This is a genomic window from Paeniglutamicibacter psychrophenolicus (assembly GCF_017876575.1).
Lineage (GTDB): Bacteria > Actinomycetota > Actinomycetes > Actinomycetales > Micrococcaceae > Paeniglutamicibacter > Paeniglutamicibacter psychrophenolicus.
Genome location: NZ_JAGIOE010000001.1, coordinates 2,739,958 through 2,855,300 on the forward strand (window position 1 = coordinate 2,739,958; position 115,343 = coordinate 2,855,300).

The window sequence follows — 115,343 nt, forward strand, 5'->3', positions numbered from 1 at the left end:
GCCTTGCGCCGGCGCTGATTCCATTGACGGGCCCGGGGTCTCGGGCCCGCACACGAGGGGTGCAGTTGGGCATGGCAAGCAAACCGTTGAAGGATGATCCCACCGACAAGGACCTGGTCGTGGGCCCGCCGCTGCGCAGCGCCGTCGGGCTGCCCAGCCTGCTGGCTTCGATCCCGCTGGCGCTTTCGGAGATGGGGCCGGGCCGGGCGGCGGCGACGCTGCTGCACATGAACCAGAAGGACGGGTTCGACTGCATGAGTTGCGCCTGGCCGGACCCGCCACACCGCAAGACGGCCGAGTTCTGCGAGAACGGGGCCAAGGCCGTGTCCTGGGAGGCGGACCCGCTGAAGGTCCCGCAATCCTTCTGGGCGCAGCACCCGGTTTCCGAGCTCAGGGAACGCAGCGAATACTGGCTGGGGCAACAGGGCCGGCTGGTGGAACCGGTCTACAAGCCGGCCGGATCCGAACACTACCGCCCGATCTCCTGGGACAACGCCTTCGGGATCATCGCCCGGGAACTGAACGCGCTTGAATCGCCGAACGAGGCCACGTTCTACACCTCGGGGCGGGCCAGCAACGAGGTGGCCTTCATCTACCAGCTGTTCGTGCGCGCCTTTGGCACCAACAACCTGCCCGACTGCTCGAACATGTGCCACGAGTCCACCGGCGTGGCCATGACGCAAAGCATCGGGGTCGGCAAGTCCGCGATCCACTACGAGGACTTCGCCAAGTCGGATTTGATCATCATCATGGGGCAGAACCCCGGCACCAACCACCCGCGCATGCTCACCGCCCTGGAGGAAGCCAAACGCGCCGGATCCTCCATCATCGCGATCAACCCGCTGCCCGAGGCCGGGCTGATCAACTTCAAGAACCCGCAGCGCCCGCGCGGGCTCATCGGCAAGGGCACCGACCTGGCTGACCAGTACCTGCAGATCCGCCTGGCCGGGGACATGGCGCTGATGCAGGCACTGGCCAAGCGCGTGTTCGAGGCCGAGGACGCCGCCCCCGGCTCGGTGCTTGACCACCGGTTCCTGGAGGGGCACTGCATCGGGCTTGCCGAATACCGCCAGCACCTGTCCACGCTGCGCGAGGCCGACGTGCTGGCTGCCACCGGGTTGGACAGCGCGCAGATCGACGAGCTGGCCCAACGCTACCTGCTGGCCGAAAACGTGATCATCACCTGGGCCATGGGCCTGACCCAGCACAAGAAGGCGGTGGACACGATCAAGGAAATCATGAACGTGTTGCTGCTGCGCGGGAACATCGGCAAGCCCGGCGCCGGCCCCTGCCCGATCCGCGGGCACTCCAACGTGCAGGGGGACCGAACCATGGGCATCTGGGAACAGATGCCGCAGGGCTTCATGGACAAGCTCGGGGCCGAATTCGACTTCGACACGCCGGCCGGGCACGGGTACGACGCTGTGCAATCCATCCAGGCCATGGCCGACGGGCGGGTCAAGGTGCTCGTGGCCCTGGGCGGGAACCTGGTCCACGCGGTCTCCGACACCGCCGCGGCGCAGGAGGCGATCGGAAAGACCCGGCTCTCGGTGCAGATCTCCACCAAGCTCAACCGCTCCCACGCCCACACCGGGGAACAAGCGCTGATCCTGCCCACGCTGGGGCGCAGCGACATCGACGAACAGGCCGCCGGCGTCCAGTTCGTCACCGTGGAGGACACCGTCTGCGCGGTGCACGCCTCGCAGGGACGGGTTGCCCCGATCTCCGCCAAGATGCTCTCGGAGGTCGCGATCGTCTCGCGCATGGCCCGGGCCGTGCTCGGGCCCGGGCACCCCTTTGGCTGGGAGGGGTTTGCGGACAACTACGACACCATCCGCGAGCACATCGCCGCGGTGGTCGATGGCTGCGAAAACTACAATTCCCGGGTCCGGGAGCCCGGCGGCTTCGTGCTGGCCCACCCGCCGCGGGATTCGCGCACCTTCCCGACCCCCAGCGGCAAGGCGGTGATCACCATCAACCACCTGGAGACGCTAGCGCTGCCCGCGGGGCGCCTGATCCTCCAATCCCTGCGCTCCCACGACCAGTTCAACACCACCACCTATTCCCTGAACGACCGCTACCGCGGGGTGCGCAAGGGACGCAACGTGGTCTTCGTGAGCCCCTCGGACCTGTCCGCGCTGGGCCTGACGGACGGCAGTTACGTGGATGTGCACTCGGAATCCGAAGACAAGGTGGACCGGGTGCTGCGCGGGCTGCGGGTCATTTCCTACCCCACCGCGCAGGGGTGCGGGGCGACCTACTTCCCGGAAGGCAACGTGCTGGTTCCCCTTTCAGCCACCGCGGAAGGGTCCAACACCCCGGTGTCCAAGTCGATCATCGTGCGCCTCGAGCCGGTCCCCGCCCCGTTCTTCGGTTGAGGTAGGGTCCCGAACGCGTTGACACCTGTCAGGGAACAAGTGTTGAATACGCGCCTGTTCGGGGCCAGACTGAAAGCACCGCCGAACGGCGGTGCAATGTGGAGGCAAACACAAATGAAAAAACTTGGGTACAAACTTGCCACCGTTGCCGTGGGCGCCCTGCTCACGGCCACGACTCTCACCGCATGCGGGGGAAACAATCCCCCGGCAGCGAGCAGCAACAGCTCCTCCGGCCCGGCCGTGAAGATCGGCCTGTTGCTCCCCGAAACCAAGACCACTCGCTACGAGGCCTTTGACAGGCCCTTGTTTGAAGCCAAGATCAAGTCGCTGGGCAACTACGACGTCGTCTACTCCAACGCCAGCCAGGATGCGTCCAAGCAGCAGGAGCAGGCCGAGTCCGCGCTCACCGACGGGGTGAAGGTGCTGGTCCTTGACCCGGTCAACGCGCAGGCCGCGGCCAGCATCGTCGCCAGCGCCAAGGCGCAGGACGTGCCGGTGATTTCCTACGACCGGCTGGTTGCCGGAACCACCGACCTGGCCTACTACATCTCCTTCGACAACGAACAGGTCGGGGTGCTGCAGGGCAACGCGCTGGTTGACAAGCTCGCCAAGGACGGCGTCAAGAACCCCGGCATCCTGATGGTCAACGGCTCGCCCACCGACGGCAACGCGGTGCTGTTCAAGAAGGGCGCCCACTCGGTCATCGACAAGTCCGACGTGAAGGTGCTGGCCGAGTACGACACCCCGGACTGGTCGCCGGACAAGGCCCAGAGTTTCGTGGCCGGGCAGATCACGCAGTTCACCGGGCAGATCGACGGGGTCTACGCCGCCAATGACGGCACCGCCGGGGGCGCGGTGGCCGCATTGAAGGCAGCAAACGTCAGCCCGTGGCCGATCATCACCGGCCAGGACGCCGAAATCACCGGCATCCAGCGGATCGTGGCCGGGGACCAGTACATGACCATCTACAAGGCCATCAAGACCGAGGCCGAACTTGCCGCAACCGTCGCCGACCAGCTGGCCAAGGGCGAGACACCGTCCGATGCCACCGACGTCGCAGGGGTTCCGACAAAGCTGCTGACCCCGGTGGTCGTGACCAAGGAGAACATCATGGACACCGTGGTCAAGGACGGCTTCTACACGGTGGCGCAGATCTGCACCACCGAATACGCCAAGGCCTGCGCCGCGGCAAACATCAAGTAGGCACCCCTTGCGGGCCAGCGGGACCGGCGGCAACCGGCCCCGCACCCGCACCGGTGCACGGCACGGAACAACCCTTGGGGAGCGGAACGTGGTTCAGGCCGACTCGAACACCGCGGCGCCCGCGGCGGCGCCGCAACGGATACTGCGCATGACCGGGATCTCCAAGCGCTTCGGCGCCGTCCAGGCGCTGACCGAGGTCGAACTGGAGATCTACTCCGGGCAGGTCGTGGCCATCGTCGGGGACAACGGCGCGGGCAAGTCAACCCTGGTCAAGGTGCTCGCCGGGGTCCACCCGGCCGACGAGGGGGCCATCGAGATGGGCGATGCGCGCGTGTCGATCACCTCGCCCACCGACGCCAGGGCGCTGGGCATCGCCACGGTCTACCAGGACCTGGCGCTGTGCGACAACCTGGACGTCGTGGCCAACCTCTGGCTCGGGCACGAGCTGACCTTCCGCGGCCGGCTCGACGAGGTGGCCATGGAGAAGCAGTCCTGGAAGCTCTTGCGCGAGCTGAGCGCCAAGATCCCCTCGGTGCGCATCGCCGTTGCATCGCTTTCCGGCGGGCAGCGCCAGACCGTGGCCATCGCCCGCTCGCTGATCGGCGAGCCGCGCATCGTGATCCTGGACGAGCCCACCGCGGCCCTGGGCGTCGCACAGACCGCCGAGGTGCTCAACCTGATCGAGCGGCTGCGCGAACGCAACTACGGGGTGGTGCTGATCAGCCACAACATGGCCGACGTGATGGCTGTCGCGGACCGCATCGTGGTGCTGCGCCTGGGACGGAACAACGGGGAGTTCCTCGCCTCCGAGGCCACCAGCGAAGACATCGTCGCGGCGATCACCGGGGCCACGGACAACGCCGTCACCCGCCGGGCCGCGACCCGGCCGGTGCCAGGAACGGAGGAGCCATGAGTGCCAAGGTGCCCGAACCGGGCCCGGAGCCCGGAACGGTGGCGGCGGACCTGCTCGATGAGCGATTGATCCAATCCGCGGGGTTCGGCGGCGCGGTGCGCGCGTTCACCCGCCGGATCCGCGGCGGCGACCTGGGCTCCCTGCCGGTGGTGGTGGGGCTGGTGGTCATCTGGGCCGTCTTCGGGATCGTGAACCCGCGCTTCCTCTCCAGCATCAACCTGGTGAACCTGTCCATGCAATGCGCCGCGGTGGGCACCATCGCCATCGGGGTGGTGCTGGTGCTGCTGCTGGCCGAGATCGACTTGTCCATCGGATCGGTCTCCGGCCTGGCCGCTGCCATCGTGGCGGTCGGCTTCGTCGGCCACGCCTGGCCGTTGTGGACCGCCGTGGTCGCGGCGATTGCCGCGGGCGCGCTGATCGGGCTGTTCTATGCGCTGCTGAACACCCGCTTCGGGGTGCCCAGCTTCGTGATCACCCTGGCCGGGCTGCTGGGGATCCTCGGGGCGCAATTGTGGGTGCTGGGCAAGTTCGGCTCGATCAACCTGCCCTTCGACTCCTGGCTGGTCTACTACGCCCAGCAGCTGTACATGCCCGACTGGCTCGCCTATGTGTTTGTGGCGGTCGCGGTGGCCGGCTACTGGCTGGCGAAGTCCCTGGCCTCGAACAAGCGCAAGGCCGCGGGGCTCTCGGGCACCTCGGCCTCGGCGCTGGGGCTGCGTGCCGCCGGGCTGCTGGTGGTGCTCGGGGTCCCGGTCTGGTACCTGAACCGCAGCCGCGGGGTCGGGGTGATGTTCCTGTCCTTCGTGGCCCTGGTGCTCATCATGCACTTCTTCCTTTCCCGCACCCGCTGGGGGCGGGCCGTGTTTGCGGTGGGCGGCAACGTGGAGGCCGCCCGCCGCGCCGGCATCAACGTGCGCGCCGTGGCGTTGAGCGTGTTCATCCTGTGCTCGACCTTCGCCGCGCTGGGCGGGCTGATGGCCGCGGGCCGGCTGGCGGCGGCCAACCAGTCCTCGGGTGGCGGGGACATCAACCTCAACGCGATCGCCGCCGCGGTGATCGGCGGGACCAGCCTGTTCGGCGGGCGCGGCTCGGCGTTCTCCGCGCTGCTGGGGATCCTGGTGATCCAGTCGATCTCTTCCGGGTTGACCCTGGTGAACCTGGATTCCTCGCTGCGGTACATGATCACCGGCGCGGTGCTGTTGCTGGCCGTGGTCATCGACTCGCTCTCCCGGCGCTCCCGCCGGGCCGCCGGTCGCGCGTAGCCGCGCCCGCGCATCAGGTTCGCGGCCCGGACCCGGGCACCGGTTCCCCGGCGCCCTGGTCCAGGCGGAAGGGCGGATACGTATCGGTCATCAGGGCGGTGTAGGCCGCGGTGCGCAGCGCCCAGCGGTTCAGCCCCACCAGCAGGTTGAAGATTCCCTGCCGGTACACGCCGGTGAACAGCAGGATCACCGCGGCGATGAGCACCAGTGCACCGGTCAGCGAGATGCCCCGGGTCTCGGTGGACCAGGATTCGTTGGACCACGAATCGTTGGCCCAGGCACCTCCGGTCATCGCGGCCACGATGAGCAGGTTCGGCAGCGCGAACAGCCAGGACTTCACCAGCACCTGCCAGTGCGAGAGCCGCTCCGGGTAGGCGACGTCGAAGCGGGCGGGGTAGGGGCCGCGGGCCAGGGTGAAGGGCGGGTAGGCGTCGGTGCCCAGCACCGAATAGGCGTAGAAGGACACCCGCCAGTTCCAGCGCAGCACCCCGACGCAGAACTGGAACCAGGAGGCCGGATACCTCCCGGTCACCAGGATCACCAGGCCGGCGGCCAGCGTCACCACCGGGAACGCTGCCCACAAAAGCGCGAGCACCACCACGTGCGGGATGGCCAGGAACCACTTGACCAGCCACTTCCAGCGCGAGAGCCCCGGATCCAGGTGCCCGGAGACTTCCGTGGGCAGCGCTGCGGAGGATTCGTCGACCTGCGGGGCACCGGCGGCGATGCTGCGGCCCAGGCCGGCGGCACCCACGAGGATCGCCAGGACACCCAGTGCCGCCACGGCGGCCACCGCCGCGAGTTCCGGGCCCGTGTCGGGAAAGCCCGGCACGGCAATGGACCCGAGGGATGCGGCGGTGAGCAGCACCCCGATCACGAGCAGGGCCATGTGGAGTCCGGACATGTGTCCGGTGGAAGGAATTCGGGGTGCGGATGCTGGCTGGGTGGTCATGGTGTTCGGCTTTCACGAAGCGGTGGTGAAACGGGGGATGTGGAATTCCGCGGGCGGGGACGTGCGTGGATGGGTGTGGGGTGCGGGCGGCGTGGCCTAGATGGTGATGGCGATCTTCCCGCGGGCCTTGCCGGCCACCAGATGCTCCATGGCCTCGCGCGCCCGTTCCAGCGGGAAGGAAACATCGATGTGCGGGAGCACCGCTCCCGATTCCAGGAACGTGGCCAGTTCCTCCAGGTCGGTGGCGCGCTGGGCGGAGGCCAGCATGACCAGGCGCTGGCGGATGAACGGGGAGAGTGCCACGGCCCTGAACTGGCGGTTCATGCCCAGCCACTTTCCGGCGCCCTCGCCGCCGACGATGACCGCGGTGCCCGTGGGTGCCAGTGCCATGCGCAGCCGGCGCAGGCTCGGGTTTCCGCCGGTGTCAACGATCAGGTCGTAGTGCTGGGCGAACTCGGCAAAATCCTGGTGCTTGTAGTCGATGGCGTGCTCGGCGCCCAGTGCCAGGACGAGGTCCTGCTTGGCGGTGGAGGCCACGCCGGTGACCTCGGCGCCAAGCGCCTTGGCCAGCTGCACGGCATAGCTTCCCACTCCGCCCGAGGCGCCGGTGACCAGGACCCGCTGGCCGGCGGCGACACGTCCCAGGCGCAGTGCCTGGAGCGCGGTGGCAGCCGACACCGGGACCACCGCGGCCTGGCGGAAGTCGAGGTTTGCAGGCTTCTTGGCCAGCCTGTCCTCCTTGGCCACCGCGTATTCGGCGAACGTTCCGCGTCCGAAGCCATAGACCGCATCCCCGACGGCGAAGCGGGTGGCTGCCGCTCCGACCGCGGCCACCGTTCCGGCCAGGTCGAGCCCGGGCACCGGGTTGCTCGGCCGGCGCAGGCCCACGGCCAGGCGTGCGAGCAGCGGGGTGCCGGTCATCAGGTGCCAGGTGCCGCGGTCCAGTCCGGCGGCATGGACCCGCACGAGCACCTCGTTGTCCCGCGGAACGGGTGCGGGGATGGAGGCCTGGTGGAGGACCTCGGCATCCCCGTACCGGTCCTGGGTGACGGCGCGCATGGTTGCCTGGGGCGCCGTCCGGCCCGTCGTCTCGGGTGCCTGTGGTGGTACTTGCCCTTCGCCGTTCATGGCGATTCCTTCCGGGATGCAAGGCTTCACGAGTTGTTGCCTTACTTAGTAAGTGAGCTTAGCTTACATAGTACGAAAATGCGATAGGATCGGGACATGACGGCCGAAGAAATTTCTGAAGATCCCTCGCCACGTATTCCGCTGAGTCGGGAACGCGTGCTGAGCAGTGCCGTTGCGATTGCCGACGCCGACGGGATCGGGGCGCTGACCATGAGGTCGCTGGCCAGAGAGCTCGGCGTGAAGCCGATGTCGCTCTACTACTACGTGGCCAACAAGGGCGAGATCCTCGATGCCATCATCGACATGGTGTTCGCCGAGGTGGATGTCCCATCCGTCGTGGGGGACTGGAAGCGGGAAATGCGCCGGCGCGCCGGCGCGGTGCGCCAGGCCCTGGGCCGCCACACCTGGGCCATCGGCCTGCTCGAGTCGCGCTCGGCCCCCGGCCCGGCGACGCTTCGCCACCACGATGCAACGCTCGGGGTCCTGCGAACCGCCGGATTCTCGGTGAAGTCCGCGGCGCATGCCTACGCGTTGCTGGACAGCTACACCTATGGCTTCGCCTTGCAGGAGGCAGCGCTTCCCTTCAACGGCCGCGACACCGCGGCAAGCGTCACCGATCCGATCGTGCAGATGTTCTCCGCCGGCGAGTACCCCCACCTGATGGAAATCGCCACCGAACACGTGCTGCAGCCGGGCTATGACTTCGGCGATGAATTCGAGATCGGCCTCGAGCTGATCCTCGACGCCCTGCAGCGCTGGCTCCCCGAAACCGAAGACGGGCCGAAGGCCACTGAGCCCACCGGGTGAACCAGGCCGCACCCGGCAGGGGGATGCTCCCGGCCTTGGACGCTGCGCTCGCCGGTCAGTCGCTGCTTGATCCGCACCCCCCGTCTCCGATCGTTCCGTCACGGACCGGGGCAAGTGTCGCCCGCACCCACGCGTTGACCGGGGGTTCTGGAGACCGGCCCGCAGCCCGACCTTGCCGCGCTCCCGGAGCTGCGCCTGGACGTGGGCCAGATCGTGGAAGCCCAGTGCGAGCTCGGCCTGCTCATCGAACCCGAGTTCTGCGGTTGTGGCGCCGCCGGCGCACACCGCCGGCGCATGCCGTCCCGCCCGGAAACCAACTCCTGCTTCACCGGGGTGACGACTTGCCGGCGGGCCCCGGCCGAGGGAACCCGATTCCCAAACTGTCTGTGGGGCTTTCTAGAATTGAGTCATGGCAACGTCGTCATCGTCTTCCGGATTCGGCAGCATCGCAGATGCTGGCCTCGACGATGAGCTGTTCGCGGACCTGGAATCAGACCTCGAATCCGTGGACCTAAGCTACGGAGCGCTGCTCGGCCGGGGCCTGGACATGAACGCCCTGCTGGCCGACTTCTTCGCCTGCACCGGGGTCGACGGCATCCGCACCGTGACCCAGGCCGTCGCGCATGTGCCGCTGGAGATTTCCCCGTACGAGGCAATCGAGGGCGTCGGGGCGCTGGAAGACCTGAAATCCTGCGCCAACGCGGTGCAGGCAGAAATCGCCTGCGCACACGAGGCCGCGGTCACCACCGACCGCACCCGTCGCGGCGTCATGGAAAAGAACCCACAGCAGGGCATCGGCGCCGACGTGGCCATGGCCCGGCACGAACCCCCGCGCTCCGGAACCCGGGAACTGAACTATTCCCGGATGCTCTGCCAATCGCTGCCCTTCACCAAGGCCGGCCTCACGTTCGGCGTCATCAACGACGCCGAAGCCCGCATCATTTACCGCGTGCTGAAGGACCTGGACGAAGACGCCCGGGCGGAGCTCAATGCCCGGCTCTTCATGGAAACCCACACCTGCTTCGGCCTGGGCGGCAAGAAGCTCGAATCGATGCTGCGCCAATGGGCGCTGGCCTACCAAAACCCGACCGAAGCCGACCTCGAAGCCAAGGCCGCCAAGGACCGCTACGTAAACGTTTACCCGATCGACACGCACCGGATGAAGATCGTCGGCGTCGTCCCCACCGAGATCGGGGCCGCCATCGCGCAGGTGCTGGCCCGGGCAATCGCCAGCGCGCAAGCGGCGGGGGACACCCGCAACGCCGCGCAGATCGCCGCCGACACCGTCCTGGAGGGCCTGACCGGCATCAAGGACTTCACCAACATCCCGGTCGCCCTCGAACTGGTCATGACCGACCGGACGCTCATGCAGGGACACCCGGAACCGGCCTTCCTGCAGGGCTACGGCGTCATCTCCGCGAAAAAGGCCCGCGAACTCTTCGCCGGCAACCCGGACAACCCGCTCGCAACCTGGGTTCGCCGGCTTTACACGGCACCGGGCACCGGCGACCTCATCGCCATGGACCGCAAGGCCAGACTCTTCACCGGCGGGCTCAAGCGCTTCATCACCACCCGCGACCAGTTCTGCCGGACCCCCTACTGCACCGGCAAGGTCCAGCACCTTGACCACGTGGTCCAGGCAGCCCTCGGCGGAGAAACCTGCGCGGAAAACGGTGGAGCGAGATGCGCCTGGTGCAACGCCACCAAGGAATCACCCGACTGGTCGGAAATCCCGGTGCCCGGGGACCGGCACAGCATCCGGATCACCACCTCCAGCGGACATTCCTATACTTCCAGCGCACCGCGGATGCCCGGCACCGAAGATTATGCCGTGCACCCCACCGAACCTCCGTCCCCTCCGCGGACCCCACCGCGCCGGCGGCAGTAGGCCGCCAAAAACCGCAGGACAACACCGCTGCCACCGAATAGCTTCCCTCCGTCGATTCGGGTACCGGTCCGTGTGCGCGCTATGGTCGTCTAGGTCCATTTCGTGCATCGTCCCCAGGAGGATTCCTTGCCGCACCAGGCCCACCAATCGATGGCCACCTTCCCCGTCCTGCGCGCCCTGCCGAAGCGGCGGATCGCGATGATGCTTGGCCTGGGCCTGCTGCTGACCGGCTGCGGAGCCGACTACCCGCTGGGCGAGGCCCAACGCCAGGCCGCCGAAAACAACACCTCGCATCTTTCGGGCACCCTGACCGGTGGCGGGTCCAGCGCGCAGAACTCCGCCATGAACGCCTGGATCGGCGGATTCGCCACCCTGAACCCCAAGGTGCAGGTGCAATACGCCTCGGTGGGTTCCGGTGCCGGACGTGCGGGCCTGCTGGCCGGGGCCACGCAATTCGCCGGCTCCGACGCCTACCTGAAGGAATCCGAGGTGGCCCGCTCGCAGCAAACCTGCGGCCCCGAGGGCGCGATCAACATCCCCGTGTACATCTCGCCGATTTCCATCGCCTTCAACCTGCCCGGAATCAAGGAACTGGATTTTGACGCGGCAACCATCGCGAAGATCTTCTCCGGCACCATCACCTCCTGGCAAGACCCGGCCATCAAGGCCCTGAACCCGGATGCGGCGCTGCCCGATGTCCCGATGACGGTGGTCGCCCGCTCGGACGACTCGGGAACCACCGAGAACTTCACCGACTACCTCCATGCCGCCGCCCCCGAGGCCTGGACGCACGATCCTTCCGGGTCCTGGCCCGGCGGGCTGGGCACCGAGCAGGCCCAGGGAAACTCCGGGGTCGTCACCACGGTGGCCCGCACCGCCGGTGCGGTGACCTACGCCGATGACTCGCTGGTCGACGCGACCCTGGGCAAGGGCACGCTGAAGGTCGGGGAATCCTTCGTGCCGGTCAGCGGCAAGGCCGCGGCCATCGCGGTGAGCGCCTCACACCGGGTGCCCGGACGCCACGGCAACGACATCGCCCTGGAGCTGGACCGCACCACCACCAAGCCCGGGGCCTACCCGCTGGTGCTGGTCTCCTACTTCATCGTGTGCAGCGGCTACACAGATGCCAACTCCCTGGAACTGGTCAAGGCCTTCGGCCACTACATCGTCAGCGACAAGGGCCAAAAGGTCGCCGCCGACTCGGCCAAGAGCGCACCGATGCCCCGGGACCTGGCCGCCGAGGCCGCCGCAGCGATCGATTCGATCACGCTGCGCCAATAGCATTTCCGTTCAATGGCAGCGGCCCGCCCCCCCAAATCAAGGGGGACGGGCAGCTGCCATTTGCCTGGTGCCGGAGTCAGGCGCTGGTGGCGTCCTGCACCTCGCCGACCAGTTCCTCGATGATGTCCTCCAGGAACAGCACACCCGTGGTGGCACCCGCGGCGTCCAACACGCGGGCCACGTGGGAACCGCTGCGGCGCATGGCCGCCAGCGCGTCCTCCAGCTCGCAGACACCAGGCACCGAGGCCAGGGCCCGGATCCGCTTGGCCGGGACCGCCACCGCGAAGGCGTCCGGGGCCGTGAGGTCCATGACGTCCTTCAGGTGCAGGTACCCGGATGGTTCCCCGTCCCCGTCCACCAGGATGTAGCGGGAGTAGCCGTGCGTGGCGACCGCACCCTGGATGTCGGCCGGGGAGGAAACCTTCGGCAACACCACCATCGCCCCGATCGGCACCTCGACCTCGGAAACCTTCCTGGTGGTGAACTCGAAGGCCTTGCCCAGGGTTCCGCTGGCGTCGGACAGCACCCCGTCACGGGTGGACTGCTCCACGATGCCGGCGACTTCCTCGAGGGTGAACGCGCTGGTGGCCTCGTCCTTGGGCTCGACGCGGAACAGGCGCAGCACGGCGTTCGCGATGCCGTTCAGGCTCCAGATCACCGGCTTGACGATCCGGGCCACCAGCACCAGCGGGGGAGCCAGCAGCAGGGCTGCGCGCGTGGGCACCGAGAAGGAGATGTTTTTCGGGACCATCTCGCCGATGACCACGTGCAGGAAGATGACCAGCAGCAGGGCCATGACGAAGGCGATCACGCCGATGGCCTCGGCCGAGAGCGAGGTGAACCCCAGCGGGATTTCCAGCAGGTGGTGGATCGCCGGTTCTGACACGTTCAGGATCACCAGCGAGCACACTGTGATGCCCAGCTGCCTGGTGGCAAGCATCAGCGTCGCGTGCTCCATGGCCCACAGCGTGGTCTTCGCGGCCTTGGAGCCGGCCTCGGCCTTCGGCTCGATCTGCGAGCGGCGGGCGGAGATCACGGCGTATTCGGCGCCGACGAAGAACGCGTTGACCACCAGCAGCACCACCAGCCAGATGATTCCGGGCAGGTACTCGCTCATCGGGGCTGCTCCTGGGTCGAATCGGCGGGGTTGGGGGTGAATTTCAGGCGTTGGACGGCGGTGCCCTCGACGCGTTCGACCCGCAGGGAGCCGGCGTCGATGCGCACCTCGAGACCGGGTTCCGGGACCCTGTCCAGTTGCTGGGCGACGAAGCCGGCCAGGGTGTCGTAGTCCTCGTGCTCGGGCACCAAGACGCCCGTGCGCTCGAGCAGCTCGTCGGGACGCAGCGATGCGTCGAAGGTGATCGCGCCTGCGGCCCGCAGCACCCCGACGCGGACGCGGTCGTGCTCGTCCTCCAGTTCGCCGACGAGTTCCTCCACGAGGTCCTCGAGGGCGACCATGCCGGCGGTTCCGCCGTGTTCGTCGGAGACGATCGCCACCTGAAGGCCGCGGGTGCGCAACCGGCCCAGCAGCGAATCGACGCCCATGGACTCGGGCACCATCAGCGGGCCGGCCATCAGCTCGGTCGCGGCGGTGGTGGAGCGCTCGGCAAGGGACAGGGCGAATGCGGCCTTGAGGTGCACCACCCCGAGGATCTCGTCGCGGCCCCGCCCGATCACCGGGAAGCGGGAGAAGCCGGTGGCAACCGCGGTCTCGAGGATGTCACCGGCGGAGGTGGAGGCTTCGACGGCAACCATGCGCACTCGCGGGGTCATCACGTCCCCGGCCGTTCGCTCGGAGAAGCGCAGCGTGCGGTGCAGCAGCGTCGCGTGGTCCTGTTCCAGGGCGCCCTCGAGGGCGGAGCGGCGCACGAGGGAGATGAGTTCCTCGGCGCTGCGGGCCCCGGAAAGCTCTTCCTTCGGCTCGATGCCGAAGGAGCGGATGATGGCGTTGGCGGTGCTGTTGAAAAGCAGGATGACCGGCTTGAACACCGCGGTGAAGACGGCCTGGAAGGGCACCACCAACTTGGCGGTGGCCAGCGGAACGGCCAGGGCAAAGTTCTTGGGCACCAGCTCGCCGATCACCATGGAGAACACCGTGGCCAAAAAGACCCCGACGACGGTGCCGATGCCGGGGACCAGCGCCTCGGCGACGCCCGCGGACTGCATCGGGCCGCGCAGCAGGGAACTGATCGCCGGTTCGAAGGTGTAGCCGGTCAGCAGCGTGGTCAGGGTGATGCCCAGCTGGGCGCTGGAGAGGTGGGTCGAGGTGATCTTCAGGGCCTTGATGGTGGTTCCCAAGCGCTTCTCGCCGCACCCGGCGCGCGCCTCGAGGTCGTGCCGATCAAGGTTCACCAAGGCGAATTCGGAGGCAACGAACAAACCGGTGCCAACGGTCAGCAGCAGACCGATGCCGATCATGATCCACTCATTCGTGTGGGCGCCCCTCTCCGCCGGGTGCCGGAGTCGAACCGGCAGTCAGTGGGAGGGGCCAGGGCATGTGTGTTGGGGGGTCGTCCGTAGTGCAACCCATGCTATCGGCCCAGGGTGTCCTGCTGATTAACGAGAGCCCTGTTTGGTGTGGTCAGGCCTGCCTCGGGATACCGGTGCCCAGGCAAGCGGCGACCGCGGGAGGCCCGGGATCACGCCGCTGGGGATCCCTTGCACGGGGTGCGCTGGATTCCAAGGAATTTCCCAGCTTAGAGCAGGGTTGCGAAGCGTTCGGCCGCGGAGGTTGCCCCGGCGACGATGATCTCATCGTCCTCGTGCAGCACCGTGGAGGTGGTGGTGTAGTCCCAGTCGTGGTTCAGCCGCTTGACCGCCACGATGGTGACATGGTGCTTGGCCCTGATCCCCGTCTCGCCCAGCGCCCTGCCCAGCGCCTCCTTCGGCGGGCGGGTCTTGACCATCGCGAACCCGTCCTCGAATTCGACGTAGTCGAGCATCGCTCCGCGGACCAGGTGCGCCACCCGCCGGCCCATGTCCTGCTCGGGGCGGATCACGTGCTCGACGCCCAGCTGCTCGAGGATCTGTCCGTGCGCGGCGCTGACGGCCTTGGCCCAGATGGTGGGCTTGTTGAAGCGAAGCAGGGCCGAGGTGGTCAGGATGCTGGCCTCCAGGTCGCTGCCGATGCCGACCACGGCGCGGTCGAACTCGTGCACCGAGAGTTGGCGCAGCGCCTCCTCCTTGGTCGAGTCGGCGCGCACCACGTGGGTGAGGCGGCCGTTGAAAGACTGGACGATGTCCTCGTCGTTGTCGATGCCCAGCACCTCGGTGCCGGCTGCTGCCAGCTCCAGGGCCAGTGCCCCGCCGAAGCGTCCCAGGCCGATGACGACCACCGAGTTGGCCTCGGCAATGCGTTCCATGGACTTGGGCGTGAACAAATGGTGCTTAGCCAATGAGTGGCCTCTCTTTCGGGAATTCATACATCACGGGTCGGGCGCGCAATGCCAGCGCCGAGGCCAGGGTGACCGGCCCCAGACGCCCGATGAACATCAGGAACACCAGCAGCAGCTGCCCGGCCGGCGGCAGCGAGGCGGTGATGCCGGTGGACAGCCCCACGGTGGCGAAGGCGGAGATCGTTTCGAAGAGCAACCGGTCCAGGCCGATGTCCGTCATCAGCATCAGCGCCATGGTCGAGCCGATGACCAGTGCCACGGCCAGCAGCACGATGGTGATGGCCTGGCGGTGCACCGAGCGGGAGAGCCGCTTGCCAAAGACGTTCACTGCCGCGCCGCCCTGGATCTCGGTGAGCAGGATGAAGAACAGCACGGCGAACGTGGTGATCTTCAGCCCGCCCGCGGTGCCTGCCGGGCCGCCGCCGATGAACATCAGGATGTCCATGCCCAGCCAGGTCGCCGGATCCATCTGCCCGAAGTCCAGCGAGTTGAATCCGGCGGTGCGGGTCATGACCGATTGGAAGAACCCGGCCAACAACTTGTCGGCCGTGGACAGCACGCCCAGGGTCTTGGGGTTGGTCCATTCCAGGGCGCAGATGAATGCGGTGCCGCCGGCCAGCAGCGTCACCGTCCCGCCCAGGACCAGCTTGGTGTTCATGGTCCAGTGCAGCGGCCGGCGGTAGTGGCGCCGAAGTTCGAAGAGCACCGGGAAACCCAGCCCGCCGATGATGATGGCGGCGGCGATCGGCAGGCAGATCCAGGGATCGCCCACGAAACCCATCAGGTTGTCGCTGAACAGCGCAAACCCTGCATTGTTGAACGCCGAGATCGAGTGGAAGAAGCCCAGCCAGATGGAGTGTGCCCACGGGTTGCCCAGGCCCACGGCAAAGCGCAGGGTCAGCAGCACCGCGACAACCAGCTCTGTTCCCGCGGTGATGCGCAGGACCCCCAGCAGCACCGAGCGCACGTCGCCGAAGCCGGCACTCTTGGTTTCGGCCGCCGCCTGGATCCGCGATCTCAGTCCCAGCCGCCTGGCCATCAGCACCCCGAGCAGCGAGGCGAAGGACATGATGCCAAAGCCGCCGAGCTGGATCAGCACGAGGATCACGACCTGCCCGAACCTCGTCCAGTAGGTCGCGGTGTCAACGACCGCCAAACCGGTCACGCAGACGGCCGAGGTGGCGGTGAACAGGGCCTCGAGGAAGCCGGCCCCGCCCGGCCCCGTCTTGGCCATGGGCAGCATCAGGATCGCCGTTCCGACGGCGACTGCCAAACCGAAACCCAGGGCGATTGCCTGGGCAGGGTGCCGGGGGAACAGTGCCCGAACCAAGGGCCTGTATTTCATTGCAGGGACACGCATAGATCCCAGAATAAGCGCTGCGGGCCCAAAACCATGGCTTGGTGCTTCGATGCCCAAAACCCGGGCTGCCGAACCGGGGTCCCGAAACATCGGAATCCGCTCTCGGCTCGGCAAAACCATGGCACTGACGGGTGTTGGGGTCCTAGACTCGGGCCCATGGGCATTGATCTGGAGCACCTCTACCGCGACCTGCATGCAAACCCCGAACTCTCCTTCCAGGAACACCGCACCGCCGGCATCGTCGCCGGGCACCTGTCCGAGCTCGGCCTCCAGGTCCAGGACGGCATCGGCGGCACCGGCGTCGTCGGCGTGCTGGCCAACGGGCCCGGGTCCACGGTGCTGCTGCGTGCGGACATGGACGGCCTGCCGGTGCTCGAGGCCACCGGGCTGGACTACGCCAGCACCGTGGTCGCGACCGACAGCGACGACCACCTGGTCCCGGTGATGCATGCCTGCGGCCACGACGTGCACGTCACCTGCCTGCTGGGCGCCGTGGAAAAACTTGTCGCCGAACGCGGAACCTGGTCAGGGACCTTGGTGGCGCTCTTCCAGCCCGCCGAGGAACAAGGCGGCGGTGCCCAGGCGATGGTTGATGACGGGCTCTACGCGAAGGTGCCGAAACCCGACGTCGTGCTGGGCCAGCACGTCGCGCCGTTCCCCGCCGGCTGGCTCGGGTTGCGCCCTGGAGTCGCCATGGCCTCGGCCGATTCGCTGAACATCACCCTGTACGGATCCGGCGGGCACGGTTCGCGCCCGGAGACCACCGTCGACCCGGTGCTGCTGGCCGCGGCCACCACCATGCGCCTGCAGGGCATCGTCTCGCGGGAGCTTGCCGCCGCCGACCAGGCGGTGCTGACCGTGGGACAGATCCACGCCGGCACCAAGAACAACATCATTGCCTCGCACGCCACCCTGGGGCTGAGCATCAGGACCTTTGACGAATCGGTGCGCGCCAAGGTGCTTGGTTCCATCGAACGCGTGGTGCGCGGCGAGGCCATGGCATCCGGGTCGCCCACGGAGCCAGCGATCACCCTGGAGGAGCATTTCCCTTTGACCGTCAACGACACCGCGGCGTCGGCACGGGTTGCCTCGGCGCTGGCCGGGCGCTTCGGCACGGAGCATGTCATTGATCCCGGACCGGTCGCGGGCAGCGAGGATGTGGGCGTCCTGGCCACGGCGGCCGGGGTGCCGCTGGTGTACTGGTTGTTGGGCGGGGCCGACCCAAGCCTGTTCGCGGACTTTGCCGCGACGGGAAGGATGCCGGAGAACATTCCCTCGAACCATTCCCCGCATTTCGCCCCACTGATCCAGCCGACACTGGGCGCGGGAGTCGATGCCCTGGTCGTTGCTGCCCGCGCGTGGTTGGCCGATTAGCGTCGGGGCCGGGAGGCGGACCCTGGCATGGTGCCGTGAGCGGAATCCGGCGGGTTCAGCCAAATGCACAGCAATACAGGCTAGGGTTTGCCGGTAGGGGTACTTTCCCCTAAATTTTGGGATTGCCGAGCGATCCCAGCTAGGACGGCACATCATGTCGAAGTCACCGCGTAAGGCAGAAGCCAAGAAACCTTCAAAGTCCATCAAGGAAAAGCGCGCCGAAAAGCGCACCAAGACGGCGGGGGAAACGATCCTTGACCCCGTGCGCAAGGTTTCGAAATAACCGCCATGCGGTGTGGCTGATCTAAATGGCCACCTCGAAAACACGTGAAAATGCCTGTTCGGCGGAAGGGAAACCTTCGCCGAACAGGCATTTTTGTGTCTGCAGCCGTTCCGTGCGTTCCTAGCGGAGGCCGGAACCTCGGTAGACCCGCACCCAGGTGTCCGCGGTGACGCCCAGCGCGCGCCGCTGGCCTGCAACCTCGACGGTCAGGGTCACTCGCCACTCGGGGCTCGGCTGGAAGGCCTTGAGCAGGGGACCATGCAGCGTCTGGCTGCCGTCGCTGACCTCGATCACGCGCTTGAGGTGCTCGGGACCAAGATCGGCGGCACGCACCATCGATTCGCGGCGGGGTCCTGCCGGACCGCGGGGGACCTTAACGATCGTGCGGGCCTCGCGCATGGCTTCGGAGCGACGGGCAATGCGCTGCTCGCGCTGTGCCGTGGTGCCGCTCAGCGAGAGCGGGGCGGGCGAGAAGCTGGGGATGGCAGTGATCCGTGTGATTGCCTCCGGGTATTTCTTGGTCAGCTTGGCCCAGAATTCCTCGGGGCCCTTGCCCATGAGAATGACCGCGCGCAGGTTGGGAACCAGTCGCAACAATCTGCCCATGGGTTCGAGCCCGGCATTCGTCTCCGCGCCGGTCAATCGCCCGGCAACACCCTCGGCCCGGTACCAGGGATAGGCGTGCCAGAGCGCGACTTCCTTGGCATCGATTCCCGACTCGGCCAGCAAGGTGGCCAGTGCCTCGGCCGCCGCATCATCGTCCTCGGTGGAGAGGATGTCCTCGCCGTCCTCGGCACGGTTGGCGGCCTCGGGGGCCGGCATCAGGCACAGGATGGTGGCGTCGGTGCCGCCATGAAGGGGCGCGAAGAACGGGACGGATCCGGTGTTCCCGGGCGATTCGGCGCGCAAGTCCTGGACCAGGGAATTGAGGGGTGCAACGTGTTCGGCCCACAACTCCGATTCCTGCGAGTTCCTGAATTCGGGGTCGATCATTTTGCGGGGCATGAAGGTTTCTCTCATGTAACTTTCGAGGGGGTCTAGCCACAAGCATGGCACGGGCCGGAGTCGAACCCGCACCCCGGGTACCACGACGTATCACGCGTCACGCGGTTGTTCGTGTGGAACCTGCGGATTCGGAGCGATCCGTCACGCTCCCGTATTGCGCTCACGGAGCCGGTCGGCAATCCCCGCCCAGACACGTTTTTGTTCCTCCCGGTCGACGGTCCGCTTGGCGCCCAGCGGGTGAAGCGAGCGCACGATGTGCAGTTCGGGGAACGTGGAATGGATTTGTGGAAGCACCGCATCCGCCGCTTCCTGGGCCTTCTTCCCCAGGAGCAACAGCATCTTCAGGTCAGTCATCAGTCCCATGACCTCCAGCAGTGCCCGGCCGCCCTCGACCGACTGCTCGGGCGTCAGGTCCCGCTTGGGGTCCTTGCGCGGCCATGGATAGCCGTTCCAATGGCAAAAGTCCGCCGGGTCGATGTCGAACTCGGTCATCAAGTGGCGTTGGCGATCCGCTGCCCGGTCCGGGTTCCTGATGCACAGGAACGTGGTTTCGTCGCGGGGTTCGCCTGCGTCGTTCAGGACGATCAAGGCCGGGGCATGGATCCCGCCGTGCCACGGGGCAGCCAGCGGCAGGCGGACCCCGCCCTTGGCATCGCCAAGTCGCATGATCAACTCGTTGAGGGGAGCCACATGCGCAGCTTGCAGGCCAGCCGCCTGCTCGTCCCAGAACGCGTCGCCGGGCTGGGCGCGCTCCCAGTTGTCTGCCAGTGCCATCGATTCCCTTTGCTTCGCCTTCGTCCCAGGACCTCGAACCTCTTCCCTGGTGGATACCGAAATATATCAAGGGAAGGGTGCCGTGCACTTTCCGGCCGGGGATTCATCGTCAGATCCCGCGACTCGGGCCGACGGGTTTTCCTCGTGGACGTCGCGCCGGAGCGCTCGTGCCCGGGCACGGTGGCTGGGCCCGGACACGTCGCATGCCTGGCGAAAGGCAGCCGCATTCGACGTCGAAGCCCGCCTGTCCGGGCGATGGTTTTTGTGCGATGCGACACGCAGCCAAGGAAAAGTGCTGGCAGGTCCATTGCGGTCAAATCTATCTGGCATAATGGACAGGTACTCGATTTGAAGTGGCCCCTCTCTCCGCCTTGAATCCTGTCCTTTTGAAGATCTGCGGTATGGCCCGCCCCACGGGTGCAGAAACAGGACTTCGCACATGTTGAGAAAACAGGAGTGACCACTACCGTGGCCGTTAAAATTCGTCTGAAGCGTTTCGGCAAGATTCGCGCACCTTACTACCGCATCGTTGTCATGGATGCTCGCGCCAAGCGCGACGGCCGTGCCATCGAAGAAATCGGCAAGTACCACCCGACCGAAGAGCCTTCGTTCATCGAGGTCAAGTCCGACCGCGCTCAGTACTGGCTCTCCGTCGGCGCACAGCCGACCGAGCAGGTTGCCGCTCTCTTGAAGATCACCGGTGACTGGCAGAAGTTCAAGGGCATCGAAGGCCAGGAAGGCACCTTGCGCGTCAAGGAAGCCAAGCCTGCGTTCGTCGTCCCGGAGAAGGGCTCGGTCATCTTGCCCGAGGCCATCACCAAGAAGGCTGAAAAGCCTGCTGCCGAGGCCGAGGTCGAGGCAGAAGCAACCGAGGCTGAGTAACCAGTGCTCGTTGAGGCGCTGGATCACCTGGTACGTGGCATCGTAGACACCCCCGAAGACGTGCAGGTTGCGTTGAAGGCAAATCGTCGCGGTGACATCCTTGAGGTGCGCGTGCACCCCGAGGATCTCGGTCGGGTCATTGGCCGCCAGGGTCGCACCGCCAAGGCGCTGCGCACCGTGGTTGCAGCACTGGCGGAGGAACCGATCCGCGTTGACGTAGTCGACACGGACCGTCGCCGGTAGCCAGCCTCACCACACATTTTTTGTGTACCTTTGGTCCCACGATCCATGACGGATCGTGGGACCAAAGTGGCTTAACGGCCAAGGTGCGACGCAACCGTTGCCGGCACGGAACCGACAACGACCAACTCGCACGTAAGATTGAACCTAGAAAAGTGCCCGGGGGATGAGAATCCCGCCAATGCACGCCCCTTGCCGGATTTCTCCGGCCACCCACTGATTTGTATTCAAGGAGAAAACGCATGCGCCTCCAGGTCGCCCGCATTGGCAAACCACACGGCATCCGCGGAGAGGTGACCGTCCAGGTGCTCACCGATGCGCCGGAAGACAGGTTTGTTCCCGGTGCGGTCTTCGAGGTCGAGCACCCCAGCATCAAGCAACTCACCGTCGAGGGAGCACGCTGGAACAAGGAAATCCTGTTGCTGGCCTTCGAGGAGCTGCTTGACCGCAACACCGCCGAGACGGTGCGCGGGGCCAAGCTGTTCATCGACACCGAAGAGGTCGAGGACGATTCCGAGGGCTGGTACGAGCACGAACTGGTGGACCTCGAGGCCCGCGTGGATGACAAGGTCGTCGGCAAGGTCACCGCGCTGCGCACCGGCAATGTCCAGGACCTGCTGGTTGTCGAATCCACCGAAGGCCACGAGATCTACGTGCCCTTCGTCGAGGACATCGTCCCCGAGGTCAACATCGAGGGCGGCTACATCATGCTGACCCCGCCGGCCGGCCTCTTCGAGGTCAACCGCGAGGACGGCACGGGCGAGAACGCAGCAGGCAAGGAAGCCTAGGCACGATGCGCATCGATGTTGTCTCCATCTTCCCGGAGTACCTTGCCGCCCTGGACTTGTCGCTGATCGGCAAGGCCCGGCGGGAGAAGCTGCTGGATCTGAACGTGCACGACCTGCGCGACTACACCCACGACCGCCACCGCACCGTGGACGACACCCCCTACGGCGGCGGCGCCGGCATGGTCATGAAACCGGAACCTTGGGGTGCCGCGCTGGCACGCATCGCCACCGAATCCCCGGTCTCCAACGCGCCGCTGGGCGACAAGCCGATCCTGATCGTTCCCTCGCCGGCCGGCGCGGTCTTCGACCAGGAAATGGCCTACGAACTGGCCGAGGCACAGCACCTGGCCTTTGCCTGCGGCAGGTACGAGGGCATCGACGAGCGGGTCCTGGAATATGCCTCCGAGGCCTTCGACGTGCGCCCGGTCTCCATCGGCGACTACGTGCTCAACGGGGGAGAGGTCGCGGTGTTGGCGATGGTCGAGGCCATTGGCCGGCTGATCCCCGGGGTCATCGGAAACCCGGAGTCGCTCATCGAGGAATCGCACTCCGACGGACTGCTGGAATACCCGGTGTACACCAAGCCCGGCACCTGGGAGGGCCGCGAGGTCCCCGAGGTGCTGCTCTCGGGCAACCACGGCAAGATCGCGCGCTTCCGCCGCAACAAGCAGCTGGAGCGCACCGCCACCCGGCGCCCGGACCTGATCGTGCAGCTGGATGCCTCCACGCTGAATCGCCACGACCGCGACACCCTGTGGCACAACGGCTTTGCCATCATTGATGGCCGCGTCGTGTCCAAGGACCAGATCGCACCCCAGTAGTACGGCACGAGGCAATGCTCCCGGGGCTGCCCCCGTCCTTTCCCCTAACTCAGGGAAAGGACGGGAGCAGCCCCTTTTTTGTGGGCCGGCCGGTGGCGCTACGCCCGGGCGGGCATCCCGGGCTCGGGCAGGTAGACCTTGCCGCCGGAGGCCAGGAACTCCTGGCTCTTTTCGCGCATGCCGTCCACCATCTGCGCGATGGCCGCCTGCGAGTCCGCCGAGCCGTATTCGTCGCGGATGTCCTGGCTGATGCGCATCGAGCAGAACTTCGGCCCGCACATGGAGCAGAAATGCGCGGTCTTCGCGGGCTCGGCCGGCAGCGTCTCGTCGTGGAAGGCCTCGGCGGTGACCGGATCCAGCGACAGGGCGAACTGGTCGCGCCAGCGGAACTCGAAGCGCGCCTTGGACAGCGCGTCGTCGCGCTCGGAGGCGCCCGGGTGGCCCTTGGCCAGGTCCGCTGCGTGGGCGGCGATCTTGTAGGTGATCACCCCGGTCTTCACGTCGTCCTTGTTTGGCAGGCCCAGGTGTTCCTTGGGGGTGACGTAGCAGAGCATCGCGGTGCCGTAGCGGGCGATCTCGGTGGCGCCGATGGCGCTGGTGATGTGGTCGTAGCCCGGCGCGATGTCGGTGACCAGCGGGCCCAGGGTGTAGAAGGGGGCGCCGTTGCACAGTTCCTGCTGGCGCTCCACGTTCTCCCGCACCAGGTGGAAGGGGATGTGGCCGGGCCCCTCGACCATGACCTGCACGTCGTACTCCCAGGCCCGTTTCGTGAGCTCGGCCAGGGTGTCGAGCTCCGCGAACTGGGCGGCGTCGTTTGCATCGGCGATGGAACCCGGGCGCAGCCCGTCGCCCAGCGAGAAGGCCACGTCGTATTGCGCGAAGATCTCGCACAACTCGTCGAAGTGCGTGTACAGGAAGTTCTCCTGGTGGTGGGCCAGGCACCAACCGGCCATGATGGCCCCGCCGCGCGAAACGATGCCGGTCACGCGGTTGGCCGACAGCGGAACGTAGCGCAGCAGCACCCCGGCGTGGATGGTCATGTAGTCCACGCCCTGTTCGCACTGCTCGATCACGGTGTCCCGGAAGATTTCCCAGGTCAGCGCGTTGGCCTCGCCGTTGACCTTTTCCAGGGCCTGGTAGATCGGCACGGTGCCGATGGGGACGGGGGAGTTGCGGATCAACCATTCGCGGGTGGTGTGGATGTCGTCCCCGGTGGAAAGGTCCATCACGGTGTCGGCGCCCCACCGGGTGGCCCACTGCAGCTTGTCCACCTCCTCGGCGATGGAGCTGGTCACCGCCGAGTTGCCGATATTTGCATTGATCTTCACCAGGAACGCCTTGCCGATGATCATCGGCTCGGACTCGGGGTGGTTGATGTTCACCGGGATGATCGCCCGGCCCGCGGCGACCTCGCTGCGCACCAGTTCCACGTCGCAGTTCTCGCGCAGGGCCACGAAGCGCATCTCGGGGGTGATGATTCCGGCCCGGGCGTAATGCATCTGGGTCACCCGCTTCCCTGCCTCGGCGCGCCGGGGAACCGGCCGGCTGCCCTTCCATTCGGCCGAGGCCTTGCCTCGGCGCACCGCCGACTTCCCGTCGTCGAGCAGATTCCTCTCACGCCCGGCATAGGTCTCGGTGTCCACGCGTTCCTCGATCCAGCTGCTGCGGAACGCCGGTAGGCCAACCACCGGGTCGCTTCCCGGACCGGCGGTGCGGTAGACCTGAAGCGGGGCGTTGTCCTTTCCGCCGGGGGATGGCTCCAGCGCGATCCGTGTGACCGGGACCCGGATCCCGGACTCGTTGTCCTCGATGTAGGCCAGCGAATGGGACTTCAGGGACTGGGTCTCTGCTGCTTCCGCGGCGTTTTGGACAGGGCTGTGCATTGAAATGGTGTTGCTCAAGGAGTACTCACTTCCTTCGCCGGCATTACCCGGACAGGTTCAACGGTCTCTCGCTGCGTCAGCTCGATCTCAGCCCTTGCAAGGGCCCCCGTGTGGTCGAAATCGAAACTATCACATGATCCGGCCCGGCACCGTTTGTGACCTTGGGCACCGGCACGCTGCACCGGGTCGAACTGTCCGGGACCCGTGCGAAGCGGACGTGTCGTCAAGATGCCCTGGAATCGAGCCGTGCTCGCTGCGGAATCCGGCCCCTGGGGCGCGCCCGGTGCCATGGCCGCGGCGGGATTCCGTCAGCTCCGTTGTTGCGGAAGCCCAGCATCATCTGGCGGTTCCCTTCCGTGGAGGTCCGTCGGCGGGCGCGGAACTTCGCGCCATGCCCCGGAGTGTGGCAAAATAGATTCTTGGGTCTACTGGGTTCTGCTCCTGCCGCAGGGGGAACGAGTCAACAGTTGGACCAGCCGTCGATTCGCAAACGGATCGCGGTACCAAGCTTCGGACCGCCACATCTTTTTCCGAGCGCACTTGTGCGCCCCGGGGAACAATTGCGGTCCGTGTCTAAGATAGGTGACCTGCGGCGTCTATCTAGGAGATGCATTCATGCATATTCTCGACTCTGTCGATGCAGCCTCGCTGCGCAACGATGTTCCTGACTTCCGCCCGGGCGATACCGTCAAGGTCCACGTCAACATCATCGAAGGCAAGAACACCCGTGTTCAGGTTTTCCAGGGCTTCGTCCTTGGTCGCCAGGGCCGCGGCGTGGGCGAAACCTTCACCGTTCGCAAGGTCTCCTTCGGCGTCGGCGTAGAGCGTACCTTCCCGGTGCACTCCCCGGTCCTCGAAAAGATCGAACTGGTCTCCCGCGGTGACGTTCGCCGTGCGAAGCTGTTCTACATGCGCGATCGCCACGGCAAGGCCGCGAAGATCCGCGAAAAGCGCGACTTCCGGACCGCCAAGTAGCCAGAAAAGCGAGAGCCTTCATCTTCTCGGCCCCCAGGGCAGCGGGGATGGGGATCCATCGTGGATCGATCTACTGAATCGGAAAGTTTTTCCGCTTCGACAAAGCGCCGGTCTCCTTCGAGGGGCTGGCGCTTTGTCGTTGGCGCGCTTGCAGCGGCGGCGCTGATCACCCTGGTTGTTCGGGCCACCGTCGTTGACTTCTTCTACATCGGTTCCACCTCCATGGAATCCACGTTGAACCCGGGTGATGGGTTGCTGGTGAACCGGCTTGCCTACAAGGACGCGGAGATCCAGCGCGGAGACGTGGTCATCTTTGACGGCCGCGGTTCTTTCCTGCCCTACGAGCGTCCCGGTGCCCTCGATTCCCTGGCCTGGGCGCTGCGCCTTGCCGGCAAGGATGCGGTGTACGTCAAGCGCGTCATCGGCGTCGGAGGCGACACCGTCACCTGCTGCAGCCCCGACGGACGACTGGTCGTCAACGGCATCCCGCTGGACGAGCCCTACGTTCTTGACGGAAACAAGCCAAGCGACCTCGAGTTCGACGTGAAGATCCCCGAGGGGCGCTTGTGGGTCATGGGGGACCACCGTTCGGTGTCCGAGGACTCGCGTGCGCTTCTTGGTGCACCGGGCGGCGGCATGATTCCCGTCGATCGAGTAATCGGCAAGGTCACCGATGTGATCTGGCCGCTGGATCGCCGGCACCCCGTCGAGGGCCACGCGCCGGCCCCATAGCTTGGAACCCGCCACTGTTGCAGTGGCGGGTTTTTTATTGCCCATTCCGAACACGCCCCTGCGGGCGCCGGATCCATTTCCGCTTGCACAAATCATTGGATTCCCTTGGGCCGGTGGGACGTCATTGAAGTCGAGCTGCCTGCGACGGATGATGCCGCGTAGGTTGTGGCTTCCCTCAAGGCTGGTACCTGCCATGCGGCAGGCCGATCGAGCGAGGCCGGCAGATCCTTGGATGCTTGTCGTTGCACATGCCGGAGACGTGGTTGCTTCAACTTCCAGGCGAGGGCCGTCGTGTTCCTTGAAGATCTCCTTCGTCCCGACTCGAAGCCGGATTGCATCTTGGGCCGGGATCGAGCGTGGCCGCTGTCTCCAATGGATTGCGTGTCGCTGCAGGCATCGACCATGTGCGCCACGCGGTATGGCTGCGTGTGGCCGATGGACGGGGTTGAAGCGGCGGCGTGGCGCGGCATCACACCTTAGTGGTGATGGATCGTTGGAGCATCCCGGGAAGCAGCCCGAAGGGCGCAATCATCCCCGTCGTGCGCCATGAAAGTTGTTGGAGAGAGACAGCGCACGGTTTTGGTTGGAGATTCAAGTATCTACATTTAATGTTTAAATCAGCCGACGTGCCGCGGGCGCACCCGGCGCCGAGCAGCAGATTGCTTCGGACGCACATCATCCTGCGCAGGAGCTGGGAATTTCGAGAAAATTACTTGAGTGCGCCTAGGAATTTTTGCTCGGGCGTGTCGCGGGCGGTAGAAGGCCGCCCTTCCCGTCCTGCCCCGGAATTGCGCGGATGCCACCAAAGTGATTGATACGTCAAATTATCCAATGGGTGGAGATTAACCCTCTTGACGTTTGTATCTGGATATCTACAGAGGTTAGGGTTTCATTTTGGTAACACTCATTGCTCGCGGTAGGCCCAATCGGATGTCCCCAACGACAGACGCGGCGCACACAAAAGCGAGGTACCACACCTTGAATTGGGAGAATTCCATATGCACGATTCATCACGTGCTCTACTAAAGCGGGGCAGCATCGCCGCCGCGACCACGGCGTTGGTGATCGGCAGCAGCTTCGCTGCGCCGGCAATCGCCACCACCACGGCAAGCCCCGAGCCTGTATCCACGGAAATGTCGGCGGCCCCCACAGTCGAAAAACCGGAGAACGAGCCCAAAGCGGAACTGCCCGGCGGCCTCAAAGAGGCGCTCAAGCGTGACCTGGGAATTTCGCCTGAGGAATTTGAAGAGCGTGGCGACATCGCTGCGTTGGCGGATGAGTTGCAGGTGCAACTCAAGCAGGCGGGGCTTGAAGCTACCTTCGAGCTTGCTGAAAAGACCATCAACGTGAGCGTGGAAGCATCCACATTTGAAGCCGTCACGAAAAAGCTCAACGAGCTGACCAAAGACATCACTGTCGATCTAAACGTGGTCGCAGTAAAGCCGTTAGAAATTTCCGAAGCCGATGGTAAGTCATCGAATGATTCGGATTCGAAAGACGACAAGACCGTCGAGCACAAACTTGATCATGATGAGGCGCCCAAAGCTACTCTTCCTGCCCCAACGAAGGGTGCAGAGCCCAAGGCTGAGGCGCCCAAGACTGAGTTGAAGGCTCCGAGGTCCGCAGAGGCATTGCTTGACGCGTTTGTTGAGAGCGTAGACGCAGATTCCGTCGCCCAGCTACAAGCAGTCATGGAGACACGAGACGGATTTGTCATCCGAAGTGGTGGGCCGGCAACCGTCGAATCGCCCACTCCGACGCCCAGTAACGCGCGCCTGCTTAGGGTGCCGCAGCCTGAGAAGTTGAGCCCCGCTGAATTTGCTGATCAATTCGTTAATGTCACCTTCGAAGCGTCGAAGGGTCCGGCGAAGGCCGCGGACGCAAGCGATGTGCTTGGTGGGATGGGTTACGGGGCTCCCTTCGGCGCTCCGGGAAGTTACGCACTGTGTTCAATTGGATTCAACGGCTTCAATGGGGCTGGCGAGGCGGCCGCAATTTCGGCGGGCCATTGCACGCACGATGGAGCCATCAAGGACGTACAGATCATCGAGCACGACGCTCCGAATGATCCTTCCGGGATTGGCTCTGATCTAGGGACCTTTGGCTTCTCTCAGTTCGGTGGACCGGGTAACTCCGGTATCCCCGGATGGACGAATACTACGCCCCCCAAGGATTACACCAACGTCGGAACCGACATCGCCGTCATCGACAAGATCAACCCGGAGTTGACGCAGCCTGCCTTAGTTACCAAGTGGGGAAAAGGTGTTGACGAGCGCGAATCCAGCACCAAGGTCACTGGGGTTGCTTCGGCCATTATCGGCACCGACATTTGCAAGTCCGGTCGCACCACGGGTTGGCAGTGCGGCACTGTAGATGAAGTCGGTGTCTTTGTCGTGGGCGGCTACAAGCCCGGCACGGACGTTCGTGGTGTATCAGGTTTTGGAATGATGAATCCCGGTTTCACGAAAGCCAACGAGGGTGATTCCGGTGGTGCCGCCATTGCTGGCGGAAACGCCGTGGGTGTTACCAGCGCGATTGGCCAGAGCGAAGATCCAGAAACTCATGTGGTTTACGATCGTGCGTACTTTACCGACATCAAGGATGGCCTGAAGCACACCGCCGGCTACTCCATCGCACTGTTCCTGAACGCACCTGCCGTTGCCACTCCGGCAAGCGGCTCGAACGTCTCCGCGGGTGAAACCCTCAACGGCACCGTGGCAGGCGCACCGACCGGTTCGACAGTGCGGATCAAGTCGGCCGGCCAGAAGGACATTTCCGCGAAGGTCGCCAACGGCAAGTTCAGCTTCAAGGCGCCGGCCAAGTTCGGCAAGTTCGACTTCACCCTGCAGACGATCAACGGACACAACGAGTCCACGATCACCGCAGGATCGTTCAACGTCGTCATCGGCGCCCCGGCCATCACCACCCCGAAGAACGACGCCACGCTCAACGCACCGGTGTCCACCATCTCGGGTACCGGCGTCGTCGGAGCCACCGTGACCCTCACCGGCGATGCCACCGGCACCGCCAAGGTCGCAGCGGACGGCACCTGGAGCGTCAAGCTTGCCTTGGCACTGTCCTACGGCGAACACTCGATCTCCGCGACCCAGGCGCGAGACGGCCAGACCTCGAAGGCAGTTACCAGCGCCTTCAAGATCCAGCTTGTTGCCCCGGCCATCACCACCCCGGCCAACGGCAAGACCTACACCGAGGCACAGAAGGTGATTGCCGGTACCGGCGTCGCCGGCGCCGAGGTCAAGCTGACTCTGCCCGATGCCGAGCAGGCCTCCGCGGCTGCCACGCAGCTGGTCACCGTCGGCAACGACGGCAAGTGGAGCTTCACGCTGGAAGACGATGCCGCCCTGTCCTACGGGTCGCACAGCGTCACCGCCGTGCAGAGCGTCGGGGAAACCACCTCGGCCGCCGCAAAGAGCAGCTTCAAGGTGGTCCCGGTCGCCCCGTCGATCGATTCGCCGACCGATGGCCAGAAGTTCGCCTTTGACGAGGCCCCGAAGACCATCAGCGGCTTCGGCATCAACGGTGCCACCATCAAGGTGACTATCGGCGACACCGAGCTCACCGCAACGGTTGCCGACGGCGCCTGGACCGTCCTGGTTCCGGCCGATCTCAAGTCCGGCGACCACAAGGTCACCGCCGTGCAGGTCATTGACGAGGTTGCCTCGGCATCCACGTCGATCTCCTTCGCCCTGGCGGCCGAGCCGAAGCCGGAGCCGACCGAGGAGCCGACCGCATCGCCGGAGCCTTCCGAGGAGCCGACCGCATCGCCGAAGCCCAGCCAGGAACCGGAGCCTTCCAAGGCACCGGTAGTCCCGCAGGGCAACACCAACGACGATGACAGCGACAGCGACCCACTGGCCAACACCGGCCCGAACGCCGCATTGCCGTTCATCGCCACCGGCGGCGTCCTGCTGGTCGCAGGCGGAGCGTTCCTGCTCTTCCGCCGCAAGAACACCAACGGGCACCACGGTGCCTAACCACGTGGTTCCCGGCTAGCCGAGAACCGTGAGCGGGGGGCCTTTCGTGGAATTGCTTGCAATTCCGGGGGAGGCCCCTTCCGCTTTTCCCACAAGCCTTTCAGCAAACACCCCGGATGGGCCCCTAGACTCGGCCCCCAGAAGAAGGTGGTCAACACACATGAAGAACCCCACGACACGCGTTGCCCTGGGCGGGGCCGCACTGGCCGCGGCGCTGCTGCTTTCGGCTTGCGGTTCCGAGGCCGGTGCCCCGGCCTCCTCCGATCCGACAGCCTCGACATCCGTCAGCACCGCCCCCGAGCAGAGCCAGGACCCCCAATTGCTCCAACTTAACGAAACCCTCAAGGACACCCTGGGGGACAAGTACTCCGAGGCGTGGATCGCCGACAACAAGCTGAACGTCGCGGTCACCGACAAGGCCGCCGAGGCCATCGTCACCGAGGCCGGCGCGGTGGCGCACCTGGCCAAGTACTCCGCGGCCGAACTTGATGCCGCGATCGGCAAGGTCATGGCCTGGCAGCGCGAGCAGGGCGGAGCCGTCGCCACCGCCATCCACCGCTACGTCCCCTCCGGGCGCAACGGATCGATCACCCTGGCCGTGGACCCGGCCCAGCTCGAAACCATCAAGAAGGGCCTGGCCGCAGACGATGTCACCGGCGGCATCTCCCTGGTCTTCCAGGAATCGGCAGGACCGGCCTCCCCGGCGGCAGGCACCAGCTAGATCGTGCCGCGGTGTGTGGCGCGCCGCGGCATTCGCAGGCGCGCCACGGACGGCTCCCACTTGCCGTGCGACGTAGGGTGGTAGCTGAGGGATCGTGATTCGTTCCCGCTTTCCCTCCGGGGGCGGGCGGGCGCGGTGACGGCCCGCATTGCCAGAGACAAGAACTTGAAAGGGCCTGCACCCACGTGAGCCACGCCAGCGACCCAGCCGCAACACCGGAGCAACCGGGCAAGAAGAGAAATCCCGTATGGGCAGCGGTCCGCGAGGTCCTGATCATCGTCGTGGTCGCCCTGGTGATCTCGCTGGTCGTCAAGACGTTCTTCTTCCGCGCCTTCTACATTCCCTCGGGGTCGATGGAAGAAACGCTGCAGGTCAACGACCGCATCTTTGCCAACCTCATGGCCCCGGGCCCCTTTGAACTCAACCGCGGGGACGTGGTGGTCTTCCGCGACGAGGAGGGCTGGCTGCCCCCGATCCCCGCCACGGCCACCAACCCGGTGACCGAGTTCTTCACCTTCGTCGGCCTGGTCCCGGACCCTTCCAACCAGCACCTGATCAAGCGGATCATCGGCATGCCGGGGGATACCGTGAGCTGCTGCTCCGCCGACGGGAAACTGACGGTCAACGGCACGGAAATCACCGAGCCCTACATCTTCCCGGGGGACAACCCCTCGGACTCCGAGTTCACCAAGACCGTGCCCGAGGGCAAGATCTGGGTCATGGGGGACCACCGCGCGGCCTCGGCTGACTCCCGCTACCACGAGGACCTGCAGGGCGGTTTCGTGGACATCTCCTCCGTCGAGGGACGCGCCGCGGTGATCTCCTGGCCACTGGACCGCCTCGGTTCGATCTCCGGGCACCACGAGGTCTTCGCCAACGTCCCGGTCCCGGCCAGCAAATGAGCTCGGTCCCACCGACCCTGCAACACGAACTGGCCCTGGCCGCTGCCGGCGGCCACCGCTTCATCGGCGCCGCCGACGAGGTGGGGCGCGGTTCGCTGGCCGGGCCGGTGTCCGTGGGCTACGTCGTGATCGACCCCGCGGCGGTTCCCGAGCTGCCCGGGGTGCGCGATTCGAAGCTGCTTTCCGATGCCGTGCGCCACGAGCTGGTCCCGGTGATCAAGTCCTGGGCCGCTGCCTGGGGCGTGGGGCACGCCAGTGCCGCGGAGATCGACGCACTGGGCCTGGTACCTGCGCTGCGCCTGGCCGGGTACCGTGCCGCCACCGCCGCGCACCGGGTGCAGCAGGCGGACGCGGTGCTGCTGGACGGGAACCTCGACTGGCTCTCGGCCACCGTCCAACCCACGCTGCTCGATTCCCTGGTGCCCGGTTTCGGGGAACCGGAGGACATTGACGGGCTGCTGATCCCGGTCCGCACCCTGATCAAGGGCGACCTGCTGGCGCTGTCCATCGCCGCGGCCTCCGTTTTGGCCAAAGTCGAACGTGACGACCTCATGGATGGGTACGATCGCGATTACCCGGCGTACGGTTGGATACAGAACAAGGGGTATGGCACCACCGCCCACCGGGCGGGCATCCTCGCGCACGGCGCGAGCGAGTACCACCGCAAGACCTGGCAGCTGACACCCAAGTCGCCGGGAACAACCAGCAAGGCGAAGGGCGAGGGGAGAACACCATGAGTGCCGAAGACCTGGAAAACTACGAAGCGGAACTCGAGCTGCAGCTCTACCGCGAATACAAGGACGTGGCGAACCTCTTCAATTACGTCGTGGAAACCGAGCGGCGTTTTTACCTGGCCAACAACGTGGACCTCAAGACCCGGTCGGCCGACGGCGAGGTCTTCTTCGACCTCACGCTCACCGACGCCTGGGTCTGGGACGTCTACCGCACCGGCCGTTTCGTGCAGTCGGTGCGCATCGTGACCTTCAAGGACGTGAACATCGAGGAACTGAACCGCGTCGATGATCTGTCCATCCCCAAGGACGGGCTGAACTAGGCCGCACCGCCATCTGCCCCCGATGCCGCGCACGCGTTTCGTGCCCGGACTCGGGGGCATTGTCGTTTGCGGCGACGCTGCTACGCTCGATCGAAACATGGATCCGGGCCCCAAGGCGAGGAAGCACGCATGAACGAGCAGCCAGGCACCGAGAACCCCGACGGGGAAAACACAGGGGCACAGGAAGCCGGGAAGGTGTCCTTCGGCAGGATATCGGGCGGCAGCAGGAACGGGCTGCCCTTCCTCAGCACGCTGTCCTTCGAATCCGACGCCGGGGCCCCGGACGCCGGGGCCGGCAGGCAGGCCTTCGAGTCCGCAATCGCCGGCCTGAACACCGCGCTGCACGAATACGGCCGGGTGCTGGGGACCCGCGCGCCGGACTTTGCTTCCGCACCGGGGCAGGGGAATCCAGACTCCGAGGTGCTGGCCGCCTCCGACACGGTGCACAACGCGCTCGATGCCCTGGGCCAGGGCCACCGCGCCTGGACCGGCCGCTCGTTCCTGGAAGGCCCGCTGTATCGCGAGGTGCCGTTCGAACCCGGGGATCCGGATGCCTGGGCGCGGATGCTCGAAGCGGACGAGCTCGCCCGGGACCAGGAAGGGGATCGCTTCGGGCCGCGGCTCGATGAAGTGGGCGCCACGGTGCTGCTGGGCAGGTTGCTGCACGAGAGTGCGCACGAGGTGCTGCACCTGGGGACCGCGACGGTGCACAGCAACGGGGTGCTGTTGTCCTTCGACTACCTGAACCTGCGCGGCGCCCACGAGGACGCCCTCGGCTGGTACCGGCGCAGCCACGAGAACCTCGGTGCCGTCGAACTCGCCCTGGAGCTGCTGGACCCCGCCACCGGGACCGGTTACCCCGGTGAGGTGCACGGGGGCGAGGGGAACGTGGAGCGCGGGTGCTACCGGCTGACCCACCGCTTCTGGATGTCGCGCGCCCTGGACGCCGACATGCTCACCGGAACCTTCACGGTCAGCGGCGCGCCCACCGCAGAGGGGCGCACCGAACCGCTGGCAATCGGGTTCGAGCTGGACACCGCGGTGCTGCGCGAGGCCGCCACCGGCATCCGCGCCTTCGGGAACCAAACACCGGGCGGCTGAGGCGTTCCGCACAGTTGATTGCAGAACTTCACATCTCCTTTTGGCGGTGCTGGCCACTACCAACGCGCCAACAAAATGAGTACATTGAACCGTAATATCGCGTTCTAATTCAGATCATCCATTCGTCGCACGTATGGTTGATCCAATGCCTTCGCCGGGCCGCCACAGCGGCCGAGCGCGGCATCGAGCAAAACCAGGACCATTGGGGGATCCGAGTGCAAAAGAAGAGAATCGCCGCAGTGCTGGCACTGGCCATCGCCGTGACCGGAAGCAGCACCGGATTCGTGTCGCCGGCGACCAGCCAGGTCCTCGCTCCGGCCGCGACAACGACCGGGACGATGCCGACGTTGCTCGAACCGATGATGGGCTCGCCCGTGGGCATCGCCGCGAAAAAGGTGAACCTGAAGAAGGCCACCACCAACAACCTGAACCTGCGCAAGTCGCGCAGCGCCAAGGCCAAGGTCCTGCTGGTGATCCCGAAGAGCGCCGCGGTGGCCGTCACCGAGACCATCGGCACCTGGAGCAAGACCACGTACAAGGGCAAGGCCGGTTGGGTTGCCTCCAAGTACCTGAAGAACGCTCCCGCCGCGAAGAAGCCGGCACCCCAAAAGGCCGCACCCCAGGCGAAGGCCAAGCCCTCCGCCCTTAAGATCACCAAGAACAACCTCAACCTGCGCCAGGGCAAGAGCACCAAGACCAAGGCGTTGGTGACCATCCCGAAGAACACCACAATCACCGTCACCGCGACCAGCGGCACCTGGAGCCAGACGAAGTACAAGGGCAAGACCGGCTGGGTGGCCTCCAGCTACCTCAAGAACGCCCCCGCCGCCAAGAAACCGGCACCCAAGCCACAGTCCGCCACGCACAGGTACACCACCGCCTTCACCACGCTGCGCAAGGGCGCATCGAAGACCAGCGAATCGCTTGGGGCCTACCAGCGCCGTGCCAAAGTTGAATACCTCGCGGCCTCCGGGTCCTGGACCAGGGTCAAGGTCTCTGGAAAGACCGGCTACATCGAATCCGCCCACCTTTCCAAGACCAACCCCGCCATCGTGAACCGCTGGCTGAAATCCACGCAGGTCGTGTACGCGGGGACAAACAACAAGTCGGCCAGGGTCACCACGGTGAAGCAGCACGCGAAGGTCGAATGGCTGCGCACCATTGGCGACTGGACCGGCATCCGGACGGGCAACGGCAACGGCTGGGTGCCGACCTCGACGCTGTCCAAGAGCACCATCGGCCCCACCACCGCCAAGCCCCCGACACCCCGGGCCACCTACCGCTGGACCACGGCACCGGTCAACATCCGCAAGGGGTCGGACACCGGGCACAAGAGCCTGGGCCTGGTCCCGGCCAACGAGCGGGTCACCTACCTCAAAACCGCCAACGGCTGGTCGAACGTGGTCTCCTCCAAGGGCACCGGCTGGATCTCCAACCAATACCTGGACAAGGAAGGCCAGCACTCCTTCGCCGTCTACGGGACCCTGCGCAAGGGGCAATCGGCGTACTACATCCTCAAGGGCAAGACCTCGAAGGAAACCAAGACAACGATCGCCTCCCACCGCATGTACCTGCAGCCGAACAAGACCTGGCTCTCCTACGTCATCCCCAGCAAGAGCGCCTCCGACAAGGTGGTTGTCGAGCGGATGGAAATCAAGCCGGCCAGCTACCGGGCGACCGTGGTGAACATGGACAAGTGGGAGCGCTTTGACCCCAACAAGCCGCTGGCCGACCAGAACTACAACCGCGTGCTGGTCACCGACAGGGACGGCCACAGGTCCTGGGCCTACCTGGGATCGAAGAAGATCGGCAGCTACCTGACCAAAAACGGAATCCGTGTGACTTCCGGCGACTACCTGAAGAGGTTCTGAGCATGAAGAAGCAGGGCAAGATCATCACCGGCGTCGTCTCATCCGCTGCGGCAGTGGGCCTGGTGGCGTGGGGCATCGGATTCGCCGGTGCGGCCAACAGCAATGAATGGGAGCTTCCCGGCGACCTGGTGGCCGGGCCCGCGATCGCCGAGGCCAACCCGTCCACCGGCACCGAGGTGAAAACGGACAGGTTCGACAACGTGCAGAAGAAGGTCGGCGAAAAGGCCGGCCTCATCGACGAAAAGACCAACAAGAGCTACTTCACCATCGAGGTCACCAAGACGCAGCTGCTCTCCAGCTGCACCTCGCGCGTGGGAAACCAGCAGCTGGCCCCGACCCGCTCCAGGTTCCTGGTCCTGGACGTCAAGGCAACCCTGGACGCCTCGGTCTCCGAACAGGTAGGCGGCAGCACCAAGGACCTGTTCATGCCGCTGGTCGCAGAGGCGTTCTCGGTGACCACCTCCAGCGGTACGCCGGACCGCAACGTCACCTCGGAAACGGCCTGGGGCTGCTTCGACGACTCGGTGTTGTTGCCGCCAGTACTCAACCCCGGCCAAAGCGTCAAGGGCAAGGTCGTCCTGGATGTGGGCGCACCCAAGGGCAAGGTCGCCTACGACCCCGAGGACAACGGCGGCTGGTCCTGGCCCTACGGCGGGTAGCCCGGAGCAAACGCACTTACCACCGAGTCACCGAAGGAGCCCCCACGATCATGAGCGAGCAGCCAGGCAATCCCGACCCCGAGGACCCCAATGGTTCAGGTGATGCGCACGGGGAAGAACCTGAAGGCGAGGACTTCGGGTTCCTCGTCGGCTCAGACGGCTACGAGAGCTCGCTGTCCCTCGACCTCGGCGGCGTCGAGCACGATCCCGAGGTCGGCAAGCGTGCCTTCGATGCCTCCATCCCCGCCCTGAACGCGGCACTGCTGGACTACGCCCACGCATTGGAGGCGCGCCAGGGACGGATCTCCGACGCCCTGCTCCGGCCCGAGCTGGCACCCGAGCTGTTCACCGCCTCCGGCGGCGTCCACGCGGCGCTTGACGAGCTATTGGTCGCGCACCAGGTGTACACCGGTGAGGGCCTGCCCGAGGTGCCGCCACAGCGGTCACTCCCGGACGAGCCAACCGCCCCGGAGGACTGGGCGGAACTTGTTGCGGCCATCGAGGCCACCGAGGATGCCGACGACACGCACTGGCCGCGCCCCACCGAGCTCGGCGCCACCGTGATCCTGGACCACGTCATCCACCAAACACCGACCGAGTTCCTGCGGCTGGACACCGCGCAGGTCTTCGGCAACGGGGTGCTGCTGATGATCGACTGCGTCGTGGTGCGCGGCGTGCGCGAAGACGGATTGATATGGTTCCGGCGCAGCAACGAACAGCACGGGAACGTCGAGATCACCCTGGAGCTTCGCGATGCGGACACCGGCGCGCCGCAGCCCTGCGCGCCACACCGGGCCGACGGGAACGTGGGGCCGCACTCCTACACGCTGAACCACCAATTCTGGATCCATCCCGCACCGGAAGCCGAGGAGCTCGCCGGGACCGTTACGGTCCACGACGCGATCGGACCCGACGGCACTGCAGAACCCCTGGAGGTCCAATTCCGGTTGGCCACCTCCGCGCTGCGCGAGGCGGCACAACGCATCCGCACCTTCGGCAACCGGGAGCCGGGCACATGAACCCCGGTTCCCCGCTCGATCCCGTCCCCGCAACCGAGGTGCCCTTCGTGCTCGCCTTCAACCGGGTGCTGCACCGGGACCAGCGGCACCGGCTGTCCCTGCGCGAGGCCCGCGTCCACTCCACCGGCGCCGTGCTGGTCCTGGACCGCGTCTTCCACCGCCTGCCCGCCGAGGAGCAGCTGGCCTACCGCCAGGCGTTGATGGACTCCTACGCGGCAGGGGAAGGGGAACTCGTGGCGCTTGACGCGGACGGGACCGAAACGGTCCTCGGCCTGCTCGCCGGCGAATCAGCGGAAGACCGCAGCGGAAGCCACGCCCGCCTCGAGCACTGGGTGCCGGGCACCTTCGGAACGGCGCCCCTGCCGCTGTGCCTGCGCGGCACCGACCTCCCGCGCGAGGTCGAATTCGAGATCGACGGGCACCTTCTTCGTGTGGCCCAGTCCCAGGTCCATTCGACCGAAACCTCCGGGCTCGGCTTTCCCCTGACCTGAGCCAGCCGCCCGCCGGGGTCCATGCCGGCGGTTATCCACACTCCTGCCGCCACCCCGGCGCTCGCCGGCAGGCCCGGTGCATCCTTGGAACCAACCGGTCAGCAACCCCGTCAACGCGCGGGGGACCGCGGCCGGATGACCCAGGAGTGTGCCCATGAACCACAACCAGGAACTCGGTGCCAAAGGTGAGGAGCTTGCGGCCAGCTACCTGCTCAACGCCGGCTACACAGTGCTGGAGCGCAATTGGCGCTGCAACCTCGGCGAGCTGGACATCGTTGCCGAGACCGACGGGCAGGTCATCGGCGTCGAGGTCAAGACCCGCAGCTCGATGGGCTTCGGGCACCCGGCCGAGGCGGTGAACCCGGCCAAGCTGCGCAGGCTCTCGCGCCTGGTGCGGCGCTGGTGCGTGACCCATCGCCGCAATCCGTGCGCCGTGCGGGTGGACGTGGTGGCGATCCTGATGCCGCCGGGTGCGGAACCCAGCATCGAGCACCTGGTGGGGGTCGAGTCATGAGCCTGGCCCGAACCCTCGGCATCGGGCTCACGGGCCTGTCCGGGGCGCTCATCGAGGTGGAGGCGGATGTCGGCAACGGCATCCCCGGCTTCATCCTGCTGGGGCTGCCCGATGCCGCATTGAACGAATCGCGCGAGCGCATCCGCTCCGCGGCACGGAATTCCGGCATCCCGCTGCCCAACCGCCGACTGACGGTGAACCTGACCCCCGCCACGCTGCACAAGCGCGGCTCCGGATTCGATCTGGCCATCCTGTTGGCGGCACTGGCAGCGGACCGGGCCATCACCCCGGCCCCGGGCGTCGTCTATCTGGCCGAGCTGGGGCTTGACGGGTCCCTGCGCCCGATCCCCGGGGTGCTTCCCGCCGTCATGGCCGCTGTGCGCGCCGGCTGCCCGGCGGTGGTGGTCGCCGAGGAGAACAGCTCGGAGGCGCAACTTGTGGCCGGTGCCCGCGTGCGCTCCTACGCGCACCTGTCCCAGGTCCTGGCCGACTGCGGCGCCGACGCCCTCGCGCTGCGCTACAGGGCGCGGCACAATTCGCCGGCGCGCAAGAGCGCGGCGTGGTCGGTGACCGGCGCGCCGGCGCCGGACCTGTCCGAGGTCCTCGGCCAGGCCCAGGGCAAGTATGCCCTGGAGGTCGCGGCGGCCGGAGGGCACCACCTGCTGTTCACCGGGCCTCCCGGGGCCGGAAAGACCATGCTCGCCCAACGCCTGCCCGGGCTGCTGCCCGACCTCGACGATGCCCAGGCACTGGAAACCACCGCCGTGCACTCGCTGGCCGCCGGTGGGACGCCCATCACCTCGCTGCTGCGCCGCCCGCCCTTCGAGTCCCCGCACCACAGCGCCTCCATGGTGGCGCTCATTGGAGGAGGCAGCGGCATCCCGCGCCCCGGTGCCGCCTCGCGGGCCCATCGGGGCGTGCTCTTCCTGGATGAGGCGCCGGAGTTCTCCGCCACGGCCCTGGACGCGTTGCGCCAACCCCTGGAATCCGGGGTGCTGGTGCTGCACCGGGCGGCGGGCACAGCCAGCTACCCGGCACGCTTCCAGCTGCTGCTGGCGGCCAACCCGTGTCCCTGCGGGCGGAACCTGGGAAAGGGGACCGAGTGCACCTGCACCCCGATGCAGCGCCGCCGTTACCTGGCCCGGCTCTCGGGCCCGTTGCTGGACAGGATCGACATGCAGCTCTTTGTCCCGCAGCTGTCCTCCAAGGAGCTGGCCGGGCGCGGAACCGGCGAATGCTCGGCGGTGGTGGCCGCCCGGGTGGCCGAAGCCCGTGCCGCGGCTCGCGACCGGCTCAAGCGCTGGGGGATCACCACCAATGCCGAGGTGCCAGGGGCGATCCTGCGCAACGATCTGCGCCCGTTGACGGCCACCTTGGCCGGGCTGAACCGGGCCACCGAGTCACTGCGGCTGAGCGCCCGCGGATATGACCGGGTGCTGCGCATTGCCTGGTCCATCGCGGACCTGAACGAGCATGCCTGCCCTACCGCGGACGACTTGGATGTGGCGATCCAGCTGCGCCAGCACGGCAAGGGGGACGTGGGCTGAACCTGGCGGCGATGGCACCGCTACCCGGGGATGTCGATGACCTCGCCGTTGCGCGGCAGCGCCGAGTTGAACGTCAGGGGCACCGCGTGGGCGGCGTCGACGTCGCGGATGTCGATGGCTTGGATGTGGACGTGGGGTTCGGTGCTGTTGCCGGAGTTTCCGCAGCGACCGATCATCTGGCCGGTGGTTACGCGCTGGCCCGGCCGGACCGCGATGCTTCCTCGTTGGAGGTGGCAGAGGGCCACCACGCCGCCGTGGCTCTCGATCAAGAGATGGTTTCCGGCCAGCGCCTTCCAGCCGGCCCGGGCGCGGCGCTGCTGGGTCAGCGCGTAGCCGATCGAGGGCGGACCGCGATATGCGGCGTGGTCGGGCTCGGAGTCGTGGACGGCTACGACGATTCCGTCGATGGGTGCCAGCAGCGGGCGCCCGAAGCCGGGAAAGTTCTCGGGCGGTTCGGGACGCATGAGGGCGGCGAAGGTGATCGGTGCGGTGCCTCCGGCCTCGTTGACCGGTACGAAGTCGATGGCGTAGGAGGTGGCGAACAGTGTCGTGCCGTGGCTGGGCACGCGGTTGGCGGGGCTGTTTTGGGTGAGCCAGCGCCCGGTGAACGGGTATTCCAGGTCCATGGAGGCTGCCATGGGGTTCCTCTCGGCAGGCGGTGCCCAGTCCATGAACGGGTGGCGCCCGTGGCTGGCTCGTGCCCACAGTCTGCCACCGCTTTCACCTTCGCACCCACCGTAGGCTCTCCTTCCGGTCGAACGCCCGCTGGCCGGGGCCCCAGCTGTTCAAGACCGTTCCATTGTCAATGGTGCTCCAGCCGGTAGACGTCCAGGCCCTCGGGCGTCGCCCCGTCGGCGTGGAAGCCGTGGCGCGCAAGGATGCGAACAGAAGCCCGGTTCCCGGGGTCGACCCGCGCGGAAAGCTGAATCGGACCGTAGGCATCCCAAACGGCGGGGATCGCCAGGGCCACCATGCGCCCGGCCAATCCCTTGCCCCAATGCTCGGGCGCCAACCAGTAGCCGATTTCGACGGCCCCTTCGTGGCGGGAGGAGACCACCAGGCCGGCTGGCTCGTCGCCGAGGGAAGCGATGAACCAGCGCTTGGCCTCCGGGTGCTGCGGCGGAACATCGCCCAAGGCGGAATCGACCCGTGCGGCGATGAGCCCGCTGTCCCAGGTTCTTCCGTCGCCCACGAAACGCGTGACACGTTCATCGGTGGCGAGGCGCGAGAAGAACTCCGTGTCCGTGCGGGTGAAACGGCGCAGGACGAGATCTGGTTCCGGGTGCGGCGTGGATGGCATGGGACCAGTATTTCAGGTGGCTTCCCTGGACCCCGACAAGGGCACGTCGCCTCCCTGCTTTGCAGCGCGCTCGCCGACGGGCCCGGGCCTAGTTGGCGATCGCACGCCTGGCCGGGGAAAGCGCCCTGGCCGCCAGGGCCAGCAGCCCGTCGAGCACCAGCGCCAGGCCGGTGACCAGCACCGCGCCGACCAGCACCTGGCCGTAGTCGTAGAGCGCAAGCCCGTCGAAGATGTAGCGGCCCAGCCCGCCCAGGTTCACGTAGGCCGCGATCGTGGCGGTCGCGACGACCTGCAGGATCGCCCCGCGGAACCCGCCCAGGATCAGCGGCAGCGCCAGCGGCAACTCGACCTGCAAGATAATGCGCGAGTCCTTCATGCCGATGGCCCGGGCGGCATCCACCACCTCGGGATCGACGTTGGCGACCCCGGCATAGACCCCGGCCAGGATCGGCGGGATCGCGATCAGCACCAGCGCGGCCAGCGGCGGCAGCAGCCCGATGCCCATCAAGAGCACCAGCAGCGTCATGATGCCCAGCGAGGGCAGCGCGCGCAGCACATTGGAGGCCGAAACCAGGAACACCTTGCCGGTACCGGTGTGCCCGATGAACACCCCGACCGGGAACGCGAGAACCGCGGCGGCCGCAACGGCCAGGAACGAGTACCAGAGGTGCTCGCCAAGCCGGGCCGGGATCCCGGTCTCCCCGGCCCAGTTGGCGCCCTGGGCGAAGTAGGTCAGCATTTCGTTGATCATTTGGCCTCCCGCCCGGGTGCGGCCAGTTCTTGCGGTGCCGGCGCGGCGGGTGCCGGGCTGGTGCGGCGGCGCTTGCCTTCCCCGGAAGCCGCCGAAGCGCCCTGGTGAAGCCAGGGGGTCAGCAGCCGGGCGGTGACCGCGATGACCCGGTCAAAGACCAGGGCCAGGAGCAGGATCACGATGATTCCGGCCAGGATCTGGTCCGGGTAGTTGCGCTGGTAGCCCGAGACGAACAGCTGGCCCAGCCCGCCCACGCCGATCACCGCGCCCACCGACACCAGCGACACGTTGGTCACCGCGGCGACCCGGGTGCCGGCGGCCAGCGGGGCCACGGCAAGCGGCAGGTCCACGAAGATCCGGCGCCTCGCGTGGGAGTAGCCCAGGGCCTCGGCGGCATTGAGCACCTCCGGGGCCACTGCGTCCAGCGCGTCGAACACGGTGCGCACCAGCAGCGAGGTCGAGTAGAGGGCCAGCGCGATGACCACGTTGAGCGGATCCAGGATCTGGGTGCCGATGATCGAGGGGATCACCACGAACAGTGCCAGCGAGGGGATGGTGAAGATCGCGCTGGCCACCGCGGTGATGATCGCCCTGGCCCGCGGCCGGTTCCCGAAGGCCAGCCCGAGCCCCAGGGCCACCACGACCCCGACGAGGGTGGGGACCAGGCTCAGGTACAGGTGCTCAACGGTCAGCCCCATCGCCTGCGGGAGGTTGTCCAGCAGCCAGTTCATGCCCGGGCCTGTTCATTGGGGCGCAGCAGCGGCCCCAGATCCGCCAGGGTGAAGTAGGAACCGATGTTCCCGGTTCCATCCACCAATAGGGCCGCGGAAGTCGGGGAGGCCAGCACCGCGTCCAGCCCGGTGCGCAGGGAGGCATCCGCCGGCACCAGCGGGTGCGGGCCGAACACGGCCCCGTCCGCGTCGATCCAGGCGGCGGTGCCGGAATCGCGGTTGACCCGCACGCCCCATCCCGGGGCCAGCGCGGACATGTCGATGAGTCCCTCGGGGCCCGGAACCGGCAGGGCGGTGGTGCCCAGGCCGGTGAGCGTCTCGAAGGACAGGGCGCGGAACCCGCGGTCCTTGGCGACCAGCGAGGCGACGAAGTCGGTGGCAGGCCGGGCGAGGATGTCGATCGGGGAGGCGTATTGGTGCAGCACCCCGCCCGGAGCCAGCACCGCGATGCGGTCCCCGAGGATCAAGGCCTCGTCGATGTCGTGGGTGACCATCACGATGGTCTTCTTGATTTCGGCCTGCAGGTGGGCGACCTCCTGCTGCAGTTCCAGGCGCACGATCGGGTCCACCGCGGAAAAGGGTTCGTCCATGAGCAGGATCGGCGGGTCGGCGGCCAGGGCGCGGGCGACCCCGACGCGTTGCTTCTGCCCGCCGGAGAGCTGCGCCGGGTACCGGGTGGCCAGCGAGGCATCCAACCCGACCCGTTCCATGGCCTCGTGGGCCTTGGCGCGGGCCTGGGCCTTGGACAGGCCCAGCAGGCGTTGGACGGTGGCGATGTTGTCCAGCACCGTGCGGTGCGGGAAAAGCCCGGCGTTTTGCAGCACGTAGCCGATCCCCAGACGCAGGGTGACGGCACGGATGTCCGCCACGTCCTGCCCGTCGATGAGGATCCGGCCGCTGGTCGGTGCGACCATGCGGTTGATCATCCGCATCGAGGTGGTCTTGCCGCAGCCGCTGGGGCCCACCAGCACCGTGAAGGAGCCGGTGGCGATCTGCAGGTCCAGGTCGGTGACCGCCTGGGTGCCGCCCGGGTAGAGCTTGGACACTGATTCGAAGGTGATCATTGCGGTTTCTTGGGGTCCTTGTCGTGGCGGTGCGGCGCGGAAATCCGGTCGTGGATGGGTGTGGCCCACCGGCGGGCAAGTCCACCCATCAAAGAATCGAACATGCGTTCTAATTCGGTTGTTTTTGGGTTGAATCCCGCGCTATTTTCCCAGCAAACCCTGCTCGGTGAGCCAGGTGATGGCCGCCTGCTTCGGCTCGACCTTCGCATCCCCGGAGACCTGCCCGTTGAGCTTGATCAGTTCCTCGGTGCTCAGCTTCGCGGAGATCGCATCGATCGCCGCAACGGCCTTGTCATCGAGCTTGCCCTCCGCGGCGACCGGGACGACCTGCTGGGCCGGGAAGTTGTTCTTCGGGTCCTCGAGGACCACCAGGTCGTTGGCCGGGATCGCGGTGGACGTGGTGAAGATGTTCGCCGCGGTGACCTTCCCGTCAAGCAGCGCCTTCACGGTTGCCGGGCCGCCGCCATCGGAAATCGGCTCGAACTTCACCGGCGCGAACCCGTAGTTCTTCTCCAGGCCCGGCAACCCCACGGCCCGTTCCTTGAACTCGGGGGGGCCGGCCATGATGACCTCGTCGTTGTGCGGCACCAGGTCCTCAATGGTCTTCAGGTTCCACTTCTCGGCCGTGGCCCGGGTGACAACGACCGCGTCCTTGTCCTCGGCCGAAGCCGCGGTGAGCATCGTCAGCTTCTTGGAGGCCAGCGCCGCGGGAAGGGCTGAAAGGATCGAGGACGGCGAGGACACATCGGCGTTCTTGTCCAGGAAGAGCAAAAGATTCCCGGTGTAGTCCGGGATCAAATCTATCGAACCATCGGACAGCGCCGGGATGTAGGCCTCGCGGGTCCCGATGTTGAACTTCGTTTCCACGGTGAAGCCCGCATCCTTCAGCGCCTCGGCATAGAGGTTGCCGATGATCTCGGATTCGGTGAAGTTCGCCGAGGACACCGTCAAGGTGCCGCCGCTTGCCGAATCGCTGGGGGAAGGCGCGGCGGTGGGATTGGAGCACCCGGACAGGATCAGCGAACCGGCCACGACGGACAGGGCTGCAATCAGGGGAAGCTTCTGTTTTCTCATGTGTGGTGCCTAGTTTCGTTTCAGTTGTTTCGACCGGCGATCGCCCCCGGAAGCACGTGGCCGTCGGTAGGGGCGTTGATCCCATCGTTACCCATTTGCACTCCCACAAGCAACATTTGTGCCGCACCGGCAGTACCCACGCACCGGTGGGGGCGATCACCGGCCCGCGATACGCACTTGCCCACACAACCTGCCAATGCCACGTGCCTGCGGTCCATCCACACACCGCCTTCCCCGCCCGGACCCAGAGCGCCCGGGCAACGCACCATGAGGGGAACACCAAGAGCCTCCCGGCCAAGCCCCAGCCCTTCGCCGAACCCAAACGGCATGGGCAAGGCGCAATGCCCGGGAGGACGCCAACACACCAGCGGGAAGCAACAACGACATGGACAACACCAACCCGGAGGTCCTGGCGCGAGCCGGCCTCACCCACATCATCGAACCCAACGACCAAACCGGAGCCGCCCTCGTGCAGGTCACCGGAGCCATCGACGCCTACCGGCTCATCCGCGAACACACCGGACCAGCCCCGGCCCGCGAACAGCAACAAGTCGCAGAACTTCTCGACGCCCACGGAGCCTCCCGCTCCGCCCTGCGCCTGGACGCAGGACTCGAACGCTGGCGCCCACGCGCAGCGCTCGCCGACCCCGAATCCGACCTCAAGCTCATGACCCGCCTCGGGGGAGGACTCATCGCCCCGCAAGACCCCAACTGGCCCACCGGATTTGAAGCCCTCGGCCTCGCCGCACCGCTGGCCCTGTGGTACCGCGGAGACGGGGACCTGGCCATCCTGCGAGACACCTCCCGCCTGGTCGCCATCGTCGGCTCACGCGACGCCACCGAGTACGGACGCACCATCACCGCAGAACTCGTCCACGGGCTGCGCGCCCACGGCATCTGCATCGTCTCGGGAGGCGCCTACGGCATAGACGCCCAAGCCCACCAGGCGGCGCTCGCCGAAGACCCGCCGACCAACCAGTCCCCGGGCCAGCGCACCACGCCCCCGACCATTGCCGTCATGGCGGGGGGACTGAACCGCTTCTACCCCGTGGGGAACGAAGACCTGCTCAAGGCCGTCCACCGCCAGGGCCTGCTCATCGCCGAGGTGGCACCCGGGGCAACACCCAGCCGCTGGAGGTTTTTGCAACGCAACAGGATGATCGCCGCCCTATGTGCCACAACCATCGTCTCCGAAGCCCGCTGGCGCTCCGGAGCACTGAGCACCGCACACCACGCAGCCGAAATGGGCCGCGAGGTCGGAGCCGTCCCCGGCTCCGTATTCTCCGCCAACTCCGCAGGCTGCCACCGCCTCATCCGCGAGGGCGCCGCGACCCTTGTCACCGACGCCGCAGAAGCCATCGAACTACTCAACCTTCCCGTGCAGGCACCCATCCCCGCGGAAGCAGTCCCCGGAACCCGGGACTCCGGCACCACGGAAGCGGAGGACCGCAGGGACTACGACGGACTGCCCATCCAGGACCTGCTCCTGCTCGACGCCCTGCCCGTCCGCATCCCGCGCACCGCCGACCAGCTGGCCATCGTCGCCGGACTGGGCATGGGCTCCATCCTCGGGGGACTCTCCCGACTCGCAGCCCGCTCACTGGCCGAACGCACCGGCAACGGCTGGATACGCCGCTTCCCCAACGGACGCGAACCCCAACGCGGAGCCCCCACACCCAGATGAACAACACCACGCACCAACCAAACGGCGTGGCACCATTGCCCCAAGCCCCCGCACGGGAGACAGTAGAGACGTGCCAGAGCCAATCGAACAAAAAACCGAAGCCCCACCCATCCCGGCCGAACTCCAAGAAGCCCACGACGGCTTCCTGCGGCACATGGCCCTGGAACGCGAACGCAGCGAACACACCCTGCGCGCCTACGGCGGCGACATCACCAACCTCTACGCCTACGCCACCAAGCGCGGCGCCACCAACATGGCAGGCCTCGACCTCACCCTCCTGCGCGGCTGGCTCATGACCCTCCAGGAAGCCGGCCTTTCCCGCGCCACCCTCGCCCGCCGCTCCGCCACCATCCGCAGCTTCCTCGCCTGGGCAGTACGCGAAAACCTCATCACCACCAACCCGGCCATCCGCCTCCAATCACCCAAACGCGAACAACGCCTCCCGCACATCCTGCAAAACAACCAAATCGAACGAATCTTCCAACCCACGCCCCAACCACCCCGCACCCCGGACGACAAGACCCCGGAACCCACCGCCGAACAGCTCGCGCTCGCCGACCGCAACAAACTCATCCTGGAACTGCTCTACGCCACCGCCATCCGCGTGGGGGAACTGGTGTCGCTGGACATCGGCGACCTCGACCTGGATCGGCGGACGCTGCGGGTCATCGGCAAGGGCAACAAGGAACGCACCGTCCCCTTCGGCCAGCCGGCACTGAATGCGCTCGATGACTGGCTGCGTCGCGGCCGACCGGTCTTGCGCACCGATGGCTCGGCACGCGCACTGCTGCTTGGCCGTCGCGGGAAGCGGCTCGATGCCCGCCAAGCCCGCCAGGTGGTCTCCGACGCCCTGGCGGCGCTGGGCGACACCGCCGCGCGCGGACCCCACGCCCTGCGCCACAGCGCGGCTACCCACCTGCTGGACCGGGGAGCGGATTTGCGTGCCGTGCAGGAGATCCTGGGGCATTCCTCGCTGGCCACCACGCAGCTGTACACCCAGGTGTCGGTCGAGCGGCTCAAGGAGAGCTACCAAAAGGCCCATCCGCGCGCATAAACCGAAGTCATGGTCGAAAGTCGCTGGCCGAACGACGTATAATCATGCACAATACTAAAGAGGACTTACTGGACTTCGAATCAGGGTTGTTGACGTTGGGGAAGACGTTCCAACAGCACATCGGAGGAAAGCATGTCTGACGCACTGACAAGGGGCGTACTTTTCGTACACTCAGCCCCCTCAGCGCTGTGCCCGCATATCGAATGGGCGATCGGTTCCGTTGTCGACCAGCGGACCGACCTGCACTGGACGGAGCAGAGCGCGGCCCCCGGCATGTCCCGGGCGGAAGTCAACTGGACCGGCAAGCCCGGGACCGGTGCTCTTTTGGCGTCCGCTCTTCGCGGCTGGGCGCACCTTCGCTACGAGGTCACCGAGGAAGCAAGCCCCGGTGTCGACTCGAGCCGCTGGTCCCACACCCCGGAACTGGGCATCTTCCATGCCACCACGGACGCCGCCGGCAACATCATGGTTTCCGAGGAACGCATCCGCTGGGCCTACGAAAAGGGTGCCGGGGATCCGGCCATCGTGTACCAAGAGCTCTCCATCGCCCTGGGCGAGGCCTGGGACGAGGAACTCGAGCCCTTCCGCTATGCAGCCGAGGGCGCACCCGTCCGCTGGCTGCACCAGGTCATCTAGCCGGAACAGCCCACTGGCGCAAAGCGCGCCAAACAGCCACCGCTTTCCCTCCGGCCCTTGCCGACATCAGCACTGCGGCCGGGGCACGGATCGCGTGGTCACCAATGCAACCAGTTGGAACATCGTTCGGGGATAAGGCATCCGGCGACTTTACGATTGGATGCACCACGCCTGGCACATGGACAATCCTGCTCCCGGACTGACACGGGACCGATCCACGAAGTGCCGCAGAAGCTCAGCGCGGAGCCGCAATTCAGGCAGTATTCCGCTTCGGAAGCGCTTGTCGATCCCAGGCTTCCCTGATTTACGTCGTCAACGAAAATGCCCGGGACTCGAATCGAGTCCCGGGCATTTTCTGGTCGGCGGGTGCTGCCCCGCCAGGGTGCTAGACGCTGCGGATGGCAACCACGGCGTTGTGCCCGCCGAAGCCGAACGAGTTGTTCAGCGCAACGATGGAGCCCTCGGGCAGTTCACGCGGGGTGCCGACAACGACATCCAACGGGATCTCCGGATCCTGGTTTTCCAGGTTGATGGTCACCGGGGCCTTGCGGTGGTAGACGGCCAGCACGGCGAGCACCGATTCGACGGCACCGGAGGCGCCGAGCAGGTGGCCCATCTGCGACTTGGTGGCCGAGACGCAGACCTTGTCCAGGTGCGAGCCCAGGGCCGCACGCAGGGCCGTGTACTCGGGCTTGTCGCCAACCGGGGTCGAGGTCGCGTGCGCGTTGACGTGCACCACGTCCTCGGGCTGGATGCGACCGTCAAACATCGCGGCCTTCAGGGCGCGGGTGGCACCCAGGCCCTCCGGGTCCGGAGCGGTGATGTGGTAGGCGTCGGCGGTGACCGAGGTGCCGGCCAGTTCGGCGTAGATCGTGGCGCCGCGGGCAATGGCGTGCTCCTCGGCCTCGAGGACCAGGGCGCCTGCGCCTTCGCCCATGACGAAGCCGTCACGGTCGATGTCGTAAGGGCGCGATGCATGCTCCGGATCGTCGTTGCGCTTGGACAGCGCCTGCATGGCTGCAAAGGAGGCCATCGGCATCGGGTGGATGGCTGCTTCCGCGCCACCGCAAACCACGACGTCGGCCTTGCCCGAACGGATCAGCTCGAGACCGATGTGCATGGCCTCGGTGCCCGAGGCGCAAGCCGAAACGGGGGTGTGGGCGCCGGCGCGGGCGCCGAGGTCCAGCGAGACGGCCGCGGCCGGGCCGTTGGGCATCAGCATCGGAACGGTCATGGGCAGCACGCGGCGCGGGCCCTTTTCCTTCAGCGTGTCCCAGGCGTCGAGAAGCGTCCAGACGCCGCCGATGCCGGTGGCAAAGGCCACGGCCAGACGGTCGTGGTCGACCGTTTCGATGCCGGAGTCCTTCCAGGCCTCGCGCGCTGCAACCACGGCGAACTGGGTGGAGGGGTCCATGCGCTTCATCTCGATGCGCGAGAGGACCTCGGAGGCCGGGGTGGATGCCTTGGCGGCAAATTTCACCGGCAGGTTGTAGGTTTCAACCCATTCATCGGGAAGTGTGTGGGCGCCGGAAACACCCTTGAGGGCGTTGGCCCACAGGGTCGGGACGTCGCCGCCGATGGGCGTGGTGGCACCAAGGCCGGTGATAACAACTTTGCGAGCCATGTTGAAACTCTCTACTGGTTGGGGGCGAAACGGCTAGCGATGCTAGCGCGCGATCCAAGCATCGGGCCGCGGCACCAGGGGTGCGGGATCCGGATTGAATCGAAAATCTGGGGATCGGTTACGAAACCGGTAAAGCGGATTGGCTGGCATGTGCCGGCAAACCGGTGAACATGAGGGCCGGGGCGATGCCTCCCCTTGAAGCCCGTTCGCGTTACGGGTCGCGCTTCAAGGGGTGGCATCAATGCCTTGCCTAGGCCTGTGCGCCGGCGATGAAGTTCACTGCATCGGCAACGGTCTTGAGGTTCTTGACCTCTTCGTCCGGGATCTTCACGTCGAACTTCTCTTCGGCGTTGACGACGATGGTCATCATCGAGATGGAGTCGATGTCCAGGTCCTCGGTGAAGGACTTGTCCATTTCGACCGCTTCGGTCTCCAGACCGGTCTCTTCGTTGACGATCTCGGCCAAGCCGGCCAGAATCTCTTCGTTGCTAGCCATGATGGCTCCTTTTCTGTGTTTGCCGGTAACAAGCCCGACGACTATGCAGACCACAGGTGTGCGGTCCGAATGATGGGTTGTGTCCCTGGGGGTTAACCCTAGGGCAGGACAACGACCTGTGCGCCAAAGACAAGCCCGGCGCCAAATCCAATTTGCAGGGCCAGGCCGCCGGAGAGCTCGGGGCTCTCCTTGAGCATCCGGTCCATGGCCATCGGGATGGAGGCGGCGGAGGTGTTTCCGGCGGTGGCGATGTCGCGGGCGACAACGACCGACTCGGGAAGCTTCAGCTGCTTGACCATCTCGTCGATGATGCGCATGTTGGCCTGGTGCGGGATGAACGCAGCCAGGTCGTCGGCGGTGAGGCCGGCGTCGGCCAGGGCCTTCTTGGCCATCTTCGCCATTTCCCACACGGCCCAGCGGAAGACCGTCTGGCCGTCCTGGCGAAGAGTCGGCCACAGCTGGGCCTCGGTGCCGGCCACCAGTGCGGTGCCCTCGGGGGAGGACTCGGCCTGCAGGACCGCGTCGCGCAGATCCAGCTGCGAGTGGGTCATGCCGATGGCGGCCCACTTCGAGCCGTCAGAGCCCCAGACCGACGGGGAGATGCCCGGGATGTCCGAGGGGCCGATGACGACGGCGCCGGCGCCGTCGCCGAGCAGGAAGGAGATGGTGCGCTCGTGGTTGTCGATGACGTCCGAGAGCTTCTCCGCACCAACGACCAGCACGTACTCGGCCATGCCGGAGCGAACCAGGGCATCCGCCTGGGCCACGCCGTAGCAGTAGCCGGCGCAGGCGGCCGAGATGTCGAAGGCCGGGGCCGGGGTGGCGCCGATGCGGTCGGCAAGGGCTGCCGCCGCGGACGGGGTGGCGTACGGGAAGGTCACAGTGGAAACGATGACGGCACCGATCTGGTTCGCCTCGATGCCTGCAGAAGCCAGGGCTTCGCGGGCCGCGCCTTCGGCCATGTCCAGCAGCGAGGTGTCCTCGCCGGCGCGGGCGCGGGTCACGATGCCGGTGCGCTGCTGGATCCACTCGTCGGAGGAGTCGATCCACTGGCAGACGTCGTCGTTGGTGACGATGACATCGGGGCGGAAGGAGCCCACACCGTGGATGCGGCTGAATTCGCGCGCGGTGGTCTGGTTCATCACTGCAGTCATGGTTCGGTGACTTCCTATGCTTGGGTGTGTTCGAGTACGAAGGCACGGGCTGCCTCGAGGTCCTCGGGGGACTTCAGGGCGAGCGTCGGGATCCCCTTGAGGCCGCGGCGGGCCAGGCCCACCAGCGTTCCGGCCGGGGGAAGTTCAATGATTCCTGTGACGCCGAGGGCGGCGAGCTCTTCCATGCACTTGTCCCAGCGCACCGGGCGGGAGACCTGGGCGACGAGCGAGGCAAGGTTGGCCTGTCCGTCGGACACCGCGGCGCCGTCGTAGTTGGACAGCAGCGTGGTGCTCGGGTCCTTGGCCTCCAGCGTCGCGGAGAGTTCCTCCAGCACCGCCACTGCCGGAGCCATGTGGTGGGTGTGGAACGCGCCGGCGACCTTCAGCGGGATCACCCGGGCCTTGGCCGGCGGATTGGCGGCGAAGCCCTCGATCTGCTCCAGCGTGCCTGCTGCAACGATCTGGCCTCCGCCGTTGGCGTTGGCCGGGGTCAGCCCGGCGGCGATGATTGACGCGTTGACTTCCTCGGCGTCCCCGCCGAGGACCGCGGCCATGCCGGTCGGTGTTGCCGCGGCGGCCAGGGCCATGGCATTGGCGCGTTCACGCACGAAGACCATGGCGTCCTGCTCGGACAGGGCGCCGGCCAGTGCGGTTGCGGTGATCTCACCGACGGAGTGGCCGGCCAGCACGGTGTTGGCCGGCATTGCCTCGCCGAACAGGGCGCGCGCGGCAATGAGGCCGGCGGCCACGATCAATGGCTGGGCCACTGCCGTGTCCTTGATGGTCTCCTCGTCCGAGACCGTCCCATGGGCGGTCAGGTCGCGTTCCGTGATGGCGGAGAGTTCGGCGAGATGTTCGATAACACCCGGGACCTCAAGCCATGGGGAAAGGAATCCGGGGGTCTGGGAGCCCTGTCCAGGGCACACGATTGCTAGCACTACTCCAGCTTTCCAAAGAAGTCGGTCACGACGGCTGTTTTGACACACCGACTTGTCGGCATGCTTTTGTATGAATCCTACAAGGTGGCGGGGCCCTTGCGCGGCACCGGTTGCCGCGTTTCGGGCAAGTTTGCAGAAGTTTCGGTGTCCAGCCGGCCGACCACCAGCGCGGTTTGCAGCACGAAGGCCTCGCGCGGCACCAGCGGATCCCAGCCGGTGACATCGCAGACCCGCTTGAGCCGGTAGCGCACGGTGTTGGCGTGGACGAACAGCTCGCGGGCCGTCCCTTCCAGCGAATGACCCAGCGAGAGGTAGCTGGAAAGCGTCTCGATCAGCCCGTTTCCGGCCTTGATCAGCGGGTTGTAGATCCCCGAGACCAGCGCCTCGCGCGCCTCGGTGTCGTTGTTCATGACCCGCTCGGGCCACAGGTCATCGGCGTCCACCGGGCGCGGGGCCAGCGGCCAGGCCTTGGCCGCGGCGATGGCTGCAAAGGCTGCCTTGGCACTGGCGGAGGCCTCCTTGAGCGTGGGGGCCAGCGGGCTGTAGACCACCGGGCCCTCGCCGAAGAACGAGGCCAGGCGGTCCATTCCGGCGCGGTCCGCCTCCACCCCGCCGAGCATCAAGATGGCTCGTTCGCCATGGACCCCGACCAGGGAATCGCGGGCGTAGCGGGCTGCGGCGCGGCGGAGCTCACTGACGAATCCGACCTGCGAGGAGGCCGGGGTGGCACCGATCATCACCAGGATGTTCTCGTGCGACTTCCAGCCCACTGCGGCAATCCTCGAGCGCAGGGAATCCTGCGACTCGCCGCGCATCACCGCATCGACCACGAGGGCCTCAAGCCTCGAGTCCCAGGCCCCGCGGGTCTCCGCGGCCCGGGCGTACACGTCGGCCGCGGCGAAGGCGACCTCCCGCGAATAGCGCAGGACCGCCTCGCGCAGCTGGGTGTGCTCGGATTCCGGGGCGATGTCCGGGACCTGGGATTCGACGACCTCCACGATGGTGCGGATCAACTGGAGGGCCTTTTGCAGGCTGATGGACCGGGTCAGTTCCGTGGGGGCCGCGCCGAAGACGTCGTTGAGCACCCATTGGGGTGAGGTGGTGGGCCGCTCGTACCAGGAGACGAAGGAGGCGATGCCCTTCTGGGCCACCAGGCCCAGGGCCGCCCGCTCCTCGGGGCGCAGGCCGCGGTACCAGGGAAGGGACTGGTCAAGGTGCTTCAGGGCCACGGTGGACAGCACGCCCAGGTGCTGCTTGAGCCGTTTGAGGGTTTCCGGGCTGGCCTTGGCTTGCCGGAAGGGCCGGATCCGTTGGGCAGGATTCGGCGTTTGCTCATCACTCATAGAACGAGCATACGCACCATCGGCCCGCCGAACTATTTTGTAGGCTTCTCACAACCCAGCCGCAATGCGGCGCGGTTGCGTGGCCGGGAGCCGGAGCCGGGAATGCCGGCAAAAAAGCGGTGGCGCGGCCCCCCGTCAAAGGGGAGCCGCGCCACCGCCGGTGCTCACTTGCCCGGAAGGACTAGGAGTCGCCGCCCGCGTTGCCGCTGGTGCCAGCGGTCACGTCGTCGAGCTTGTACTTGGCAAAGGCGGCGGCCGGCACCGAGGCGTCGACCTCCCCGCGCTTTGCCAGCATCTGCAGCGTGCGGACAACCACCGAGTGCGCGTCGATCTTGAAGAAGCGACGTGCAGCGGCGCGGGTGTCGGAGAAACCGAACCCGTCGGCGCCCAGGGTGGCGAATTCGTTGGGCACGAACTGGCGGATCTGGTCAGGCACTGCCTTCATGTAGTCCGAGACCGCCACGACCGGGCCGGTGGCACCGGCCAGCTGCTGGGCAACGAACGGGATGCGCGGCTCGGCGCCCGGGTCAAGGAACGACTGCTCCTCGCACTCCAGGCCGTCGCGGCGCAGCTCGTTCCAGGAGGTGACGGACCAGACATCGGCCGACACGCCCCAGTCCTCGGCGAGCATGCGCTGGGCATCGATGGTCCACGGGACGGCCACGCCGGAGGCGAGCAGCTGGGCGCGCGGTCCGTCGATGGTCGCCGGGGAGACCTGGTAGATGCCGCCGAGGATGCCGGCGACGTCGAGGTTCTCCGGCTCCTTGGGCTGCTGGTAGGGCTCGTTGTAGATCGTGATGTAGTACATCACGTTCGGGTCCTCGTGCTTGCCGCCGTACATGCGCTCGAGGCCGGCCTTGACGATGTGGCCGATCTCGTAGCCGTACGCCGGGTCGTAGGTGACCACGGCCGGGTTGGTTGCGGCAAGGATCGGGGAGTGCCCGTCCGCGTGCTGCAGGCCCTCGCCGGTCAGCGTGGTGCGACCCGCGGTGGCGCCCATGATGAACCCGCGGGCCATCTGGTCGCCGGCTGCCCAGAAGGCATCGCCGGTGCGCTGGAAGCCGAACATCGAGTAGAACACGTAGATCGGGATCAACGGCTCGTCGTGGGTGGCGTAGGCGGTGCCCGCTGCGGTGAATGCCGCGACGGCGCCGGCCTCGTTGATGCCCGGGTGGATCAGCTGCCCGGCAGGGGATTCCTTGTAGGCAAGAACCAGTTCGCGGTCAACCGAGAGATAGTTCTGTCCGGCCGGGTTGTAGATCTTGGCGGTCGGGAAGAAGGCGTCCATGCCGAAGGTGCGCGACTCGTCGGGCACGATCGGGACCACGCGCTTGCCGAATTCCTTGTCGCGCATCAGGTCCTTGAGCAGGCGCACGAAGGCCATGGTGGTGGCCGCCTGTTGCTTGCCCGAACCGCGCGAGGCGGTGTCGTAGGCCTTGTCCTCGGGGAGGTGGATCTCCTTGGACTTGGTGCGACGCGAGGGCACGGGGCCGCCGAGCTCGTTGCGGCGTTCCATCATGTACTTGTACTCGGCAGAATCCTGGCCCGGGCGGTAGTACGGCGGCAGGTACGGGTCGGCTTCGAGCTGCTCGTCGGTGATCGGGATGCGCAGGTGGTCGCGGAAGGCCTTGAGGTCTGCCAGCGTCATCTTCTTCATCTGGTGCGTCGCGTTGCGCGCCTCGAAGTGCGGGCCCAGGCCGTAGCCCTTGACCGTCTTGGTCAGGATGACCGTCGGCTTGCCCTTGAACTCGGTGGCCGCCTTGTAGGCCGCGTAGACCTTGTGGTAATCGTGGCCGCCGCGCTTCAGGTTCCAGATCTGCTCGTCGGTGAGGTCCGAGACCATTTCCTTGGTCTGCGGGGACTTTCCGAAGAAGTGCTCGCGGACGAAGGCGCCGTTTTCGGCCTTGTAGGTCTGGTAGTCGCCATCCGGGGTCTGGTTCATGATGTCGACCAGCGAGTTGTCCTCGTCCTTGTCCAGCAGGGCATCCCACTCGCGGCCCCAGACGACCTTGATGACGTTCCAGCCCGCACCGCGGAAGAACGCCTCAAGTTCCTGCATGATCTTCCCGTTGCCGCGAACCGGGCCGTCGAGGCGCTGCAGGTTGCAGTTGACCACGAAGGTGAGGTTGTCGAGCTTCTCGTTGGCTGCAAGCTGGAGCAGGCCGCGCGATTCGGGCTCGTCCATCTCGCCGTCGCCCAGGAAGGCCCAGACGTGCTGGTCGGAGGTGTCCTTGATGCCGCGGTTCTGCAGGTAGCGGTTCGACTGCGCCTGGTAGATGGCGTTCATCGGGCCGATGCCCATGGACACGGTGGGGAATTCCCAGAAGTCCGGCAGGGAGTGCGGGTGCGGGTAGGACGGCAGGGCGTGGCCCTTGCGGGACTTCTCCTGGCGGAAGCCGTCCATGTCCTCTTCGCTCAGGCGTCCTTCGAGGAACGCGCGTGCGTACATGCCGGGGGAGGCGTGGCCCTGGAAGAAGACCTGGTCGCCTCCGCCCGGGTGGCTCTTGCCGCGGAAGAAGTGGTTGAAACCCACTTCGTAAAGGGTTGCTGCACCGGCGTAGGTGGAAATGTGTCCGCCCACTCCGACGCCCGGGCGCTGCCCGCGGTGCACCATGACAGCGGCGTTCCAGCGCATGAAAGCTCGGTAGCGTCGTTCAATCTGCTCGTCACCCGGGAACTCTGGTTCCTGGTCCACCGGAATCGTATTCACGTAGTCCGTGGTGGTAACCATGGGGACGCCCACACTCTTGGCGCCTGCGCGCTGTAGCAGTGAACGAACAATGTACTGGGCACGCTCGGTGCCCTGCGTTTCGACCAGATCATCGAAGGACTCAATCCATTCGGCGGTCTCCTCCGGATCCCGATCGGGCAACTGGCTGGTCAAGCCGCTACGGATGTGAGAAATATGTTCCTCTACAGCCACGTCCATCTTCTCCTCGTTATGGGGGTACAGCGGGGACTGTGCGTTGAGCGCTAGTAAGCATCTCCAACCCACAGTGGCGTTGCTAGCGCCAAAGGTTTGGCCCGTTCCCCAAGGGTGGTTGGTCGCGGACCGCCGATTACACTCTAGTGCGCATGTAGACCCAAAACGTATCCGGGCTAAACACATGCGACGTTTTGAAGTTACACGGCGAATGTGCCGAGAGCCGAATGCGGGTCGAAGTCATCACTATTTCGGCGTGTTGAACGCTTTGCGCTTGATGGGAAGGCCAAAAGGGTGTTTGGTTGTTACCAGACGCTTTACAGCAGCAGGAGGAGTGACGTGAGCGACGCCGCACCGGCAAAGCACGAAGCCGCACAGAAAATGGGCTTCAAAGACGGGGACCTGATTCAGGAACTCGGGTACGACGACGATGTGGACTTTGATCTGCGCGATTCCCTTGAGGACGCAGTGGGTTCCGAACTACTGACAGAGGAAGATCACGAGGTAGTCGACGGAATCATCTACTGGTGGCGTGAGAACGACGGGGACTTGATCGATGCCCTGGTCGATTCGCTGATCAGCCTGGATGAAAAGGGAGTCGTATGGCTCTTGACCCCGAAGTCGGGTCGAGACGGATACGTTTCGCCTGCCTCGATCCAGGCCGATGCACCCACCGCGGGTCTCCATGTGACCAACACCGAGGGTGTTTCCGAGGATTGGTCGGCCACTCGACTTGTTGCGCGCCGCAAGAACTAGCGCTGTGGAACCATCACAAACGGCGACGGGGAGTCCCTCCTCGCCGCCGCGGGCCGGTCAAACGGCCCCGGGCTTCGCCCTTCCCAACCAACACGGTGAACTCATCGAGTCCCGGTCCTTGGGGGAGCAGGCCTACTTCCTGGTTTTCTATCCGTTCGCGTTCTCCGCGGTCTGCGGGTCGGAACTGGAAGAACTTGAAGAAGTGCGCGAAGAATTTGCCGCACGAAACATCCGCATCATGGGTGTCTCGGTGGATCACAAGTACGCACTGCGCACCTATGCGGACCAAGCCCGATTCGGGTTTGATCTGCTGGCCGACTTCTGGCCACACGGTGCCGTAGCAAGCAGCTACGGCGCATTCAACTTCGAGTCCGGCGCGGCAACGCGGCACACGTTCCTCATTGCAGAGGGACGCGTGGTGGATTCCTTTAGTTCACCCATCCATCAGGCGCGCGCCATCGCGCGCTACCGAGAGGCGATGGACCTACTCACCTAATTGTTGTCGAAGAATCTTTGCGTCTATTTCGACAGCTCGGGCGGGTACATTGCCACAGTCATATTCTTGTCACGAACACTTCCGGCGGAATGTCAACCAAAAGAATTCAGTAGTGCCAAGGGCCTTTAGCTCAGCTGGTAGAGCGTCACGTTTACACCGTGAATGTCATCGGTTCGATCCCGGTAGGGCCCACCAATGGATGCCCGCCTCGAGCCAGGAACCTTCCTGGCTCGAGGCGGGCATCGGTGTCTGTGCCTTCGGCGCACACCAGGCAACCTGGAGCGCCGTGACCAAATGTCGGCGGTGGCGGGCAGCCTGGGCCCATGGATAACGTGCTTGACCTCGCAAGTGGGAACATCCTTACGCGCGAAGACAACCGCGCTGCCGTTCCTCGCGAACCGAACGACAGGCTTCTGGATGCGTTGGTTCATGTCGCATTTGCCTCGTGGTCCAACAGCTGGGAAAACAAGGGCAGAAACGACCTGGTGCGCTGGATCGTGGTCGCCCACGACATCCGCACCGGAGCTCGGATCCACCATGGCGCGACCAAGAATCCGCGGCCCATGGAAGAAATCCTGACCGACATCCATCGGGTGGTCTCGGACGCCGGGGCACCGGCCTGGGTGGCAGTCCCCAGCAAACGCGGTGGTGTTGCTGCCGTGTTGCATGAAACCGGAACGCCCGTCACCCGCGGCTTGGACCCTCGGAACCGTGCCGTGGGCATCCTGATTCCGGAGATGGCGCGTCAAAGCCAGCAGCAAAGCCAAGATGCCATCCGTGCAGGCCTGTTGTGCCCGGAGCAACGCGCAGCACTGCGGAAGGCCGAACCGGTCGCTCAGCGCCCGACGACCGAGAAACTTTACTGGTGGCCGGAATACCTGGATATCAGCGGCATGCACACGAACAAAATGGTTTTTCGCCGCCGATGCATCCCTGGATCTGCAAGGGGCCAGCGGACTGGGCGAAGTCAGCAATCGCGGGGACGTGGGCATCCGGACCTGGCACAGCGACACGAAGATCGGCCAGATGGAATCCGAGGCAGTCATCCTGGCCCTGGAAATGTTGTGCGGTGTTTCAACCCACCATGCGATGGTGCTCAGTGACAGCAAGGACGCCCTCAAGATGGCACGAACGCTTGCCGCGAACCTGGTGCCGAAACCTGGTTATTGCGGGATCAGCGACGATGCCCGCGCCCGCTTCCTGCAGGCCTGGTCTTCGGTGGAAGCCGAGGCGGAATTCGAATATGTCAGGGGCCATGTGGGCCACCCCTTGAACGAAGCCGCTGACGAACTCGCGAACTTGGCCAGGCTTGCCGCCAAGCTACCGCAGCACCTTGTCGAGGACCAGCTCTGGCGTCGAGTCGACGCCGTCCGCGCGGATTTTCGGGGCGTGGACGGCTAGGTGCAGGCGGCGGGGCGGCGGTGAATTCCCCCGCGCGCGAGGGAAACGACCCGACCCCGGAACCCCTGGGTATGGATCCGTTGGACTGCCTGCCGCGCGCGAAGGGCCAACCCGGATGGGTCCGCCCCAGCATTGGGACTCCAGCTTCCCTGCGGGGCGGTCGATCAGGGCAGCGGCCCCTGGGCTGACGGACCACGGTGGGCCACGGCTTTCTGTGTCGTCCGACGCCGGCCAGCGCACAGCGCGGAACCAGGGGGCAAAAGTGGTGATCCTCATTACAATAAAGTGGTCAGGTGCTCCAAATGGACGTTGGTTGTTACGTCACACATTCATCGTTCGGAGGCCCGACCGCGAGCGATGAGAGACTTTTTGCGGCCCATTTCAGTTTTCCCCTTGGCAACCGGGCCTCCGCCACGAACACAAGGAGTAGCAGTGCCACAAGCACCCAGCGAAGCGACCATGGCCGAGATCACGAAGTTGATCGGCTTCGACACCACGAGCCGCGACACCAACCTTCCGCTGATCGACTACGTCGTGGCACGGCTCGAAGCCCTGGGCATTGCCTCGACCCTGGTGCACAACGCCGAGGGCGACAAGGCAAACCTGCTGGCCACCATCCCGGCCGCCGACGGCACCCGCACAGGCGGCATCGTGCTCTCCGGGCATACCGACGTCGTGCCTGTCGACGGGCAGGACTGGAGCAGCGATCCGTTCAGCCCCCAGATCCGCGACGGCAAGCTGTACGCTCGCGGCACCTGCGACATGAAGTCCTTCGTTGCGGTGATCATGGCCAAGCTCGATTCGATCACGGCGGCCAAGTTGAACGAGCCGATCCACCTGGCCTTCTCCTACGACGAGGAGGTCGGCTGCCTTGGCGCCGTCGACCTGGTTGCCGCCATCACCGAGGCAGGCCTGAACCCGCGCGGGTGCATCGTGGGGGAGCCCACCAGCATGCGAGTGGTCCGCGGCCACAAATCTGTCAACGTGATCCGCGTGGACTTCCACGGCGTGGCTGCACACTCCTCGCTGACCACCCAAGGCGTCAACGCAATTTCCGCCGCGGCCGAATTCACCGGCTTCGTCGATTCCATGGCCCGGGGCTTCAAGCAGGACGGGCCCTTCGATGGGGCCTTCATCGTCCCGTACACCACCACCACGGTGAACAAGATCTCCGGCGGCATCGCGGTCAACACCATTCCGGCCGGATGCACGCTGCACTTCGAGTTCCGCTCGATCGGGGCCGATGACCCAAGCGCACTCATCGAACGCTACCGCGCCGAGGCCAAGCGCATCGAAGCGGAACTGCAGCAGCAGAACCCGGCCGCCCGCGTCGACTTCACGGTGCTGGCACAGACCCCCGGCCTGGACACCCCGGAAGATGCGGGAATCGTTGCCCTATCGGCAAAACTGGGCGGAACGCCCAGCCCCGACAAGGCCACCTACGGCACCGAGGCCGGATTGTTCTTCAACGCCGGCATTCCCACCGTGGTCTGCGGCCCCGGCGACATCGCCCAGGCCCACGCCCCGGACGAATTCATCGAACTCGAGCAGATCGCCGCGTGCGAGGCCTTCATCGAAAACCTCATCACCGAACTGAGCGCCTGATTCGCACCGCGAAATCACGGTGCAACACCCACCCCCAAGGAGAAACCCATGGCTGAGACACTAGCCGCCACCCCGCAGCAGCTCGCTGCCGCCAAGAAGGCGGTGATCAGCAGTTCCATCGGTGCCGCCCTGGAATGGTTCGACATCATCGTCTACGCGACCTTCGCGGTGGTGATCGCCGAGAACTTCTTCCCGGAGTCCGACGGCACGATCGGGTTGCTGCTGACCTTTGCCACCTTCGCGATCTCCTATGTGATCCGCCCGTTGGGCGGCATGGTGCTGGGCAGCTTCGCGGACCGCAAGGGCCGCAAGAATGCACTGACGCTGACCCTGATGTTGATGATGGTGGGCACGCTGATCATGGCTGTCGCACCAACCTATGCCCAGGTCGGCGTGTGGGGTGCTGTCATCATCCTCATCTCCCGCCTGGTCCAGGGATTCTCCGCCGGCGGCGAGTTCGGCACGGCAACCGCCTTCCTGATCGAAACGGCCCCGCATAAGAAGGCCTTCTACGCCTCCTGGCAGGTTGCCGCGCAGGGTGCCTCGATGCTGCTGGCCTCGGCCTTCGGCTATGGGTTGACCCAGTGGCTGTCCCACGATGCGCTTTACAGCTGGGGCTGGCGCGTGCCGTTCTTCGTCGGACTGCTGATCGGCCCCGTGGGCCTGTACATCAGGGCCAGGCTCGATGAGACCGAGGAATTCGTCAAGGGCGAGAAGACCAAGACCCCGCTGAAGGATCTGTTTGTGCACCACTACGGCCGCCTGCTGGCAGGTTCGGCCGTCATCGGCGTGGCAACCATCTCGGTCTACATGATCCTCTACATGCCGACCTTTGCCGTGAAGAACCTGGGCATCCCCGCCACCGCCGCATTCCTGGGCGGTGTCGTTGCCGGCTTGGTGGTGCTGGTCGGCGTCCCGTTCGTGGGGCACCTGGCCGACCGGATCGGTCCGGCCAAGGTCATGACCTATGCCGCGATCGGCGCACTGCTGCTGGCCTGGCCGTTGTTCCAGCTGATGGTCACCAAGCCAACCGTGCCGATGCTGATCCTGGTCATCGGCCTGCTGGGTGTGATCATGGCCTTCTACTTCGGCCCGCTGCCGGCGCTGTTGTCCTCGCTGTTCCCTTCGGCGATCCGCGGCACCGGCCTGGCCGTCACCTACAACGTCGGCGTGACCCTGCTGGGAGGCATCGCCCCGCTCGTGCTGACCTGGCTGCTCAGCGTCACCGGCTCGTTGAATGCGCCGAGTCTCTACTACATGGGAATTGCCGTGATTTCCCTCGTGGGCCTGTACTTCGTGCGCAAGCGCTACCACCAGGCCTAGCAAGCCCCGGTCCCGGGTCGCTGGCACGTTGTCCTTGGGGACGCGTCTTCGACCCGGGACCGACTTCGCGCATCCGGTGCGGCTTTCGGCGATCCCGGCAGTTCTCGGCGGCGATTTGCCAAGTCAGGGATGTGTGTATTAGATTATCTACTTGTTGCAACGCACTGGAACGGAAATCTTCCGAAGAAAGTTGTTGTTTCGGGGCCTTTAGCTCAGCTGGTAGAGCGTCACGTTTACACCGTGAATGTCATCGGTTCGATCCCGGTAGGGCCCACCAATACAAAGCTCCGCGTCATGGAAGAGATTCCGGGACGCGGAGCTTTTTTGTGTCCCACTTCCACCCGGAACCGTCGGTAGATGGAATTCATACTTACAGTTCCTCGGTAACTGTAAGTATGATCGGATCATGTCAACAGTTTCACTGCGTGTGCCGCCAATCGAACTTGAAACCCATCAGTGGCATGCCGAGCAGGACGGGATGAGTTCGCGGGCGCAGCTTGCCCGTGGATCCGGGCCGTACGAATCGGCGGTCCCGCCGAAAATCGCCAACCTCCAGCTGGAAGTTCCCGCGCTGCTGGCGGCAGACGTCGAGGATGCGGTTTCGGCATTGGTGCGTTTCGACAACCACGCCCGGGATCGCCTGGGAACGTCCTCTCCCATGCTGGGCCCGATGTCCTCGATCCTGTTGCGCACAGAATCGTCCTCGTCCTCGCAGATCGAAAACCTGACGGTGGGCGCGAGGCAGCTTGCCCTGGCCGAACTCAACCAGTCGACATCGGCCAACGCCATGTCCGTTTCGGCGAACGTCCACGCCATGGAGGCGGCCCTCGAGCTGGCGGACCGCGTGGACAGGGCGGCCATCCTCACGATGCACGAAAAGCTGCTCCTGGGGCAAAAAGACTGGGAAAGCCACGCTGGAAGATTCAGGGAGCAGTTGGTGTGGATTGGATCCACCGGAACGAGTCCGCGTGGAGCGACCTTCGTGGCGCCCCGGTACGAGCTGGTGGAGGATTTGATCGAGGACCTGGTGGAATTCGTCTCTCGGGACGACCTGCCTGTGCTGGTGCAGGTCGCCATTGCCCATGCCCAGCTTGAAACCATCCACCCGTTCGTGGATGGCAATGGTCGAACCGGGCGGGCACTGGTCCACGCCTTGCTGCGCGGCAAGGGGTTGGTGCGCTCGACCACGGCCCCGTTGTCCGCGGGCCTGCTCAAGAACACGAACCGCTATTTCGAAGCACTGATGTCGTACCGTGCAGGGGATGCGGGTCCGATTTGCGAGCAGTTTGCGGCCGCTTCGAGATTCGCGGCGCACTCGGGTGCCGGACTGATCGACAAGCTGGGGCTGGAGCTGGACGCCGCCAGGGGGGCGCTTGCCGGTCTGCGTCCACAGGCCATGGCTTGGGCGCTGCTGCCGCATCTGGTCTCCCATCCTGTCATGAACACCGAGCTGGTCACCGGGCTATTGGGGACATCGCAAACCAGCGCCTTACGTGCGTTGGCCCAGCTCCAGGATGCCGGTGTTGTCGTGGAGCGTTCGGGATACAAGCGAAACCGTGTGTGGCAGCACGACGGGATCCTAGCGGTCCTCGACGGTTACGCCGCGGAGCTGCTGCGGGCCTGAAATCAGGTTTGACGTGGTTTGGTGGGGGAGTGCCGGCACCTAGCCCTGATCCGGCCGGGCCCGGTTGACCGGGACGCGTTCCTCCCGGGAGCCAGCGTCCGTGCCGTGTTGCGCGGACCATGCCCGGCGGGAAGACCCCGTTATGTGAGGGCAAGGCCTTGGCATCGTGCGATGGGAGGGTGCATGTGGAAGCGCCCCACCCCCGCGGGGGTGGGGCGCTTCCGCTGGTCGGTGCCGGGGCCTAGCCGCCGGTGATGTCCTTGGCTGCGTCCTTGACGTGTTCCCCGGCCTGCTTGGCCTTTGCCGCAGCCTGGTCCTTGAGGCCCTGGGCCTGCAGCTGCTCGTTGTTCGTGGCATCGCCAAGCTTTTCCTTGGCCTCGCCGGCGATTTCCTGTGCCTTGTTGCTGATCTTGTCTCCGAGTCCCATAACGGGTTTTCCCTTCGTTGATCTTGCGTGAACCCTCCCCACGCTAGGAACAGAACCTTGGCACTGGCTGGGAATCGTCGCAAAACCGCTGGAGCGGCTGCTCCGAATCGGCGAGGGGAGAGCGTGGGATCGGCGCGGTGACAGCGATCCCGACCTCACCGAACTTGTTAAAAAGTTTGTAGTAAAACGTCCTGTTGACACTCCGGCCGCGCGGGCCCTAGTCTGTATAAATCATATTTATGCCGAACATCACGTAGTTATGTCCGACATTAGCCTGGTTCCACGATGGAGTGACGATGAACAGCCCTGCCTACCCGCCCATGATCGTTATGGGCGTTTCCGGATGCGGAAAATCCACGGTGGGGCGCCTGCTGGCCGAGAAGCTCGGTTCGGTGTTCATCGACGGAGACGACCTGCACCCCGCATCCAACAAGGAAAAGATGGCTGCAGGACACCCGCTCAACGACGGCGACCGCAAGCCCTGGCTCGCAACCATCGGAGACGAACTCTCCGAAAGCGCCCAGGACGGGACGCCGGCGGTCATCGCCTGCTCGGCACTCAAGCGCAGCTACCGCGATCTCTTGCGCGGCCACGAGCCATCAACCCTCTTCATCCACCTGCGCGGCACGGCCGATCTCATCCAGCACCGCCTGGATGAACGCAGTCACGAATACATGCCCCCGACGTTGCTGGCCTCGCAGCTGAACACCCTCGAGGCCATCGAACCGGACGAGGCCGCCATCGAAGTAGATGTCAGCCTCAGCCCCGAGGAAATCGTGGCCCAGGTGGCCAAGACCCTGAACACCCCGTAGCACCCCGGAGCCATTTGGTTCCACCCATCACCCGAGACCACTTACACCTTTCGAAGGACAATGATGACCGACGAGTTAGTCATGAACTGGACGCTGGGCACCCCCGCGCTCCTCTCCATCGCCGTGGGCGCGATCCTGCTGCTGCTTCTGTTCATTATCAAATGGCGCATCCACGCGTTCGTGGCGCTGGTCGTCATCTCGCTGCTGACCGCAGTGGCCACCGGGCTCCCGGTGGCATCGGTGATACCGACACTGACCGGCGGCTTCGGCGGCACCCTGGCCTCGGTGGCCCTGCTCGTCGGCCTGGGCGCGATGCTCGGGCGCATGCTCGAGACCAGCGGCGGCGCCGAGGTGCTGACCAATGCCCTGATCAGCAAGTTCGGCGAGAAGCGCGCACCGCTGGCACTGTCCATCGCCTCGCTGCTCTTCGGCTTCCCGATCTTCTTCGACGCCGGCCTGGTCGTCATGCTGCCGATCATCTTCACCGTGGCACGCCGCCTGGGCGGCTCCTTCCTGGGCTACGCCTTCCCGGCAGCCACCGCCTTCTCCGTCATGCACATCTTCGTGCCGCCGCACCCGGGCCCGGTTGCGGCCTCCGGCCTGCTCGAGGCCAACGTCGGCCTGGTCCTGCTGCTGGGCCTCGTCGTCGCGCTGCCGACCTGGTACTTCGCCGGCCACCTCTACGGCAAGTACGTGGGCCGCAAGTTCAACATCGCCATCCCCGACATCCTCGCGGGCAGCAAGCAGGAACAGCACGACTTCGCCTCCACCCCGAAGCTGGGCACCGTGGTGACCCTGCTGCTGCTGCCGCTGGTGCTGATCTTCATGAACACCGGCCTGAACACGCTGGCCTCGGCCGGAATCGTGGACAAGGGCGCCCAGTGGGTCCAGATCCTGCGCCTGGTCGGCGAAACCCCGATCGCCCTGCTCATCACCGTGCTGCTGGGCATGTACCTGCTGGGCTACAAGCAGAACAAGGACAAGACCCTCGTCGAGACCGTCGTCGACTCCGCGCTCGGCCCGGTCTGCTCGATCATCCTGATCACCGGCGCCGGCGGCATGTTCGGTGCAGTGCTGCGTGCCAGCGGCATCGGCGACGCCGTGGCCGACTCGCTTGACGCGCTGGGCCTGCCGATCATCGTCGCCGGCTTCATCATCGCCGCCGTGGTGCGCGTCGCCCAGGGTTCGGCCACCGTCGCCCTGACCACCGCCGCCGCCATCATCCAGCCCGTCGTGGTGGGCAACGCCGACCTGAACCAGATCGAGGTCGTGGCCATCGTGCTCGCCCTGGCCGCCGGTTCGGTGTTCGCCGGGCACGTCAACGACTCCGGTTTCTGGCTGGTCTCCCGCTTCTTCGGCATGGACGTCAAGACCACGCTGAAGGTCTGGACCGTCGGACAGGCACTGGTCGGTGTCATCGGCTTCGCCATCGCGTACCTGATCTACGCCATCGCCACTGCCTTCTAGGCAGACTCCACCTGCGTACGACTCGCACACCCAACCAAGGAAGATCCATGGGCAGCAACCTCTTTGACCTCACCGGCCGCATCGCGCTGGTCACCGGTTCCTCGCGCGGCATCGGCAAGGAACTTGCCGCGGGCCTGGCGGATGCCGGCGCAATAATCGTGCTGCACGGGCGCAACGCCGAGACGCTGGCGGCAACAGCCGCCGAGTTCGCGCAACGCTATGGGCAGGCACGCATCTTCTCCTACGCGTTCGACGTGACCGACGCCAAGGCGGTGGCCGACGGCATCGCCGCGATCGAGGCCGAGGTGGGCCCGATCCGCATCCTGGTGAACAACGCCGGCATCCAGCACCGCGTGCCGCTGCTGGAGCTCGACGTTGCCGACTGGCAGCGCGTGCTGGACACCAACCTGACCAGCGCGTTCCTGGTGGGCCGCGAGGCAGCCCGGGGCATGCTTCAGCGCGGGGAGGGCAAGATCATCAACATCTGCTCGGTGCAGACCGACCTGGCCCGTCCCACCATTGCCGCGTACACCGCGGCCAAGGGCGGGCTGCGCAACCTCACCCGCGCGATGACCGCCGAGTGGGCGGGGGCCGGGCTGCAGATCAACGGCATCGCCCCGGGCTACATCCACACCGAAATGACCCAGAACCTGGTCGACGACGAAAAGTTCAACTCCTGGATCCTGGGCCGCACCCCGGCCGGGCGCTGGGGCACCGTGGCCGATCTGGCCGGGCCGGCCGTGTGGCTGGCCTCGGACGGCTCCGACTACGTCAACGGCCAGACCATCTTCATCGACGGAGGAATGACAGTTGTCGTCTAACACCAGCACCGCCACCGCCGTCGTCGCCCACGCGGCGGGCGACCTGCGCGTCGAAGCCATCGAGGTCCCGGCCCCCGCGGTGCACGAGACGCAGATCGCCATCGCCTACGGCGGGATCTGCGGATCGGACCTGCACTACTGGAGCCACGGGGCCGCGGGGGAGTCCATCCTCAAGGCACCCATGGTCCTGGGACACGAGATCGTCGGCACCGTCACGGTTGCGGCTGCCGACGGCACCGGGCCCGCCGCGGGCACCGCCGTGGCAGTGCACCCAGCCACCCCCGGCGACACCGGGGCACGCTACCCGGAAGAACGGCCCAACCTGTCCCCGGGCTGCACCTACCTGGGCTCCGCGGCCCGCTACCCGCACACCGAGGGAGCGTTTGCCACCACGGTGAACCTGCCGGCGCGGATGCTGCGCGCACTGCCGGCCGGGCTGTCGCTGCGCGATGCGGCGCTGGCCGAGCCCGCCGCGGTGGCCTGGCACGCCGTCGGCCGCGCCGGGGATGTTTCGGGCAAGCGCGTCATGGTCATCGGAGCCGGTCCCATCGGCGCCTTGGCCGTCGCGGTGCTCAAGCGCGCCGGAGCCGCCGAGATCATCGCGGTTGACATGTTCGATTACCCGCTGGACATCGCGATCGCCGCCGGCGCAACCGCCACCCTGAAGGCCGATGACGTCGAAGCCATCTCCGCGGTGGAAGCCGACGTGGTCATCGAGGCCAGCGGCAATTACCGCGGCCTGGCCTCGGCCGTCCGCGGCGCGATGCGCGGCGGTCGGGTCGTGATGGTCGGGCTGCTGCCCTCGGGCGAACAGCCGGCGCTGATCTCCCTGACCATCACCCGCGAACTCGAACTGGTCGGCTCCTTCCGGTTCAACGACGAGATCGATCAGGTGCTCACCGCGCTGGCCGACGGGTCCCTTGACCTCTCCGCGGTGATCACCCACGAATTCGACGTCAACGATGCGCTCCAGGCGTTCGAGGTTGCACGGAACTCCGCCGAATCCGGAAAGGTGCTGCTGAAGTTCTAACGGGGCGAATCCGGAAAACCCCCGGATGCACCCGCAAAAAACAAGGCGCCGTTCCACGTCTCCCGCATGGGGGGTAAGAGGGACGGCGCCTTCGCCTTTCCCGGCCGGTTCGTGACCGGGTTCGAGCCCGCTCAGGCACCGGAGCGGTGCGCGCGGGTCTCCTTGAGCCTGGCGCTCGCGTACCCCAAAGCCTGGCCGATCTTGGTGTCCGGCGGGATCGAGACCTCGTCGGGGTTTGTCACCACATCCAGCAGCACCGGCCCCTGGTGTGCAAGTGCCTCGGAGATCGCCGCCTCCAGCGCGCCCGGATCCTCCACCCGGATGCCGTGCAGCCCGCAGGCCCGTCCCACCGCGGCCAGATCGGGGTTCGCCAGCACCGTGCCGAACTCCGGCAGCCCGGCCTGCTCCTGCTCCAGCTTCACCATGCCGAGGCGCCCGTTGTTGAACACCACCAGCTTCACCGGCAACCCGTAGGCGACGGCGGTGAGCAAGTCGCCCATCAGCATGCTCAGTCCGCCGTCCCCGCAGAAGGCAACCACCTGGCGGGTGCGCTCCAGCGCGCTGGCCCCCAGCGCCTGCGGCATGGCGTTGGCCATCGAGCCCAGGTTGTAGGAGCCCAGCAGCCGCCGGGTCCCGCGCATCGTGACGTAGCGGGCCAGCCACACCGTGGACATGCCGGTGTCCGAGGTGAAGATCGCGTCCCCGTCGGCGAGCCTGTCGATGGCGGCGGCCACGGCCTCGGGCCGGATCGCGTGACCAGGGTTGTCCGCGATGGCCCGCACCCGCCCGGTGAGGTGTGAATCGTGGGCCGGATCCGCCAGTGAAAGGTGCCGCTTGGTCCAGGCCTGGTAGCGGGTGCGCGCATCGAGCACGTGGGTCTGGTCGGTCTTGGTCTCCAGCAGCGGCAGCAACCCCGCCAGGGTGAGCCCGGCATCCCCGACGACCCCCACATCCACTGCGGTGCGCCGCCCGATGTGTGCGCCGGCCGCATCGATCTGGATGACCGTCTTGCCCGACGGGTAGGAGTCCCGGTACGGGAAGTCGGTGCCCACCATCAAGAGCACCTCGCAGCGTTCCAGGGCGTGGGCGGCCGCCGGGTTGCCGATCAGCCCGGCCTGGCCCACCTGGAACTCGTTCGCTTCCTCCAGTCCCTCCTTGGCCTTGAGCGTGAGCACCATCGGGGAGGCGAGTTTCCCCGCGACCTCAAGCACCAGCTCCCGGGCATCGCGTGCGCCGGCGCCCACCAGCATCGTGATGCGGCGCGCCTCGTTCAGTTCCTTGGCGATGGTCCCCAGCACCTGGGGGTGCGGGGCCAGCGGGGCCGCGACGTCGACGAACCGCGGGATCGCCTCCTTCGGCAGTTCCGCGCCGCCGATGTCCCCGGGGATGCTCAGCACCGCGACGCCGCGGCCGGCCAGCGCGGCGTTGACCGCCTGCTCCAGCAGGTACGGCATTTGTGCCACGGAGGTCACGGTGTGCGCGAACAGCGCCACGTCGGCGAAGATCACATCGTTGTTGACCTCCTGGAAGAAATCGGACCCGATTTCCCCGCTGGGCACCTGCCCGCAGATCGCCAGCAGCGGCGCATGGGATTTCTTCGCGTCGTAGAGGCCGTTGAGCAGGTGGATCGATCCGGGTCCGACGGTGCCCGCGCACACCCCCAGGGTCCCGGTCAGTTGGGCCTGGGCTCCGGCGGCAAACGCGGCGACCTCCTCGTGCCGCACCCCGATCCATTCGATTCCCCCATGGGTGCGGATCGCGTCGGTCAGGGGATTGAGGGCGTCGCCCACCACGCCCCACACGGTCTTCACGCCCAGGCGGGCCAGCGCCTCGACGACCATCGCTGCGACGGTGCTCATGTCTTTGTCCTCCCGTTCGTTCCGTAGCGTGCGCCAAAGGCATCCGGCGATGCCGTCTCCCAGTCCTTGGCCCACGTTTCGGGGACCTCGGAGAGCAGTTCCCCCGGCTCCATCCAGTCATAGAGCTCGGCATACGACTTGGTGTCAAGGTGCCCGATCCTGCGTCGAAGCATTTCCGGGGTGAGCTCCCCGGGGCCCTTGGCGCCCATCGACGCGATCATGCGCAGCGCCTCGCTGACCGTGGCCTCCTGGAAGCGCTGCACCCGGTGGCTCTTGAGCTCCACGTCAAGCGCCTTGGCGCGGCGGGGATCCTGCGTTGCCACGCCCACGGGGCACTTGTTGGTGTGGCAACGTTGTGACTGGATGCAGCCGGTGGCCATCATCATGGCGCGGGCGGCATTGGTGTAGTCCGCACCCTGGATGATTCGCTTGACGATGTCGGTGCCCGTGGCGACCTTGCCCGAAGCGCCCACCCGGATCTTGCTGCGCAACCCCGTGCCGACCAACGCGTTGTGGACCATCATCAGTCCTTCGGTCAACGGCGTTCCCATGTGGTCCTCGTATTCCATGGGCGCGGCGCCGGTGCCGCCCTCGGAACCGTCGACGATGATGAAATCCGGGGTGATTCCCTCGGCGAGCATTGCCTTGCAGATGGCCAAAAGGTCGCTGCGCGAACCGACACACAACTTGAAGCCCACGGGCTTGCCCTGGGCCAGTTCCCGCATGCCGGCCACGAACGTGATGAGTTCGCGCGGCGTCGAGAACACCTGGTGCGAGGCGGGACTGACGCACTTCACTCCCTGGGGCACGTTGCGGGTTCCGGCGATCTCCGCCGTGACCTTTCCTGCGGGCAAGACTCCGCCGATGCCCGGTTTCGCTCCCTGGCTGAGCTTGAGCGACACGCATTTCACCGACGGGTGCGCGGCGTTGTCGGCAAAAAGCTGCGGGTCAAAGTGCCCTTCCTTGGTCCTTGCGCCAAAGTAGCCGCTGCCGATTTCCCAGACGAGGTCCCCGCCATGGCGCAGGTGGTACTCGCTCAGTCCGCCTTCGCCGGTGTCGTGGGCGAATCCACCCATGGCCGCACCCTTGTTCAGGGCCAGCAAGGCGTTGGCGGAAAGCGCCCCGAAGCTCATCGCGGAGACGTTAAGCAACGACATGTCATAGGGCTGCCTGCATTCGGGTCCTCCGATATGCACCCGGGGGGATTCCTGCGGCGGTTCAAGGGGCGCGGTGGAATGCACCAGGTATTCGTATCCAACCTCATTGACATCGCGTTCCGTGCCGAACGCCTGTTCCTGGTTTGTGCCCTTGGCCCGTTCGTAGATCAGCGACCGGGTATCCCTGTCAAAGGGACGGCCGTCATAGTTGCGCTCGATGAAATACTGCTGCAATTCCGGCCGGATGTATTCCAGCATGAAACGCATGTGTCCGATCACCGGGTAGTTGCGCAGGATCGAGTGTTTCCGCTGCGCCACGTCCCGGAAGGCCACCAGCAAGAGCACTCCGAATACGCCAACCGCAACCCACCAGCCTGCTCCGACCAGCACGGCCAACAGCACCGACAGCGCCGTCAGGATGGATAATCCGGCAACCACAAGGAACCTGACCATGGCCCCAGCATAACCCCGCAGGGAACAACACTCACCCCCTTCTCCCTGGCCGGGGCGGGACCATCAAACCGGCCGCCGTTGTTGCCGAAGGCCCGGTTCCGCCCGTGCCGGGATCCGTGACCGGTGTGCCGTCGGGTTGCACGCCACAGAAACGGCCGCTCCAGCGAGCCCGGCGACTGCTGGATCCGATGGGTGCAGCGCTCCGGCGGCCTTGCCGGCTGGGTAGGTCGGGGAGTGCTCCAGGGAAAATCCACCTGGGTTTTTCTTGATCCCGCAGCCGAACCCGTGGATGCCTGCTCCGCTCCGGGCCCGGAAGCCATGGTGGAGCACGCGGCGCAACGGGCCGAGCGGCCGGACCAGGCGCTTGGGTCCATCCCCATTCATCGCGTTGTTCCTGCCTCGTTCATTCCGCCGCCGCCTTCACTGGCTTGAGGCACTCGCTGGGGCGCAGGGGCGGACTAGGCGCGCGGTTGCGGGAAGAGGCGCGGGGCGTGCGCCCAGACCCCGCAGATCTCCTCGTTGGTGCGGCGCATGATCAACTCCATGGACTCCCGCGCCCGGTGCGGCTCGTGGGCCGAGATCGCATCTGCCACCGCCTGGTGCCAGGCCAGGGCCTCCTCGTGCGGATGCTCGGGCATCAGGCCCAGTTCGGTGCGCCCGCGCAGCGTCTCGGCGATCGGGTTGGCCAGGTTCGCGAACATCTCGTTGCCCGAGGCGGCCAGCACCATCGCGTGGAAGCGGATGTCCAGCTCCAGGAATGACTTCAGGTCCCCGGAACGGCCGGCATGGCGCATCCGGGCCGCAAGGTTCAGCAGCTCGCCGCAGAATTCCGTCGGTGCATGCTCCGCGGCAAGTTCCGCGGCCATGGGCTCGACGGCGACGCGCAGCTCGGTGAGCGAGCGCAATTGCGCCCCCTGGCCGTCCCCGGCCAGCCGCCAGCGGATCACCAGCGGGTCAAAGGGGTTCCAGTCCTCGGCGCCCAGCACCCGGATCCCGACGCGCTTGGTGGAGACCACCAACCCGGCCGAGGCCAGCACGCGGACCGCCTCGCGGATCACCGAACGCGAGACGCCCAGTTCGCTTTCCAGCTCCGCGGCCAGGATCACCTCGCCGGCGGGTATGGAACCGTCGACGATGCGGCTTCCGACGTGTTCAACCGCGCGTTGGTGCAAAGACTTGGCCATGTTCCAACCTTATCGGTATTCCGTTGCACAAACCCGCCGGTGACCACGGACAAAAGCGCGCATTTCCGGGGCAACTTAAGGCAACGGCGCGTGTTCGTCTGGCAATGGGCGCACCGGACAAACTAAAGTGGAAAGAAGTCACGGAGCCGTGCCCGGTGCTCTTTCGTGCCGGTATCCGCCCGGCCCAGCAAAATCGCAACGATGGAGACTTCATGCCTGCACAGATTGGCGTCACCGGCCTAGCCGTCATGGGCGCAAACCTCGCCCGGAACTTCGCCCGCAACGGATACACCGTCGCCCTGCACAACCGCTCGATCGCCAAGACCGACGCCCTGCTGGCCGCCCACGGCGACGAGGGCGACTTCATCCGCACCGAGACCATGGAGGAACTGGTCGCGAGCCTTGAGGTTCCCCGCCGCGTGCTGATCATGGTCAAGGCCGGCGGCCCCGTCGACTCGGTCATCGACTCCCTGGTGCCGCTGCTCGAAGAGGGCGACATCATCATCGACGGCGGCAACTCCAACTTCGTCGACACCCGCCGCCGCGAGGCCGCACTGGCCACCAAGGGCCTGCACTTCGTGGGCGTCGGCGTCTCCGGCGGCGAGGAGGGCGCCCTGCTGGGCCCCTCGATCATGCCCGGCGGCTCGAAGCAGTCCTACGACGCACTGGGCCCGATGCTCGAAAAGATCTCCGCCAAGGCCATCGACGGCGCCCCGTGCTGCGCCTGGATCTCCACCGACGGTGCCGGCCACTTCGTGAAGATGGTCCACAACGGCATCGAGTACGCCGACATGCAGGTCATCGGCGAGGCCTACGACCTGCTGCGCAGCGGCGCCGGCATCGACCCCGCGGCCCAGGCGGAGATCTTCACCGAATGGAACAAGGGCGAGCTCGCCTCCTTCCTCATCGAGATCACCGCAGAGGTCTTGGCCCACACCGACGCCAAGACCGGTAAGCCGCTGGTCGATGTCATCGTCGACTCGGCGGGCCAGAAGGGCACCGGCCGCTGGACCGTGCAGTCCGCACTGGACCTGGGCTCCCCGACCTCGGCCATCGCCGAATCGGTCTTCGCCCGCGGCCTGTCCTCGCAGCGCGACCAGCGCGCCATCGGCCAGGAAGTCCTCATCGGCAACGAGATCGCCGTGGAACTGGGCGAGAACTTCGTCGAGGACGTCCGCCAGGCGCTCTTCGCCTCCAAGCTGGTCTCCTACGCCCAGGGCCTGGACATGCTCACGAGCGCGGGCAAGGAATACAACTGGGACCTGAAGCTCGACGAAATCGCCTCGCTGTGGCGCGAAGGCTGCATCATCCGCGCCGCCCTGCTGGCCGACATCACCAAGGCCTACGCCGCGGACGAAAAGCCGGCGAACCTGCTCTTCGCCCCGGCGTTCTCCGAGGCCATCGCCGCCGCGGTCCCGGCCTGGCGCCGCGTGGTCGCCACCGCCGTCCAGCTGGGCGTGCCGGTGCCGGTGTTCTCCTCCTCGCTGGCCTACTACGACGGCCTGCGCCGCAAGCGCCTGCCGGCAGCGCTGACCCAGGGCCTGCGCGACCTCTTCGGTGCGCACACCTACAACCGCGTCGACGCCGCCGGCTCGTTCCACACCCAGTGGAGCGGCGACAAGACCGAGATCGAGGCCGAAGACACCCACTAGTCTTCAGCTGCTTCCCGCAGGGGGCGGTGCTTCCGGTTCTTCCGGAAGCACCGCCCCCTGCTTTTTGGCGATCCGTGGAGGTGCCTGGAGGGGATGCCGACCTGTTTTGCGACCGTTTAGCGCTGTCGAAAAGACGAGATAATGTAGCTATATATAAACACTATCAATGTTATCGTTGGTCTATAGCTACGTTAGGTGGACGAGATGATGGAAATGGAACGGCTCGGTGTACACCTGCGCGATTGGCGCATCATCCTGGGGCTTTCCCAGGAGCTGGTCGCCGAACGGGCCAACATCTCCCGCTCCACCTTGATCAAGCTGGAGCAGGGCACGGGCGGAAAATTGGAAAACTTTCTGACGGTCGCCAAGGTTCTTGGCGTCAATGACCGGATCGATGCGGCGGTCGACCCGCTGAATACGGATCTGGGTCGAGCGCGGGCCTACATGCTCAGCCGCCAACGAGCTCCCAGAAGGAACTGATGGCCGGTCGTTCCCGCAGGGAAATCCGAACCATCGACGTCCTTGTCAACGACACCAAGGCCGGCACCATGGAGGTGGAATCCGAACGCCATTCGCCGCTGGAACACATCACGTTCAGCTACGCCGACGCATGGCTCGGAGAGGGGTCCTCCTTCGAGATCTCTCCCGAAATGCCGTTGCTCCGAGGCGAACAGCGGCCCACCATGGGCCGGGAGATCTTTGGTTCTTTCATGGACGCCGCCCCGGATTCATGGGGGCAGCGGCTACTCCATGAACAGGCCAGGCTTCGGGCAAGGGCCACCAAAACCCCCATGCCAAGCAACACCGCCGTCTCAAGGCTGCTCATGGTCAACGACAAGACCAGACAAGGGGCACTGCGGTTTCGCGAGAACGGAAACTTCCTTTCCACCTGGGGTGAATCGGCGGGGATCGGCGATGTCACGGGATTGGCTGCCGAAGCAAGAACCTACGAAGAGACCGGCGTCATTGACGAGCGAAACAGCTTGCTCATCGGTGCCGGTTCCTCTGCTGGAGGTGCCCAGCCAAAGGCCTGGATTCGTGATGATGACGGAACGATGCTGCTGGCCAAGTTTCCCAAGACATCGGACCGGGGCAATGTCCAACTCTGGGAAATGGTTGCCATGGTGCTGCAGCAACGGGCCGGCATCCGGGTACAGCCATCCCGGCTGATGCGGCTGAATTCCCACAGCCAGATATTCCTCACCGAGCGGTTTGACCGAGTGGGTGAAACCAGGATCCCCTACATGAGTGCCAGGACAGCGCTTCAATTGGATACCTACGAGCACCCCAACTATGTCAAGCTGGCACGGGAAATCGCCCTGATATCCGCGTCGCCGACCGAGGACGCCAACGAAATGTTCAGCAGGGCCGCATTCGGGGCCATGGTCAACAACATCGACGACCACATGCGCAACCATGGCCTGCTGCGGCACCAGAGCGGTTGGCGCCTGTCTCCCTCCTTCGACGTCAACCCCATGAGAAGCGGGACATCGGAAACGCCGTTGGTTCCCGACGGGGACGTGTCCGACCGAAATGTCCTGGAGCTCCTTGATCACCTGGACTCTTTCCGGCTCACACGTGCCGCGGCAGTGGATCGGCTTCGGGCAATCAACGCAGCCGTTTCACACTGGGCACAGGACGCATTGGCGCTTGGCGCCGAATCGGACGAGACCGAATCGATGAAGCCGGCGTTCGAGGGCGCAAACCGCGGACGGGTCCAGAAGCTTAACGCTGGTGCGGAACCGACCGTGATCGACCTCGCCCCGGGGGAAGGGACCCGGTCCGTGACCGGCCCGCCCACGGCCGAGCGAATCTGGATTGGCCCGCACTACCGGGGCGAAAAACTCGTGCCCGGTCACTTCCGCACAAAGCCCCAACGGAGCTGAGCCCCTCATCCCGCAGATCGCGATTCGACCGTCACCGGCCAGGCGCCGGCTGCCAAAATTCCCGGCTTAAGCGGCACGACACAAAGCCCGCGGCCAGGTTTCCGCTGCTGATGATCCCCGACCCGCGGGAGGTATCCGTCTCCCGTACATTGGCTCGGACACCCCGACACCCACGCAGCAGGTATCCAAGGGTGGAACGGGTGCGAAAAATGCCCGGCAGGACGCGACGCCCACCCATCCATTGACCCCGCCCGTCGGCAGGCATAGATTCGGGGCATGAGCAGGTTCCCGCAGCACGCAACACCCGCGACGACTGCGCCCGGAAACGAACCCGGGGCCGTCCCGCGATGATCGGCATCGACGAGCTGCGCACGGTCAAGACCTTCGCCCCGCTGGCCCCGGAAGTGCTGGGCTACCTGGCCGGGGCCGTGGAAGACATCCACCTGCTGGACGGGGAATACTTCCTGCACGAGGGCGACGAACGAGCCCTGATAGTGGTCATCGAGGGCCTGGTGGAAATCACCAAGGTGGTCGCCGGCATCGAACGGGTCATCGGCACCCGCAAGCCGGGCCAGTTCTTCGGCGAGGTCCCGCTGACCCTGAGCACCAACTTCCCCGCCAGCGGGCGTGCCGCGGGGGCCGCGAGGATCATCAAGCTCGACGTGGCCGGCTACTACACGCTGGCCGCCATGGCACCCTCGGTCCCGGAGAAGGTCGGTTCGCTGGCCCGGCGCTACCTGGACTCCCTGCAGGAGCTCGCGGCCGAAAAACCCGATGCGGTGGCCCGCGTGATCGGTCCGCGGCGCCATGCCAAGGTGCGTGAACTGTCAACCTTCCTGACCCGAAACCACGTCGCCTTCGAGAACACCACGCTCGAGGCGCCCGAGGACGGGCAGGCGTACCCGGTGCTCGAGCTGCGCGACGGCACCAGGTACGCGGACCCGCCGATGCGCATCGCGGCCAAGGCCGTGGGGCTTGAGGTGGTGCCGTCCGCGACCGACTACGACGTGGTGATCCTCGGCGGGGGACCGGCGGGGTTGACCGCCGCCGTCAACGCCGCGGCCGAGGGACTGCGCACCGTGGTCATCGAGCAGCTGGCCCCCGGAGGGCAGGCCGGGACCTCCACCCGCATCGAAAACTACACCGGCTTCCCCTACGGGATCTCCGGGGACGACCTGGCCTCCCGCGCGCTGACCCAGGCCACCCGGCTGGGTGCGGAAATCGTGGTCACCCGAACCGCTTGCGGCATCGACCCGGGCACCCGCCGGGTCGAGCTCGACGGGGGAGACACGCTGCGGGCCGGCGCACTGATCGTGGCCACGGGCGTGGCCTGGCGCACGCTCACGATCCCCGGAGCCGAGCGCTTCCTGGGCAACGGCCTGTACTACGGGGCGGCGCACAGCGACGCGCCGCTGGCCCAGGGCCAGGACATCTTCATCGTCGGGGCGGGAAACTCGGCCGGGCAGGCAGCGATCTTCTTTTCCCGGCATGCCCGCACCGTCACCATGCTGCTGCGCGGGCCCTCGCTGGCCTCCCGGATGTCCAGCTACCTGATCGAGCAGATCGAGGCCACCGCCGCCATCGAAGTGCAGCCCAATTGCCAGATCACCGCGCTGGAGGGGGACAAGTCCCTGCACGCCATCGAGGTGCTGGACTCCTCAAGCGGCACCAGCACGCTGCGGGCGAGCCCGGCGGTGTTCGTGATGATCGGCGCCGATGCCGTCACCGGGTGGATGCCCGCGCACATCGTGCGCGACCGCCACGGGTTCATCCTCACCGGGCCGGACGCTGCCGATGCCCCTGCCTGGAACCAGGCGCGCCGCCCGTTCGCGCTGGAAACCAGCGTTCCGGGGATCTTCGCGATCGGGGACGTGCGCTCCGGTTCGGTCAAGCGCGTGGCCGCGGGCGTCGGGGAGGGCGGCATGTCCATCGCCTTCACCCACCAATACCTCGCCCTGGCCGACTGACACCCCGTCCCCTTGTCCGGCCCGCGGCCCGGGCATAGGCTCGGCCCCATGGACTACCGCTTCCTCGGGGCCTCGGGGCTCAAGATCACCGAAATCACCTTTGGCAACTGGCTGACCCACGGCTCCCAGGTCGACAACGACGTGGCCACCGCCTGCGTGAATGCCGCCCTGGATGCGGGCATCACCACCTTCGACACCGCCGACGTCTACGCCAACGGGGTCGCCGAGCAGGTGCTGGGAGCGGCGCTGAAAACCCGGCGCCGCGAGTCCCTGGAGGTCTTCACCAAGGTCTACTGGCCCGTGGGACCCAAGGGGCCCAACGACACCGGGCTTTCGCGCAAGCACATCATGGAGGGCATCAACGGCTCGCTGCGGCGCCTGCAAATGGACTACATCGACCTCTACCAGGCCCACCGCTTCGACCACGACACGCCCCTGGAGGAAACGATTGCCGCCTTTGCCGACGTCGTGCGCTCCGGCAAGGCCCTGTACATCGGGGTCTCCGAGTGGAACGCCGAGCAGCTGCGCGCGGGCCAGGAGCTGGCCAAATCCGCAGGGTTCTCCCTGGTGTCGAACCAGCCGCAGTACTCTGCCCTTTGGCGCGTGATCGAGGCGCAGGTGGTCCCGGCCTCACAGGAACTGGGCATCTCGCAGGTCGTCTGGTCGCCCATGGCCCAGGGGGTTCTCTCCGGAAAGTACCTCCCGGGCAAGCCGGCGCCGGCCGGAAGCCGGGCCACGGACGAGAAGGGCGGGATGAACACCATCGCCCGGCTGATGGATGCCACGGTTCTCGAACGCGTGCAGAAGCTCCGCCCCATCGCCGCGGAGCTGGGCCTGGCGATGTCGCAACTGGCCATCGCCTGGGTGTTGCAGAACCCCAACGTGGCTTCCGCCATCATCGGCGCCTCGCGCCCGGAACAGGTTGCCGAGAACGTGTTGGCCTCGGGCGTGGTGATCCCGCCGGAAATGATGGCCGACATCGATGCGGCGCTGGGGGACTCCATCGAGCGGGATCCGGCCAAGACCACCAGCCCGGAACAACGCCCGGCCTGAGCCGCGGTCCCCGCCGGCTACCTGGTCTCGGGCACCAGCACGATCTTCCCGCCGATCTCGTGCAGGGGCATCTGCCGAAGCCTCCGGTGGGCGGCCGCCGCGGCCGACAGCGGCAGCACCGCCCCGATCCGCGTCTTGATCCCGCCGCCGGCAAACATGGTGTCCAGGTGGCGTGCCGCGACGGCCAGGTCGCCGACCGCGGCGTTGCTGATCGCCAACCCGTGCAGGGAAATGTCCCGGCGGTACATCGCCCCGGTGTCGATGTCCTGGTGCCCATGGATCCCCGCGCTGTGCACGATCCTCCCACCGATGCGCAGCAGCCGGGCCTGCTCGTTGACCGGCATGTTCCCCGAGGAATCCCAGATCACCGATGCCCCGGCCCCGACGCGGCGGCGCAGCCGATCCGCCAACCCCGGGTCCCGGTAGTCCAGCGTGGTTTCGGCTCCCAGCCCCGCAACCCAGGAGGCGTCCCGGGCCCCGGCCACGGCCACCACCGGGCACCCGGCCCCGGCGGCAAGCTGCACGGCCGCGGACCCGACCGCGCCCCCTGCCCCCAGGATGACCACCAGCTCGCCGGCCCCCACCCGCGCCTCGCGCACCAGCCCCAGGTGTGCCGTCGCCGCGCCGTGGAGCACCGAGACGGCGGCAAGCGGGTCCACCCCGTCGGGCAGCCGGTGGACGCGCTCGGCCGGCGCCGCGACATATTCGCTGAAACTGCCCTGCCGCCCGGCATGGCCCAGGCTGTTGCACCACACCCGCTGCCCGAGCCGGAACCCGACGGTACCGGCGCCCAGGCCCACCACGGAGCCGACCACGTCGCGGCCCACGATGAACGGGAAATCCAGCTTCGTGGCGTAGGCCCCCGAGCGCACCAGCAGGTCCACGTGGTTCACCGCCACGGCCTCCATGCGCAACAGCACCTGCCCGGGACCCGGCGACGGCACCGGCAGCAAACCGTACTCGATCGCCTCGGCCCCGCCCAGGGTGCGGATGAACGCGGCATGCATGGCATCGGGCACGATCCCGGCCGTGCCTTCGCTCGATTCCACCAGGTTCTCCCTCCCCGGCCAGGCTTTTCCCGGCGTCGCTAGCCCAAGCCTCGCCCACGCCGGGGACCCAAGGCAAGAACCTTGCGCTTAACGCACGCGGCGGGCGGAACCGGATCCCCGTGAAGGGAAACGTTCCGCCCGCCGGGCGTCGGTTGCTGCAAGGTGCCGGGGTGGAGCTAGATCCACATGGCCGGGTCGATGTACTCTGCCGGGTCCACCGCGGGTGCGTGCTCCTCTGCGGTGCGCGGACGGTTCTTCGCCGGGATCCCGGTGATGATCGAATCCGCCGGGGCGTCCTTGACCACCACGGCGTTCGCGCCGATGGCCGAGTCGGCGCCGATCACGATCGGGCCCAGCACCTTCGCGCCGGCACCGATGACCACGCGGTCCCCGATGGTCGGGTGGCGCTTGACCTTCGCCAGCGACCGCCCGCCCAGGGTCACCCCGTGGTAAATCATCACGTCGTCGCCGATCTCCGCGGTCTCCCCGATCACCACGCCCATGCCGTGGTCGATGAAGAAGCGCCGGCCGATGGTTGCCCCGGGATGGATCTCGATTCCGGTCAGGAACCGGCCGGCCTGGGATATCAGCCGTGCCGGGAAACGCAGGCGCGGATTTTGCCAGAGCCGGTGCGTCAGCCGGTGGATCCAGATCGCATGCAGACCCGAGTAGGCCAGGAAGTTTTCGGTCTTGCCGCGCGCCGCGGGGTCATGCGCACTTGCCCCGCGCAGGTCTTCGGCTAGTCGGGAAAGGAATCTCACACCTTGGCCTTTGTTTGTGCGGCGTCCCGGCCACCGGCCGGCACACCGCGGGTGGAACCCGGGTCGGCCCCGGGGCCGGCGGCGGTTTCCCGCGCGCGGCCGCCGGCGCTGCCCGGATCAGCTGTCTTAGCCACGGATGTCGTCGAAGAGCAGCGTGGAGATGTAGCGTTCGCCGAAGTCGGGGATCACCGCAACGATGAGCTTGCCGGCGTTTTCCTCGCGCTTGGCGATTTCCAGGGCGCCCCAGACGGCGGCGCCGCCGGAGATGCCGCCCAGGATGCCTTCCTGCGTGCCCAGCGCGCGGGCGATGGCGACCGAGTCGTCGATCGAGGCGTCGAGCACCTCGTCGTACAGCTCGGTGTCCAGCACCTCGGGGATGAAGTTGGCGCCCAGGCCCTGGATCTTGTGCGGGCCGGGCTTGCCGCCGTTGAGGATCGCCGAGTCCTTCGGCTCCACCGCAACGACCTGCAGTCCGGGCTTCTGCTCCTTGAGGTAGCGTCCGGCGCCGGTGATGGTGCCGCCGGTGCCGATGCCCGCGACGAAGATGTCGATCTCGCCGTCGGTGTCGTCCCAGATCTCCGGGCCGGTGGTGGTCGCGTGCACATCCGGGTTGGCGACGTTGGCGAACTGCTGCGCCCAGATCGCGTTCTCGGTGGTGGCGACGATTTCCTTGGCCTTCTCCACCGCTCCGCGCATGCCCTCGGAGCCCGGGGTCAGGACGATCTCGGCGCCGAAGGCACGCAGCATCACGCGGCGCTCGGTGCTCATGGTCTCGGGCATGGTCAGCACGACCTTGTAGCCGCGGGCCGCGCCGACCATGGCCAGCGCGATGCCGGTGTTGCCGGAAGTGCCCTCGACGATGGTGCCGCCCGGGCGCAATTCACCGGAGGCCTCGGCGGCGTCAACGATGGCCACGCCGATGCGGTCCTTGACCGAGTTGGCCGGGTTGTAGAATTCCAGCTTCACCGCGATGTTGCCCGGCAGCCCGGCAGCCAGCCGGTTCAGGCGCACCAGAGGGGTGCGGCCAACAATTTCGGTGACGTCGTTGTAGATCTTCGACATGGTGTCCTTTAGTCCTTGGGGTCAAACGGTGCGGGATATGGCGTGCAGCTGGGCTCCGGGGCGTTGCGGCTTGGCCGGGGTCCTTGATCCACAAGCCTAGTCAGGACCGGTCGGCGGCGGGCTCATCGAGCCATGTTGCGTAATATTTCCTCGCCTTGGCCAGCTTCGGGTCGATGATGACGCGGCAGTAGCCCTCCGAGGGGAAGCGGTTGTAGTAGTCCTGGTGGATCCCCTCGGCCACGAAGAAGTCGGCCGGCTCCTCGAACGTGGTCACCAGTGGATTCGGGTAGAGCTGCGCGAACTTGCCCGCGCTTTCGCGGAACAACGCCTCCTGCGCGGCATCCAGCGGGAACATCGCAGAGCGGTATTGCGTGCCGACGTCATAGCCCTGCCGGTTCAGCGTGGTGGGGTCGTGGGTCGTGAAAAACATGTCCAAGATGACCTCGGCCGGAACCACCGCGGGGTCGAATGTTACGGCAACGGCCTCGGCGTGTCCGGTATTGCCGCCGCACACGCTGCGGTACTGCGGTGCCGGGTCCCATCCGCCGGTGTAGCCGGAGATGACCGAGGACACCCCGCGGGTGCGCTGGTAGACCGCATCCAGGCACCAGAAACAGCCCCCGGCCAGCACGAAGGTGCTCAGGGACTGTCCGTCGGCGCCCTGCGTGCGGGACGGGAAGCGGACGGGGGTGCCGGAAATTGAGAAGTCGTTCACATCTGTGTTCAAGCGCCGGCGCCCGGATTTCATTCCCGGGTGGTTTTCGCGGCCCCCGGAGGCACGCGCATGCGCATTTCCCGCGCCGCACATGCGTCCAATCCGGGCCGCTGCAGTTACGGTAGAGGCATGCAGAGCAACAAGCAGCAGCCGCACGGCATGCGTATCGTCTCCGGGCCCGGTTCGGCCCAGCCAGCATCCGCCGACACCGCAAACATGGCTGCGGACCCCGAGGGGACCGGTGCCGCCGGCACCGCCACGGCAACGGAGCCCAACCCCGGCCCGGGCACCGCCGAGGTCCCCGTCGCGCAGCAGGAACACGACACCGAGGCCCCGCCCCTGGAACCCGACGCGCCCGATCCGGCGCCGGCCGGGGACGAAGCACCCCTGTCCACCCCCACGCTCGGACAGGTGCTCGTCGCCGTCGAGGAACTCTGGCCCGCGTCGCTGGCCGAGCCCTGGGACTCGGTGGGACCCGTCGTCGGGCGCCCCGAGCGTCCCGTCAAGCGCATCATGTTCGCCGTGGACCCCACCCTGGAGGTCGTGGCCGATGCGGTGGCCCGCGGCACGGACCTGTTGATCACCCACCACCCGCTGCTGCTCAAGCCCGTCAACTCCGTGGCCGCCACCGGGTTCAAGGGCGAGGCCGTGCACCTGCTCATCGAATCCGGCTGCGCACTGGTCACCGCCCACACCAACGCTGACTCGGCGATCGGCGGGGTCTCCGACGTGCTGGCGGACATCTTCGGGCTCACCGAGACCCAGCCGTTGGCGCCCTCCAAGGACGGGCTGCCCGAGGAAGGCATCGGCCGGGTCGGCATGCTGCCCGAGCCGCTGCAATTGCACGAGTTCGCCTCCCGCGTGTTCTCCGCGATGCCCGCGGTGGCCGGCGGGGTGCGCGTGGCCGGGGAACGCGCCGGGATCGTGCGCAAGGTCGCGGTCTGCGGCGGGGCCGGGGATTCGCTCTTCGATGCGGTCCGCGCCGCCGAGGCAGACGTGTACGTCACCGCCGATTTGCGCCACCACCCGGCCTCCGAAGCCCGCGAGGCCGCGCTGAACGGCAAGCCCTACCTCATCGACGTCTCGCACTTCGCCTCGGAATGGCTCTGGCTGCCCACCGCCGCGGACGCGTTGAAGAACGTGCTCCATGATTTGGGGCACGACGTGGAGATCGGCGTCTCGGCGATCAACACCGACCCCTGGGACTTCATCCTCACTCCGTAACCGACTTTCCCGCCCCACCCGCCTCGATGCGGTGTGCGGTCCCCGCCCTGGCCATCCGGGAGCGGGGGAGCGCACATCGCATCTTTTGCGTCCGCGCCGTTCCCGGGCCCAAAGGACCGCCTTGGCGGGTTATCCACAGATTTGCCGTAGGCGATGGCGGGCGCCGATGCCAGGGAGCACCATGGATCCCATGGACGCACCGGCCGGCATCATCGACACGGCCCTCGCCGCACTCGGCGGGGCCCTGGGGGCGGGCACCGGAGACGATTCCGGGCCCGGCACCCCCGTCGATCCGCTGCGCATGCTCGGCATCGTGGACCTTCTCGCCCGCCGCCTGCTGGGGGAGGCCGCCGCCTCCGCAGCCGGAGCCCCGGTCCGGGCCGCGGCCCTGGCACGACTGGCCGAAGGGCTCTTCCGCACCGGGTCCTACGGGCAGGTGTTGGCCGCCGGCGCCTGCGAAGCCGCCGAGGTCCATACCCTCACGGAGGCGCCCCTGGCCGAAACCAATCGCGTGCTCGAAGACCCGCTCGGCTTCGCCGCCGGAACCTCCAGGCTGCCGGAAGACGCGGTGACCGGCCCCGATCGCAAGCCCCTGCACCGCGACACCGCAGAGTTCCTCAAGAACCAGCTGCACCTGAGCTACTTCCAGGCCGCCCACCGCGTCTGCACCCATGCCCGCCTCATGGAGCACCCCGGCCCGGACGGCACCACGTTGCCGCCGGCCTTCCCGCACCTTGGCCGGGAGCTTCTCGGCGGCTCCTCGGATCCGAAGGCCCTGGCCAACGCCGCGGCGAAGTTGGCCGCGCTTGAACCGACCCTTGAGGTGCAACCGGACCCGGAGGCGGCCCGCGCCGCGCTGGAGGAACGAGTTGCCCGCACCCTGCACACCGCCGACGAGACAGCCGTCGGCAAGTTCCTCAAGCAGGCGGCCATCGACCTTGGACACACCAGCATTCAACGGCAGGAGGCCGCAAGGGCCCGGTTCGAGGGGTTGCGCTACCGTGGCCTCCGACCCGCCGGGCACCTCTGGGAGCTGACCACCGACGCGGAGGGCCACGAATTCCTCTGCACGCTGGCCGACGACCTGAACAATCCGCGCACCGCCTCCGGCACCCCCATCTCCCCTGAGCCCGCCTCCCAACCCGCGCTCTTCGGCGAGGCTGGACTCCCCGGCACCTCCGGCACCGCCGAGGCCACCGAACGCGTCGAGGACGCCCCGCCGATTCCCGACTGGGCCGCCAACCCCGACACCCCCGCCGGGCAGCGCCCGCGTGCAGGATTCAACGACGTCGGCAAGCCCCTGCCCTGCGCCAACCCCTACGGGCTTCCCGACAACGACCATTACCCCGGCGAGAGCCGCAACGAGGCCAATGCCAGGCGCCGAGCCCAACGCCTCTCCACAGCCCTATTTGAGGCCCTGCGCGCCTGGATGGATCCCGCCTCCGCGGACCCCGGGATGCCGTTGAACTCCCGCATCGAGCTTTTGGTCATGATCGACTACGCCGCGCTCACCGGAGCCCTGGAAACCGCCGGGTTCACCAGCCACGGCCAATACATCTCCGCCGCCACGGCCCGCCGCATGGCCTGCAACGCGGGGATCACCCCGGTGGTCGTGGGCGGGGAAAGCCAGCCCCTGGATCTGGGCCGGCGCAAGCGCTTTTTCACCAAGGGCCAGAAACGCGCCATCGCCGCCCGAGACCGCGGCTGTGCGAACCCGGGCTGCTCCATGCCGGTTCACCGCACCGAGGTTCACCACATCAAGGCGTTTTCCGAGGGCGGAAAGACCAACGTATCCAATGGGCTGCTCTTATGCATTCGCTGTCACACCGCCTTCCACGCGGGACACTTCGGCATCCGGGTCGTGGACGGGATTCCGCACGTCGTGCTGCCCAAGTCCCGCGACCCACTCCAAAGACCCAGGCGGAACTGGGTCTTCCACCCCGAAGCCGCAGCCGCCTGAAACCCGACTCCCGCCAAAGCGACGGCCCTCCCGCATTGCCGTGCCACCGGCCCTCAGCACCTGCCCCGGGCCATCCCGGCCGGGCCGCGCGCGCCATCGGCAGACTTCGGCGGGTCACAATCACCACGACGTTCCCGGACTGACTAGGGTTGTGCCTAGGCGATCACTGATCGCCAAGGCTCACCAGGAACGGCAGCGCCACGGCGCGCACAGCGGAGGACACCATGGCAAAGGCAGCACCGGCGGAACAGCTTCGACTCTTGGACGTGGCGGCACTCGATTCGCAGGCCACCAAGCTCAATCGCCAAATCGCCGAGGCCACCGCCGACGCACAACTCGCTGCGGCACAGGCTTCCCTCGAGGAGGCCCGCGCAGGGCAGGCCGAGGTGCAGCTCGAGGTCGATGCCGCGGCCGCGGCACTGAAGGAATCCGAGCTGGCCGTCGAGAAGGTCGTGTCCCACATCGGCAAGGACCAGAAGCGCATCGATGCCGGAGCCGGCACGCACCAGGACCTGATGGCGCTGTCCCACGAAATCGACTCGCTTACCGTCCGCCGCAACGACCTTGAAGACACCGAGCTTGAGCTGATGTCCGCCCTTGAGGACGTCCAGGAGCGGGCCGCCGGCGCGCAGGCCCTCACCGCCACCCGGACCGGCGAGCACGCGGAGCACCTGGCCCGCCGAGATGCCGCCGTTGCCGCGCTGCAGGACCAGCTTGCCGAATCCCGGACGGCCCGTTCCACGCTGGTGGCCACCTTCGATGAAGCACTCATCACCATCTACGAGCGGCTGCGCACCCGCAACGGCATCGGTGCGGCCCGCCTCTTCCACGGAACTTCCGAGGCCAGCGGCATCGCGTTGTCAGCGGGCGACCTGGGCGAAATCAAGGCGGCACCTGCCGACGAATTGGTCTTCTGCCCCGACACCGGCGCCATCCTGGTGCGCAGCGACGAATGGGGAGCGTAGGCCCCCACACGGCCCGGGACTCGGTGATGGCGCCCCGTTCCGGTCGACTGCACCACACGGAGATCTGGGTCCGCGACCTGGCAGCGTCCCGGGCCACGCTCGGCTGGCTGTTCCAGGAACTTGGCTACACGCCGGGGGATTCGTGGAAGGACGGAACCAGCTACGTCGGGGCGCATGACTACATCGTGCTGGAATCGGGTCCCGATGTGCTCGAAGAACCACATCGACGGAAGGTACCGGGCGTCAACCACTTGGCCTTCGCCACCGGATCGCGCAGCAGGGTCGACGAGCTCACTTCGCAGGCGCTGTCCCGCGGCTTCGCGCTGCTCTTTGCCCAGGCCCACCCGCATGCCGGTGGGCCGGCGCACTATGCGTCCTATCTGGAGGATCCGGCCGGGTTTGAGATCGAGCTGGTTGCCGATGCACCGGGCGCCGATGGCACGGGGTCCGACCCCGCAAGCTAGTTTCCGACGGCCCTGAAGGCGTGGTCCTCGGGCAGGATGATGTTCAACTGGTGCGCCTTTCGTGCGGTGCCGGGCACCAGCTCCGCCTCCCAGCGTTCGCGGGCGGCGGCCAGCAGTTCCTCCGGGGTGGTCACTGCGGTGCCACGGGTCAGCAAGTGCGAGGCCAACTCCCCGCGGGTGTGCTTGGCAAAGTGGGACACGACCTTGCGCACCCCGCCGCGCAGCTGGAACACCGAGACGCTGACGGTGTTGGCCGCAGGTGGAACCCACGCAGCGGCATAGGTGCTGGAGCGGCAATCAACCACCAGCGAATCGCCGGCCCGTTCCTGGAGCACCGGCGCCAGCTTCGGCTTCCACCAGCTGGCCAGCTTTCCGATCCCGGGCAGTTTCACGGACATCGAGAGCCGGTAGGCAGGAATCCGGTCGGCAAATCCAACGGCTCCCCAGAGCGCGGAAATCACCAGGATGCTGGAATCCGCACGTGCCCGGGCCGCGGCATCGAGCCGCTCGTAGCCCAGCGCTTCGAAGAGCACACCGGTGTATACAGTGTGGGCGGCGGCCGCCGGCTCTGTATGCAATTCGATGTTGCGTGTCACCTCGGAGACCAACGACTTGCCCACGCCGAGCACCGCGAGGGCGTCTTCGGCACCCGACACCTCTGCCAGGGCGTCTAACAGCTCATGGCGGTGCGGGTTCAGTTCGGGGAACTGAAGCTCGTCGGGGTTGAACGGGGAGCCGTTCGAGGCAGGTTGTTTGCCCTCGGAGGGCGGAAGCAGAATCAGCACCGATCCAGACTAGTCTTCCCGTGGCCTTTTCCCTGATTCCGCTACGCCGCCAACCAGGCGACGGGGTTTCACCGCCTGCCGGGTGTCAAGCCGCAACCCAAAAGCGACTAGACTTGTTTGCTGGACGGGATGACCAGACGATCGCGTGCCACGCAAGTGGCCCGAGGAACGTCCGGGCTCCACAGAACAGGGTGGTGGGTAACGCCCACTCGGGGTAACCCGCAGGCTAGTGCCACAGAGAATAGACCGCCCGCATTCGTGCGGGTAAGGGTGAAACGGTGGTGTAAGAGACCACCAGCATTCCAGGTGACTGGAGTGGCTTGGTAAACCCCACTCGGAGCAAGGTCAGACAGACTGCTGGGTTGTTCGCTCAATGCAGTCGGGTGGACCGCTTGAGGGTGTCGGCAACGGCACTCCTAGATAGATGATCGTCACCGCGATTCGGGTAACCGACCGCGGCACAAAACCCGGCGTACGCGTCATCCCGTCCATTCAATGCCGCCGCATCCCTTGCAACCAAGGGGATGCAGCGGCTTTTGCGTGAGCCCGGCATGATGCCGAAATGCCTGAGGAAACTCGGCGTGTCACTGCCCGACCGCTACAGAAGCGCTACGGCTTCTGCTCCCGTCGGCTTGTAAGAGCCACATCAATGCCACCCGGCGCGCCGAACCTCCGTGAAACCTACACCGGCGTACCTCCCCGCACAGGCAGAAACGCGATCTGGTCCAGGGTCTGCCCGTGCCGGGTTGAGCAGCGGGGATGCCTTGGCTACAATTTTGCCTGCAGATTTCGACACGTACGAAAGGACGCCGCCGTGCACCAGCTGGACTTGATCCGTGCCGCCGCCGAGGACGTGGCCTCCGCCCGGATTCTCCTGAACGAACGAATCGAGGCTCTCGAGGCCATCATGGCCGCCGCCCTGGACCATGGAATCTCCGCTGCCCGGGCTTCGGAAGCCGCGCGGGCCGCCCGGCTGGCCGGTTCGGAAGAATCACCGGTGACGCCCCGGAAGCTGCAAGTCGCCTGATCGGGCACCGGGCGGCGGCACGGGGATGTCCCGCCGCCCGGTTCGCCCGGCATTAGACTCAAGTCATGGAGTGGCTTTTCTGGCTGATTGCGATACCGGTGCTGTGCATCGGATTGCTCTGGGCCGCCTCGAAGTTCACGTTCCCCACCGACGGTGGAGGCAGCGGAGCCGGTGGCATCTTCGATGCCTTGAACAACTTCTACAAGCCCTCCGGCTCGGCCGCCCAGCAGGCCCTTGAGGAACAGAAGCGCCAGGTCCAGGAGTCCGCCCAGGGACAGGACCGCGACCCGCTGGCGGGCTTCCCGCACAGGCCTCCCACGCACCCGCACGAGGCCGCGGACGGTTCCGAAGACACCCCGGGGGAACCATGGACCCCGCGCTAGAACCCGCGCGGGAGCACCGGAGCGCCGAAGGTCCCACGCCAATCGATTTCGCCTGCGATGACGGCCAGGTACTGCACGGCCACGTGTTCGAACCAACGACGCCCCCGGCCGACCCCGCCGGCGGTGGACCCAAGGGCATCGTCGTGATTGCCGCGGCCACCGGCGTGCTCTCGCGCTACTACCGCCGCTACGCCGCCTTCCTTGCTGCGAACGGATTCATCGCGGTGACCTTCGACTACCGCGGCATCGGCACCTCCGCGCCTGCCACGCTGCGCGGTTTCCGGGCGCGCTGGCACGACTGGGGAACCCGGGACATCGACGCGGCGCTGCGCTGGGCACGGACCGGCCACGAGGGACTCCCGCTGCTGCTCGTCGGCCACAGCTTCGGGGGATTCGGCGTGGGCCTGGCACCGGAATCCCGGCATCTCACCCGCATCCTGACCGTCGGGGCACAGCACGCCCATTGGCCCGACTACGCCAAGGGCCACCGCGCACGATTCCTCCTCCGATGGCACCTGTACATGCCGCTGGCCACGCTGGCGTGCGGATTCTTCCCGGGAAAGCGGCGGGGCTGGCTCGAGGACCTGCCCCGGGGCGTCGCCCTGGACTGGGCGCGCAGCCGCAAGGACTTCACGAGGAACGCACCAGCTGGCCAACGGGAACGGATGCGCGAAGCCCAGCGAGCGTTGCGCGCACCGATCCTTGCGGTGGCACCCACCGACGACCCCTATGCCACCGCGTCGGCCATGGCCCGCGCCCTGGCCTGCACCCCGCGGGCCCCGGCCGGCACGCACCACCTGGAACCGGGGGACTACGGGCGCGAGGGCATCGGGCACTTCGGGCTGTTTCACGACAGCCACGCGGACACGTTCTGGCGCCAGTCGCTGTCCTGGCTCGAGCACGGCATCGACCCCTGGGCGCCAAACGGAAACCTGCCCGGCAGCGGGTCGTGGTTCCCGGCAGACAACGACGCGGGTGCTGCCCCGGCACCACGGCGGGTGTGAGGGACTTCACCGGGACGTGCCGAAGATCGCCGCGCACACATACTAGAATGGATGCTGGGCCATAGCGCTCCACGGGGGGAATGATCCTGCTACCCCCTCAAACAACCGCTTCTGCAAAGGTGCTTTAGCGGTAACAACCGGCTTGAGGATCGCCAGCCGGCTGAATCGGAAGGATTTTCAGTGACCCAGCAGTCTGTCGAAGCCCTACAGGAATGGAGCGGGCGCGAAGAGCTCGCCGAGGCCATGATCCCGTTGATCGGGCGCCTGTACCGCAACAACAACGTGGTGACCTCCATCTATGGCCGCAAGCTGATCAACCAGTCGGTCATCAACATCCTCAAGGCACACCGCGTGGTTCGCCGTGTCGAGGGCGAAGAGCTCTCCATCGAGCAGACCATGCCGTTGCTGCAGGCCATTGACGCCCTGAACGTCGGCGCCGTCGCGGTCGACCTGGGCCGCCTGAACAAGAAGTTCGTGGAATCGGGTTCCGCAGACCTGAACGCCTTCCTCATCGAAGAGCTGGGCGAGAAGGTCGGCAAGGCCGGCGCCACCGACGCCGAGCCGACCGACGTGGTGCTCTACGGCTTCGGCCGCATCGGCCGCCTGCTGGCCCGCATCCTCATCGAACGCGGCGGCTACGGCCTGCGCCTGCGAGCCATCGTGGTCCGCAAGGGCTCGGACGACGACCTGGTCAAGCGCGCCTCGCTGCTGCGCCGCGACTCGGTCCACGGCCCGTTTGACGGTTCGATCACCGTGGACGAGGAAAACAACACCATCCTCGCCAACGGCACGCTGATCCAGGTCATCTACTCGAACGACCCGGCCACCGTCGACTACACCTCCTACGGCATCGACAACGCCATCGTCGTTGACAACACCGGCCGCTGGCGCGACGAGGAAGGCCTGGGCCAGCACCTGGCCGCCAAGGGCGTCTCCCGCGTGCTGCTCACCGCACCGGGCAAGGGCAACCTGAAGAACATCGTCCACGGCATCAACCACACCGACATCACCGCCGAGGACAAGATCGTCACCGCGGCATCCTGCACGACCAACGCCATCACCCCGGTGCTCAAGGCGCTGAACGACCGCTTCGGCGTCGTGCACGGCCACGTCGAGACGGTTCACTCGTTCACCAACGACCAGAACCTGATCGACAACTTCCACAAGGGCGAGCGCCGCGGACGTTCGGCAGTGCTGAACATGGTCATCACCGAGACCGGTGCCGCCAAGGCGGTTGCCAAGGCACTTCCGGAGCTCGAGGGCAAGCTGACCGGCAACGCCATCCGCGTCCCCACCCCGGATGTTTCCATGGCGATCCTGAACCTGAACCTGGAAATCGGGACCACCAAGGAAGAGCTGAACAGCTACCTGCGCGAGACCTCGCTGGGTGCCGAGCTGCACAAGCAGATCGACTACATCGATTCGCCCGAGGTTGTCTCCACCGACTTCGTCGGCTCGCGCCGTGCCGGCATCGTTGACGGCCTGGCCACCATCGTCTCGGACAAGAACGCCGTCGTCTACGTCTGGTACGACAACGAATTCGGCTACTCCTGCCAGGTGGTGCGCGTCATCGAAACCATGGCCGGCACCCACCCGGTCGCCGTGCCGGCGATCGCAGCGGTCCAGACCGCAAGCGTCTAGCAGCACGTCCGCAAGGCGGGCCGCACCCTTCTTCGAAATCGAAGGCGGGTGCGGCCCGCCTTCGGCGTTAACGCCCGTATCCGGGCATTCGCGTGGGTTGCGGGCCGGGTTGGGGCCATGCGGGCACCCCGGATTCACCAATACCGTCGACTCAGGATCCCGTGCCGGGAGACCCATGTGCTCCCGATGTGCCGGCCCGTGGGCCGTGTCGGGTTTTGCCCTGGCGCTGCTCGCCGGGATCCTGGGTCTGGGCAGTGGCGGCTGCACGGATGCGGCCGGGTCGAGCGGCTGCCTCCTGGCCGGCGAGCCGGGCACCTTGGGCGACGGATACGCCACCTCGTCCCAGGCGTTGAAGCGGGGCCCGGCCCCTGGCCCGAGGGGCGGGACAACGGGGGTCCTCACCCGGTCGTTCTTCGAGCCCCCATACCGAACGGGCGGGATTCAGCCAACGGGCACGGGCCAGGGCGCAAGACCCTTGCCGGCCTGCCATGAACCGCCACCCTCGATGCGCTCAAGCACCACCCGCTGCAGGGACGAATCCCTCGGCAGCCTTGAGATCTGTGCGTCCGCGGGCACCCGGAAGGTGAAGTACAGCGCGTCACCCGGCTCGTCGCGCAGCTCTACGTTCGTGAAGCGTGCCGAAAAAGCGGCCATGTTCGAGTCCGGAAGCGCGTGCGCCAGATACGGATCTAGCAGCCAGGAATCGCAGTAGGCGTGGTCGATGCGGTGTGCGGGGAAGTGCTCCGCAAAGAAGGTGGCGGCAAGCCGCAGCGAGGCATCGACCGAGCCGGCATCCAGCGCTCCGTCGCCGGGGATGTGGAGGCCCACCGCCCAGGGACCGTTTTCCGGGTCGCGGTGGAGGTGGAATTGGAGGCGGCCCAGCCGGTACAACGATCCGGAAAGGTGCAGGGTGGTCCACCAAGCGGTGTCGAGCCCGAAGCCCCCGTGCGTGCGGCGGTGCCAGTGCAGTTGCGAACCGATATCCGCAAGGGTCGCCTCGATCACCGCTGCGGGAATCCGCATCCCTTCCATGCGGGCGGCTGCCACCGGGGCGAAGCGCAACAGCGTCTCGATCCAGGCCCGGGAATCAACGCCAGGCAGCGTCCGCAGCCCCTCGGCCGGGAACGAGCCCCAGCGCGCATCCAGGGCGGCCAGTGCGCTGCGCACCGGTTCCCCTGCCTCGGTGCGCAGCATTGCCGTGCATACGGCAACGTCGGGTTCCGGAACGGCGCACAATTCGAGGATTGCCGCGGCGATTCGCGGGTGAAGCTGCTCAAACATGGTGACCTGCTTGCTGGCGGGGAGCGCCGGTGGATGCATCGATGGGGGCGTGTGCCGCGAGGTATGCCGGCGGCGGGGCCGGCGGCCGGGCTAGTGGCCGAACGGGTCCTCGTCGGTGCCGGGCATCCAGGTCAACCCGGGAACTCCCCATTCGAGGGACTTCTTGGCCTTCTTCCAGCGCTTGGCCCACTTCTCGGGCAGCTTGTCGACGTAGAGGTAGCCGTCGAGGTGGTCGTACTCGTGCTGCATGATGCGGGCGAACCAGCCGGTGGCATCGAAGGCCACCGGGTTGCCGTCGCCGTCGAAGCCCTCGATGCGGGCGAACTCGGCGCGCTTGAGCGGGAAATTCAGGGCCGGGGCCGACAGGCAGCCCTCGATGTCCTCTTCCGGGTCCGGGGCGGCACCGGAGATCTTCGAGAGAGTCAGCACCGGGTTCACGACCACGCCACGGGTGGGGGCCGCATCCTCGTGCGCGTACTCGTAGGTGAAGATGCGCAATCCCACGCCGATCTGCGGGGCGGCCAGGCCGACGCCGTTGGCCGCATCCATGGTGTCGTACATGTCGGTGATCAGTGCACGAAGTTCGTCGTTGAATTCGGTGACTTCCTTCGCGCGCGTGTGCAGCACGGGTTCGCCGTAGATGGTGACCGGACGAATGCTCAAGACTTCTCCTAAGTGCTTTTTTGTAAAACGGTGTGCAGATGGGGGAACGGGAGCCCCGGGAGCGGCCAGGTGCGTGGCCGACCACTCCGGCAGCGGTGTCCGGCGCTGAAGCACAGTGCCGGACACCGGGCTGCGAGTGCCTGCCCCGCCTGCCGGAAAAACCGGAAACGCGGTGGGATGGCAAAAGCCGCTCCGGATTGATCCGGAGCGGCTTCATTGGGGTGAGTAACGGGGATTGAACCCGCGACCTTCTGGACCACAACCAGACGCTCTGCCGACTGAGCTATACCCACCAAGTTCGCCCTGAGGCTAGTTGTCCTTGGCTCGGATTGTCTTCCGAACTGCTGGGCAACGAGAACTATCTTACACACACTTCGAGGTGGAGTGCCAACTCGAAAAGGGCCTCAGGGGCTGTGTTGTGCGACACAGTGCCTAATCAGCAGGCCTTTGGGCGATGATTCTGGCCGCGGCGGCCTTTGCCGACGCGGAATCCGGGCCCGGGGCGGGGACCATGACGGTGGCCCGGTAGTACTTCAGTTCCTCGATGGAATCGCGGATGTCGCCCAGGGCGCGGTGGTTGCCGGTCTTGGCCGGGGCGGCGAAGAAGGCCCGGGGGTACCAGCGGCGGGCCAGTTCCTTGATGGTGGAGACATCCAGGATCCGGTAGTGCAGGTGGTCGGTGACCTCGGGCATGTCCCGGGAAAGGAAGTTCTTGTCGGTGCCCACGGAGTTTCCGGCCAGCAGCGCCTTGTTGGGCTCCGGGGCGTGGGAGCGGATGTAGTCCATGACGATCTTCTGCGCGTCGGCCATGTCCAGGCCGGCATCAAGCTCGGTGAGCAGCCCGCTGGTGGTGTGCATGTTGCGCACGAAGTCGCCCATCTGCTCCATGGCGGCAGCGGGGGGCTTGATCACCACGTCGACCCCGTCACCCAGGATGTTGAGCTCGGCGTCCGTCACCAGGACCGCGACTTCGATCAACGCGTCGGTTTCCAGGCTCAGGCCCGTCATCTCGCAGTCGATCCACACAATTTTTTCAGCTGAAATAGGCACGGACCCCAATTTACCCGATGACACCCCGGAGGGGGCCGGTCAGGGCCGGGAAGAGCCGCGCGTTGCCGAGAGCAGCCACAGCATCACGAAGACCGCCAGCCCGGTTCCGGCCAGCGCGATCGAGGCAACCAGGCTCATGCCCAATTGCGGGGAAGCGATGCCCAGCAGCAGGGAGAGGAAGATGCCCCAGCCCAGCAGCGAATGGTTGCGCACCGGATTCCGTACGCTTTTTGCACGCCTGCCCACGGGTGTTGCCTCGTTTCCGCTTGTGATCGATGTAGCTGCCCCAAGCCTATGCAGGAAGCGCGGGCACCGGCTCGTTAGCCACGCCATCATCCGGACCGCGTCGGGAGGCGCACGGGGGCGGGGGGAGCGGACGGGGGAGTGCAGCCGGTGATCGATGCAGCGGCGCGGGGGTCCAACAGGGGGTGTGCGGGGAGAGAATGGTGGTGTGAGCTCGCGCGCACCCGGGGCTTGCCTCCCGGGCAAACCCGGCTTGCGATGCTAGGATCGGACTTGATTTTTGCGCGGACTGCCGCGCCGTTGCGCGCCACGGAAGCGCGCATCCATCCGGTTCGGCACGCCATTGGACACGCCGGCCGGAACCTACAGCCAAGATACGACGAACCAGGAGCGGGGCGCAGATGAACCACGTGCGATCCAGCGCCGAGACGAAGCCCCGTGCGGGCCGCGGGCCGCACCTGTCCCCGTTGATCCAGGGCACCATCGGATCGGTCATGATCCTGCTGGGTTCCTATGCCATTGGCTGGCTGGCCAGCGCCTCCCCGCTGAACCGTTACCCGCTGCTGATCGCGATCCGGACCGAGTACTCCGGGGTCATCACCGGCACCGTCGTGCTGACCCTGGGCTGCTGGATACTGTTCCGCGCCTGGCTGCGGCTGGGCCAGCAACTGGCCGGCTGGCCCGAGGGATCCCTGGCCGTGGTGAAGAAGGCGGTCTGGGCCTGGAGCATCCCGATGCTGGCCGCGCTGCCGATCTTCTCCCGCGACGTCTTCGCCTACATCGGCCAGGGCCGGCTGGTGGCCGCCGGGCAAGACCCCTACGTCGATGGCATCTCCACGCTGAACAACTGGTTCCAGCTGGGCGCGGACATCACCTGGGCCGAATCCGAGACCCCGTACGGCCCGCTCTACCTGAACGTGGAGTACTGGGTGAACCGGCTGGTGGGCACGAGCCCCGATGCCTCGGTGCTGCTCTTCCGCCTGGTCGCCTTCCTCGGGGTGATCCTGTGCATGGTCTACGTGCCCAAGATCGCCGCGCTGCACAAGGTCTCCGGCGCCAAGGCCACCTGGATCTCGGTGGCCAACCCGCTGTTCCTGATCAGCTTCGTGGCTTCCGCGCACAACGACTCGCTGATGATCGGCCTGGCCCTGGCCGGGACCTACTACGCGGCCACGCGCCGCGGGGTGCTCGGGGTGGTGCTGATTGCCGCGTCCATCGGCGTCAAGCCCATCACGCTGGTGCTGCTGCCGTTCATCGGGCTGCTCTGGGCCGGATCCGGGGCAAGCTGGGGACGCAAGATCCGTTACTGGGTGTACACCGCCGGGTTGGTGGGAATCATCATGGCGATCATCGGCTGGGCCAACGGGTATGGCTTCGGCTGGCTGACGGTGATGCTGGGCACCGGCACCGGCGCCGTCGTCTTCGCCCCGGTGGGGGCATTGAACTCCGTGCTCTCGGGCGCGCTGGCGACCATCGGGCTGCCCACCGACTGGCTGCTGCCGATCCTCAAGCTCATCGGCCGGCTCGCCTCGGTGGGGCTGGTGCTGGTACTGATCTTCAAGGGCAAGCACTCGCACCTCATCCAGCGCATGGCCCTGGCCTTCTCCGCGCTGGTGGTTCTCTCGCCGATCATCCAGCCCTGGTACATCCTGTGGCTGCTGCCCTTCTTCGCCGTGACGGGGATCCGGGACGACTGGCAGCTGCTCTGGGTCTACTTCACCACCGCGTTCTTCATCGCCTTCGGCGCCGCGGACCAGATCTTCATCTGGCAGTTCCTCTCCGGCCTCGACCCCTGGGTCAAGCACCTGTCCACGGGGATCTCGTGGGCCGCGATGGCCTACCTGGCATTCGGCGACCCGCGCACCAAGCCGCTTTTTGCCGCGACGCTGCCGGCCCGGCTGCGCCGCGGAACCGGGCCGGTGCACCGCGACCCCGAGGTGCCAACGACGTGAGCCCCGCCCCGCGCCCGGCATCCCCGCCGGCACCCGGCCGCCGCTTCGTGCGCGCCACCCGCGCACTGGAGACGCTGCGCCAGCGCAGCTCCCGGGTCCCGGGGCTGCGCCACCTCACCGGCGGCGGGGAGAACTCCCCGGACATCGCCATCGCCCAGGGGCTGCTCGCCTCCATCATGGTGATGGTCGGGTCCTGGGGCGTGGGCTGGATCCCCAGCTCGCAGGAGTCCCTGCTGGCCCGGGCGAAGGTGCTGCTGCCGCTGCGCGTGGAAATGCTCGGGGTCATCATCTGCACGCTGCTGCTGGGGCTGGGCTCGATGCTGCTCTTCCGCGCCTGGCTGCGGCTGCGCCAGCGCGCCCAGGCCGATGGTGCCAACCCGGTGGCGGTGATATCCAAGTCCATCTGGGTCTGGTCGATCCCGCTGCTGTTCTCCTTCCCGATCCTGTCCAAGGACGTGTACTCCTACCTGGGCCAGGGCCGGCTCATGCATGCCGGGCTCTCGCCCTACACCGACTGGGTCTCCCAGCTGCCGGGCTGGTTCGCGCAGGGCTCGGACTCGCTGTGGGCCGAATCCACCTCGCCCTACGGGCCGCTGTTCTTGATGTACGCCCGGTTCGTGTACTTCGTCTCCGGAGGGGTGCCCGAGTACGGGGTGGCGCTGATGCGCCTGGTGGCGGTGGCCGGCGTTGCCCTGTGCGCCTGGGCCGTGGTGGCGCTGGCCCGGGCCACGGGCCGGGATGCGGCTTGGCCGCTGTGGATCTCGGTGGCCAACCCGCTGTTCCTGCTGAACATGGTCGGCGGGGTCCACAACGACGGACTGATGATCGGCGGGGTGCTGCTCGGGTTCCTGCTGGTGCTGCGCAAGCGCCACCTGGCCGGCATCCTTGCGGCCAGCGCCGCAATCGCGATCAAGCCCATCGTGGTGCTGGTGCTGCCGTTCCTGGGCCTGGCCATGGTGGCGGCCAACGCGCCCCTTGTTACGAAGGTCCGCGCCTGGGCGTACACCGGGTCCGTGGCCGGGTCCGTGATGGCGCTGCTGGGGTGGGCGTCGGGACTCTGGTTCGGCTGGATCCCGGCGATGGCCGGCGCCGGCTCGGCGGCCTTCCCCTACGCGCCGGTGGGGCTGCTGGGCATGCTCGTGGGCTGGATCGGCTCGCTCGCCGGGGGAGATTTGCAGTTCATCGCCGGGATCGTCTTCACGGTCTTCCGCATGGCCTCCCTGGCAATCGTCTTCTGGCTGGCGATCCGCCGGCCGGCCGGACCCCCGCTGCTCTATGCCGGATATTCCCTGGGCGCCGCGGTGGTGCTGGCCCCCATCATCCAGCCCTGGTACCTGCTGTGGCTGATCCCCTTCTTCGCGCTGTCCCGCCGCTACCCGGTGAACTGGGAGCGCGCCCTGTACATCCTGTGCCTGCTGGTGCTGCTCTCCGGCGTGGTTGACCAGCTGTCCATCGGCCAGTGGTTCTCGCTGCTGGCGGTACGCCTCTTTGCCGCCGCCACCACCCTGGCCTACATGGCCTACCTGGTGTTCATCGACCCGAAGACGGCCGCCATTTTCGGTGCCGACAGGCGCCGGCCGCTGCGTGCAGGGCAATAACGGGCACCGCCCCGGGGCACGCCGCCCCGCACCCCTACACGGACTTTCCACCCAAACACCAGAGAAACGAGGCAACCGGATCGTGATGCAACCGGTCAAGAACCTGTTCAACGCCCGCGAGGCAACCCGTCCGGTCATCATCGGGCTGCTGGTGCTGACCATCATCGGCGCCGGGCTGGCGGTGCTCACCAAGCAATGGTGCCGCATCAACGGCTGGCCCGACGCCGAACAGCACCTGCACATGTGCTACTCGGACTTCACCCAGCTCTTCGGCACCCGCGGCATGGCCGACAAGCTCTTCCCCTACTTCACCGGGCTGCCGGCCGAGCAGGCCCTGGAATACCCGGTGTTGCTGGCGATCATCGCCGGGCTCACCGCCATGGTGATCCCCGGCATCGGATTCAGCCCCGAGCGCCAGCTGGCCTACTTCGATGTGAACTCGGCCCTGTCCTTCATCTGCTGGGCGGTGGTGGTTCTCGCCGTCGCCTATGCCGCCAAGCACCGCAGCCGCGATGCCATCATGGTGGCACTGGCCCCGGGCATCATCCTGACCAGCCAGCTGAACTGGGATTTGTGGGCGGTGATGCTGGCGATGTGCGGCCTGCTGGCGTTCTCCCGCAAGCACATCGTGCTGGCCGGGGTGCTGCTGGGCCTGGGCGCGGCGGCAAAGCTCTACCCGTTCTTCCTCTTCGGGGCGATCCTGGTGCTGTGCTGGCGCACCGGGCGCATGCGCCACTTCTGGGTCTCGCTGGCCTCGGGCATCGTCGCCTGGCTGGCGGTCAACGTGCCGTTCATGATCACCGCGTTCGACGAATGGAGCAGGTTCTACACCTTCTCCGGGGACCGCCCCGCGGGGAACTCCTCGATGTGGCTGGCGTTCGTGTGGACCGGGATGGACGGTTCGACCATGTCCTACCTGTCCAACGGCCTCTTCGGGATCGCCTGCCTGGGCATCGCCTGGCTGGGGCTCAGTGCCAAGCGCCGCCCGCGCCTGGCACAGCTGGCGTTTTTGATCGTTGCCGCGTTCCTGCTCTTCGGCAAGGTCTACTCGCCGCAGTTCGTGATGTGGCTGATCCCGCTCTATGTGCTGGCCCGTCCCAAGTGGCGCGAGTTCCTGGTGTGGCAGGGGATCGAGGTGTTCCACTGGGTGTTCGTCTGGCTCTGGAGCGCGAAGTGGGTTTCCGGGCTGGAGTACTTCGGCGGCAGCTGGGCCATCGAGATCCTGTACGGGATCGGGATCGTGGCGCACATGGCGATGCTGGTGTACATCTGCGTGAAGATCATCGGGGACATCCGCAACCCGGACCGGGACGTGGTGAGGGCCGATGGCTCCGACGACCCGCTGGCCGGGGACCTGGAAAACCTTCCGGACAAGTTCGTGCTCGGACGCAGGGCCCGATCCGAACCTTGATTCGGGACCGGCCGGCCCTTGGGGTCCCGTGCAGGCGCCCCGACCGGGTGCCTGCGGGCCCCGGCGCGAATCGGCACGGATCGGCGCGCGGCACTGGCAGGATGGAACCCATGAAGAAACCGGGTGCCATCCTGCTTTTGCGTACCCGCACGCACGCCGTGGCCCTGGCCATTGGCACCGCCACCTGGCTGGCCGGGATGGTGGCCGTGTACCTGGTGGCGCCACTGGCGGTCGGCCGGGGCCCGTGGGGCGCATATGCCGCCTTCGAGCCCGGATCCAACGTCGGGAACATCGTGGCGGCCGGATTCTTCACGCTGTTCAGTGCCCTGGTGCTCCTGGTCATCCGCCGATCGCGCTTCGGCGCCCTGGCATCGGTGCTGGGTGCCCACGGATTGATCGCGATCGGCATCTTTTATCCCGCGGCCGTGATGGATTTCGCAATCGCCCACGTGGTGGCCCTCGAGGATGATGCATCCCGCGATGGCGGGTTGGCGATGGGGCTGGTGGCCAGTGGGTGCCTGTCCATGGTGCTGCTCGGCCTTCTGGCCGTAGGAGGCTGGGCGTTGCGCACGCTGCGTGCCCGCCCGGCGGGGCCGCGGCGGTGGCGGTGAATGGCGATCCCCGGCGCGGGCCGGAGCCGTCATGCCGGCAATGGCCAGGCGGCGCTGCGGGACCACGACGAGCGAGCGGTGTAGACAATCGCCTCTCGCGGAATCCGTCCCGGAACGGCGAGGGCCGCACCGGGGCAAGATCCGGTGCGGCCCATGAAGTGCCGGTGGTGCGTGGACGGGTCCGCGCCAGAGGGTGTCAGCGCTTGAGGTAGTCCGAGCAGACGGGGTTCACCGGGATGTCGCGGTGCAGCACCAGCAGCCCGTGGTCGATCGGTGCGACCTGGGTGAAGCCCAGGGCATGTGCGCGCTCCAGGGCCTGGGGCGGGTTCAGCGGGTCCCAGCCGCCAAGCTCCTGCTCGTTGAAATCGATGATCATCCAGCTGGACAAATCGGTGCCGATGTCGCCCATCATCCCCACATAGGTGCGGGTGGTCAGGTGCGGAACCAAGGTGTCGGCGGCCTCGACGCACACGCCGTCGGGGATCATTTCCACGGCGCGTTCCTTGGCGGCGACCAGCGTGCCCGGAGCCCAGTTGGCCCCGGTCAGCGTGCGCCCCAGCGGGAAGACCGAGTGGAAGAACAGCGTGCCGACCAGCGAGAAGAGCAGCAGCCAGGCCGGCGCGATGACCTTGATCCGGGTCCAGCCGTGGCGCTGGATGAGCTTGCCCAGCACGTGCACGGCCGAGAGGATCAGGATCGGGGCCATGATGGCGTCGTACTGGTACACCGGGGCCCAGGTGTTCAGCCGGTCGTTGAACAACCGGCTCAGTAGCAGCGGGGCACCCAGGATCACATACGGCGAGGCCAGCGGCAGCAGTGCCAGCGGCACGAAGCTCAGCAGCCACAACGCCACCTTGAGCTGGTGGTTGAACAGGATCGCGATCGACTGGAACGGGTGGGTGAGAAGGAAGACGATGGCCGCCCCGGCGCTGGCGCCCAGGGCGGTGTACTGCCAGTAGGTGAATTCGCCGGCGGGGGAGAAGAGCGGGATCAGGTAGCTGGTGACCGCCACATAGCCACCAAGCCCGAGCACTGCCGTCAGCGCCGCCTTGGCCCACTGCTTGTGGAAGAGCAGGACGATGCCCACCGCAACCATGGTGATGCCCATGTCCTCGCGCACCAGCAGCAGCGAGCTGGCCAGCCCGACGACCAGCCAATAGCGGCCGCGGTCGAAGCCCCAGATGATCCAGGCCATGATCGGCACGCCGAAGGCGACCTCGTGGAACTCCCAGTTCACGATGGCCTGGAACGGCCACCAGAGCAGCATCGCGGAGGCGGTAAGCAGCGCCCCGAGGTGCCCGAAGCGCGGGCGGGTGAACAGGTAGACCGGGATCGCGGAGGAGACCAGCAGCAGCGCCAGCACGATGGAAAGCATCCGCGGGTCGTTCCAGATCCAGTAGAACGGTGCCAGCAGCACCAGGATCGGGTGGAAGTGGTCGCCCAGCAGGTTGAAGTCCACGCCCTTGATCGGCACGATCGGTGCCTTGAACATGGAATACTGCCGCGCTGCCTGGTCGAAGATGCCCAGGTCGTAGCCGCGGGACTCGAAGTTGGCGAAGCGCAGGAAGGAGTGCGCAACGTACAACACCCCCGCCAGGGCCATGGCCGTGCCCAGTTGAAGTTTCTGGGCGCGGCTCACGGATGCGGGGGTGTTGTTGGGCATGACCTCGAGTTTATCCAAGTCTCGGGCCGGTGAAGAATTCGCGGGGCTACTTGGCCGGGGCCAGGCCGGTGCGGGCCATGGCGTCGGAGTAGGCAGCGTAGATTTCCTCGAGGTGCGCCTGCTGGCGTTCCGGGGAGCCGGCAAAGGCGCGGCCGTCGAGGGACTTGACCTTGTAGGTCTTGAAGCCGCGGCGCCACAGCAGCGGGTTCTGGGTCTTGACCAGCTGCTCGGAGAGGCGGTGGGCCTCGGTGCCGTGGGCGATCAGGACGGAAGCGCGCGGCACGACCTTGAGCAGGCGCAGCAGCGGCTTGAGGCCCGAGGTGATCTGCGGCGGGGTGAACTTGCCGTTGGCCTCGCCCGGGGTGTGCCACGGGTGGACGTTCCACGGCAGGATGTACTCCGGACGCAGCCCCAGCTGCCACTGCATGCCCAGCATGCGGGTGGAGGCTTCCTGCGACCCGGCATCGATGAAGCCGGTCTCGTTGGCGATGCCGATGTTGGAGAACAGCGAGATGATGCGCGCTTCCTCGATGTTGTGCACCGGATCAACGAAGGACACCGAAGTCTCAGGTCGAAGGGCCCGGGTCTCGTCCAAAAGACGGTTGACGGGTTCGATCTGGTCCTCGTAGCGGCGTTCCATGAGGGAATTTTCGACGTGGTCCGGGGCAATTGCTGTCATGAAGGTGAGCTTCTCCTGCTGTGGTACGTAAGGCACGGTCGATCGCATCAATCGCGCGCCACCAAGGGCGACGCACGTTGATTACCGTGTCAATGCTGCTAGAGCTGGGGGTGGGGAGTGGGATCCAAGTGGTTCCGGTGGCTGGCGTGCCCCATGGTGAACGCAAGGTTGATCCATGCTTAACAATAGCCGCTCCCGGCCGCTTTGGGCAGGCTTGTCCGTGGGCGGCCGGTGGTGATCATTGGCACAAGCGCCGGGACGTTTCCGCACAATCGATGGCCTTACTCCCGGACGGGAAGGCGGCGCGGCCCCGTTGCCGTCCCGGTGGCGAGCGTGCCGCACCGTAGGCCTTCCGGCCCGGATTGCCTTCCTCCCGAGGCACGTTGACGTGTTGTTCCCTGGCACCGGACCGACCTCCCGCGGGAAGGTGTTGCGGGGGTGCTGAAAGACCCGTTGGTCCGGAACCCGTGAAGCCAGCGCATAGAATTGGGACTGGTCTGCCATGGGGGAACCATGCCTTCGGCAGGTTCGGCCGGCCACTATTAGCGCAACACCAGACCCACAAATGATTGAGGCATCGAAGCCAGATGAATGAAAAGATCCCGAACGAACCGCACAAGGCAGTATTGCGCACCGCGGTGGCCGCCACCGTCCTGATCGCCGTGGGCGCCTTCGTGCTGTCCTTCGCGGCCTTGACCGACCTGGCGCAGCGTTCGGGCATCGACGCGAACCTGGCGTGGATCTGGCCGATCATCATTGACGGCATGATCGTGGCCTCCACCGTGGCCATCGTCGCGCTCAACGGCCACAACCGCCGCGCGATGGTCTACCCCTGGACGCTGCTGTTCTTCGGCGCCATCGTCTCCACCGCCGCGAACTCGACCCACGCGATCCTCACGGTCGACTCGATCTCCAACGGCGTGCCGCCACTGGTCTCGGCACTGGTGGCCGCGATGCCTCCGGTGGTCCTGCTGGCCATCACCCACCTGACGGTGCACATGTACCAGAAGAAGGCCGAAGCCGCCGAACTGCGCGCGGCCGCGGATTACGACGAGGAAGCCGTCGAATCCGAGAAGTACGGACTTGCCTACGACGACGGTTTCCAGGCGGCCATGAACGATGCGCAGGCCGCCGAGGCCGAGCGCCTCGCTGCGGCCAAGGACCAGCTGGCCGAGGCCACCGCACGGGCACGGGCCGAGGGCCTCGCCGAGGCCAAGAAGGCCCCCGCAGCCGCGCAGGCCGGCGCAAACGCCGCGCCGAACGCCGCAGCCAAGGCCGGCGCCGCGAAGAACCAGGCGGCTTCCTCCAACGGAGCCAAGCCCGTGCCCTCCGGCAAGGTGCAGGTCATGGCCGGCACCGGCGCATCCCCGCTCTATGACGAGGTAGCCCAGTCGCTGGATTCCAAGAACTGATCCACCAGGGAACCTTGCCGCAACGGCCAGGTGGGTGGCCGAGGCAGGCCAGCCAAGCCCGCGTTCCGATGTTGCCGGGGGATTGCCCCCGGCGCCGGGCCGCGGGCTTTTCCATCCAAGGACGCACCATCATGTCGGAACGGGATTTGCGACCGCTGCCGCGCCTTCGCGGTGCCGGGCCGGTGCCGGTTGATAGGCTGATCCAAGAGCACCCCCAACCAGCCGTTTGTATGTAGGAGGCACGTGTGGGCACCCCCTGGGAAACCCTGGATGAATCATTGCGCGAAGAAGTCAACGCCAGTGTGGAGCGCTATGCCGCAGCCCGCCCGATGCTCGAACGCGTTGCAGAGTCCATGCGGACCCGGATCGAGTCGCTTTTCGACGAGACGGAGAACACCCCGCTGTTTGTCGTCAGCCGGGTCAAGACCGTGGCGTCCTTCCGTGACAAGGCCTCCCGCATGCTGGTGGGCGAGGAGGGCGAGGAACCGGCCCTGGAATTCCCCAACCCGGTGCGCGAGATCCACGACCTGGTGGGCGTGCGCGTCATCGTGAAGCTGCCGCACGAAATCCGCGAGGCGGCCAACCTGATCAAGCGCCGCCGCTCCGACTTCGACTGCCGCTCGGACCGGGAGAAGGACATCGGCTCGGTGGAGTCGGGCACCTACGGGTATTCCTCGCGCCACCTGATCCTCAAGACCCGCGGCGAGGAAGTGGTCCGCGACTTCCAGGCGAAACTCGGCGGGGACATCCGCATCACCGGGAACTTCGTCTTCGAGGTGCAGATCCGCACCATCCTGTCCCACGCCTGGAGCGAGATCGAGCACGACATCCGCTTCAAGAACGCCGAGCCGCGCGCCTGGAGCCCGCACATCGACAGGCAGTTCACCGCCACCGCAGCGATGCTCGAGGCCGTGGAGGACCAGTTCTCCGAGCTGCACGAACGCTTCCAGACCGTCACCGGGTTCTGGGACGCGGAGGGCGAGGGTGCGGTGCCGCTGACTGCCGAGCGCATCCAATTCATCTGGCAGACGCTGCTGCCGCACGTGGACCGCAAGTCCGACGACGACTGGGGCTGGGCCGCGGAACTGCTGGCCGCCCACGACCTATCCGGCACCCGGGAGTTCGCCGAGCTGCTCCAGCCCTATGTCATCACCTCGGTCCGCGCGGCCCTGGACCACCGCTACTCGCCGGGCCCCGACCGGTTGCTCGACGATGTGCTGCTGTGGCACTTCGGCACCCACCACATCCAGGCCACCAGCGGCGGGGACGCGCACCGCGCCGATTCGTTGCGCCGCCGCCTGGTGCAGATGGACGCCTACCGTGCCAAGCAGGCGGCGGACAAGCCCGTACCGGCCCCCGCGGCCGGGTCGGCCGCATCCGTGGCCAGGCAGAACGAGGTCCAGGTGGAGAAGGCCGAGGCGAAGACGGAAGCGAAGCCGGACACCAAGGCGGAGTCCAAGCCTGACGCCAAGGGCGCGGCCAGGGCCTCCGGAGCGAAGGCCGAGCCCCAGCCGACCAAGGGCGGCAACGCCAGGTCCTGAGGTGTCCGGGCGCCCGGCGGCGTGAGATTGGACGCATCTTCGGGCCAAAGGGCGGTTGACCCGCGTAGACTGGGTAGGTTGCCCAACAGGGCCGTACAACTTTACCGAAAGGGTCACCGTGATTTCCGTTGCCGATTTGGAGCTGCGCGCCGGCGCACGCCTTCTCATGGAGGGCGTCTCGTTCCGCATCGACAAGGGCGACAAGATCGGCCTCGTCGGACGCAATGGTGCCGGAAAGACCACCATGACCCGCGTGCTTGCCGGTGAGACGGCGCCCGCAGGCGGCTCGGTCACCTCCACCGGAACCATCGGCTACCTGCCGCAGGACCCGCGCACCCCCAACATGGAACAGCTGGCCCGCGACCGCATCCTGTCGGCCCGCGGCCTGGACGTCATCGTCGGCAAGCTCAAGAAGTGCCAGGACGACATGGCCTCCGAGGACGAAGCGGTGGCCGCGAAGGCCATGCGCCAGTACGACCGCATCGAGGCCGAGTTCATTGCCGGCGGCGGTTACGCCGCCGAGTCCGAGGCAGCGGCGATCTCCAACAACCTGGCCCTGCCCGAGCGCCTGCTCAACCAGGCGCTGTCCACCCTCTCCGGCGGCCAGCGCCGCCGCGTGGAGCTGGCCCGCATCCTGTATGCCGACGCCGAGACGCTGCTGCTCGATGAGCCCACCAACCACCTTGACGCCGACTCGATCACCTGGCTGCGCGGCTTTTTGGCCAACCACCAGGGCGGCCTGCTGGTCATCTCGCACGACACCTCGCTGCTCGAGGCCACCGTCAACAAGGTCATCCACCTGGACGCGAACCGCGCCACCATGGATGTCTACAACCTCGGCTGGAAGCGCTACCTGCAGCAGCGGGAGACCGACGAGCGGGCCCGCAAGCGCGAGCGCGCCAACACCGAGAAGAAGGCCACCACCCTGCTGGCCCAGGCCAACAAGATGAAGGCCCGTGCCTCGGGTGCCTCCGCGGCCCAGTCCATGCTCAAGCGCGTGGACCGGTTGATGGGCGGGCTGGACGATGTCCGCGTCGCCGACCGCGTCGCAAACCTGCGCTTCCCGGATCCGGCCCCCTGCGGCAAGACCCCGCTGATGGCCGAGGGCCTGTCCAAGTCCTACGGTTCGCTGGAGATCTTCACCGACGTCTCCCTGGCCATCGACCGGGGCTCCAAGGTCGTCATCCTGGGCCTGAACGGTGCCGGCAAGACCACCCTGCTGCGCATGCTCGCCGGGGTGTCCAACCCCGACACCGGCGACCTGGTCCCGGGCCACGGCCTGAAGATCGGCTACTTCGCCCAGGAGCACGACACCCTGGACGTCGACCGTTCGGTGCTGGAAAACATGCGCTCGGCCGCCCCGAGCCACATGGGGGATGCGGAGGTGCGCGGCATCCTGGGTTCCTTCATGTTCTCCGGCGACGACGTCTCCAAGCCGGCCGGCGTGCTCTCCGGCGGCGAGAAGACCCGCCTGGCCCTGGCCACGATCGTTGCATCCAGCGCGAACGTGCTGCTGCTCGATGAGCCCACCAACAACCTGGACCCGGCCTCGCGCGCAGAGATCCTCGGCGCGCTGTCCAACTTCACGGGCGCCGTGGTCATGGTCTCGCACGACGAGGGCGCGGTTGCCGCGTTGAACCCGGACCGCGTGGTGCTGCTGCCCGACGGCGACGAGGACCTGTGGAACGACTCCTACCTGGAGCTCGTCACCCTGGCCTAACCCGGATTCGGCCCGCCTTCCCCCTGTGCCGTTGGCACCCCGGGGCGGAGGCGGGCTTTTTCGTGCCCGGGGTGCACCTGGCACAGTGCACCCCGGGGCGAGCTGCTTCCCGGCATCAGATGAGTTCGGCCAGCAGCGCGGCGGCCCGTGCAGCCCCGTCGGTCTCCACGGGACGGTAGTGCACGGTCCGTCCCAGCCCGGCAACCATCGCAGCGGCAAGCGCGTCGGGATCGCAGACCTGTTCGTACTCCATGCATTGGCCTGCGCCGTAGCGTTCCAACCTGTGCCGGACGTGGAAGTTCTGCTCGAAATGGTGGCGCAGAGGCACATAGATGAACGGGCGCGAGCTCGCGGCCAACTCCATGCAGGTGGTCAGCCCGCCCTGGACCACGGCGAGGTCGGCGGCCGCAAGATGACGGTAGAGTTCCGGGACCATGCCTCGCACGCTGACCCCGCGCTGCCGCGGCAGTGCGCCGGGATCGATCCGCGGCCCGGCCACCAGCAGCACCTGCAGATCGGCCACGCTGCGCCGTGCCAGCGGCACCGCATCAAGGATCCTCCGCAACAGCGGGGCACCCACGCCGGAGCCGCCGACCGTGACGACGCACAGCGGCCGGTCCGGGGGATAGCCGAGCTCGGCCCTGAGCCTGCCGCGGTCGGCGACGTCCGCGGGATCGAACCCGGTGACATACCCGGCGAAGTCGAAGTTCGCCTCGGTCCACTCGCGGATGCCCGGCAGACCGGGGCCGAAGGACAGCGGCACCACGTCCTCGGGGGAACCGACGAAGATCGAGCGGTCCCGCACGCGGTGGAAGCGTTCGCGCTGCTCGATCATCTCGGCGTTGTAGTCGGCGGCCAGGGCCACCTCGGCGGCCCCGCCATCGGGCATCGGGAGCCAGCCGACGAAGTCGGTCATCCAGGCGAAGGCGAAGCGCTTCAGCTCGGGGTTCTCGTGCAGGTGGTGGTCGATGTCCCAGGCCTCGTCCCCGACCACCAGGTCGAAGGTCCCGTCGCGGATGACGTCGTCGAAGACCATGAAGTTGTGGACCAGGATCTCATCCATCCGGCGGATGGCCTGAAAGGCGTGCAGGTCATGTTCGCCGGCCTCGTTATCGATGTGCTCCACCTCGCTGGCCAGCCATGCCGAGGCCGGGTGGACGAGTTCCCCGGCGGCCTGAAGAACTCCCGTCACCGGAGGCTGGGCGAGCCAGGAGATTTCCACCTCGGGATGGTGCTTGCGCAACGCGTCGGCGACCGCCAGGTCTCGTCGGGCGTGGCCCAGGCCGATCGGCGAGGAGAGGTACAGGACCCGCCGAGGCCTGCGCTGCGAGGCCGTCCACCGTGGCGGAACCGTTGGAACGGGCCCGAACCGCTCGGCGAAATCGCGGATGAGGTGGTTGACCTTGACGGGCAGGCGGGCCGGCGGACCGTGTCCGGCGCCCTCGAGCAGCACCAGTGAACCACCCGTGAGTTCGGCGAGCCGTTGGCCCACGGACGGAGGCGAGATCCTGTCGTCTGCTCCGTGCACCAGCAGGACCGGGCACCTCACCAGCGCGCAGGCGCGCTCGATGGGAACCGATTCGATCCCGTCGTACCCGTGCATGCCGGCTGTCGCATCGGCAATGACGGCGGCGGTCGTCTCGTGGGCCCAGCCCACCGCGTCCTCGATTTGCTTGGTGGAGTGGGCCTCGGAAAACATCTGGTTGAAGAAGAACCCGATGAAGTCGTCGTAGCCGCCGCCCAACCAGTACTGCCGGTTGTACTTGTCCCAGCCCCGCGTCGAAGCCGCGGGTCCTTCCCAATCGGTGGCACGGCGCACCGTCCGGGGAACCTTGACGTTGCATGAAGACGCGATGCCGACGATCCCGGACACCCGCCCGGGGTGCGCCGCGGCCAGCTGGAGGCTCCAGGTGGCACCCCAGGACAGCCCGACAACGACGGCCTGCGCGGTGCCCGTCGCATCCAGGACGGCCAGCGCGTCATCCACGAATTCCTGGTCCCGGTACGCCGCAGGGCCCCGCGGCCGCCCGGATTGGCCGTTGCCGCGCCCGTCGAAGGTGAGGACGCGGAAGTGGCGTGCCAGGTAGCCGATCTGGGCCTTCCAGATCCGGGAGTGAACCACCGACCACGTCGGCATGAGCAGCAAGGTGGGGGATCCCTCGCCGTAAACGTCGTAGTGGATCTCCACGCCGTCCCTGGCCACGGTGCCGCTAAGCAGCGGAGCAACGGCCGCTGGGGTGGTATTCATCGGATCGGGCCTTCCTGGTGTGCCCCGGGCCTAGGGCCGGACCTCGAGCACCCTGTTGAATGGTGTTTGCGAGACGGACGCGAAGCGGGTGAAGCCACCGGTGGAAACCACGTCGTGGATCCGGGCGGGCCCCGCCTGGGTGCCAAGGGCCAGCCCGACCTCCTGTGCCAGCGAGCACGGGGTGCATAGCAAGGTCGAGAAACCGTAGTAGGCGCGTCCGACCGGGTTGAGGTTCTCTGCCACGGTGTCACCGGACATCGGTTCGACGACCATCCAGGTGCCGTCCTCGGCGATCGCTTGACGGACGTGGCTCGCTGCGCCGACCGGGTCTCCCATGTCATGCAGGGCGTCAAAGGTGGTCACCAGGTCGAATCCGGTTCCGGGAAATCCGGTTGCCGAGGCCGTCTCGAAGCCGAGGTTCGCCTCCACGCCTGCTTCCCTGGCCCGCTTGCGGGCGGTCTGGATTGATAGGTCGTGATAGTCGAAGCCGATGAACGTGGACCGGGGAAAGGCCTTGGCCATGATGAGGGTTGAGGCGCCGTGCCCGCAGCCCACATCTGCGACTCGGGCGCCGGATTCGAGCTTTTCCACCACGCCGTCCAACGCCGGGAGCCACTGCCCGAGAAGATGGGTGTTGTACATGGTCCGGAAGAACCGTTCACAACCCTCGTGCACGTCGGAGTGGTGTTCGTGCCAGCCCAAACCGGAGCCGTTGAGCGCTGCCGCCAGGACGCCGTCAACGTCGTGCGTCGTGCCCAGGGCGATCTGGAAGAAGCCCGGCAGGTATGCCGGGCTGCCGGGGTCGGTGAGCGCGGCGGCGTGCTCCGGAGGCAGCAGGTATTTTCCGCTCTCCGCGTCGAACTCGACGTAGCCGCCGGCGGCCTGGGCGTTGAGCCACTCCCGGGCGTAGGGCAGGGCCGTATCGGTGGCCTCTGCGAGCTGGAGCGGGGTCACGGGACCAGTGGCCATGGCCGTGTAGTAGCCCAGCTTGTCACCCATGACGACCAATGCGGTGTTGAGGGTGGCTCCAACTTCGTCAACGGCCTTGAAAACGAAGGCCATGAGCTTGTCGATGTCGATTTCGGGTGCTTGCTGAAGATCGGCCATGATGGCGATTCCTCCTCGGGAAGGTGTTTACGCCGCCAACGATAGCCACCCGGTGCGGGGCGCCGCATCAGGTGCCCCACCTAGTTTTTCCGCCCCCTTGCCGCCGTCCTTCCGGAAGCTAGGATCAGTATATGGTCGTCGGTCGGGGCAGTGAAAGGCAAAGGATCGAACGCCTGCTGGCGGGCGCCAGGAGCGGTGTCAGCGGCGTGCTTGTGCTCGCCGGGGAGCCGGGAATCGGCAAGACCACGATGCTTCAACAGGCCCGCGACGGGGTCTCCGGGATGCGGGTGATCTCCGTCGGCGGCGTCGAGGCCGAGCGGGAACTGGCCTTCAGCGGACTGCACCAACTGTGTGGAAGACTGCTGGGTGTGGCCCGGGGACTGCCGCCTCGCCAGTACCAGGCTCTTGCGGTGGCGTTGGCCGTCAATGACGGGCCAACGCCGGACAGGTTCGCGGTCGGTGCAGCGGTTCTCGGGCTTATCGCCAGGGCCGCCGAGGAGGATCCGCTGGCAATCTTCATCGACGACGCCCACCTGCTGGACGCATCGTCGCTTCAGGCCATTTCCTTTGCCGCCCGCCGGCTGCTGACCGATCGGGTCGCCATTGTCGCGGCCCTGCGCAACGAGATCGATTCACCCCTGCGGGACCTGCCCCGGATGGACCTTGGCCCGCTGGGCCTTGAAGACACCCGGACGCTGCTGGCCGCCTGGAACCGGGGTTCGTGGGATGCCGCAGAGCTGGCACGCTTCCACGCCGCCACGGGAGGCAACCCGTTGGCGATCATTGAGCTGGCCGGGAAGCACGGATCGTTTGGGCTCTCCCCGCCGGCCTTGCCGGTGCCCCTGACCGGTCGGCTGCTGGACGCGTTTTCCGGCCGCATCCGCTCACTTTCCTCCGCCGCACGCGCCGTGCTGTTGCTGGCAGCAACCGACAACGGCGACCTGAGGATGCTGGGTGCCGCCTGCCAGGCAATGGGCGTGGACCTCGGCCATCTTTCGGAAGCTGAAGATGCCGGGTTGGTCAGCCTCGGAAACACCGCGGTGGAGTTCCGCCACCCGTTGATGCGCGCCGCAGTCTACGGAGCTGCGGAGCCGGCCGCCCGGCGAGAGGCGCATCGGCTGCTGGGAAACACTGCCATCGGGCTCGAGAGCAGGGCCTGGCACCTGGCGGAAGCGGCCATAGGCCCGGACGACGCGGCCTCGAGGTTGCTCGAGGCCGCGGCCGTTGCTTCGGCCGGCCGTGGCGCGAATGCCGTCGCCGCTGCCCAATTGGAGCGGGCCGCAACGCTTGCGGCGGACCACGGAACCGCTTTCGAGCTCCTGGTGCGAGCCGGTGACCAATGCTGGCTGGCGGGTTCCTCCGGCAGGGCCATCGCGGACCTGGAACGGGCCCTGGCGATGGCCCGGACCCCTGTTGAGGTGGCCACCGCCACGGGGCGCCTGGGCGCGATTGCTGCCCGTTGCGGTTCGCTGCAAGTCGCCCGGGACATGCAGTTCGAAGCGGCGACGCAGATGGCGCCCCGGGACCCGGATGCCGCCATCCTCCTGCTTGCCGACACCATCGACGCCTGCCTGTACCTGTGCGATGCGCCCTCGGCCATGCGGGCCTCGGACGGAATCATCGCACTGATGGGACCGGGGACGAGCGGTGCCGCGCGCAAGTGGGGCTCCATCGCTGCCGGCGTAGCCTTGGTTCTCGGTGGCCGCGGGGACAGGGGAGCGGGCTTCATCCGCAGCGGCATGGCAGCGCATCTGGGGAACGCGACCGGCCCGGACCAGTGGCAGCTGCGTTGGCACCTGATGGGGCCGCTGTTCCTGCGCGAGACGGGCGGGGCCAGAAAGGCCATGACGGCGGCGGTTGAAACCGTGAGGAAGCGGGCGGCCGTGGGCATGCTGCCTTTTTTGCTGACCCTCGTGGCCCGCGACGACGCGGCGGCTGCCAACTGGGCCGGCGCGGAAGCAGGCTACACCGAGGCGATCCGGATCGCGCGGGAGGACGGCCAAAGCAACGATCTCGCCCTTGCCCTCGCCGGGCTCGCGTGGTTGGAAGCCAGACAGGGCAAGGCGGGGTCCTCCGCCCTGCACGCAGAGGAGTCCACGGTCCTTGCCGTGAAGAATTCGGCTCACCTGGCCAGGCTGTGGGCGATGTTCGCGATTGCCGACCTGGAGGCCGCCACCGGAGACGCGGCAAGGGCCATCGAGGCCTACACGGGGCTGGAAAAGGTGTTGGAAGAGGTTGGGGTGAAGGACGCGGACCTGATGCCGGGTGCCGAACTGGTTGAGTGCTGGTGCCGCCTCGGCGACAAGGCACGGGCGGGGAACGTGGCCGAGGGCTTTTTGGCCGCGGCCGAGGCCAAGGGGCAGCCTTGGGCGCTGGCCCGGGCACACCGGGCCCTTGCCATGGCAGGAGACGAGGCCGATGCCGTGGCCGGGTTCGAAAGGGCGCTGGCATTCCACGCCCAAACTCCCGACCTGTTCGAGGCCGCGCGGACGAAGCTGGCCTACGGCTCGTGGCTGCGTCGATCACGGCGCAGGATCGATGCGCGGGTGGTGCTGCGCGAGGCCCTGGACGGTTTCGAACGCCTCGGCGCGGTGCCCTGGTCCGACCGGGCGGCAGCGGAACTGAATGCCACGGGCGAAACGGCGATGCGGCGCGAAGCAGGGGCCTTGGGCCGCCTCACTCCGCAGGAGCACCAGATCGCCGCGCTCCTGGCAACGGGCAAGACCACCCGGGTGGCGGCGGAGGGCCTCTTCCTGAGCCCCAAGACCGTCGAATACCACCTGCGCCACATCTACCTGAAGCTTGGCATCCACTCGCGGGAAGAGCTCGCGGCGGCACTTGGCGCGGGCCCGGATGGCATCCGCCTGCATCCGTGACCGAATGGCCCAAGCTACGCTGCGTTCCGCATCCCCGCAGGAGAAGCGGGGGAGCCGCCGTCGCGATCCAAGTCCCCGCCCTGGTGTGCGGAACGCTGCTGCGGTAGTTTCAAAGTACCCGCCCCGGTGCTTTTCGCAAGGGCGGAAAACATCCCCTACCCACGGGAAGGAACCAGCCGATGGACGCCAGTGAGTGGAACATCGGCCCCGTGGTCGATGCGGCGGAGCTGGTCGCCGCCTCGGGGCTGTTCGATTCCCCGGTCACCGAGCGCGGCGCGAGGGCATTTCTGGGGATGCCAGGACAC

101 protein-coding genes, 3 tRNA genes, 1 other RNA gene, 1 pseudogene and 1 riboswitch (1 of these 107 running past the window's edge) are annotated in these 115,343 nt (G+C 66.8%); of the genes and pseudogenes, 66 read left to right on the top strand and 40 right to left on the bottom strand.

The genetic code is table 11. The annotated features are described in order from the left end of the window. Positions 1-71 precede the first annotated feature (71 nt). The 4 genes from JOF46_RS12400 (at position 72) to JOF46_RS12415 (ending at position 5,756) form a co-directional block, all read left to right on the top strand. Positions 72-2,378 (top strand): FdhF/YdeP family oxidoreductase, encoded by a 2,307-nt coding sequence (locus JOF46_RS12400; RefSeq protein WP_209907570.1) that lies wholly within the window; start codon positions 72-74, stop codon positions 2,376-2,378. 114 nt (positions 2,379-2,492) lie between these two features. Beyond that, on the top strand, positions 2,493-3,581 hold the full coding sequence (locus tag JOF46_RS12405; RefSeq protein ID WP_209907571.1) for a sugar ABC transporter substrate-binding protein: 1,089 nt from the start codon (positions 2,493-2,495) through the stop codon (positions 3,579-3,581). 148 nt (positions 3,582-3,729) lie between these two features. After that, positions 3,730-4,494: an ATP-binding cassette domain-containing protein gene (locus JOF46_RS12410; protein WP_209911872.1), complete on the top strand. Its 765-nt coding sequence runs from the start codon at positions 3,730-3,732 to the stop codon at positions 4,492-4,494. Continuing rightward, complete coding sequence (locus JOF46_RS12415; RefSeq protein WP_209907572.1) at positions 4,491-5,756, top strand: sugar ABC transporter permease; 1,266 nt, start codon at positions 4,491-4,493, stop codon at positions 5,754-5,756. The genes JOF46_RS12410 and JOF46_RS12415 overlap by 4 nt, the downstream gene beginning before the upstream one ends. Positions 5,757-5,769: 13 nt before the next feature. Here JOF46_RS12415 and JOF46_RS12420 read toward each other — a convergent pair whose 3' ends face one another. Together JOF46_RS12420 and JOF46_RS12425 are read right to left on the bottom strand one after the other, a co-directional pair. Next, on the bottom strand, positions 5,770-6,660 hold the full coding sequence (locus JOF46_RS12420; protein ID WP_245348111.1) for a DUF4389 domain-containing protein: 891 nt from the start codon (positions 6,658-6,660) through the stop codon (positions 5,770-5,772). 144 nt (positions 6,661-6,804) lie between these two features. Further along, positions 6,805-7,836 (bottom strand): NAD(P)-dependent alcohol dehydrogenase, encoded by a 1,032-nt coding sequence (locus JOF46_RS12425; RefSeq protein WP_245348112.1) that lies wholly within the window; start codon positions 7,834-7,836, stop codon positions 6,805-6,807. A 96-nt stretch (positions 7,837-7,932) separates the two neighbouring features. Here JOF46_RS12425 and JOF46_RS12430 point away from each other — a divergent pair, with 96 nt between their 5' ends. The 3 genes from JOF46_RS12430 (at position 7,933) to pstS (ending at position 11,812) form a co-directional block, all read left to right on the top strand. After that, positions 7,933-8,643, top strand: coding sequence for a TetR/AcrR family transcriptional regulator (locus JOF46_RS12430; protein WP_209907574.1), 711 nt, complete (start codon positions 7,933-7,935; stop codon positions 8,641-8,643). Positions 8,644-9,052: 409 nt separating this feature from the next. Then, positions 9,053-10,531, top strand: coding sequence for an HNH endonuclease (locus tag JOF46_RS12435; protein ID WP_209907575.1), 1,479 nt, complete (start codon positions 9,053-9,055; stop codon positions 10,529-10,531). Positions 10,532-10,681: 150 nt separating this feature from the next. Further along, on the top strand, positions 10,682-11,812 hold the full coding sequence (gene pstS, locus JOF46_RS12440; protein ID WP_209911874.1) for a phosphate ABC transporter substrate-binding protein PstS: 1,131 nt from the start codon (positions 10,682-10,684) through the stop codon (positions 11,810-11,812). 76 nt (positions 11,813-11,888) lie between these two features. Here the strand turns inward: pstS and JOF46_RS12445 are convergent, their stop codons facing one another. The 4 genes from JOF46_RS12445 to JOF46_RS12460 form a co-directional block, all read right to left on the bottom strand. Beyond that, positions 11,889-12,929, bottom strand: coding sequence for a hemolysin family protein (locus JOF46_RS12445; RefSeq protein WP_209907576.1), 1,041 nt, complete (start codon positions 12,927-12,929; stop codon positions 11,889-11,891). Continuing rightward, positions 12,926-14,230, bottom strand: a complete 1,305-nt coding sequence (locus tag JOF46_RS12450) for a hemolysin family protein (RefSeq protein WP_209907577.1) — start codon at positions 14,228-14,230, stop codon at positions 12,926-12,928. Before JOF46_RS12450 ends, JOF46_RS12445 begins: the two co-directional genes overlap by 4 nt. A 278-nt stretch (positions 14,231-14,508) precedes the next feature. Next, positions 14,509-15,207: a potassium channel family protein gene (locus tag JOF46_RS12455; protein WP_245348113.1), complete on the bottom strand. Its 699-nt coding sequence runs from the start codon at positions 15,205-15,207 to the stop codon at positions 14,509-14,511. Then, a complete protein-coding gene (locus JOF46_RS12460) occupies positions 15,200-16,552 on the bottom strand; it encodes a TrkH family potassium uptake protein (RefSeq protein ID WP_209907579.1) in 1,353 nt (450 codons plus the stop codon). The genes JOF46_RS12455 and JOF46_RS12460 overlap by 8 nt, the downstream gene beginning before the upstream one ends. 171 nt (positions 16,553-16,723) lie before the next feature. Between JOF46_RS12460 and JOF46_RS12465 the strand changes: the two genes are divergently transcribed. After that, positions 16,724-17,941 carry an amidohydrolase gene (locus JOF46_RS12465; protein ID WP_209907580.1) on the top strand — a complete coding sequence of 406 codons (1,218 nt, stop codon included), beginning with the start codon at positions 16,724-16,726 and terminating at the stop codon, positions 17,939-17,941. A 154-nt stretch (positions 17,942-18,095) separates the two neighbouring features. Next, complete coding sequence (locus JOF46_RS22580; RefSeq protein ID WP_281070103.1) at positions 18,096-18,224, top strand: hypothetical protein; 129 nt, start codon at positions 18,096-18,098, stop codon at positions 18,222-18,224. 120 nt (positions 18,225-18,344) lie between these two features. Here JOF46_RS22580 and JOF46_RS12470 read toward each other — a convergent pair whose 3' ends face one another. Together JOF46_RS12470 and JOF46_RS12475 are read right to left on the bottom strand one after the other, a co-directional pair. After that, positions 18,345-19,229, bottom strand: coding sequence for a uracil-DNA glycosylase family protein (locus JOF46_RS12470; RefSeq protein WP_209907581.1), 885 nt, complete (start codon positions 19,227-19,229; stop codon positions 18,345-18,347). Positions 19,230-19,370: 141 nt separating this feature from the next. Next, positions 19,371-20,003 (bottom strand): uracil-DNA glycosylase family protein, encoded by a 633-nt coding sequence (locus tag JOF46_RS12475; protein WP_209907584.1) that lies wholly within the window; start codon positions 20,001-20,003, stop codon positions 19,371-19,373. 468 nt (positions 20,004-20,471) lie between these two features. Between JOF46_RS12475 and rpsP the strand changes: the two genes are divergently transcribed. The 4 genes from rpsP (at position 20,472) to trmD (ending at position 22,734) form a co-directional block, all read left to right on the top strand. Next, positions 20,472-20,885 (top strand): 30S ribosomal protein S16, encoded by a 414-nt coding sequence (rpsP, locus tag JOF46_RS12480; protein WP_113762176.1) that lies wholly within the window; start codon positions 20,472-20,474, stop codon positions 20,883-20,885. Positions 20,886-20,888: 3 nt separating this feature from the next. Then, complete coding sequence (locus tag JOF46_RS12485) at positions 20,889-21,128, top strand: RNA-binding protein (RefSeq protein WP_071215358.1); 240 nt, start codon at positions 20,889-20,891, stop codon at positions 21,126-21,128. Positions 21,129-21,367: 239 nt separating this feature from the next. Next, positions 21,368-21,913 carry a ribosome maturation factor RimM gene (gene rimM / locus JOF46_RS12490; RefSeq protein WP_209907586.1) on the top strand — a complete coding sequence of 182 codons (546 nt, stop codon included), beginning with the start codon at positions 21,368-21,370 and terminating at the stop codon, positions 21,911-21,913. Between the two features lie 5 nt (positions 21,914-21,918). After that, entirely contained in the window at positions 21,919-22,734 is an 816-nt protein-coding gene (trmD, locus tag JOF46_RS12495; RefSeq protein ID WP_209907588.1) for a tRNA (guanosine(37)-N1)-methyltransferase TrmD, read from the top strand. Between the two features lie 98 nt (positions 22,735-22,832). Here the strand turns inward: trmD and thiC are convergent, their stop codons facing one another. Then, positions 22,833-24,617 (bottom strand): phosphomethylpyrimidine synthase ThiC, encoded by a 1,785-nt coding sequence (gene thiC / locus JOF46_RS12500; protein ID WP_209911876.1) that lies wholly within the window; start codon positions 24,615-24,617, stop codon positions 22,833-22,835. 12 nt (positions 24,618-24,629) lie between these two features. Continuing rightward, positions 24,630-24,737: riboswitch (TPP riboswitch) on the bottom strand. A 495-nt stretch (positions 24,738-25,232) separates the two neighbouring features. On the opposite strand from thiC, the gene rplS reads away from it, so the two are divergent. From rplS to JOF46_RS12570, 14 genes are all read left to right on the top strand, one after another. Then, the gene (gene rplS, locus JOF46_RS12505) at positions 25,233-25,592 is read left to right on the top strand and encodes a 50S ribosomal protein L19 (protein ID WP_071215362.1); all 360 of its coding nucleotides are present in this window, start codon (positions 25,233-25,235) and stop codon (positions 25,590-25,592) included. Between the two features lie 57 nt (positions 25,593-25,649). Continuing rightward, complete coding sequence (lepB, locus tag JOF46_RS12510) at positions 25,650-26,324, top strand: signal peptidase I (protein WP_209911878.1); 675 nt, start codon at positions 25,650-25,652, stop codon at positions 26,322-26,324. A 998-nt stretch (positions 26,325-27,322) separates the two neighbouring features. After that, positions 27,323-30,319, top strand: a complete 2,997-nt coding sequence (locus JOF46_RS12515) for a S1 family peptidase (protein WP_209907590.1) — start codon at positions 27,323-27,325, stop codon at positions 30,317-30,319. Between the two features lie 160 nt (positions 30,320-30,479). Continuing rightward, positions 30,480-31,040, top strand: a complete 561-nt coding sequence (locus tag JOF46_RS12520; protein WP_209907592.1) for a hypothetical protein — start codon at positions 30,480-30,482, stop codon at positions 31,038-31,040. Positions 31,041-31,225: 185 nt separating this feature from the next. Beyond that, complete coding sequence (lepB, locus tag JOF46_RS12525; protein ID WP_209907594.1) at positions 31,226-31,942, top strand: signal peptidase I; 717 nt, start codon at positions 31,226-31,228, stop codon at positions 31,940-31,942. Further along, positions 31,939-32,679 carry a ribonuclease HII gene (locus JOF46_RS12530; protein WP_209907596.1) on the top strand — a complete coding sequence of 247 codons (741 nt, stop codon included), beginning with the start codon at positions 31,939-31,941 and terminating at the stop codon, positions 32,677-32,679. The genes lepB (JOF46_RS12525) and JOF46_RS12530 overlap by 4 nt, the downstream gene beginning before the upstream one ends. Continuing rightward, positions 32,676-32,996: a DUF2469 domain-containing protein gene (locus tag JOF46_RS12535; RefSeq protein ID WP_071215368.1), complete on the top strand. Its 321-nt coding sequence runs from the start codon at positions 32,676-32,678 to the stop codon at positions 32,994-32,996. Before JOF46_RS12530 ends, JOF46_RS12535 begins: the two co-directional genes overlap by 4 nt. Positions 32,997-33,125: 129 nt before the next feature. Continuing rightward, on the top strand, positions 33,126-34,097 hold the full coding sequence (locus JOF46_RS12540) for a hypothetical protein (RefSeq protein WP_209907598.1): 972 nt from the start codon (positions 33,126-33,128) through the stop codon (positions 34,095-34,097). A 215-nt stretch (positions 34,098-34,312) separates the two neighbouring features. Beyond that, the gene (locus JOF46_RS12545; RefSeq protein WP_209907599.1) at positions 34,313-35,968 is read left to right on the top strand and encodes an SH3 domain-containing protein; all 1,656 of its coding nucleotides are present in this window, start codon (positions 34,313-34,315) and stop codon (positions 35,966-35,968) included. 2 nt (positions 35,969-35,970) lie between these two features. Further along, positions 35,971-36,627 carry a hypothetical protein gene (locus JOF46_RS12550; protein ID WP_209907600.1) on the top strand — a complete coding sequence of 219 codons (657 nt, stop codon included), beginning with the start codon at positions 35,971-35,973 and terminating at the stop codon, positions 36,625-36,627. 50 nt (positions 36,628-36,677) lie between these two features. Continuing rightward, the gene (locus tag JOF46_RS12555; RefSeq protein ID WP_209907601.1) at positions 36,678-37,646 is read left to right on the top strand and encodes a hypothetical protein; all 969 of its coding nucleotides are present in this window, start codon (positions 36,678-36,680) and stop codon (positions 37,644-37,646) included. Beyond that, positions 37,643-38,137, top strand: a complete 495-nt coding sequence (locus JOF46_RS12560; protein ID WP_209907602.1) for a hypothetical protein — start codon at positions 37,643-37,645, stop codon at positions 38,135-38,137. Before JOF46_RS12555 ends, JOF46_RS12560 begins: the two co-directional genes overlap by 4 nt. Positions 38,138-38,291: 154 nt before the next feature. After that, on the top strand, positions 38,292-38,651 hold the full coding sequence (locus JOF46_RS12565; protein WP_209907603.1) for a YraN family protein: 360 nt from the start codon (positions 38,292-38,294) through the stop codon (positions 38,649-38,651). Beyond that, a complete protein-coding gene (locus tag JOF46_RS12570) occupies positions 38,648-40,198 on the top strand; it encodes a YifB family Mg chelatase-like AAA ATPase (RefSeq protein ID WP_209907604.1) in 1,551 nt (516 codons plus the stop codon). The genes JOF46_RS12565 and JOF46_RS12570 overlap by 4 nt, the downstream gene beginning before the upstream one ends. 20 nt (positions 40,199-40,218) lie before the next feature. On the opposite strand, the gene JOF46_RS12575 is transcribed toward JOF46_RS12570, so the two are convergent. From JOF46_RS12575 to JOF46_RS12600, 6 genes are all read right to left on the bottom strand, one after another. Next, positions 40,219-40,836 carry a M23 family metallopeptidase gene (locus JOF46_RS12575; protein ID WP_209907605.1) on the bottom strand — a complete coding sequence of 206 codons (618 nt, stop codon included), beginning with the start codon at positions 40,834-40,836 and terminating at the stop codon, positions 40,219-40,221. A 164-nt stretch (positions 40,837-41,000) separates the two neighbouring features. Then, positions 41,001-41,498: a GNAT family N-acetyltransferase gene (locus tag JOF46_RS12580; RefSeq protein WP_209907607.1), complete on the bottom strand. Its 498-nt coding sequence runs from the start codon at positions 41,496-41,498 to the stop codon at positions 41,001-41,003. Positions 41,499-41,586: 88 nt separating this feature from the next. Beyond that, positions 41,587-42,249 (bottom strand): ABC transporter permease, encoded by a 663-nt coding sequence (locus JOF46_RS12585; protein ID WP_209907609.1) that lies wholly within the window; start codon positions 42,247-42,249, stop codon positions 41,587-41,589. Next, the gene (locus JOF46_RS12590; RefSeq protein ID WP_245348114.1) at positions 42,246-42,980 is read right to left on the bottom strand and encodes an ABC transporter permease; all 735 of its coding nucleotides are present in this window, start codon (positions 42,978-42,980) and stop codon (positions 42,246-42,248) included. The genes JOF46_RS12585 and JOF46_RS12590 overlap by 4 nt, the downstream gene beginning before the upstream one ends. Then, positions 42,977-44,044 carry an ABC transporter ATP-binding protein gene (locus JOF46_RS12595; RefSeq protein ID WP_209907610.1) on the bottom strand — a complete coding sequence of 356 codons (1,068 nt, stop codon included), beginning with the start codon at positions 44,042-44,044 and terminating at the stop codon, positions 42,977-42,979. Before JOF46_RS12595 ends, JOF46_RS12590 begins: the two co-directional genes overlap by 4 nt. 141 nt (positions 44,045-44,185) lie before the next feature. Beyond that, positions 44,186-45,118, bottom strand: coding sequence for an ABC transporter substrate-binding protein (locus JOF46_RS12600; RefSeq protein ID WP_209907611.1), 933 nt, complete (start codon positions 45,116-45,118; stop codon positions 44,186-44,188). A 385-nt stretch (positions 45,119-45,503) separates the two neighbouring features. On the opposite strand from JOF46_RS12600, the gene JOF46_RS12605 reads away from it, so the two are divergent. The 3 genes from JOF46_RS12605 to JOF46_RS12615 all read left to right on the top strand — a co-directional run bounded on the left by JOF46_RS12605 (position 45,504) and on the right by JOF46_RS12615 (position 48,492). Continuing rightward, positions 45,504-46,802, top strand: coding sequence for a DNA-processing protein DprA (locus tag JOF46_RS12605; protein ID WP_209907612.1), 1,299 nt, complete (start codon positions 45,504-45,506; stop codon positions 46,800-46,802). Between the two features lie 70 nt (positions 46,803-46,872). Further along, entirely contained in the window at positions 46,873-47,856 is a 984-nt protein-coding gene (locus JOF46_RS12610) for a tyrosine recombinase XerC (RefSeq protein WP_209907613.1), read from the top strand. 132 nt (positions 47,857-47,988) lie between these two features. Beyond that, a complete protein-coding gene (locus JOF46_RS12615; RefSeq protein WP_071215384.1) occupies positions 47,989-48,492 on the top strand; it encodes a DUF3145 domain-containing protein in 504 nt (167 codons plus the stop codon). Positions 48,493-48,877: 385 nt separating this feature from the next. Here JOF46_RS12615 and JOF46_RS12620 read toward each other — a convergent pair whose 3' ends face one another. From JOF46_RS12620 to aceE, 6 genes are all read right to left on the bottom strand, one after another. Continuing rightward, positions 48,878-50,116 (bottom strand): beta-ketoacyl-[acyl-carrier-protein] synthase family protein, encoded by a 1,239-nt coding sequence (locus tag JOF46_RS12620; RefSeq protein ID WP_209907615.1) that lies wholly within the window; start codon positions 50,114-50,116, stop codon positions 48,878-48,880. A gap of 250 nt (positions 50,117-50,366) precedes the next feature. Next, complete coding sequence (locus tag JOF46_RS12625) at positions 50,367-50,612, bottom strand: acyl carrier protein (RefSeq protein ID WP_007271483.1); 246 nt, start codon at positions 50,610-50,612, stop codon at positions 50,367-50,369. A 98-nt stretch (positions 50,613-50,710) separates the two neighbouring features. Then, positions 50,711-51,766 (bottom strand): beta-ketoacyl-ACP synthase III, encoded by a 1,056-nt coding sequence (locus JOF46_RS12630; RefSeq protein ID WP_209907616.1) that lies wholly within the window; start codon positions 51,764-51,766, stop codon positions 50,711-50,713. Between the two features lie 14 nt (positions 51,767-51,780). Next, on the bottom strand, positions 51,781-52,704 hold the full coding sequence (locus JOF46_RS12635) for an ACP S-malonyltransferase (protein ID WP_209907618.1): 924 nt from the start codon (positions 52,702-52,704) through the stop codon (positions 51,781-51,783). Between the two features lie 77 nt (positions 52,705-52,781). Further along, positions 52,782-54,047, bottom strand: coding sequence for a PucR family transcriptional regulator (locus tag JOF46_RS12640; RefSeq protein ID WP_209907620.1), 1,266 nt, complete (start codon positions 54,045-54,047; stop codon positions 52,782-52,784). 181 nt (positions 54,048-54,228) lie between these two features. Continuing rightward, positions 54,229-56,976 carry a pyruvate dehydrogenase (acetyl-transferring), homodimeric type gene (aceE, locus tag JOF46_RS12645; RefSeq protein ID WP_209907622.1) on the bottom strand — a complete coding sequence of 916 codons (2,748 nt, stop codon included), beginning with the start codon at positions 56,974-56,976 and terminating at the stop codon, positions 54,229-54,231. 375 nt (positions 56,977-57,351) lie between these two features. Between aceE and JOF46_RS12650 the strand changes: the two genes are divergently transcribed. The 8 genes from JOF46_RS12650 to JOF46_RS12685 all read left to right on the top strand — a co-directional run bounded on the left by JOF46_RS12650 (position 57,352) and on the right by JOF46_RS12685 (position 64,175). Next, on the top strand, positions 57,352-57,726 hold the full coding sequence (locus JOF46_RS12650; protein ID WP_209911879.1) for a DUF3052 domain-containing protein: 375 nt from the start codon (positions 57,352-57,354) through the stop codon (positions 57,724-57,726). A 4-nt stretch (positions 57,727-57,730) separates the two neighbouring features. Further along, positions 57,731-58,222: a redoxin domain-containing protein gene (locus JOF46_RS12655; protein ID WP_209907624.1), complete on the top strand. Its 492-nt coding sequence runs from the start codon at positions 57,731-57,733 to the stop codon at positions 58,220-58,222. Between the two features lie 119 nt (positions 58,223-58,341). Then, positions 58,342-58,417: transfer RNA gene (locus tag JOF46_RS12660), tRNA-Val, on the top strand. Positions 58,418-58,990: 573 nt separating this feature from the next. After that, the gene (locus JOF46_RS12665; protein WP_209907626.1) at positions 58,991-59,623 is read left to right on the top strand and encodes a ribonuclease HI; all 633 of its coding nucleotides are present in this window, start codon (positions 58,991-58,993) and stop codon (positions 59,621-59,623) included. Positions 59,624-60,055: 432 nt separating this feature from the next. After that, positions 60,056-61,228, top strand: a complete 1,173-nt coding sequence (gene argE / locus JOF46_RS12670) for an acetylornithine deacetylase (protein ID WP_342592437.1) — start codon at positions 60,056-60,058, stop codon at positions 61,226-61,228. A 48-nt stretch (positions 61,229-61,276) separates the two neighbouring features. Further along, positions 61,277-62,551, top strand: a complete 1,275-nt coding sequence (locus JOF46_RS12675; protein ID WP_209907628.1) for an MFS transporter — start codon at positions 61,277-61,279, stop codon at positions 62,549-62,551. Positions 62,552-62,752: 201 nt separating this feature from the next. Next, positions 62,753-62,828, top strand: a tRNA-Val gene (locus JOF46_RS12680). Positions 62,829-62,957: 129 nt separating this feature from the next. Then, entirely contained in the window at positions 62,958-64,175 is a 1,218-nt protein-coding gene (locus JOF46_RS12685; protein ID WP_209907629.1) for a Fic family protein, read from the top strand. A 241-nt stretch (positions 64,176-64,416) separates the two neighbouring features. Here JOF46_RS12685 and JOF46_RS12690 read toward each other — a convergent pair whose 3' ends face one another. Further along, positions 64,417-64,602: a CsbD family protein gene (locus tag JOF46_RS12690; protein ID WP_209907630.1), complete on the bottom strand. Its 186-nt coding sequence runs from the start codon at positions 64,600-64,602 to the stop codon at positions 64,417-64,419. A 296-nt stretch (positions 64,603-64,898) separates the two neighbouring features. On the opposite strand from JOF46_RS12690, the gene JOF46_RS12695 reads away from it, so the two are divergent. The 4 genes from JOF46_RS12695 to JOF46_RS12710 all read left to right on the top strand — a co-directional run bounded on the left by JOF46_RS12695 (position 64,899) and on the right by JOF46_RS12710 (position 68,732). Beyond that, complete coding sequence (locus JOF46_RS12695) at positions 64,899-65,414, top strand: gluconokinase (protein WP_209907631.1); 516 nt, start codon at positions 64,899-64,901, stop codon at positions 65,412-65,414. Positions 65,415-65,477: 63 nt separating this feature from the next. Next, positions 65,478-66,881 (top strand): GntP family permease, encoded by a 1,404-nt coding sequence (locus JOF46_RS12700; RefSeq protein ID WP_209907632.1) that lies wholly within the window; start codon positions 65,478-65,480, stop codon positions 66,879-66,881. 47 nt (positions 66,882-66,928) lie between these two features. Further along, on the top strand, positions 66,929-67,702 hold the full coding sequence (locus JOF46_RS12705) for an SDR family oxidoreductase (protein WP_209907633.1): 774 nt from the start codon (positions 66,929-66,931) through the stop codon (positions 67,700-67,702). Further along, a complete protein-coding gene (locus JOF46_RS12710) occupies positions 67,692-68,732 on the top strand; it encodes a zinc-binding dehydrogenase (RefSeq protein ID WP_209907634.1) in 1,041 nt (346 codons plus the stop codon). Before JOF46_RS12705 ends, JOF46_RS12710 begins: the two co-directional genes overlap by 11 nt. Before the next feature lie 131 nt (positions 68,733-68,863). Here the strand turns inward: JOF46_RS12710 and JOF46_RS12715 are convergent, their stop codons facing one another. The 3 genes from JOF46_RS12715 to JOF46_RS12725 all read right to left on the bottom strand — a co-directional run bounded on the left by JOF46_RS12715 (position 68,864) and on the right by JOF46_RS12725 (position 73,385). After that, positions 68,864-70,591 carry a thiamine pyrophosphate-dependent enzyme gene (locus JOF46_RS12715; protein ID WP_209907637.1) on the bottom strand — a complete coding sequence of 576 codons (1,728 nt, stop codon included), beginning with the start codon at positions 70,589-70,591 and terminating at the stop codon, positions 68,864-68,866. Beyond that, positions 70,588-72,201 (bottom strand): FMN-binding glutamate synthase family protein, encoded by a 1,614-nt coding sequence (locus tag JOF46_RS12720; protein ID WP_209907639.1) that lies wholly within the window; start codon positions 72,199-72,201, stop codon positions 70,588-70,590. The genes JOF46_RS12715 and JOF46_RS12720 overlap by 4 nt, the downstream gene beginning before the upstream one ends. Positions 72,202-72,659: 458 nt before the next feature. Further along, positions 72,660-73,385 (bottom strand): FadR/GntR family transcriptional regulator, encoded by a 726-nt coding sequence (locus tag JOF46_RS12725; protein WP_209907641.1) that lies wholly within the window; start codon positions 73,383-73,385, stop codon positions 72,660-72,662. A 212-nt stretch (positions 73,386-73,597) separates the two neighbouring features. Between JOF46_RS12725 and gndA the strand changes: the two genes are divergently transcribed. The 6 genes and pseudogenes from gndA (at position 73,598) to JOF46_RS12750 (ending at position 79,943) form a co-directional block, all read left to right on the top strand. Next, positions 73,598-75,037, top strand: coding sequence for an NADP-dependent phosphogluconate dehydrogenase (gene gndA / locus JOF46_RS12730; RefSeq protein WP_209907643.1), 1,440 nt, complete (start codon positions 73,598-73,600; stop codon positions 75,035-75,037). 204 nt (positions 75,038-75,241) lie between these two features. Then, positions 75,242-75,517 (top strand): helix-turn-helix domain-containing protein, encoded by a 276-nt coding sequence (locus JOF46_RS12735; protein ID WP_209911882.1) that lies wholly within the window; start codon positions 75,242-75,244, stop codon positions 75,515-75,517. Then, positions 75,517-75,798 (top strand): annotated as a pseudogene (locus JOF46_RS22880) (HipA N-terminal domain-containing protein); the annotation flags it as partial. The gene JOF46_RS12735 and the pseudogene JOF46_RS22880, both read left to right, overlap by 1 nt. 63 nt (positions 75,799-75,861) lie before the next feature. After that, on the top strand, positions 75,862-76,923 hold the full coding sequence (locus JOF46_RS12740) for a type II toxin-antitoxin system HipA family toxin (protein WP_245348116.1): 1,062 nt from the start codon (positions 75,862-75,864) through the stop codon (positions 76,921-76,923). A gap of 347 nt (positions 76,924-77,270) precedes the next feature. Further along, complete coding sequence (locus JOF46_RS12745; protein ID WP_209907648.1) at positions 77,271-78,890, top strand: FAD-dependent oxidoreductase; 1,620 nt, start codon at positions 77,271-77,273, stop codon at positions 78,888-78,890. 48 nt (positions 78,891-78,938) lie between these two features. Beyond that, positions 78,939-79,943 (top strand): aldo/keto reductase family protein, encoded by a 1,005-nt coding sequence (locus JOF46_RS12750; protein WP_209907650.1) that lies wholly within the window; start codon positions 78,939-78,941, stop codon positions 79,941-79,943. Between the two features lie 17 nt (positions 79,944-79,960). On the opposite strand, the gene JOF46_RS12755 is transcribed toward JOF46_RS12750, so the two are convergent. The 5 genes from JOF46_RS12755 to msrA all read right to left on the bottom strand — a co-directional run bounded on the left by JOF46_RS12755 (position 79,961) and on the right by msrA (position 83,458). Further along, positions 79,961-80,992 (bottom strand): NADPH:quinone reductase, encoded by a 1,032-nt coding sequence (locus JOF46_RS12755; protein ID WP_342592439.1) that lies wholly within the window; start codon positions 80,990-80,992, stop codon positions 79,961-79,963. Positions 80,993-81,168: 176 nt separating this feature from the next. After that, the gene (gene epsC, locus JOF46_RS12760; RefSeq protein ID WP_113762127.1) at positions 81,169-81,753 is read right to left on the bottom strand and encodes a serine O-acetyltransferase EpsC; all 585 of its coding nucleotides are present in this window, start codon (positions 81,751-81,753) and stop codon (positions 81,169-81,171) included. Continuing rightward, positions 81,750-81,887: a hypothetical protein gene (locus JOF46_RS12765; RefSeq protein WP_209907652.1), complete on the bottom strand. Its 138-nt coding sequence runs from the start codon at positions 81,885-81,887 to the stop codon at positions 81,750-81,752. Before JOF46_RS12765 ends, epsC begins: the two co-directional genes overlap by 4 nt. Beyond that, entirely contained in the window at positions 81,880-82,815 is a 936-nt protein-coding gene (gene cysK, locus JOF46_RS12770; RefSeq protein WP_209907654.1) for a cysteine synthase A, read from the bottom strand. Before cysK ends, JOF46_RS12765 begins: the two co-directional genes overlap by 8 nt. Before the next feature lie 100 nt (positions 82,816-82,915). Continuing rightward, positions 82,916-83,458 carry a peptide-methionine (S)-S-oxide reductase MsrA gene (msrA, locus tag JOF46_RS12775; RefSeq protein ID WP_209911886.1) on the bottom strand — a complete coding sequence of 181 codons (543 nt, stop codon included), beginning with the start codon at positions 83,456-83,458 and terminating at the stop codon, positions 82,916-82,918. Between the two features lie 201 nt (positions 83,459-83,659). Here msrA and JOF46_RS12780 point away from each other — a divergent pair, with 201 nt between their 5' ends. The 4 genes from JOF46_RS12780 (at position 83,660) to JOF46_RS12795 (ending at position 88,143) form a co-directional block, all read left to right on the top strand. Next, positions 83,660-84,754, top strand: coding sequence for a Nif3-like dinuclear metal center hexameric protein (locus tag JOF46_RS12780; RefSeq protein ID WP_245348117.1), 1,095 nt, complete (start codon positions 83,660-83,662; stop codon positions 84,752-84,754). Positions 84,755-84,944: 190 nt separating this feature from the next. Beyond that, the gene (locus tag JOF46_RS12785) at positions 84,945-86,714 is read left to right on the top strand and encodes an HNH endonuclease signature motif containing protein (protein ID WP_209907656.1); all 1,770 of its coding nucleotides are present in this window, start codon (positions 84,945-84,947) and stop codon (positions 86,712-86,714) included. A 224-nt stretch (positions 86,715-86,938) separates the two neighbouring features. Next, on the top strand, positions 86,939-87,679 hold the full coding sequence (locus tag JOF46_RS12790) for a zinc ribbon domain-containing protein (RefSeq protein ID WP_209907658.1): 741 nt from the start codon (positions 86,939-86,941) through the stop codon (positions 87,677-87,679). 26 nt (positions 87,680-87,705) lie between these two features. After that, the gene (locus JOF46_RS12795) at positions 87,706-88,143 is read left to right on the top strand and encodes a VOC family protein (RefSeq protein ID WP_245348118.1); all 438 of its coding nucleotides are present in this window, start codon (positions 87,706-87,708) and stop codon (positions 88,141-88,143) included. Here JOF46_RS12795 and JOF46_RS12800 read toward each other — a convergent pair. Next, positions 88,140-88,928: a YaaA family protein gene (locus JOF46_RS12800; RefSeq protein WP_209907662.1), complete on the bottom strand. Its 789-nt coding sequence runs from the start codon at positions 88,926-88,928 to the stop codon at positions 88,140-88,142. The genes JOF46_RS12795 and JOF46_RS12800 overlap by 4 nt on opposite strands. A 125-nt stretch (positions 88,929-89,053) precedes the next feature. Between JOF46_RS12800 and rnpB the strand changes: the two genes are divergently transcribed. The 5 genes from rnpB (at position 89,054) to JOF46_RS12825 (ending at position 92,983) form a co-directional block, all read left to right on the top strand. Further along, positions 89,054-89,419, top strand: an RNA gene (gene rnpB, locus JOF46_RS12805) — RNase P RNA component class A. A gap of 323 nt (positions 89,420-89,742) precedes the next feature. Next, positions 89,743-89,955 (top strand): hypothetical protein, encoded by a 213-nt coding sequence (locus JOF46_RS12810; RefSeq protein ID WP_209907664.1) that lies wholly within the window; start codon positions 89,743-89,745, stop codon positions 89,953-89,955. A gap of 65 nt (positions 89,956-90,020) precedes the next feature. Beyond that, complete coding sequence (locus JOF46_RS12815) at positions 90,021-90,338, top strand: hypothetical protein (protein WP_209907666.1); 318 nt, start codon at positions 90,021-90,023, stop codon at positions 90,336-90,338. Beyond that, a complete protein-coding gene (locus JOF46_RS12820) occupies positions 90,323-91,342 on the top strand; it encodes an alpha/beta hydrolase family protein (protein WP_209907668.1) in 1,020 nt (339 codons plus the stop codon). The genes JOF46_RS12815 and JOF46_RS12820 overlap by 16 nt, the downstream gene beginning before the upstream one ends. Positions 91,343-91,522: 180 nt before the next feature. Further along, on the top strand, positions 91,523-92,983 hold the full coding sequence (locus tag JOF46_RS12825) for a glyceraldehyde-3-phosphate dehydrogenase (RefSeq protein WP_209907670.1): 1,461 nt from the start codon (positions 91,523-91,525) through the stop codon (positions 92,981-92,983). Between the two features lie 441 nt (positions 92,984-93,424). On the opposite strand, the gene JOF46_RS12830 is transcribed toward JOF46_RS12825, so the two are convergent. The 5 genes from JOF46_RS12830 to JOF46_RS12850 form a co-directional block, all read right to left on the bottom strand. After that, the gene (locus JOF46_RS12830) at positions 93,425-94,264 is read right to left on the bottom strand and encodes an acyltransferase domain-containing protein (RefSeq protein WP_209907672.1); all 840 of its coding nucleotides are present in this window, start codon (positions 94,262-94,264) and stop codon (positions 93,425-93,427) included. Positions 94,265-94,354: 90 nt separating this feature from the next. Beyond that, entirely contained in the window at positions 94,355-94,927 is a 573-nt protein-coding gene (def, locus tag JOF46_RS12835) for a peptide deformylase (protein WP_209907674.1), read from the bottom strand. 217 nt (positions 94,928-95,144) lie between these two features. Continuing rightward, positions 95,145-95,220, bottom strand: a tRNA-His gene (locus tag JOF46_RS12840). Positions 95,221-95,359: 139 nt separating this feature from the next. Beyond that, a complete protein-coding gene (orn, locus tag JOF46_RS12845) occupies positions 95,360-95,977 on the bottom strand; it encodes an oligoribonuclease (RefSeq protein WP_209907676.1) in 618 nt (205 codons plus the stop codon). Between the two features lie 39 nt (positions 95,978-96,016). Continuing rightward, positions 96,017-96,190, bottom strand: coding sequence for a hypothetical protein (locus JOF46_RS12850; protein ID WP_209907677.1), 174 nt, complete (start codon positions 96,188-96,190; stop codon positions 96,017-96,019). A 431-nt stretch (positions 96,191-96,621) separates the two neighbouring features. Here JOF46_RS12850 and mptB (JOF46_RS12855) point away from each other — a divergent pair, with 431 nt between their 5' ends. The 4 genes from mptB (JOF46_RS12855) to JOF46_RS12870 all read left to right on the top strand — a co-directional run bounded on the left by mptB (JOF46_RS12855) (position 96,622) and on the right by JOF46_RS12870 (position 101,792). Then, positions 96,622-98,172, top strand: coding sequence for a polyprenol phosphomannose-dependent alpha 1,6 mannosyltransferase MptB (gene mptB, locus JOF46_RS12855; protein WP_209907678.1), 1,551 nt, complete (start codon positions 96,622-96,624; stop codon positions 98,170-98,172). Continuing rightward, a complete protein-coding gene (gene mptB, locus JOF46_RS12860) occupies positions 98,169-99,770 on the top strand; it encodes a polyprenol phosphomannose-dependent alpha 1,6 mannosyltransferase MptB (protein ID WP_209907679.1) in 1,602 nt (533 codons plus the stop codon). Before mptB (JOF46_RS12855) ends, mptB (JOF46_RS12860) begins: the two co-directional genes overlap by 4 nt. 85 nt (positions 99,771-99,855) lie before the next feature. Then, positions 99,856-101,181: a glycosyltransferase family 87 protein gene (locus JOF46_RS12865; protein WP_209911889.1), complete on the top strand. Its 1,326-nt coding sequence runs from the start codon at positions 99,856-99,858 to the stop codon at positions 101,179-101,181. Positions 101,182-101,291: 110 nt separating this feature from the next. Then, positions 101,292-101,792, top strand: a complete 501-nt coding sequence (locus JOF46_RS12870) for a hypothetical protein (RefSeq protein WP_209907680.1) — start codon at positions 101,292-101,294, stop codon at positions 101,790-101,792. 196 nt (positions 101,793-101,988) lie between these two features. Here JOF46_RS12870 and JOF46_RS12875 read toward each other — a convergent pair whose 3' ends face one another. Both JOF46_RS12875 and JOF46_RS12880 read right to left on the bottom strand, forming a co-directional pair. Next, positions 101,989-103,455 (bottom strand): DUF2079 domain-containing protein, encoded by a 1,467-nt coding sequence (locus JOF46_RS12875; protein ID WP_209907681.1) that lies wholly within the window; start codon positions 103,453-103,455, stop codon positions 101,989-101,991. Positions 103,456-103,501: 46 nt separating this feature from the next. Beyond that, the gene (locus JOF46_RS12880; protein ID WP_113762144.1) at positions 103,502-104,134 is read right to left on the bottom strand and encodes a uracil-DNA glycosylase family protein; all 633 of its coding nucleotides are present in this window, start codon (positions 104,132-104,134) and stop codon (positions 103,502-103,504) included. 587 nt (positions 104,135-104,721) lie between these two features. Between JOF46_RS12880 and JOF46_RS12885 the strand changes: the two genes are divergently transcribed. From JOF46_RS12885 to JOF46_RS12895, 3 genes are all read left to right on the top strand, one after another. Then, on the top strand, positions 104,722-105,546 hold the full coding sequence (locus JOF46_RS12885) for a DUF2637 domain-containing protein (RefSeq protein ID WP_209907682.1): 825 nt from the start codon (positions 104,722-104,724) through the stop codon (positions 105,544-105,546). 245 nt (positions 105,547-105,791) lie between these two features. Next, complete coding sequence (locus JOF46_RS12890) at positions 105,792-107,087, top strand: GTP pyrophosphokinase (protein ID WP_209907683.1); 1,296 nt, start codon at positions 105,792-105,794, stop codon at positions 107,085-107,087. A gap of 118 nt (positions 107,088-107,205) precedes the next feature. Beyond that, the gene (locus JOF46_RS12895) at positions 107,206-108,807 is read left to right on the top strand and encodes an ABC-F family ATP-binding cassette domain-containing protein (protein ID WP_209907685.1); all 1,602 of its coding nucleotides are present in this window, start codon (positions 107,206-107,208) and stop codon (positions 108,805-108,807) included. Between the two features lie 115 nt (positions 108,808-108,922). Here the strand turns inward: JOF46_RS12895 and JOF46_RS12900 are convergent, their stop codons facing one another. Both JOF46_RS12900 and JOF46_RS12905 read right to left on the bottom strand, forming a co-directional pair. Further along, complete coding sequence (locus JOF46_RS12900; RefSeq protein ID WP_209907687.1) at positions 108,923-111,055, bottom strand: alpha/beta hydrolase; 2,133 nt, start codon at positions 111,053-111,055, stop codon at positions 108,923-108,925. 30 nt (positions 111,056-111,085) lie between these two features. After that, positions 111,086-112,162 (bottom strand): class I SAM-dependent methyltransferase, encoded by a 1,077-nt coding sequence (locus JOF46_RS12905; RefSeq protein WP_209907689.1) that lies wholly within the window; start codon positions 112,160-112,162, stop codon positions 111,086-111,088. Between the two features lie 131 nt (positions 112,163-112,293). Here JOF46_RS12905 and JOF46_RS12910 point away from each other — a divergent pair, with 131 nt between their 5' ends. Together JOF46_RS12910 and JOF46_RS12915 are read left to right on the top strand one after the other, a co-directional pair. Next, entirely contained in the window at positions 112,294-115,038 is a 2,745-nt protein-coding gene (locus JOF46_RS12910) for an AAA family ATPase (protein WP_209907691.1), read from the top strand. Positions 115,039-115,217: 179 nt separating this feature from the next. Further along, positions 115,218-115,343, top strand: partial view of a GNAT family N-acetyltransferase gene (locus tag JOF46_RS12915; protein WP_209907693.1) — the 5' portion only. 342 nt of this gene lie beyond the right edge of the window; 126 of the gene's 468 nt are visible here — the first part of the coding sequence; its start codon is at positions 115,218-115,220; its stop codon lies off the right edge, out of view.

Bases quoted from the DNA above. Each gene is read 5' to 3' on its own strand.
- JOF46_RS12515 (WP_209907590.1), top strand. From the start codon at position 27,323: ATGCACGATTCATCACGTGCTCTACTAAAGCGGGGCAGCATCGCCGCC.
- JOF46_RS12875 (WP_209907681.1), bottom strand. From the start codon at position 103,455: ATGCCCAACAACACCCCCGCATCCGTGAGCCGCGCCCAGAAACTTCAA.
- thiC (WP_209911876.1), bottom strand. From the start codon at position 24,617: ATGCACAGCCCTGTCCAAAACGCCGCGGAAGCAGCAGAGACCCAGTCC.
- JOF46_RS12410 (WP_209911872.1), top strand. From the start codon at position 3,730: ATGACCGGGATCTCCAAGCGCTTCGGCGCCGTCCAGGCGCTGACCGAG.
- JOF46_RS12580 (WP_209907607.1), bottom strand. From the start codon at position 41,498: ATGCCATCCACGCCGCACCCGGAACCAGATCTCGTCCTGCGCCGTTTC.
- JOF46_RS12445 (WP_209907576.1), bottom strand. From the start codon at position 12,929: ATGAGCGAGTACCTGCCCGGAATCATCTGGCTGGTGGTGCTGCTGGTG.
- JOF46_RS12430 (WP_209907574.1), top strand. From the start codon at position 7,933: ATGACGGCCGAAGAAATTTCTGAAGATCCCTCGCCACGTATTCCGCTG.
- JOF46_RS12880 (WP_113762144.1), bottom strand. From the start codon at position 104,134: ATGACAGCAATTGCCCCGGACCACGTCGAAAATTCCCTCATGGAACGC.
- JOF46_RS12720 (WP_209907639.1), bottom strand. From the start codon at position 72,201: ATGGTCAGGTTCCTTGTGGTTGCCGGATTATCCATCCTGACGGCGCTG.
- JOF46_RS12630 (WP_209907616.1), bottom strand. From the start codon at position 51,766: ATGACTGCAGTGATGAACCAGACCACCGCGCGCGAATTCAGCCGCATC.
- JOF46_RS12475 (WP_209907584.1), bottom strand. From the start codon at position 20,003: ATGGCACTGGCAGACAACTGGGAGCGCGCCCAGCCCGGCGACGCGTTC.
- JOF46_RS12460 (WP_209907579.1), bottom strand. From the start codon at position 16,552: ATGAAATACAGGCCCTTGGTTCGGGCACTGTTCCCCCGGCACCCTGCC.
- JOF46_RS12750 (WP_209907650.1), top strand. From the start codon at position 78,939: ATGGACTACCGCTTCCTCGGGGCCTCGGGGCTCAAGATCACCGAAATC.
- JOF46_RS12625 (WP_007271483.1), bottom strand. From the start codon at position 50,612: ATGGCTAGCAACGAAGAGATTCTGGCCGGCTTGGCCGAGATCGTCAAC.
- JOF46_RS12535 (WP_071215368.1), top strand. From the start codon at position 32,676: ATGAGTGCCGAAGACCTGGAAAACTACGAAGCGGAACTCGAGCTGCAG.
- JOF46_RS12690 (WP_209907630.1), bottom strand. From the start codon at position 64,602: ATGGGACTCGGAGACAAGATCAGCAACAAGGCACAGGAAATCGCCGGC.
- JOF46_RS12565 (WP_209907603.1), top strand. From the start codon at position 38,292: ATGAACCACAACCAGGAACTCGGTGCCAAAGGTGAGGAGCTTGCGGCC.
- JOF46_RS12405 (WP_209907571.1), top strand. From the start codon at position 2,493: ATGAAAAAACTTGGGTACAAACTTGCCACCGTTGCCGTGGGCGCCCTG.
- cysK (WP_209907654.1), bottom strand. From the start codon at position 82,815: ATGTCGAAGATCTACAACGACGTCACCGAAATTGTTGGCCGCACCCCT.
- JOF46_RS12740 (WP_245348116.1), top strand. From the start codon at position 75,862: ATGGTCAACGACAAGACCAGACAAGGGGCACTGCGGTTTCGCGAGAAC.
- JOF46_RS12585 (WP_209907609.1), bottom strand. From the start codon at position 42,249: ATGATCAACGAAATGCTGACCTACTTCGCCCAGGGCGCCAACTGGGCC.
- JOF46_RS12530 (WP_209907596.1), top strand. From the start codon at position 31,939: ATGAGCTCGGTCCCACCGACCCTGCAACACGAACTGGCCCTGGCCGCT.
- aceE (WP_209907622.1), bottom strand. From the start codon at position 56,976: ATGGACGTGGCTGTAGAGGAACATATTTCTCACATCCGTAGCGGCTTG.
- JOF46_RS12425 (WP_245348112.1), bottom strand. From the start codon at position 7,836: ATGAACGGCGAAGGGCAAGTACCACCACAGGCACCCGAGACGACGGGC.
- pstS (WP_209911874.1), top strand. From the start codon at position 10,682: ATGGCCACCTTCCCCGTCCTGCGCGCCCTGCCGAAGCGGCGGATCGCG.
- JOF46_RS12465 (WP_209907580.1), top strand. From the start codon at position 16,724: ATGGGCATTGATCTGGAGCACCTCTACCGCGACCTGCATGCAAACCCC.
- JOF46_RS12620 (WP_209907615.1), bottom strand. From the start codon at position 50,116: ATGGCTCGCAAAGTTGTTATCACCGGCCTTGGTGCCACCACGCCCATC.
- JOF46_RS12865 (WP_209911889.1), top strand. From the start codon at position 99,856: ATGCAACCGGTCAAGAACCTGTTCAACGCCCGCGAGGCAACCCGTCCG.
- JOF46_RS12785 (WP_209907656.1), top strand. From the start codon at position 84,945: ATGGACGCACCGGCCGGCATCATCGACACGGCCCTCGCCGCACTCGGC.
- mptB (WP_209907678.1), top strand. From the start codon at position 96,622: ATGAACCACGTGCGATCCAGCGCCGAGACGAAGCCCCGTGCGGGCCGC.
- JOF46_RS12615 (WP_071215384.1), top strand. From the start codon at position 47,989: ATGTCTGACGCACTGACAAGGGGCGTACTTTTCGTACACTCAGCCCCC.
- JOF46_RS12450 (WP_209907577.1), bottom strand. From the start codon at position 14,230: ATGATCGGCATCGGTCTGCTGCTGACCGTTGGCACCGGTTTGTTCGTT.
- JOF46_RS12650 (WP_209911879.1), top strand. From the start codon at position 57,352: ATGGGCTTCAAAGACGGGGACCTGATTCAGGAACTCGGGTACGACGAC.
- JOF46_RS12415 (WP_209907572.1), top strand. From the start codon at position 4,491: ATGAGTGCCAAGGTGCCCGAACCGGGCCCGGAGCCCGGAACGGTGGCG.
- JOF46_RS12905 (WP_209907689.1), bottom strand. From the start codon at position 112,162: ATGGCCGATCTTCAGCAAGCACCCGAAATCGACATCGACAAGCTCATG.
- JOF46_RS12595 (WP_209907610.1), bottom strand. From the start codon at position 44,044: ATGATCACCTTCGAATCAGTGTCCAAGCTCTACCCGGGCGGCACCCAG.
- JOF46_RS12570 (WP_209907604.1), top strand. From the start codon at position 38,648: ATGAGCCTGGCCCGAACCCTCGGCATCGGGCTCACGGGCCTGTCCGGG.
- JOF46_RS12830 (WP_209907672.1), bottom strand. From the start codon at position 94,264: ATGTTTGAGCAGCTTCACCCGCGAATCGCCGCGGCAATCCTCGAATTG.
- JOF46_RS12640 (WP_209907620.1), bottom strand. From the start codon at position 54,047: ATGAGTGATGAGCAAACGCCGAATCCTGCCCAACGGATCCGGCCCTTC.
- JOF46_RS12815 (WP_209907666.1), top strand. From the start codon at position 90,021: ATGGAGTGGCTTTTCTGGCTGATTGCGATACCGGTGCTGTGCATCGGA.
- JOF46_RS12590 (WP_245348114.1), bottom strand. From the start codon at position 42,980: ATGAACTGGCTGCTGGACAACCTCCCGCAGGCGATGGGGCTGACCGTT.
- JOF46_RS12605 (WP_209907612.1), top strand. From the start codon at position 45,504: ATGGACAACACCAACCCGGAGGTCCTGGCGCGAGCCGGCCTCACCCAC.
- JOF46_RS12675 (WP_209907628.1), top strand. From the start codon at position 61,277: ATGGCTGAGACACTAGCCGCCACCCCGCAGCAGCTCGCTGCCGCCAAG.
- JOF46_RS12745 (WP_209907648.1), top strand. From the start codon at position 77,271: ATGATCGGCATCGACGAGCTGCGCACGGTCAAGACCTTCGCCCCGCTG.
- JOF46_RS12910 (WP_209907691.1), top strand. From the start codon at position 112,294: ATGGTCGTCGGTCGGGGCAGTGAAAGGCAAAGGATCGAACGCCTGCTG.
- JOF46_RS12540 (WP_209907598.1), top strand. From the start codon at position 33,126: ATGAACGAGCAGCCAGGCACCGAGAACCCCGACGGGGAAAACACAGGG.
- JOF46_RS12575 (WP_209907605.1), bottom strand. From the start codon at position 40,836: ATGGCAGCCTCCATGGACCTGGAATACCCGTTCACCGGGCGCTGGCTC.
- rimM (WP_209907586.1), top strand. From the start codon at position 21,368: ATGCGCCTCCAGGTCGCCCGCATTGGCAAACCACACGGCATCCGCGGA.
- JOF46_RS12900 (WP_209907687.1), bottom strand. From the start codon at position 111,055: ATGAATACCACCCCAGCGGCCGTTGCTCCGCTGCTTAGCGGCACCGTG.
- JOF46_RS12550 (WP_209907600.1), top strand. From the start codon at position 35,971: ATGAAGAAGCAGGGCAAGATCATCACCGGCGTCGTCTCATCCGCTGCG.
- JOF46_RS12685 (WP_209907629.1), top strand. From the start codon at position 62,958: ATGTCAACAGTTTCACTGCGTGTGCCGCCAATCGAACTTGAAACCCAT.
- JOF46_RS12435 (WP_209907575.1), top strand. From the start codon at position 9,053: ATGGCAACGTCGTCATCGTCTTCCGGATTCGGCAGCATCGCAGATGCT.
- JOF46_RS12870 (WP_209907680.1), top strand. From the start codon at position 101,292: ATGAAGAAACCGGGTGCCATCCTGCTTTTGCGTACCCGCACGCACGCC.
- JOF46_RS12520 (WP_209907592.1), top strand. From the start codon at position 30,480: ATGAAGAACCCCACGACACGCGTTGCCCTGGGCGGGGCCGCACTGGCC.
- JOF46_RS12420 (WP_245348111.1), bottom strand. From the start codon at position 6,660: ATGTCCGGACTCCACATGGCCCTGCTCGTGATCGGGGTGCTGCTCACC.
- JOF46_RS12560 (WP_209907602.1), top strand. From the start codon at position 37,643: ATGAACCCCGGTTCCCCGCTCGATCCCGTCCCCGCAACCGAGGTGCCC.
- JOF46_RS12725 (WP_209907641.1), bottom strand. From the start codon at position 73,385: ATGGCCAAGTCTTTGCACCAACGCGCGGTTGAACACGTCGGAAGCCGC.
- JOF46_RS22580 (WP_281070103.1), top strand. From the start codon at position 18,096: ATGTCGAAGTCACCGCGTAAGGCAGAAGCCAAGAAACCTTCAAAGTCC.
- JOF46_RS12795 (WP_245348118.1), top strand. From the start codon at position 87,706: ATGGCGCCCCGTTCCGGTCGACTGCACCACACGGAGATCTGGGTCCGC.
- JOF46_RS12715 (WP_209907637.1), bottom strand. From the start codon at position 70,591: ATGAGCACCGTCGCAGCGATGGTCGTCGAGGCGCTGGCCCGCCTGGGC.
- gndA (WP_209907643.1), top strand. From the start codon at position 73,598: ATGCCTGCACAGATTGGCGTCACCGGCCTAGCCGTCATGGGCGCAAAC.
- JOF46_RS12790 (WP_209907658.1), top strand. From the start codon at position 86,939: ATGGCAAAGGCAGCACCGGCGGAACAGCTTCGACTCTTGGACGTGGCG.
- JOF46_RS12705 (WP_209907633.1), top strand. From the start codon at position 66,929: ATGGGCAGCAACCTCTTTGACCTCACCGGCCGCATCGCGCTGGTCACC.
- JOF46_RS12600 (WP_209907611.1), bottom strand. From the start codon at position 45,118: ATGAGAAAACAGAAGCTTCCCCTGATTGCAGCCCTGTCCGTCGTGGCC.
- JOF46_RS12400 (WP_209907570.1), top strand. From the start codon at position 72: ATGGCAAGCAAACCGTTGAAGGATGATCCCACCGACAAGGACCTGGTC.
- JOF46_RS12885 (WP_209907682.1), top strand. From the start codon at position 104,722: ATGAATGAAAAGATCCCGAACGAACCGCACAAGGCAGTATTGCGCACC.
- trmD (WP_209907588.1), top strand. From the start codon at position 21,919: ATGCGCATCGATGTTGTCTCCATCTTCCCGGAGTACCTTGCCGCCCTG.
- JOF46_RS12555 (WP_209907601.1), top strand. From the start codon at position 36,678: ATGAGCGAGCAGCCAGGCAATCCCGACCCCGAGGACCCCAATGGTTCA.
- JOF46_RS12735 (WP_209911882.1), top strand. From the start codon at position 75,242: ATGATGGAAATGGAACGGCTCGGTGTACACCTGCGCGATTGGCGCATC.
- JOF46_RS12820 (WP_209907668.1), top strand. From the start codon at position 90,323: ATGGACCCCGCGCTAGAACCCGCGCGGGAGCACCGGAGCGCCGAAGGT.
- JOF46_RS12700 (WP_209907632.1), top strand. From the start codon at position 65,478: ATGACCGACGAGTTAGTCATGAACTGGACGCTGGGCACCCCCGCGCTC.
- rplS (WP_071215362.1), top strand. From the start codon at position 25,233: ATGCATATTCTCGACTCTGTCGATGCAGCCTCGCTGCGCAACGATGTT.
- JOF46_RS12780 (WP_245348117.1), top strand. From the start codon at position 83,660: ATGCAGAGCAACAAGCAGCAGCCGCACGGCATGCGTATCGTCTCCGGG.
- JOF46_RS12695 (WP_209907631.1), top strand. From the start codon at position 64,899: ATGAACAGCCCTGCCTACCCGCCCATGATCGTTATGGGCGTTTCCGGA.
- JOF46_RS12665 (WP_209907626.1), top strand. From the start codon at position 58,991: ATGCCATCCGTGCAGGCCTGTTGTGCCCGGAGCAACGCGCAGCACTGC.
- JOF46_RS12470 (WP_209907581.1), bottom strand. From the start codon at position 19,229: ATGCCCCGCAAAATGATCGACCCCGAATTCAGGAACTCGCAGGAATCG.